The sequence below is a fragment of the Methylobacterium sp. 275MFSha3.1 genome, from assembly GCF_900108435.1.
Lineage (GTDB): Bacteria > Pseudomonadota > Alphaproteobacteria > Rhizobiales > Beijerinckiaceae > Methylobacterium.
This window is the reverse complement of the sequence record NZ_FNWP01000013.1, coordinates 55,912-169,855: the sequence shown is the minus strand read 5'-3', so window position 1 is coordinate 169,855 and position 113,944 is coordinate 55,912. Positions and strand designations below refer to the sequence as shown.

General features: G+C 72.4%; 98 protein-coding genes (2 of these 98 running past the window's edge). 43 read left to right on the top strand and 55 right to left on the bottom strand.

What is annotated here, in order from left to right; all coding sequences use genetic code 11:
• Both BLW78_RS17290 and BLW78_RS17285 read left to right on the top strand, forming a co-directional pair.
• Positions 1-193: the final stretch of a LysR family transcriptional regulator gene (locus BLW78_RS17290; RefSeq protein WP_091681032.1), read on the top strand. It extends 764 nt beyond the left edge of the window; the window shows 193 of its 957 coding nt (coding positions 765-957); its start codon lies off the left edge, out of view; its stop codon occupies positions 191-193.
• Positions 194-369: 176 nt separating this feature from the next.
• Positions 370-732: a cupredoxin domain-containing protein gene (locus BLW78_RS17285; RefSeq protein WP_091681069.1), complete on the top strand. Its 363-nt coding sequence runs from the start codon at positions 370-372 to the stop codon at positions 730-732.
• Positions 733-747: 15 nt separating this feature from the next.
• On the opposite strand, the gene BLW78_RS17280 is transcribed toward BLW78_RS17285, so the two are convergent.
• From BLW78_RS17280 to BLW78_RS17270, 3 genes are all read right to left on the bottom strand, one after another.
• Positions 748-1,167 carry a hypothetical protein gene (locus BLW78_RS17280; RefSeq protein ID WP_244526969.1) on the bottom strand — a complete coding sequence of 140 codons (420 nt, stop codon included), beginning with the start codon at positions 1,165-1,167 and terminating at the stop codon, positions 748-750.
• A gap of 485 nt (positions 1,168-1,652) precedes the next feature.
• Complete coding sequence (locus BLW78_RS17275) at positions 1,653-1,859, bottom strand: hypothetical protein (RefSeq protein WP_042670101.1); 207 nt, start codon at positions 1,857-1,859, stop codon at positions 1,653-1,655.
• Positions 1,860-1,957: 98 nt separating this feature from the next.
• Positions 1,958-2,743: a spermidine synthase gene (locus tag BLW78_RS17270; RefSeq protein ID WP_091681030.1), complete on the bottom strand. Its 786-nt coding sequence runs from the start codon at positions 2,741-2,743 to the stop codon at positions 1,958-1,960.
• Positions 2,744-2,895: 152 nt separating this feature from the next.
• Here BLW78_RS17270 and BLW78_RS17265 point away from each other — a divergent pair, with 152 nt between their 5' ends.
• Positions 2,896-3,147, top strand: a complete 252-nt coding sequence (locus BLW78_RS17265; RefSeq protein ID WP_020093955.1) for a hypothetical protein — start codon at positions 2,896-2,898, stop codon at positions 3,145-3,147.
• 50 nt (positions 3,148-3,197) lie between these two features.
• Here the strand turns inward: BLW78_RS17265 and BLW78_RS17260 are convergent, their stop codons facing one another.
• The 3 genes from BLW78_RS17260 to BLW78_RS17250 form a co-directional block, all read right to left on the bottom strand.
• Entirely contained in the window at positions 3,198-3,653 is a 456-nt protein-coding gene (locus BLW78_RS17260; RefSeq protein ID WP_091681028.1) for an SRPBCC domain-containing protein, read from the bottom strand.
• Between the two features lie 128 nt (positions 3,654-3,781).
• A complete protein-coding gene (locus BLW78_RS17255) occupies positions 3,782-4,075 on the bottom strand; it encodes a hypothetical protein (protein ID WP_020093957.1) in 294 nt (97 codons plus the stop codon).
• Between the two features lie 42 nt (positions 4,076-4,117).
• A complete protein-coding gene (locus BLW78_RS17250) occupies positions 4,118-5,404 on the bottom strand; it encodes an allantoate amidohydrolase (protein ID WP_091681026.1) in 1,287 nt (428 codons plus the stop codon).
• Positions 5,405-5,865: 461 nt separating this feature from the next.
• Here BLW78_RS17250 and BLW78_RS17245 point away from each other — a divergent pair, with 461 nt between their 5' ends.
• The gene (locus BLW78_RS17245; RefSeq protein ID WP_091681025.1) at positions 5,866-6,456 is read left to right on the top strand and encodes a PAS domain-containing protein; all 591 of its coding nucleotides are present in this window, start codon (positions 5,866-5,868) and stop codon (positions 6,454-6,456) included.
• 54 nt (positions 6,457-6,510) lie between these two features.
• On the opposite strand, the gene BLW78_RS17240 is transcribed toward BLW78_RS17245, so the two are convergent.
• Together BLW78_RS17240 and BLW78_RS17235 are read right to left on the bottom strand one after the other, a co-directional pair.
• Entirely contained in the window at positions 6,511-6,945 is a 435-nt protein-coding gene (locus BLW78_RS17240) for a GlcG/HbpS family heme-binding protein (protein ID WP_020093960.1), read from the bottom strand.
• A gap of 112 nt (positions 6,946-7,057) precedes the next feature.
• On the bottom strand, positions 7,058-10,363 hold the full coding sequence (locus tag BLW78_RS17235; RefSeq protein WP_091681023.1) for a DEAD/DEAH box helicase: 3,306 nt from the start codon (positions 10,361-10,363) through the stop codon (positions 7,058-7,060).
• 321 nt (positions 10,364-10,684) lie between these two features.
• Here BLW78_RS17235 and BLW78_RS17230 point away from each other — a divergent pair, with 321 nt between their 5' ends.
• Both BLW78_RS17230 and BLW78_RS17225 read left to right on the top strand, forming a co-directional pair.
• Positions 10,685-13,540: a PAS domain-containing protein gene (locus BLW78_RS17230; protein WP_091681022.1), complete on the top strand. Its 2,856-nt coding sequence runs from the start codon at positions 10,685-10,687 to the stop codon at positions 13,538-13,540.
• Positions 13,541-13,640: 100 nt separating this feature from the next.
• Positions 13,641-13,946: a hypothetical protein gene (locus BLW78_RS17225; RefSeq protein ID WP_091681020.1), complete on the top strand. Its 306-nt coding sequence runs from the start codon at positions 13,641-13,643 to the stop codon at positions 13,944-13,946.
• Between the two features lie 171 nt (positions 13,947-14,117).
• Here the strand turns inward: BLW78_RS17225 and BLW78_RS17220 are convergent, their stop codons facing one another.
• The gene (locus BLW78_RS17220) at positions 14,118-15,185 is read right to left on the bottom strand and encodes a DUF2891 domain-containing protein (RefSeq protein ID WP_091681067.1); all 1,068 of its coding nucleotides are present in this window, start codon (positions 15,183-15,185) and stop codon (positions 14,118-14,120) included.
• A 159-nt stretch (positions 15,186-15,344) separates the two neighbouring features.
• On the opposite strand from BLW78_RS17220, the gene BLW78_RS17215 reads away from it, so the two are divergent.
• A complete protein-coding gene (locus tag BLW78_RS17215; protein ID WP_091681019.1) occupies positions 15,345-16,130 on the top strand; it encodes a CDP-diacylglycerol diphosphatase in 786 nt (261 codons plus the stop codon).
• 10 nt (positions 16,131-16,140) lie between these two features.
• On the opposite strand, the gene BLW78_RS17210 is transcribed toward BLW78_RS17215, so the two are convergent.
• Both BLW78_RS17210 and BLW78_RS17205 read right to left on the bottom strand, forming a co-directional pair.
• Positions 16,141-16,668 (bottom strand): P-loop NTPase family protein, encoded by a 528-nt coding sequence (locus BLW78_RS17210; protein ID WP_042669604.1) that lies wholly within the window; start codon positions 16,666-16,668, stop codon positions 16,141-16,143.
• Positions 16,665-17,567, bottom strand: a complete 903-nt coding sequence (locus BLW78_RS17205; protein ID WP_091681017.1) for a LysR family transcriptional regulator — start codon at positions 17,565-17,567, stop codon at positions 16,665-16,667. Before BLW78_RS17205 ends, BLW78_RS17210 begins: the two co-directional genes overlap by 4 nt.
• 170 nt (positions 17,568-17,737) lie before the next feature.
• On the opposite strand from BLW78_RS17205, the gene BLW78_RS17200 reads away from it, so the two are divergent.
• From BLW78_RS17200 to BLW78_RS17175, 6 genes are all read left to right on the top strand, one after another.
• Positions 17,738-19,270 carry an ABC transporter substrate-binding protein gene (locus BLW78_RS17200; RefSeq protein ID WP_056533748.1) on the top strand — a complete coding sequence of 511 codons (1,533 nt, stop codon included), beginning with the start codon at positions 17,738-17,740 and terminating at the stop codon, positions 19,268-19,270.
• A gap of 119 nt (positions 19,271-19,389) precedes the next feature.
• Positions 19,390-20,307: an ABC transporter permease gene (locus BLW78_RS17195; protein ID WP_042669601.1), complete on the top strand. Its 918-nt coding sequence runs from the start codon at positions 19,390-19,392 to the stop codon at positions 20,305-20,307.
• 10 nt (positions 20,308-20,317) lie between these two features.
• Positions 20,318-21,253 carry an ABC transporter permease gene (locus tag BLW78_RS17190; protein WP_091681016.1) on the top strand — a complete coding sequence of 312 codons (936 nt, stop codon included), beginning with the start codon at positions 20,318-20,320 and terminating at the stop codon, positions 21,251-21,253.
• 145 nt (positions 21,254-21,398) lie between these two features.
• Positions 21,399-22,820 (top strand): M20 family metallopeptidase, encoded by a 1,422-nt coding sequence (locus BLW78_RS17185; RefSeq protein WP_091681014.1) that lies wholly within the window; start codon positions 21,399-21,401, stop codon positions 22,818-22,820.
• A gap of 4 nt (positions 22,821-22,824) precedes the next feature.
• Positions 22,825-24,429 (top strand): ABC transporter ATP-binding protein, encoded by a 1,605-nt coding sequence (locus BLW78_RS17180; protein ID WP_091681012.1) that lies wholly within the window; start codon positions 22,825-22,827, stop codon positions 24,427-24,429.
• Positions 24,430-24,617: 188 nt separating this feature from the next.
• Complete coding sequence (locus BLW78_RS17175; protein WP_091681011.1) at positions 24,618-24,962, top strand: hypothetical protein; 345 nt, start codon at positions 24,618-24,620, stop codon at positions 24,960-24,962.
• Here BLW78_RS17175 and BLW78_RS17170 read toward each other — a convergent pair.
• From BLW78_RS17170 to phaZ, 11 genes are all read right to left on the bottom strand, one after another.
• Positions 24,935-25,387 carry a Ros/MucR family transcriptional regulator gene (locus BLW78_RS17170; protein WP_026605051.1) on the bottom strand — a complete coding sequence of 151 codons (453 nt, stop codon included), beginning with the start codon at positions 25,385-25,387 and terminating at the stop codon, positions 24,935-24,937. The two genes, BLW78_RS17175 and BLW78_RS17170, sit on opposite strands and share 28 nt — an antisense overlap.
• 227 nt (positions 25,388-25,614) lie before the next feature.
• The gene (locus BLW78_RS17165) at positions 25,615-26,619 is read right to left on the bottom strand and encodes a YeiH family protein (protein ID WP_244526971.1); all 1,005 of its coding nucleotides are present in this window, start codon (positions 26,617-26,619) and stop codon (positions 25,615-25,617) included.
• Between the two features lie 286 nt (positions 26,620-26,905).
• Complete coding sequence (locus BLW78_RS17160; protein WP_091681007.1) at positions 26,906-27,838, bottom strand: ABC transporter permease; 933 nt, start codon at positions 27,836-27,838, stop codon at positions 26,906-26,908.
• Positions 27,831-28,601, bottom strand: a complete 771-nt coding sequence (locus tag BLW78_RS17155) for an ABC transporter ATP-binding protein (RefSeq protein WP_020093977.1) — start codon at positions 28,599-28,601, stop codon at positions 27,831-27,833. Before BLW78_RS17155 ends, BLW78_RS17160 begins: the two co-directional genes overlap by 8 nt.
• Before the next feature lie 155 nt (positions 28,602-28,756).
• Positions 28,757-29,896, bottom strand: a complete 1,140-nt coding sequence (locus BLW78_RS17150) for an amidohydrolase/deacetylase family metallohydrolase (protein WP_091681005.1) — start codon at positions 29,894-29,896, stop codon at positions 28,757-28,759.
• 133 nt (positions 29,897-30,029) lie between these two features.
• Positions 30,030-31,046 (bottom strand): ABC transporter ATP-binding protein, encoded by a 1,017-nt coding sequence (locus BLW78_RS17145; protein ID WP_091681003.1) that lies wholly within the window; start codon positions 31,044-31,046, stop codon positions 30,030-30,032.
• Positions 31,043-32,056, bottom strand: a complete 1,014-nt coding sequence (locus BLW78_RS17140) for an ABC transporter ATP-binding protein (RefSeq protein WP_020093980.1) — start codon at positions 32,054-32,056, stop codon at positions 31,043-31,045. Before BLW78_RS17140 ends, BLW78_RS17145 begins: the two co-directional genes overlap by 4 nt.
• Entirely contained in the window at positions 32,056-32,967 is a 912-nt protein-coding gene (locus BLW78_RS17135) for an ABC transporter permease (RefSeq protein WP_026605053.1), read from the bottom strand. The genes BLW78_RS17140 and BLW78_RS17135 overlap by 1 nt, the downstream gene beginning before the upstream one ends.
• A gap of 59 nt (positions 32,968-33,026) precedes the next feature.
• Positions 33,027-33,968: an ABC transporter permease gene (locus tag BLW78_RS17130; RefSeq protein WP_020093982.1), complete on the bottom strand. Its 942-nt coding sequence runs from the start codon at positions 33,966-33,968 to the stop codon at positions 33,027-33,029.
• Between the two features lie 266 nt (positions 33,969-34,234).
• Positions 34,235-35,821 carry an ABC transporter substrate-binding protein gene (locus BLW78_RS17125; RefSeq protein ID WP_091681066.1) on the bottom strand — a complete coding sequence of 529 codons (1,587 nt, stop codon included), beginning with the start codon at positions 35,819-35,821 and terminating at the stop codon, positions 34,235-34,237.
• A 479-nt stretch (positions 35,822-36,300) separates the two neighbouring features.
• Entirely contained in the window at positions 36,301-37,578 is a 1,278-nt protein-coding gene (phaZ, locus tag BLW78_RS17120) for a polyhydroxyalkanoate depolymerase (protein WP_020093984.1), read from the bottom strand.
• Between the two features lie 282 nt (positions 37,579-37,860).
• Between phaZ and BLW78_RS17115 the strand changes: the two genes are divergently transcribed.
• The 5 genes from BLW78_RS17115 (at position 37,861) to purQ (ending at position 41,348) form a co-directional block, all read left to right on the top strand.
• On the top strand, positions 37,861-39,252 hold the full coding sequence (locus BLW78_RS17115; protein ID WP_020093985.1) for an ActS/PrrB/RegB family redox-sensitive histidine kinase: 1,392 nt from the start codon (positions 37,861-37,863) through the stop codon (positions 39,250-39,252).
• Positions 39,253-39,298: 46 nt separating this feature from the next.
• Positions 39,299-39,898 (top strand): ActR/PrrA/RegA family redox response regulator transcription factor, encoded by a 600-nt coding sequence (locus BLW78_RS17110; protein WP_012321283.1) that lies wholly within the window; start codon positions 39,299-39,301, stop codon positions 39,896-39,898.
• Positions 39,899-40,012: 114 nt separating this feature from the next.
• The gene (locus tag BLW78_RS17105) at positions 40,013-40,252 is read left to right on the top strand and encodes a hypothetical protein (RefSeq protein ID WP_012321282.1); all 240 of its coding nucleotides are present in this window, start codon (positions 40,013-40,015) and stop codon (positions 40,250-40,252) included.
• A gap of 176 nt (positions 40,253-40,428) precedes the next feature.
• Positions 40,429-40,668, top strand: coding sequence for a phosphoribosylformylglycinamidine synthase subunit PurS (gene purS / locus BLW78_RS17100; RefSeq protein WP_091681001.1), 240 nt, complete (start codon positions 40,429-40,431; stop codon positions 40,666-40,668).
• Positions 40,668-41,348: a phosphoribosylformylglycinamidine synthase subunit PurQ gene (purQ, locus tag BLW78_RS17095; RefSeq protein WP_091681000.1), complete on the top strand. Its 681-nt coding sequence runs from the start codon at positions 40,668-40,670 to the stop codon at positions 41,346-41,348. The genes purS and purQ overlap by 1 nt, the downstream gene beginning before the upstream one ends.
• 430 nt (positions 41,349-41,778) lie before the next feature.
• Here the strand turns inward: purQ and BLW78_RS17090 are convergent, their stop codons facing one another.
• The 5 genes from BLW78_RS17090 to BLW78_RS17070 form a co-directional block, all read right to left on the bottom strand.
• Entirely contained in the window at positions 41,779-44,214 is a 2,436-nt protein-coding gene (locus BLW78_RS17090; RefSeq protein ID WP_056533724.1) for a penicillin-binding protein 1A, read from the bottom strand.
• 170 nt (positions 44,215-44,384) lie between these two features.
• A complete protein-coding gene (locus tag BLW78_RS17085; protein WP_091680998.1) occupies positions 44,385-45,644 on the bottom strand; it encodes an N-acetylmuramoyl-L-alanine amidase in 1,260 nt (419 codons plus the stop codon).
• A 136-nt stretch (positions 45,645-45,780) separates the two neighbouring features.
• Positions 45,781-46,332, bottom strand: a complete 552-nt coding sequence (locus BLW78_RS17080) for a hypothetical protein (protein ID WP_091680996.1) — start codon at positions 46,330-46,332, stop codon at positions 45,781-45,783.
• Between the two features lie 261 nt (positions 46,333-46,593).
• Positions 46,594-46,950 (bottom strand): phasin, encoded by a 357-nt coding sequence (locus BLW78_RS17075; protein WP_091681064.1) that lies wholly within the window; start codon positions 46,948-46,950, stop codon positions 46,594-46,596.
• 330 nt (positions 46,951-47,280) lie between these two features.
• Entirely contained in the window at positions 47,281-48,552 is a 1,272-nt protein-coding gene (locus tag BLW78_RS17070; protein WP_091680995.1) for a glycosyltransferase, read from the bottom strand.
• Between the two features lie 124 nt (positions 48,553-48,676).
• Between BLW78_RS17070 and BLW78_RS17065 the strand changes: the two genes are divergently transcribed.
• The gene (locus BLW78_RS17065; RefSeq protein ID WP_091680993.1) at positions 48,677-49,942 is read left to right on the top strand and encodes a glycosyltransferase family 4 protein; all 1,266 of its coding nucleotides are present in this window, start codon (positions 48,677-48,679) and stop codon (positions 49,940-49,942) included.
• A gap of 211 nt (positions 49,943-50,153) precedes the next feature.
• Entirely contained in the window at positions 50,154-50,330 is a 177-nt protein-coding gene (locus BLW78_RS31400; RefSeq protein ID WP_165923182.1) for a hypothetical protein, read from the top strand.
• A gap of 21 nt (positions 50,331-50,351) precedes the next feature.
• On the opposite strand, the gene BLW78_RS17060 is transcribed toward BLW78_RS31400, so the two are convergent.
• The 5 genes from BLW78_RS17060 to BLW78_RS17040 form a co-directional block, all read right to left on the bottom strand.
• A complete protein-coding gene (locus BLW78_RS17060) occupies positions 50,352-52,871 on the bottom strand; it encodes a putative bifunctional diguanylate cyclase/phosphodiesterase (protein WP_091680991.1) in 2,520 nt (839 codons plus the stop codon).
• Between the two features lie 94 nt (positions 52,872-52,965).
• Positions 52,966-54,648 (bottom strand): acyl-CoA dehydrogenase family protein, encoded by a 1,683-nt coding sequence (locus BLW78_RS17055; RefSeq protein ID WP_091680990.1) that lies wholly within the window; start codon positions 54,646-54,648, stop codon positions 52,966-52,968.
• A 232-nt stretch (positions 54,649-54,880) separates the two neighbouring features.
• Positions 54,881-55,087 carry a hypothetical protein gene (locus BLW78_RS17050; RefSeq protein WP_012321270.1) on the bottom strand — a complete coding sequence of 69 codons (207 nt, stop codon included), beginning with the start codon at positions 55,085-55,087 and terminating at the stop codon, positions 54,881-54,883.
• 116 nt (positions 55,088-55,203) lie between these two features.
• The gene (locus BLW78_RS17045) at positions 55,204-56,766 is read right to left on the bottom strand and encodes an FAD-dependent oxidoreductase (RefSeq protein ID WP_091680988.1); all 1,563 of its coding nucleotides are present in this window, start codon (positions 56,764-56,766) and stop codon (positions 55,204-55,206) included.
• A gap of 126 nt (positions 56,767-56,892) precedes the next feature.
• Entirely contained in the window at positions 56,893-57,801 is a 909-nt protein-coding gene (locus BLW78_RS17040) for a DMT family transporter (RefSeq protein WP_042675836.1), read from the bottom strand.
• Between the two features lie 229 nt (positions 57,802-58,030).
• Between BLW78_RS17040 and BLW78_RS17035 the strand changes: the two genes are divergently transcribed.
• The gene (locus BLW78_RS17035; RefSeq protein WP_056533709.1) at positions 58,031-58,918 is read left to right on the top strand and encodes a YihY/virulence factor BrkB family protein; all 888 of its coding nucleotides are present in this window, start codon (positions 58,031-58,033) and stop codon (positions 58,916-58,918) included.
• 49 nt (positions 58,919-58,967) lie between these two features.
• Here BLW78_RS17035 and BLW78_RS17030 read toward each other — a convergent pair whose 3' ends face one another.
• Positions 58,968-60,743 carry a glucan ABC transporter ATP-binding protein/ permease gene (locus BLW78_RS17030; protein WP_091680987.1) on the bottom strand — a complete coding sequence of 592 codons (1,776 nt, stop codon included), beginning with the start codon at positions 60,741-60,743 and terminating at the stop codon, positions 58,968-58,970.
• Between the two features lie 377 nt (positions 60,744-61,120).
• A complete protein-coding gene (locus BLW78_RS17025; protein WP_091680985.1) occupies positions 61,121-61,600 on the bottom strand; it encodes a CAP domain-containing protein in 480 nt (159 codons plus the stop codon).
• Between the two features lie 186 nt (positions 61,601-61,786).
• Here BLW78_RS17025 and BLW78_RS17020 point away from each other — a divergent pair, with 186 nt between their 5' ends.
• Positions 61,787-62,887 (top strand): GGDEF domain-containing protein, encoded by a 1,101-nt coding sequence (locus BLW78_RS17020; RefSeq protein ID WP_091680984.1) that lies wholly within the window; start codon positions 61,787-61,789, stop codon positions 62,885-62,887.
• Here the strand turns inward: BLW78_RS17020 and BLW78_RS17015 are convergent.
• A complete protein-coding gene (locus BLW78_RS17015; RefSeq protein WP_091680982.1) occupies positions 62,840-65,557 on the bottom strand; it encodes a DUF3772 domain-containing protein in 2,718 nt (905 codons plus the stop codon). The genes BLW78_RS17020 and BLW78_RS17015 overlap by 48 nt on opposite strands.
• A 521-nt stretch (positions 65,558-66,078) precedes the next feature.
• Between BLW78_RS17015 and BLW78_RS17010 the strand changes: the two genes are divergently transcribed.
• Positions 66,079-66,627 (top strand): HNH endonuclease, encoded by a 549-nt coding sequence (locus BLW78_RS17010; RefSeq protein ID WP_020094004.1) that lies wholly within the window; start codon positions 66,079-66,081, stop codon positions 66,625-66,627.
• A 16-nt stretch (positions 66,628-66,643) separates the two neighbouring features.
• Here BLW78_RS17010 and BLW78_RS17005 read toward each other — a convergent pair whose 3' ends face one another.
• The 3 genes from BLW78_RS17005 to BLW78_RS16995 all read right to left on the bottom strand — a co-directional run bounded on the left by BLW78_RS17005 (position 66,644) and on the right by BLW78_RS16995 (position 69,059).
• A complete protein-coding gene (locus tag BLW78_RS17005; protein ID WP_026605058.1) occupies positions 66,644-66,883 on the bottom strand; it encodes a hypothetical protein in 240 nt (79 codons plus the stop codon).
• A 26-nt stretch (positions 66,884-66,909) separates the two neighbouring features.
• Complete coding sequence (locus BLW78_RS17000; protein ID WP_020094006.1) at positions 66,910-67,809, bottom strand: outer membrane protein; 900 nt, start codon at positions 67,807-67,809, stop codon at positions 66,910-66,912.
• Between the two features lie 275 nt (positions 67,810-68,084).
• Positions 68,085-69,059: an outer membrane protein gene (locus tag BLW78_RS16995; protein ID WP_020094007.1), complete on the bottom strand. Its 975-nt coding sequence runs from the start codon at positions 69,057-69,059 to the stop codon at positions 68,085-68,087.
• Between the two features lie 236 nt (positions 69,060-69,295).
• On the opposite strand from BLW78_RS16995, the gene BLW78_RS16990 reads away from it, so the two are divergent.
• Positions 69,296-69,637: an MmcQ/YjbR family DNA-binding protein gene (locus tag BLW78_RS16990; protein ID WP_091680980.1), complete on the top strand. Its 342-nt coding sequence runs from the start codon at positions 69,296-69,298 to the stop codon at positions 69,635-69,637.
• A gap of 50 nt (positions 69,638-69,687) precedes the next feature.
• Here the strand turns inward: BLW78_RS16990 and glmM are convergent, their stop codons facing one another.
• The 6 genes from glmM to pal all read right to left on the bottom strand — a co-directional run bounded on the left by glmM (position 69,688) and on the right by pal (position 76,918).
• Positions 69,688-71,028: a phosphoglucosamine mutase gene (gene glmM / locus BLW78_RS16985; RefSeq protein ID WP_026605059.1), complete on the bottom strand. Its 1,341-nt coding sequence runs from the start codon at positions 71,026-71,028 to the stop codon at positions 69,688-69,690.
• Positions 71,029-71,097: 69 nt separating this feature from the next.
• Positions 71,098-71,910 (bottom strand): sulfite exporter TauE/SafE family protein, encoded by an 813-nt coding sequence (locus tag BLW78_RS16980; RefSeq protein ID WP_091680978.1) that lies wholly within the window; start codon positions 71,908-71,910, stop codon positions 71,098-71,100.
• A 303-nt stretch (positions 71,911-72,213) separates the two neighbouring features.
• A complete protein-coding gene (gene ftsH / locus BLW78_RS16975) occupies positions 72,214-74,136 on the bottom strand; it encodes an ATP-dependent zinc metalloprotease FtsH (RefSeq protein ID WP_012321255.1) in 1,923 nt (640 codons plus the stop codon).
• 48 nt (positions 74,137-74,184) lie between these two features.
• Positions 74,185-75,222: a tRNA lysidine(34) synthetase TilS gene (gene tilS / locus BLW78_RS16970; protein WP_091681062.1), complete on the bottom strand. Its 1,038-nt coding sequence runs from the start codon at positions 75,220-75,222 to the stop codon at positions 74,185-74,187.
• A 98-nt stretch (positions 75,223-75,320) separates the two neighbouring features.
• A complete protein-coding gene (gene ybgF / locus BLW78_RS16965; RefSeq protein WP_091680976.1) occupies positions 75,321-76,310 on the bottom strand; it encodes a tol-pal system protein YbgF in 990 nt (329 codons plus the stop codon).
• A 113-nt stretch (positions 76,311-76,423) separates the two neighbouring features.
• Positions 76,424-76,918: a peptidoglycan-associated lipoprotein Pal gene (gene pal / locus BLW78_RS16960; RefSeq protein WP_012321252.1), complete on the bottom strand. Its 495-nt coding sequence runs from the start codon at positions 76,916-76,918 to the stop codon at positions 76,424-76,426.
• A gap of 349 nt (positions 76,919-77,267) precedes the next feature.
• Between pal and BLW78_RS16955 the strand changes: the two genes are divergently transcribed.
• On the top strand, positions 77,268-77,672 hold the full coding sequence (locus BLW78_RS16955) for a response regulator (protein ID WP_091680975.1): 405 nt from the start codon (positions 77,268-77,270) through the stop codon (positions 77,670-77,672).
• Between the two features lie 79 nt (positions 77,673-77,751).
• Here BLW78_RS16955 and BLW78_RS16950 read toward each other — a convergent pair whose 3' ends face one another.
• Positions 77,752-78,801: a WcbI family polysaccharide biosynthesis putative acetyltransferase gene (locus tag BLW78_RS16950; protein ID WP_091680974.1), complete on the bottom strand. Its 1,050-nt coding sequence runs from the start codon at positions 78,799-78,801 to the stop codon at positions 77,752-77,754.
• 74 nt (positions 78,802-78,875) lie between these two features.
• Here BLW78_RS16950 and BLW78_RS16945 point away from each other — a divergent pair, with 74 nt between their 5' ends.
• From BLW78_RS16945 to BLW78_RS16935, 3 genes are all read left to right on the top strand, one after another.
• Positions 78,876-79,943 (top strand): GSCFA domain-containing protein, encoded by a 1,068-nt coding sequence (locus tag BLW78_RS16945; RefSeq protein ID WP_042675851.1) that lies wholly within the window; start codon positions 78,876-78,878, stop codon positions 79,941-79,943.
• 288 nt (positions 79,944-80,231) lie between these two features.
• Positions 80,232-80,831 (top strand): nitroreductase family protein, encoded by a 600-nt coding sequence (locus BLW78_RS16940; RefSeq protein ID WP_020094016.1) that lies wholly within the window; start codon positions 80,232-80,234, stop codon positions 80,829-80,831.
• Between the two features lie 155 nt (positions 80,832-80,986).
• Positions 80,987-81,811 (top strand): SHOCT domain-containing protein, encoded by an 825-nt coding sequence (locus BLW78_RS16935; RefSeq protein WP_091681060.1) that lies wholly within the window; start codon positions 80,987-80,989, stop codon positions 81,809-81,811.
• A 94-nt stretch (positions 81,812-81,905) separates the two neighbouring features.
• Here BLW78_RS16935 and BLW78_RS16930 read toward each other — a convergent pair whose 3' ends face one another.
• Positions 81,906-82,931: a KpsF/GutQ family sugar-phosphate isomerase gene (locus tag BLW78_RS16930; protein ID WP_056533680.1), complete on the bottom strand. Its 1,026-nt coding sequence runs from the start codon at positions 82,929-82,931 to the stop codon at positions 81,906-81,908.
• Positions 82,932-83,159: 228 nt separating this feature from the next.
• On the opposite strand from BLW78_RS16930, the gene BLW78_RS16925 reads away from it, so the two are divergent.
• Positions 83,160-84,593, top strand: a complete 1,434-nt coding sequence (locus tag BLW78_RS16925) for an FAD-linked oxidase C-terminal domain-containing protein (protein ID WP_091680973.1) — start codon at positions 83,160-83,162, stop codon at positions 84,591-84,593.
• Between the two features lie 132 nt (positions 84,594-84,725).
• Here the strand turns inward: BLW78_RS16925 and BLW78_RS16920 are convergent, their stop codons facing one another.
• The 4 genes from BLW78_RS16920 to BLW78_RS16905 all read right to left on the bottom strand — a co-directional run bounded on the left by BLW78_RS16920 (position 84,726) and on the right by BLW78_RS16905 (position 88,767).
• On the bottom strand, positions 84,726-85,265 hold the full coding sequence (locus BLW78_RS16920) for a Ros/MucR family transcriptional regulator (protein WP_091680971.1): 540 nt from the start codon (positions 85,263-85,265) through the stop codon (positions 84,726-84,728).
• 390 nt (positions 85,266-85,655) lie between these two features.
• On the bottom strand, positions 85,656-86,876 hold the full coding sequence (locus tag BLW78_RS16915) for an ABC transporter permease (RefSeq protein WP_091680970.1): 1,221 nt from the start codon (positions 86,874-86,876) through the stop codon (positions 85,656-85,658).
• A 97-nt stretch (positions 86,877-86,973) separates the two neighbouring features.
• Positions 86,974-87,468 (bottom strand): DUF4112 domain-containing protein, encoded by a 495-nt coding sequence (locus tag BLW78_RS16910; RefSeq protein ID WP_020094022.1) that lies wholly within the window; start codon positions 87,466-87,468, stop codon positions 86,974-86,976.
• 129 nt (positions 87,469-87,597) lie between these two features.
• A complete protein-coding gene (locus BLW78_RS16905; RefSeq protein ID WP_244526968.1) occupies positions 87,598-88,767 on the bottom strand; it encodes an aminotransferase in 1,170 nt (389 codons plus the stop codon).
• A 366-nt stretch (positions 88,768-89,133) separates the two neighbouring features.
• On the opposite strand from BLW78_RS16905, the gene BLW78_RS31395 reads away from it, so the two are divergent.
• From BLW78_RS31395 to BLW78_RS16885, 5 genes are all read left to right on the top strand, one after another.
• The gene (locus BLW78_RS31395) at positions 89,134-89,310 is read left to right on the top strand and encodes a hypothetical protein (protein ID WP_020094024.1); all 177 of its coding nucleotides are present in this window, start codon (positions 89,134-89,136) and stop codon (positions 89,308-89,310) included.
• Between the two features lie 298 nt (positions 89,311-89,608).
• Positions 89,609-91,015 (top strand): MdtA/MuxA family multidrug efflux RND transporter periplasmic adaptor subunit, encoded by a 1,407-nt coding sequence (locus BLW78_RS16900; protein ID WP_091680968.1) that lies wholly within the window; start codon positions 89,609-89,611, stop codon positions 91,013-91,015.
• 64 nt (positions 91,016-91,079) lie between these two features.
• Positions 91,080-94,205, top strand: coding sequence for an MdtB/MuxB family multidrug efflux RND transporter permease subunit (locus BLW78_RS16895; protein ID WP_091680966.1), 3,126 nt, complete (start codon positions 91,080-91,082; stop codon positions 94,203-94,205).
• On the top strand, positions 94,202-97,669 hold the full coding sequence (locus BLW78_RS16890; RefSeq protein WP_020094027.1) for an efflux RND transporter permease subunit: 3,468 nt from the start codon (positions 94,202-94,204) through the stop codon (positions 97,667-97,669). Before BLW78_RS16895 ends, BLW78_RS16890 begins: the two co-directional genes overlap by 4 nt.
• A 206-nt stretch (positions 97,670-97,875) precedes the next feature.
• Complete coding sequence (locus BLW78_RS16885; protein WP_091681056.1) at positions 97,876-99,411, top strand: efflux transporter outer membrane subunit; 1,536 nt, start codon at positions 97,876-97,878, stop codon at positions 99,409-99,411.
• A 32-nt stretch (positions 99,412-99,443) separates the two neighbouring features.
• Here BLW78_RS16885 and dmeF read toward each other — a convergent pair whose 3' ends face one another.
• Positions 99,444-100,436: a CDF family Co(II)/Ni(II) efflux transporter DmeF gene (dmeF, locus tag BLW78_RS16880; RefSeq protein WP_091680965.1), complete on the bottom strand. Its 993-nt coding sequence runs from the start codon at positions 100,434-100,436 to the stop codon at positions 99,444-99,446.
• A 116-nt stretch (positions 100,437-100,552) separates the two neighbouring features.
• Between dmeF and zwf the strand changes: the two genes are divergently transcribed.
• Positions 100,553-102,079: a glucose-6-phosphate dehydrogenase gene (zwf, locus tag BLW78_RS16875; protein ID WP_091680963.1), complete on the top strand. Its 1,527-nt coding sequence runs from the start codon at positions 100,553-100,555 to the stop codon at positions 102,077-102,079.
• Between the two features lie 262 nt (positions 102,080-102,341).
• Here the strand turns inward: zwf and BLW78_RS16870 are convergent, their stop codons facing one another.
• The 3 genes from BLW78_RS16870 to BLW78_RS16860 form a co-directional block, all read right to left on the bottom strand.
• Positions 102,342-103,307, bottom strand: coding sequence for a homoserine kinase (locus BLW78_RS16870; protein ID WP_091680962.1), 966 nt, complete (start codon positions 103,305-103,307; stop codon positions 102,342-102,344).
• 114 nt (positions 103,308-103,421) lie between these two features.
• Complete coding sequence (gene ispH / locus BLW78_RS16865; protein WP_020094032.1) at positions 103,422-104,423, bottom strand: 4-hydroxy-3-methylbut-2-enyl diphosphate reductase; 1,002 nt, start codon at positions 104,421-104,423, stop codon at positions 103,422-103,424.
• Positions 104,424-104,559: 136 nt separating this feature from the next.
• Positions 104,560-105,420: a C40 family peptidase gene (locus BLW78_RS16860; protein WP_091680960.1), complete on the bottom strand. Its 861-nt coding sequence runs from the start codon at positions 105,418-105,420 to the stop codon at positions 104,560-104,562.
• A 345-nt stretch (positions 105,421-105,765) separates the two neighbouring features.
• On the opposite strand from BLW78_RS16860, the gene BLW78_RS16855 reads away from it, so the two are divergent.
• Positions 105,766-106,098, top strand: a complete 333-nt coding sequence (locus BLW78_RS16855; RefSeq protein ID WP_244526967.1) for a hypothetical protein — start codon at positions 105,766-105,768, stop codon at positions 106,096-106,098.
• Between the two features lie 60 nt (positions 106,099-106,158).
• On the opposite strand, the gene BLW78_RS16850 is transcribed toward BLW78_RS16855, so the two are convergent.
• A complete protein-coding gene (locus BLW78_RS16850) occupies positions 106,159-106,869 on the bottom strand; it encodes an MgtC/SapB family protein (protein ID WP_056533658.1) in 711 nt (236 codons plus the stop codon).
• 257 nt (positions 106,870-107,126) lie between these two features.
• Here BLW78_RS16850 and BLW78_RS16845 point away from each other — a divergent pair, with 257 nt between their 5' ends.
• The 7 genes from BLW78_RS16845 to BLW78_RS16815 all read left to right on the top strand — a co-directional run.
• The gene (locus tag BLW78_RS16845; RefSeq protein ID WP_091680957.1) at positions 107,127-108,164 is read left to right on the top strand and encodes an AAA family ATPase; all 1,038 of its coding nucleotides are present in this window, start codon (positions 107,127-107,129) and stop codon (positions 108,162-108,164) included.
• A gap of 146 nt (positions 108,165-108,310) precedes the next feature.
• A complete protein-coding gene (locus BLW78_RS16840; protein WP_170855177.1) occupies positions 108,311-109,180 on the top strand; it encodes a DUF58 domain-containing protein in 870 nt (289 codons plus the stop codon).
• A gap of 51 nt (positions 109,181-109,231) precedes the next feature.
• The gene (locus tag BLW78_RS16835) at positions 109,232-109,723 is read left to right on the top strand and encodes a DUF4381 family protein (protein WP_091680955.1); all 492 of its coding nucleotides are present in this window, start codon (positions 109,232-109,234) and stop codon (positions 109,721-109,723) included.
• Between the two features lie 8 nt (positions 109,724-109,731).
• Positions 109,732-110,754 (top strand): VWA domain-containing protein, encoded by a 1,023-nt coding sequence (locus tag BLW78_RS16830; protein ID WP_026605067.1) that lies wholly within the window; start codon positions 109,732-109,734, stop codon positions 110,752-110,754.
• A 100-nt stretch (positions 110,755-110,854) separates the two neighbouring features.
• Positions 110,855-111,784, top strand: coding sequence for a VWA domain-containing protein (locus BLW78_RS16825; protein ID WP_091680954.1), 930 nt, complete (start codon positions 110,855-110,857; stop codon positions 111,782-111,784).
• On the top strand, positions 111,784-112,704 hold the full coding sequence (locus tag BLW78_RS16820) for a tetratricopeptide repeat protein (RefSeq protein ID WP_042672380.1): 921 nt from the start codon (positions 111,784-111,786) through the stop codon (positions 112,702-112,704). The genes BLW78_RS16825 and BLW78_RS16820 overlap by 1 nt, the downstream gene beginning before the upstream one ends.
• A protein-coding gene (locus BLW78_RS16815; protein ID WP_091680952.1) for a BatD family protein crosses the window boundary here: on the top strand, positions 112,698-113,944 show its 5' portion. Its footprint extends 55 nt past the window's final position; 1,247 of the gene's 1,302 nt are visible here — the first part of the coding sequence; the start codon lies at positions 112,698-112,700; the stop codon falls past the right edge of the window. Before BLW78_RS16820 ends, BLW78_RS16815 begins: the two co-directional genes overlap by 7 nt.

Here is a 113,944-nt window from a genome sequence, read left to right as displayed (position 1 = left end):
GGCCGTGGAGGCCGGGCAGATCGTGCGCGTGCTCGGGCCCTGGGCGACCCGCAGCAGCACCTTGCGCGCCGTCACCCTGGCCGGGCGCGAGCTGCCGGCCCGCGTCCAGGTCTTCCGCGAGCATGTCCGGACCGTCCTGGCCTCGCGTGGATGCCCCCGCGACAGCGCGGGATCAGACGGCGAATACAGATAAATAGATTTCTTTATCTGTATATGCGCTCTACAGCGGCCCAACTCGATAAATTTTTACCGGATATCGTAGCGCCCGGTTGAGAGGCTGCGCGCATGCTGCGACGCGGCGGCAAGCTCGGCCGCACGGCCAGGGCCCCGAGGGTCCGGCCCGCAGCGCATCACGTCTGGATCTCGGTCATGTCCCTCCGCAGCCGGTGCCTGCGCGCCCTCGTGTTCGCCGGGATCCTGGCGCTGATCGGGACAACCATCGGTCTCGGGACGGCCTGGGCCTCGCTGCCGGCCACGACGCGGATCGTGCTGCAGAAGGCGGGCCGGTACATGCCGACCGACCTGTACCTGCGCCGCGGCGACACCATCGCCCTGCGCAACGGCGACGCGCGCCTGACCCACCACGCCTTCATCGAGGCGGACCGGTTCTCGTTCGACGCCGGCACTCAGGAGCCCGGCACCGAGACGCGATTGACCCTGGCCGAGCCGGGCGATTTCGTCATCCAGTGCGGCATTCATCCGAAGATGAAGCTCACCCTCCACGTCGAGTAGGCCTTCGGGAGCCCTTCAGCCGTCGCGGCCGAATCCGAGACCGCGGATGATGTCGCCGATGGGATCGATCTTCTGCGACGGTGCGGCCGCCGGCGCGGGCTGCGGCGCCGCGGCGGTGACGGTCGGCCGGTCGGATTCGGCGGTGCGGACGAGGGCGGCGTGGCGGAGGCGGGCCGCCCGGTGGACGCCGCGCTCCGTCCCCTTCGCGCGGTGCGCCGCGGTCCTGCGCGGCGGCCCGGCCGGGCGCGCCATCTCGGCGGGGAGTGGGGCAGCCGGCATCGCAGTGTCCGGGACCGTCGCCGCGACCCGCGGCGCCGGGGCGGCTGCCAGGGCACCCGTGGTCTCCGGCGCGGCGAGCTTGGCCGGCGGGTCGACCCAGGCGCTCCGCGTGACCGGTGCGGCGGCCGGCTTCGAGACCGGCGCGGCGTCCGTCACGGCAGGACGCGCGGGACGCGTCTGCACCTCGTAATTGCCCGGATGCAGAATATGCGCGGCCGCCACCAGCCCGAATACGGCAACGGCAGTCGTCCCAAGTGTGGAGCGATAGTGTTCCATGGCGGAAAAACGTACCGCCAAGCTCCGGGTTCCGCGCGGTCGAGACGTCGGGGCGCGGTCCGCGCGGCGGGTCGGCCGGCAGAAAGAAAAAAGGCCACTCCCGAAGGAGCGGCCCGAAGTCTAGGGAGGAAACGCCCAAGAAGGGCAGCGGGATCGCGACGCCATCGCCATCCCGCAGTGCAAAGATAGGATACCGCATTGCGGCATGCAATGGATCGGGCGCCGCGGAGGCATGCATATGTACCCGGGTCCGACCACACACCCATGCGAGTTCCGCATGGCGCCGCGCCGGCCCACGAGCGGGCCAGGATCACGGGACGCGATACCCTTCGGGCGGACCTGAAACCGGGTCCCGCGCGGCGGGTCTAGGCTCCGCCGGACCGGCCGTCCTGGCCGATCAGGCGCTCGACCTCGGCTTCCGCGACGGCGCGCGCCGCGTGCTCGGAGGTGTGCGGGCGGTACGACCCCCGGACCAGCTTGCCGCGGTCGCGGATCGCCCAGGTGAAGTGACCGGGATCATGCCGGCTCGGCCTGACCTCGACCGTGTAGAGATGCCCGCCCGTCGCACCCATGCCGGGAATGTGCGGAGGCGTCCGGCGCCGGGACAGGGGGTGCGACCGTGCGCGGCAGCCCCGTCCTCCGGACCGCCGCAGCCCGCGCTGAAGCCGCCCTAGCGTCCCGGCCGGCGCCGGCCCTGGGCCGGCCCGCGCGGTCTCGGGCCGCCCGCCGCCCGGTCGTCGCTCGGCCTCCCGTCGCTCTGACCCGACCCCTCGACCCGGCCCTCGGTCCGGGTCCCGAGCCAGACCACGTGCTTCGGGCCGCTGCCCCGGCCGCTCGCGTGGACGCGCTGCTCGTCGACCGCGAAGCCGGAGCGCTGCAGGCGGCTCTTGAACTTCCGGTCCGGGGCGCCCGACCAGACGCCCAGGATGCCGCCCGGCCGCAGGGCCCAGCGGGCGCGCTTCAGCCCCCAATTGTCGTAGAGCCGGTCGTTCGCCTTGCGCATCAGCCCCTCCGGGCCGTTGTCGACGTCGAGCAGGATCGCGTCGTAGCGCTCCGGTCCGGCCTGGATCAGGCGATTGACGTCGGCCTCCTGCAGGTCGACCCGCGGATCGTCCAGGCAGCCGGCGAAGATGTGGGCGAGCGGCCCCCGGGCCCAGGCGACCACGGCGGGCACCAGCTCGGCGACCACCACCTGCGCCTGCGGCCCGAGGCCCTCGAGCGCCGCCCGCAGGGTGAAGCCCATGCCGAGGCCGCCGATCAGGACCCGGGCGCGGGGCCGGTCCTGGAGCCGCGCGCAGGTCATCGCCGCGAGCGCCACCTCCGAGCCGCTGCGCCGGTTGTTCATCAGCTCGATCGTGTCGGCCATGATGGCAAACTCGTCGCCGCGCCGCATCAGGCGCAGGTCGGTGCCGCCGCCGGGCACGGATCCGGTATCGAGATGAACCCAGGGTATCACGCGCGCGTCCTCGTTTGCCGGCGCCCTGTCGTGCGGGCGGCGGAGGGATCGCGGCGGGAGCGGGGCGGTGCGCGGGCCCGGCCGTGCGCGCCGCGCACCCCCGCCCGGCACCGCGCCTTGCCGCGACCGATTCCGGCGGCGTATCAGCACCTATGGCCAAGCGCATCAAGTCGAGACCGCAGGAGCGGGGCTCCGTTCTGTTCGATATCGTCTTCGCGGACGGGTCCCGGGCCTCGAACCGGCGCGTGCCGGCCGAGATCCTCGGCGGCCTCGACGGCGACGAGCCCGCCCGGCAGCTCATCGCCGAGCAGGAGGAGGAGATCGCCCGCAAGGCCGGGCGGCCGGGGCGCGCGATCGAGAGCCTGACCCGCTCGCCGATCGTCAAGCCGAAGCCGGTCGCCTGACCGGCGGCCCGGTGCAGGCCGGAGCGGTCCGGAACGGCCGAGACCGGCCCTCAGGCGCTCTCGGCCAGCCGGCGCGCGACCTCCTCGCGCAGGGCCTCGTTCATCGCGGTGAAGCGGGCCTGCATGCGCGTCCGCAGCCACGGGAACAGGCCGGGGGCGAGCAGGCCCGCGACGGTCTCGGCCTGGACGAGGCGGACGCCGTCGGCGGTCTCGGTGATCCGGACCTCGTGCTCGCCGACGAGCAGGGGCGGGATTGGGAGGCCGCCGCGCCACGTGAGCCGCCGGCCGGGCTCCCAGCAGGTCACCGTCACCTGGCGCGCCCGGTAGGCGCGGCCGTTCAGGGTCCGCTCCAGGCGCCAGCGCGCGCCCTCGCGCAGGCGGCCCTCCGCCTTGCGGATGTACGGGTTCCAGGCCGGGTAGGAATCGAGGTCCGTCAGCACGGACCAGACCAGTCCGGCCCGCGCGGGGATCGCGATCTCCGTGCTGCTGATCCGAGCGCCCGTCATCCGTCCCTCCCGGCGATCCGGCGACCGTTCGCGCCGGCCGCTCCCGCTTTCCGAGAACGCGCACCGCCCGCTCCGCGGTCCAGACCGCGGCGCAGACCGCGGTTCAGCCGGCGAATCCAGCGCGCGGCTCAGACCGCGCCCTCGACCACCTCCAGCGCCCGCAGGATGGCGAAGCCGATCCGCTCGGCCTCGGCCTCCGCGTCGGCGGGGAGCAGCGCCACGGTCTCGACCCCCGGCTCGTCCTCGGGCCCGACCACGATGCGGATGACGTCGCCCTCGACCGCCGACGGGTCGTGGATCAGGCCGACCCGGTGGCCGGCCCCCGTGCCGAAGACGCGCAGGGGCGCCTGGGCCGGATCGGGCTCCGGCGCCGGGTTGCGGGGGACGCCGAAGGCGGGGCGGATGACGTTGTCGTCGGACATGCGGGAACCCGGTCTCCGTTCGTGCGCGGCCGGCGGCGCGGCTCATTCCGGCCCGGTTCGGGGGCCGACGAGGCCCGCCGTCGCCAGCACGGCGTCGGCCAGAACCTCCAGGCCGGCCCCGGCCCAGGCCGGCGTGATGCTCTCGGCCTCGTTGTGGCTGATCCCGCCGTGGCAGGGGCAGAACACCAGGGCCGCCGGCACCGCGCGGGCGCAGTAGACGGCGTCGTGGTAGATCGCGGTCGGCATCCGCGTCCAGGCATGGCCCCGCGCCTCGGCCGCCGCCTGGACGCGGTCCACCAGGACCGGGTCGAACGGGGTCGGGGGCGCGCGCCAGAACTCGGCGACCTGGACGGTGACGCCGCGCGCCGCCGCCAGGGCATCGGCCCGGGCCCGGATCCGCGCCCCCATCGCCTCCAGCTGCGCGGTGTCGCCGTGGCGGGTGTCGAGGCTGAACCAGACCCGGCCGGGCGTGATGTTGCGGCTCGCCGGCTCCGCCCGCAGCACGCCGACGGTGGCGCGGCCGCGCTCCCCGCCGGCGCCGACCGCCGCCTCCGCGATGCCCTCGAGCGACGCGATCAGCGCCGCCGCGGCCATCATCGCGTCGCGCCGGCCCGCCATGGGGCTGCCGGCATGGGCCTCCTCGCCCAGCACGGTGATCTCGTACCAGATCTGGGCGAGGGCCCGGTCGACCACCCCGACGGTGAGCCCGGCCTCCTCCAGGCGCTTGCCCTGCTCAATGTGAAGCTCGAAATAGGCGCCGATCTCCCGCAGGGCGGCCGGGTCCGCCGTCCCCTGCCAGCCGATGCGCCGCAGCTCGTCGCCGAAGGCGTGGCCCGCGAGGTCCCGGGTCGCCAGGATGTCGGCCTCCGGGACGATGCCCATGGCGACGCCGCTGCCGCTCATCGGTGGCGCGAAGCGCGCGCCCTCCTCGTTGCACCAGTTGATCAGCAGGAGCGGGGCCTCGGTCTCGATCCCGGCCTCCTGCAGGGCGCGCATGATCTCCAGCCCGGCGAGGACGCCCAGCGGCCCGTCGAACTTGCCCCCGGTGGGCTGGGTGTCGAGGTGGCTGCCGACGGCGACCGGCTTCCGGCCCGGATCGCGCCCGGGCCGGTGGAAGACCATGGTGCCGACCCGGTCCACGGTGAGCGTCAGCCCCGCCGCCTCGCCCCAGCGCTGGAACAGGGCGCGCCCCTCGGCGTCGCGGTCGGTCAGGGCCTGCCGGTCGTTGCCGCCGTTGGGCAGCGCGCCGATCCGGGCGAGCTCCATCAGGCTGTCCCAGAGCCGCTCCCGCGAGAGCGGGAGGTTGGTGCGGTTCACCGTGCGGTCCATGGCGTCTCTGCTGCTGGCCTCCCGGCGGGATGCCTACCGGAAGGTGCAGGTTACGGCGCAGCGGCAACCCGCACCAGGGCGGGCCCGGCGCGAGCCACGGGCTTCGCGGGCCGGCGGCGCCCGATGGCGCCCGACGGTGGAGCGATCCACGGGCCGAAGTGCGGATTTCCGCCGGATCGCGGCGTCTACCGATCATTTGTGATCGAACTGTCCGCGCGGCGGCGCTGTGAATCCGGTCTTTGCGCCGCACCGGAGCGGCCCTGCATTGTCGAGAACGGGATTGTCCGGAACCGAAGTCTTGATCATCCGCAATGCAACCCGGTGGCGGGGGGCCGCGACGCCGTGTCAAAAGCCGTTCGCGCAGCCGATACTGGACTTCGGGCTCGCGGACAGCATGTGTTGCGGATCAGTCTGTCCGCCATCGTACAATCGTCGATTGTAGCCAGTTCGGAGGGGATTCCATGGTGCTGGCTTCCACGACAGCCTCGGCCCTGCAGGCCGCCGGATTCATCGGGATCTGGGACACGGACGTCCGAGCCGGCCGGTCGATGCTGGATTCGGGCGCGGCCTCGCTGATGGCGGGGGATCCGGGGCTCGCCGGGACGCCGCTGCCGCTGGACACGGCCCTCGGCCGGATCCACCCGGCCGACCGGGACTGGGTGTTCGGCCGGATCCGCCACGTCCGCCAGACCGGCGGCCCGGTCTCCCTCGAGTTCCGCGTCGTGACCGGGGCGGGCGAGATCCGCTGGATCCTCAACCGCGGCTGCCTGACGCCCGATTCGGACGGCCTGCTTCGCGGGCGCGGCGCCTACATCGACGTCACGGACCTCCACCGGCACGGGATCCAGTCCGGGGCCATGAACGGAGCCGTGAACAGCCCTATGAACGGCGTCACGCACGGCACCACCGACGGGGCGGACCTGAACACCGCGGCCGACCACGGCATCCAGATCCACGCGGCGCTGGAGCGCCACGGCGACCCCTATCTCCGCTCGGTCTCGGGGATGCTGCTCCACGGGATCGGCCGCGCGCTGGCGCGGCGCGACCCCTGACGCGCGCCCCGGGAAGAGGCCCTGGGAAGAGCTCCCGGGAATAGCCCCGGCGGCTCAGGTCCGCCAGGGATGGGCCGGCAGCTCGGTCCGGCCGATGGCCTTGGCGCCGGCCTCCGCGACGGTGTGGTCGTTCTCGACCGTCGAGCCGCTGACCCCGATGGCGCCCGACATGACGCCGTCGGCGTCGACGATCGGGATCCCGCCCGGGAAGGTGATCAGCCCGTCGTTGGAGTGCTCGATCCCGTAGAGCGGCCCGCCCGGCTGCGACAGCTGGCCGATCTGGCCGGTCATCATGCCGAAGAACACCGAGGTCTTGGCCTTCTTTTGGGCGATGTCGATCGACCCGACCCAGGCATCGTCCATGCGGTGGAACGCCTTGAGATTCCCGCCGGAATCGACCACCGCGATGCACATCTGGGTGCCGAGCTCCACGGCCTTGGCGCGGGCGGCCGCGATCGCCTTCTCGGCCTGCTCGATCGTCACGTGCATGGGTCACTCCCCTTCGCGTTGTTGGCGCGACAGCCTGTGACGGTTTGAAGCGGTCGATGCAAGATCAACCGCAGATCGGCATCACGCTCGACTGGCGCGCTCGGGCCTTTGCTCAGGCCTCACGTTCCCGGGCGGCGCGGATCCGCTCCAAGAGGTCGGTCGCGAGCGCCGCGCAGGCGGCGGAATCCGGGCAGGGCCGCTTCCACACCACCCGCCCGTCGCGGAGCACGATCCCCGCCTCGGCGGCCATCGCGGTCAGCGGCCGGTCGGGCCGCAGGTCGGCCGCGACGCCCTGCGGCCCGCCCCGGAGCCGGGCGACGCCCAGCGCGCAGCAGGACGCGCGCAGCCGCGCGAGGTCGAACAGGGCGAGCACCGGCGCGGGGGCCGCGCCGAACCGGTCCTCGACCTCGCCGGCGAGCGCCTCGATCGCCTCGGGCTCGCGGAGGCGCAGCAGGCGCGTGTAGAGGCTGAGGCGGATCTCCGGCTCGGGGACGTAGTCTTCGGGGATCCGGCTCGGCAGGCCGAGCTCGATCTCGGGGCTCCAGTCCTCGGCGCGCTCGCCCTTGGCGGCGGTGAGCGCCAGCTGCAGCAGGTGCTGGTAGAGGCCGAGCCCGACGAGCTTGGCGTGCCCCGCCTGATCCTCGCCGACGAGGTCGCCGGCGCCGCGCAGGTCGAGGTCCCGGGCGCTGACCGCGAAGCCGGCGCCGAGGCGGTCGAGGGCCTCCAGGGCGCGCAGGCGCTGCAGCGCCGCCGCTGGCGGGGGCGCGGCCGGGTCGCTGAGCAGGTGGACGGTGCCGCGGCGCTGGCCGCGGCCGACGCGGCCCCGGAGCTGGTGGAGCTGTGCCAGCCCGAACCGGGCGGCCTCCCAGACCAGCATGGTGTTGGCCCGCGGCACGTCGAGGCCGCTCTCAACGATGGCGGTGGCGAGCAGGACGTCGCCGTCGCCCTCCGCGAACCGGACCATGACCTCGTCCATGGCGGAGGGCTTGAGGTCCCCGTGCGCCACCAGGATGTCGAGGCCCGGCACGAGGGCGCGCAGGCGCTCGGCCATGGGGCCGATGTCCTCGATCCGCGGGCAGACCACGAAGCTCTGGCCGCCCCGGCGGTGCTCGCGGACGAGGGCCTCGCGGACCGCCTCGGCGTCGAAGGGCGCGACCACGGTCCGGACCGGCTGGCGCAGAGCCGGCGGCGTAGCCAGCACGCTGAGACTCTGGAGGCCGACGAGCGCCGCCTGGAGGGTGCGGGGGATCGGCGTCGCGGTGAGCGTCAGCACGTGGCCGCCATCCGCGAGGCGGCGCAGGTCGGCCTTCATCTTCGCGCCGAAGCGCTGCTCCTCGTCGATCACGGTCAGGCCGAGATCCGCGAACGCCACCCCGCTGCCGGCGAGCGCGTGGGTGCCGACCACCAGCCGGATCGAGCCGTCGGCGAGCCCCGCCCTGACGCGCTTGGCCTCGGCCGGCGCCACGAGGCGCGAGAGCTGCGCCACCTCGACGCCGAACCGCCCGAAGCGGCGGCGCAGGGTCTCGGCGTGCTGGCGCGCCAGCACGGTGGTCGGGGCGATCAGCGCCGCCTGACGCCCGGAGAAGATCGCGGCCGCGAGCGCCCGGAGCGCCACCTCGGTCTTGCCGAAGCCGACATCGCCGCAGACCAGACGGTCCATCGGCCGGCCCGAGGCGAGGTCGGCCATCAGCGCGTCGACCGCCGCCCCCTGGTCGGGGGTCGGCGCGAAGCCGAAGCCGGCGGCGAACCGCTCCATCTCGCGGGCCGGCGGCGCCAGGACCGGCGCCTCGGTCTCCCGGCGGGCCCGGGCGGCCTCCAGCATCAGGCGGGCGGTCCGCGCCATGGTGGCCTCGGCCTCCAGGCGGCGCCGCGGCCACGTGCCGCCGTCGAGCTTGTCCAGGGTGACGGCGGCGGGCTCCGACCCGTAGCGCCAGATCCGGTCGGCCTGCGTGACCGGCACCATCAGGATCGCGTCGCCGGCGAAGCGCAGGCGCAGGGCCTCGGAGGGCTCCCCGTCCTGCGCGGCACCCGGCGCGGAGACCGGCTCCAGCCCCTCGAACACGCACAGGCCGTGGTCCCGGTCGACCGCCACGTCGCCGGGGCGCAGATCGACCTCGCCCATCGGCAGGATCGCACGGGCGGCCCCGGTCACGGCGGCCTCCGGGCCGAACAGGTCGGCCGCCGCGATCACGGTGGCGCCCTGCTCGGGCACCCGGAAGCCGGCCGCCAGCGGGGCCTCCAGGGCGAGGACGTCGCCGGGCGCCGCCTCGGCGACGTCGGCCCAGGCGTCGATCAGGCGGATCGGGCGCTCGGCGATCTTGCCCGCCTGGCGCACGAGGCGTCGGAGCGGCCGGACCGAGCCGGCGAGCACGACGACGTCGCCGGCCTTCAGACGGGCGCGCAGGACCTTGGCGAAGGCCGTGCCGGGCCGGCGCTCCCCGGCGAAGCGCGGCATGGCGCGGGGTTCGCCGGCCGCCTCGGTGGCGGCGAGCCGGCCGCGATCCGCCACGACGGCGCGCCACGCCTCCGGCGTCAGGTAGAGGCCGGTGCCGGGCCCCGCCGGCGCGTCGCGGGTCTTCAGCCGGCCCCGGGCCTCGTCCATCTGCTCGAAGAAGGCGTCGATCCGGGCCTGCGTGCCGTCCTCGACCGCGAGGCGCGCCTCGGGCACGTAGTCGAGGAGCGTGACGAGGCGCGGGTAGTAGCGGTCCAGGCGGTGCTCCTGGCCGGTGAACGGCTCGAAGCTCTGGCCGGAGCCGGGCTCCAGGACGATCTCGGTGGCCGGGTCGATGACGAGTTCGTCGGCCTCCGCCACCGAGCGCTGCGAGATCGGGTCGTAGGAGCGGATCGCGGTGACGCGGCCCGCCGCGTGCTCGATCCGGCAGGGAAGCGGCGCGGCGGCGGGGAACACCTCCACGGTGCGCCCGCGGACGGCGATCTCGCCGGGCTCGTCGACCCGCTCGTCGAGGATGTAGCCGAGGCGCTTGAGGTCGGCGGTCGCGGCCGCGACGTCGAGGGGATCGCCGACCCGGAGCGTCACGCGGGCCGAGGCCCAGGTTTCCGGCGGCGGCACGCGCTGCACGAGGGCGGGGGCGGTCGTCAGCACGAAGTCCGGCAGCGCGTCCCGGTCGGTCAGCCAGCGCATCACGGCGGCCCGGGCGCCCATCGTGGCCCGAGACGGCGAGGCGTGATCGAAGGGCAGGCAGTCCCACTCGGGATAGACCGCGACCCGCGCGTCGGGATCGAGCGCCCGCAGGGTCGCGGCGAGGTCCTCGAGGCGGCGGGCGTCCCGGGCGACGTGCACCACCGGCCCGGGCCCCTCGGCGAAGGCCAGGAGCGCCACCGCCAGGGCGCCGGTGGGCATCAGCGGCGCGTCCTCCAGCCCCTGTCGGGCGCCCGCCTTCGTCCTGCGCTTGGCCATGCCTGATCCGAACCCATCCCTCGTGAGCCGGCAACGCCGCACCGGCCCCGCGGGCTCCCGGCCGCGGCGATCCGATCCACAGCCGCCGCGCGGGGCCCGCCCGAGCACTTCGCGGGGCCCGCGACGGGCGAGGCAGGAAGAGATCCCGGCGGGCGCCCGAAGCCCTGTCGGCCGGACCAGCAAGACTTGAACGGCGCGCGTGAAATCGCACCCCCACCGATGATCCGGCGGGACTGTCTAGTATTGAACGATCGCGGAATGCTTGCCCTGGTCCCGCCGCCGGACGCGCGATGCAGAGTTTCACTAGGGAGAAGCGAAAGCTTGAGCTATGACGGCTCCGTGTCGCCGAACGAGACAGTATCCCGACCGTCGGGTTTCGAGCCCCAGCATCCCCAGCGGCTCGCCGCCCTGCGCGCCTACGCGATCCTCGACACGCCGCCCGAGCGCGCGTTCGACGAGATCGCCGAGATGGCCGCCCAGGCCTGCGGCACGCCGATGGCCCACATCAACTTCGTCGACGCCGACCGGCAGTGGATCAAGGCCGCGTTCGGCCACGCCGCGCGGGCGATGCCGCTCGCGTTCGGCTTCTGCACCGAGGCCATGCGCGCGGACGGCGCCCTCGTGCTGCCCGACCTGACCGCGGAGCCGGAGAGCGCCGCCAACCCCCTCGTGACCGGCGACCCGCACCTGCGCTTCTACGCCGGCGTGCCCCTGGTGACGCCGGACGGCTGGGCCATCGGGACGCTCTGCGTCCTCGACCGCGTCCCGCGCACGCTGACCGACCAGCAGCTCTTCATCCTGAAGGCGCTCGCCCGGACGGTGATGACGCAGCTGGAATCCCGGAACGCCGAGGCGGCCCTGCGCCGGAACGAGGAGCGCTACCGCTCGCTGTTCACCTTCATCGATGCCGGCTTCTGCCTGATCGAGGTGGAGTTCGCCGACGGCGACCGGCCCGTCGACTACCGCTTCCTGGAGGTCAACCCCGCCTTCGAGCGGCAGACCGGCCTGCGGGCCCCGGTGGGCCGCCGGATGCGGGACCTCGCCCCCGACCTCGAGCAGCACTGGTTCGACCTCTACGGCCGGGTCGCCCTGACCGGCGAGCCGGTCCGATTCGAGCAGGCCGCCGCGGCGCTGGGCCGCTGGTACGACGTGCACGCCTACCGGGTGGACGGGCCGGCGCGGAACCGCGTCGCGATCCTGTTCAACGACATCACCGAGCGCCGCCGGAGCGAGAACGCGCTCCGGGCCCGGGAGGCGGAACTCCGGCTGGTCGCGGACGCGATGCCGGTCCTGATCGCCTTCATCGACCGCGACCTGACCTACCGGTTCGCGAACGCCGCCTACGAGACCTGGACCGGCCAGGCGCCCGACGCCGTCGTCGGGCGGACCGTCGGCGACCTCCTCGGCCCCGGCGCGTTCGAGGCCCGGCGCGCCGGCATCGAGCGGGCGCTCGCCGGTCAGGAGGTCCGCGAGGAATGGGCCTGGACCTTCCCGAACGGCCAGGCCCGGATCGCCGACACCCGCTACCTCCCGCGCCGCGGCCCGGACGGACGCGTCGACGGGTTCTACGTCTTCGCCCACGACGTCTCCGAGCGGAAGCGGAACGAGGTCCTGCTCCAGTCCCGGGCGGAGCACCTGGAGGCGCAGGTCGCCGCCCAGACCCGCGACCGCGACCGGGTCTGGACGCTGTCGCCGGTGCTGAAGCTCGTCTCGGACCGGACCGGGCGGGTCCAGTCGGTGAACCCCTCGTGGAGCCGGGCGCTGGGCTGGTCGGAGGCCGAGACGGTCGGCCGGCCGGCCCTGGACTTCCTCGCCCCCACCGAGCGCGCGGCGGCCGAGGCGGCGCTGCGCCCGCTCTGCGCGGACAGCCGGGTCGAGGATATCGAACTGGCCTGCCTGACCCGCGCCGGCGACCGGCGGCGGGTGCTCTGGACCGTCGTTCCGGAGGACGGGCTGTTCTACGGCTTCGGGCGCGACATCACCGAGCAGCGCCAGGCCGAGGAGGCGCTGCGCCAGTCGCAGAAGCTCGAGGCCATCGGCCAGCTCACCGGCGGGGTGGCGCACGACTTCAACAACCTCCTGACCATCATCCGGTCGTCCGTGGAGTTCCTGCGCCGGCCGGACCTGGCCGAGACGCGCCGGCGCCGCTACCTCGACGCCGTCTCCGACACCGTCGACCGGGCGGCCAGGCTCACCGGCCAGCTCCTCGCCTTCGCCCGGCGCCAGGCGCTGAAACCCCAGGTGTTCGACATCGGCGCGCGCCTGCGCAGCATCGCCGACATGCTCGATTCGGTCACCGGCGCGCGCATCCGCGTGGCCATCGACCTGCCGGCGACGCCCCGCTACGTGCGCGCCGACCAGAGCCAGTTCGAGACCGCGCTGATCAACATGGCTGTCAACGCCCGCGACGCCATGGACGGGGAAGGCAACCTGACCCTGCGGCTGGAGGGCGATAGCCCAATGCCGCCGATCCGCGGGCATGCCGGCGCGAAGGGACCGTTCGTGGCCGTGCGGGTCTCCGATACCGGCGCCGGCATCCCGGACGCGGATCTGGGACGGATCTTCGAGCCGTTCTTCACCACCAAGGAGGTCGGCAAGGGCACCGGCCTCGGCCTCAGCCAGGTCATCGGCTTCGCCAAGCAGTCGGGCGGCGACATCGACGTGGCGAGCGCGCTCGGCCACGGCACGACCTTCTCGCTCTACCTGCCGCAGGTCGCCGCGCCCGCCGTGTCCGAGGCCGACCGCGAGGTCCGCCCGGAGGCGGAGCCGCGGCGGGGCCTGTGCATCCTCGTCGTGGAGGACAATCTCGGGGTCGGGCGCTTCTGCACCCAGATCCTGGAGGATCTGGGCCACGCGCCGGTCTGGGCGAAATCCGCCGAGGAGGCGCTGGCCGAACTCGACCGGGCGCCGGACCAGTTCGACGCGGTCTTCTCCGACGTGGTCATGCCGGGGATGGGCGGCTTCGCCCTCGCCCGGCAGCTCCGGACCCGCCGCCCCGACCTGCCGGTGGTGCTGACCTCGGGCTACAGCCACGTCCTGGCCGAGGACGACGCCCACGGTTTCGCCCTCCTGCGCAAGCCCTACTCGGCCGAGCAGCTCGCCCAGGTCCTCTCCGAGGCGGCGCGGCGGGGCGGGCAGCCGGACGCCCGCGCACGGCCGGAACCCGCTTCCGATTAACAGTCTTCGCCAGAATTCATCGGCGCATCATCCGGAAATCTTCCCGCAGACGAGATCCGGATGTAGTCTATCCCCATCCACCACCGGGGCCTCGACCGCCATGCCGCTGACCGGACGTTTCTGGTTCCGCCGGACTTGGACCGGCAAGCTGGTCCTGCTCGTCGAGGAGGAGCGCGGGCGCTGGTTCCGGCGCCGCCTCGGCCGCACCCTGCGCTGGCGCGACGCGCGGCTCCTCGATCTGGCCGAGGGGCCCCTGCGGGGGCTCATGACGCTGGAGCGGACCTACCGCGCCGAGTTCGGCCCCGGCGAGCCGCGCCGCCCCGCCGGCCTCACGGCGGTCCCGGGCGGGCGGGCCCTGCCGCGCGGCGGGCCGGAGCCAGGAACAAGGCCGTCCCTGTCGGGTTGACGGCAGGCAAGACAGCGACGGCGTCGCTGTCTTGCAGCCCCTCGTGGGCGTTTCCTCCCTAGACTTCCGGACCGTTCTCCTGAGGGCGGTCCTTTTTTTGTTGTCGTCGGTCAGTCGCCGCGCAGTCGTCGACATGGTCCGCGACGGACAGCTCTCAAGAATCTCTCAGATTTACTTCCCGCCGTCCTGGGCCTCGCCCAGCGCAACGGTCCCGGCACCGGTCTCGGCACCGGCCTCGAGGGCCAGCAGCGCGAAGGTCGCGAGCCAGTGCTCGCCCATGTAGTCGCCGGTGACGTGCGGGAGCCCGGCCGCGAGGTGCGCCTCCGCGGCCGCGCGGAGCGGCGGCTGGCGGGGATCGTCCGGTCCGAGGGACGCGGCGAGCGCGCGGAAGCACCACGCGCGGCTGAGGTTCAGCCCGTCGAGATGGGCGATCTTCCCGTCGGAGCGGTCGGTCACGCCCGCGGGGCGGAACAGGGTCGCGGGCCGGGACGCCGCGAGACCGGGCAGGAACCGGTCGAACCAGGGCGCGAAGCGGGCGGGCGGCAGCAGCCGGCGCATGCACTCCGCCTCGATCAGCGCCGAGGAGAGGAAGTCGTCGCCGCCGGGTTCGCCCCAGGCCGGGCAATCCGCGTCCTCCCCGTACCAGCCGACGGCGGTGTCGTGCAGCAGAGTGGTCAGCCCGGCATCCCCCGCGCCCTCCGCGTAATCGGCCGCCAGGCGCAGCGCGAAGGCGGTGTTGAAATGGGTCCCGACCCGCACCGGGTAGGACGCCACCGGCAGGAACTCCGCGAAGCGCCGGACGATCACCGCGGCCAGCGGCGCCAGGGCCTCGGACCAGCGGCGCTCGGGGAGCGCGGCGAGCGCGTCGGCGAGCTTCAGCAGCCAGCCCCAGCCGTAGGGCCGCTCGAAGCCCCGGGCGGTCGGGGCGGCGAAGTAGGCGCATTCCCCCGCCACCGTCGCGGGAGTCAGCTGCGCGTCGAGCCGGGCGCGGATCGCCGGGGCCTGCGGGCCATCCGGGAACAGCCGCAGCACCCGCGCCAGCAGCCACGTACCGTGGACGCAGGAATGCCAGTCGTAGCTGCCGTGAAAGGCCGGGTGCAGGACCGCGGGGGTGCGGGCATCCGCCGGCCCGGCCAGGACGTGCCCCGGCTTATTCGGATACTCGCGGCCGACATGGCCGAGGGCGACGGCGGCGAAGCGCGCGGCGATGTCGGGGGTGAGCGTGGGCGCGGGCGTCATCGCGGCATTCCGGCGGGCGTTCTGCGGGGACTCGGCGACCGCCGGCATAGCGGGTTTCCCGGCACGGCGTCAGGGCTCGCGGATCCTTTGCCGGCACGGCCCCGGATCGGCTATCGCGGTGAGGCCGGGCCGGACGCGCCGGCCTCACCGGGAGCCCCCATGCGCCGCACGCCGCCCGCCGCCCTCCTCGTCGCGGCCCTCTCGGCCGTCGCGGCCCTGGCGGCCGCCGCGGCACCGGCCGCCGCCGCGCCGGACCCGAGCCGCGACGTGCTGTGGGCCGCCCTGAAGACCTGCGTCCTCGCCAAGCGGCTCGCCAACCGGACCTTCCCGTGCCTGTCGGTCGATCTCGGGGACGGTGACCGTCCCGGCTCGGCGGTCCTGCGCGCGCCCGGCGAGCCGACCCACAGCGTCGTCATGCCCACCGACACCGTGCCGGGCCTGGAGGCGCCGGTCCTGCGGGGACCGCGCGGTGCCGCCTACTGGCGGGCGGCCCTGGCGGCGCGGCCGCTCGTGTCGGACGTGCTGAAGGGGAGGCTCACCCCCGCGGAGGTCGGGCTCGCGGTCAACTCGGCCCGGGGCCGCAGCCAGGACCAGCTCCACATCCACCTCGACTGCCTGAAGCCGAGCGTGCTCAAGGCGATCCGAGCGCACGGCCGGCAGGTGCGCCACACCTGGAGCCGCTTCCCGGTGCCGCTGGCCGGCGACCGGTACTACGCCCTGCGCGTGCCGGAGGCGGAGGCCGCGCAGTTCAACCCGTTCGCGGCCCTGCACACCCTGCCGGGCGCCCGGCCGGACCTGCACCGGACGAGCTTCGCGGCGCTCGCCACGCCCCCGGGCGATCCCGAGCCGGGCTACATCCTGCTGGCCTACCGGGCGCCGAGCGCCAGCGCCGAGGACGTGATGGACCACAGCTGCACCGTCGCTGCGTCCCGCGGCGGCGCTTGAGCGGGCCCGGTCACCGGCTCAGTCCCTCCGCGCGGTAGAAGCCGGCCAGGCCGGCCCCCGCGGCGAGCCGGATCTTGGGCAGGGCGACGCGGTCGAACAGGGCCGCGTCGCGCGCCCGGTTCCCGCGCTCGGTGACGGCGATGTGGTAGATCATCGCCCATTTCACGCTGTCCCGGCCGCCGTCGAGGGCGCCGAGCCGGTCGCGCACGAACCACGACCGGCGCAGGTAGCGGATCAGGCCGGTGGCGGTCGGGACGTCGAGAAGGATCACGCCCGTCGCCCGCTCCAGACGCTGCGGCAGGCACCGGGCATAGGTGCCGTCCATGACCCAGCGCGGCTCGCGGATCGCCGCGTCGTGCAGGGCCTGGAACTCCGCGAAGGGCCGCGGATCCCAGTCGGTGCCCGGCTGGTGGTACAGCCGGTCGAGGTGGACCGGCGGCAGGCCGCGCGCCCGCGCGATGGCGACCGCCAGGGTGGACTTACCGCTGTTCGACGGCCCCAGGATGCAGAGCCGCGGGCCGAGCGCGTCGAGGGTCACGGCGAGCGCGGCGGTGGCAGCGCGTCGAGCAGCTGGCGCAGGAATGCCCGCACCGCCTTCGGCAGCCGCCGGTCGCGCATCGCCTGGATCTTCACGCTCCGGGCGAGGCTCGTCCGGGACTGGATCGGCAGGCTGACAAGCTCGTTGAGCCGCAGGGGCGTCTGCACCGACAGCGCCGACATCAGGGCGATGCCGCGGGAGCGCCGCACGAAGGGCAGCAGCGCCGAGAGCGTGTTGGAGGTCAGCACCGGCTCCACCGCGATGCCCTCGTGCGCGCAGGCGGCGTCGAAGACCTGCCGCAGGGTCGTGTCCCGGGTCGGCAGGGCGACGGGATACTCCAGCAGGTCGACGAGGCGCAGGGCCGGCGCCCGCGCGAGGGGATGGTCGGGCGCGGCCAGCGCCAGCATGTCGACCTGCCCGTCGTAGAGCACCTCGACCTGCGCGGTGGGTGTCAGCGTGAAGGTGATCCCGAGATCGGCATCCCCCACCGACACCGTCTGGGTGACCTGGGCCGGGGGCTGGACCGTGACCTCGAAGCGGATGCCGGGATGGGCCGCGTGGAAGGCCGCGATGGCGTTCGGCACGATGTCGAGGGAGAAGCCCTCCGAGCAGGCGACCCGGATCAGCCCGCGGGCGAGCCCTTCCAGCTCCCGGATCTGGGTGACCACCTGCTCGGAGCGGATCAGCACCTGATGGGCGTGCTGCGCCAGCAGCTCACCGGCCGGGCTCGGCACCATGCCGCGCGGGCGGCGCTCGAACAGCACGCAGTCGAGCTCGGCCTCCAGATTGGCGATCTGCCGGCTGATCGCCGAGGCCGCGACGTTGAGCTGGGACGAGGCGGCCGCGATCGACCCGGTGCGGGCCACAGCCAGGAAGTAGCGCAGGCCCGTACTCTGCATTATCGTGCTCGATGCGCCGTATGGTGCGGTGCACATTGCCGATACGGCAACGCAGCACTCGCTAAATTCTACTTGTTGCGATCCCAGATGCACAACACCATGGCAGGGTGAAAAACGCGGCAGCCGCGGAACCGTCCGCCGGGCCTGTCCGCCGCGCCGTCGGAGCCTGCATGCCGCTACGGACCCTCACCCGAGCCGCCACCCTGGCCGCCTCGTTCGCGACCCTGATCGCTGCCCACCCGGCGCTGGCCGGCAAGGCCAACGACACATTGGTCTACGCGTCGGACAGCGAGCCCGAGAACGTCAGCCCGTACCACAACAGCGCCCGCGAGGGCGTGATCCTGGCCCGGAACTGCTGGGACACGCTGCTGTACCGGGATCCCAAGGACGGCACCTACAAGCCGTTCCTGGCGACCGCCTGGAAATGGGCGGACGACACAACCCTCGACCTCACGATCCGCGAGGGCGTGGTCTTCCACAACGGCGACCCGCTCGGGCCGGAGGACGTGGCCTTCACGTTCAACTACGTGCTGACCCCCGAAGCGCGCACGGTCACCCGCCAGAACGTCGACTGGATGAAGTCGGTGGAGGTGACCGGCCCGCACAGCGTGCGCATCCACCTGAAGGCCCCGTTCCCGGCGGCGCTGGAATACCTCGCCGGCCCGACCCCGATCTTCCCGGCCAACTACTTCAAGAAGGTCGGCCTCGACGGTTTCGCCAAGGCGCCGGTCGGCAGCGGCCCGTACCGGATCACCAAGGTCGACAGCGGCCGCGGCGTCTCCATGGAGCGGTTCGACAAGTACTGGGCCGAGAGCCCTCTGGGTAAGCCGAAGATCGGCAAGCTGCAGTTCCGCGTCATCCCGGACGGCGAGAGCCGGATGGCCGAGCTGATGACCGGCGGCGTCGACTGGATCTGGCGGGTGCCGAGCGACCAAGCCGAGCAGTTGCGCGCCGCGCCCAACATCACGGTCCTCAATTCCGAGACGATGCGGGTCGGGTTCCTGCAGTTCGACACGCTGGGCCGGGCGAAGGAGAACTCGCCGCTCAAGGACGTGCGCGTCCGGCAGGCGATCTCCTACGCCATCGACCGCAAGGCGATGGTCGACAACCTCGTGCGCGGCGCCTCGCGGGTGATGAACGCGCTGTGCTTCGTCGACCAGTTCGGCTGCACCGACCAGGGGGTGATGCGCTACCCCTACGACCCCGCCAAGGCCAAGGCGCTGCTCAAGGAAGCCGGCTACCCGAACGGGTTCGAGATCGACCTCGGCGCCTATCGCGAGCGCGACTACGCCGAGGCGGTGATCGGCTATCTCGGCGCCGTCGGCATCAAGGCGCGGCTCAACTACCTGCGCTACGCGGCGTTCCGCGACGCGCTGCGGGCCGGCAAGACCTCGATCGGCTACCAGACCTGGGGGTCGTTCTCGGTGCTCGACGTCTCGGCCTTCGACGGTGTGTATTTCCGCGGCGGCGAGGAGGACCTGACTAAGGATCCGCAGGTGATCGCCGACCTGCAGGAGGGCGACAGCTCCATGGATCCCGAGAAGCGCAAGGCCGCCTACGCCAAGGCGCTCCAGCGGATCGCCGCGCAGGCCTACGCGCTGCCGATGTTCTCCTACTCGACCAACTACGCCTTCACGTCGGACCTCAACTTCACCGCCCAGCCCGACGAGGTGGCGCGCTTCTACGCGGCGTCGTGGAAGTGACGGCGGTGGCCGTAGCGCGCCGCGCCCCCTCTCCCGTGCGGGAGAGGGCACCCGCGATCCGGCCGGGTTCCGAAGGCGGCAGCCGATCCGGTCCGCATCGCCGAAAGGGAGCCTGAGCCATGCTGGCCTTCACGTTCCGGCGCGTGCTGGTCGCCCTGGCGGTGGCCTTCACGGTCTCGGTGGCGAGCTTCCTGCTCCTCCATCTCTCGGGCGACCTCGCCACGGCCATCGCCGGCCCTGAGGCCACCGGGCCGCAGATCGCCCAGATCCGCCAGGATTACGGCCTGGACCAGCCGCTGCTGACCCAGTTCCTCACCTGGGGCTGGCGGGCGCTGCACCTCGACTTCGGCAACTCCTTCTATTTCCGTGAGAGCGTGATCGACCTGCTGGCCGCCCGCCTGCCGATCACCCTCTATCTCGGCATCATCGCGCTGGCCGTGGCGCTGTTCGTGGCCATTCCCCTCGGCGTCGTCGCCGCCGTGAAGCGGGACACGTGGATCGACCGGACGGCGCTCGCCGTCTCGGTGCTGGGCCAGGCGATGCCGAGCTTCTGGTTCGGCCTGACGCTGATCCTGATCTTCTCCGTCAACCTCCGCTGGCTGCCGGTCTCGGGCAACGCCACCTGGAAGAACTTCGTCCTGCCCGCAGTGGCGCTCGGCTACTACGCGATGCCGGCGGTGATGCGGCTCACCCGCAACGGCATGCTGGAGGTGCTGGCCTCCGACTACGTCCGCACCGCCCGCGCCAAGGGGCTGCCGCCGCGCAAGATCCTGGTACGGCACGCGCTGCGCAACGCCGTGATCCCGGTCATCGCCCTCTCGGCGGTGCAGTTCGGCTTCATGCTCGGCGGCTCGATCGTGATCGAGGCGGTGTTCTCGCTCCAGGGCCTCGGCCAGCTCGCCTGGGAATCGATCGCCCGCAACGACTTCCCCGTTGTCCAGGCGATCGTGCTGGTGCTGGCCATGATCTATATCGGCCTGACGCTCGCTGCCGACCTGCTGAACGCCTTCCTCGACCCGCGCCTGCGCCAGTCGTGAGGATCCGCCGATGAGCCTTCCCCCCGACACGGCGGCGCTCGCCGCCCCCGCCCTGCCCCCGGACGCGCCGGTCGCGCTCGCGCCGGTCCCCTCCCCGACCCGCCTGATCCTGCGGCGGGGCCTGCGCCACACCGGCTTCCTGATCGGCGCCGGGATCCTCGGGCTGATCGTGCTGGCGGCGCTCGCCGCCCCGCTCATCGCGCCGCACGACCCCTACGCGCAGGACGTATCCCGCCGCCTGATCCCGCCGATCTGGCAGGCCAAGGGGACCTGGGACCACGTGCTCGGCACCGACAAACTCGGCCGCGACTACCTCAGCCGCCTGCTCTACGGCGGCCAGATCTCCCTCCTGATCGGGATCTCGGCGGCGCTGATCTCCGGGCTGATCGGCACGACGCTGGGACTCTGCGCCGGCTATTTCGGCGGCTGGGTCGACTCGGTGGTGAGCTACGTCGTGACCACGCGGCTTGCCATGCCGGTGGTGCTGGTGGCGCTCGCCATGGCGGCGCTGGTCGGCGGCTCCCTGAAGGTGGTGGTGCTGGTGCTGGGCTTCCTGCTCTGGGACCGATTCGCCGTGGTGACCCGGGCCGCGACCCAGCAGATCCGCAACCAGGATTTCATCTCGGCCGCCCGCGCCGCAGGGCTGACCGACCTGCGCATCATCCGCCAGGAGATCCTGCCCAACATCATGAACGCGCTGATCGTCGTGGCGACCCTGGAGATGGCCCACGCGATCCTGCTGGAGGCCGCCCTGTCGTTCCTCGGGCTCGGCGTCCAGCCGCCCCTGCCCTCCTGGGGCCTGATGATCGCCGAGGGCAAGCAGTACATGTTCTTCCAGCCCTGGGTGATCACCATCCCGGGCGTGGCGCTCCTCCTCCTCGTGCTGGCGATCAATCTCTTAGGTGATGGCCTGCGCGACATCACCGCCCCCGAGGCGCGCAACTGATGCGCCGCCGTCTTTGCGAGCGGAGCGAAGCAACCCAGCGGCGCCACGCTTGCCGCGGTCGCGCCTCTCTGGGTCGCTTCGCTGCGCTCGCGATGACGGGTGGGGCCGCCAATCCCTCTCAGACACCCTCCTCCGGGATCACACCATGACGCGAGACGCCGCCATCGCGCGCGCCACTGACAGCTTCGATTCGGGCGCGTTCCTCGCCCTCTTGCGGGAGGCGGTGGCGATGCCGACCGAGAGCCAGGCCCCCGGCCAGGAGGCGGCGCTCCGCGCCTATCTCGACGCCTTCATCGCGCCGCTGGTCGCCCGCCTCGGCTTCGAGACCCCGAAGATCTTCCCCAACCCCGACGGGGTGCACGGCCCGTTCCTGATCGCCGAGCGGCGCGAGGGCGCGGACCTGCCGACCGTGCTGATCTACGGCCACGGCGACACGGTGCGGGGCTATCCCGAGCAGTGGCGCGAGGGCCTCGGCCCCTGGGAGATCGTGGTCGAGGGCGACCGCTGGTACGGGCGCGGCACCGCCGACAACAAGGGCCAGCACGTCCTCAACCTCGCCGCCCTGGAGCAGGTGATCGCGGCCCGCGAGGGCCGTCTCGGCTTCAACGTGAAGCTGCTGATCGAGATGGGCGAGGAATCGGGCTCCCCGGGCCTGCGGCCGTTCTGCCGCGAGCAAGCCGAGGCCCTCCGGTCCGACGTGCTGATCGCCTCGGACGGCCCCCGCCTCAACGGCGAGCGCCCGACCCTCTTCCTCGGCTCCCGCGGCGCCTACAATTTCGAGCTGAGCCTGAACCTGCGGGAAGGCCCGCACCATTCCGGCAACTGGGGCGGGCTGCTGCGCAACCCCGGCACCGTGCTGGCCTCGGCGATCGCCTCGATGGTCGACGCAAGGGGCGCCATCCTGGTCGAGGCCCTGCGGCCGCCGCCGATCCCCGAGGGCGTGCGCGCGGCGCTCGCCGACATCCGGGTCGGCGAGGATCCGACCGCGCCCACGATCGACACCGACTGGGGCGAGCCGGGCCTCACCCCGGCCGAGCGGGTCTTCGCCTGGAACACGCTGGAGGTGCTGGCCTTCAAGACCGGCGACCCGGACGGGCCGCTCAACGCCGTGCCGCCCCACGCCAAGGCGACCCTGCAGTTGCGCTTCGTGGTCGGCACCGACTGGCAGAACCTCATCCGGAACGTGCGCGCCCATCTCGACGCGCACGGCTTCCCGATGATCGAGGTCCGGCCGGCCCGCGCCGCGGAAGTCTTCCAGGCGACGCGGCTGCCCGTGGAGGATCCCTGGGTCGAGTGGGCGCTCCAGTCGATCGAGGCGAGCAGCGGAAAAAAGCCGGCGCTGCTGCCCAATCTCGGCGGCTCGCTGCCGAACGACGCCTTCTCGGAGATTCTGGGCCTGCCGACCCTCTGGGTACCGCATTCCTACCCGGCCTGCCGCCAGCACGGGCCCGACGAGCACATGCTCGCCTCCGGCACCCGCGAGGGCCTGGCGATCATGGCCGGCCTGTTCTGGGATCTGGCCGAGGCCGGACCCGACATCCTCCGCCGCCGCACAGCGAGGGCCTGACACGATGAGCGAGCCGGTCGTCCGCATCCGCGATCTGACGATCGCGCTCCCCAAGGGCGCCGACCGCCCGCACGCGGTCGAGGGCCTGAACCTCGACCTCGAGGCCGGGAAGATCCTGTGCGTCGTCGGGGAATCGGGCTCGGGCAAGTCGATGAGCGCCTACGCGCTGACCGGCCTCCTGCCCCGGGCCCTGAAACCGACGGCCGGCACGATCCTGTTCGAGGGCCGGGATCTCCTGACCCTCGACGAGCCCGCGTGGCGGTCGCTGCGGGGCCGGCGCATCGCCATGGTGTTCCAGGAGCCGATGACGGCCCTAAACCCGGTGATGCGGATCGGCGACCAGATCGCCGAGATGTTCGAGGCGCACAACCTGCTCACCCGTAGCGAGCGCTGGGCCCGGGCGGAGGCGCTCGCCACCGAGGTCGGGCTTCCCAACCCCGAGGAGGCGGTGCGGGCCTACCCGCACCAGCTCTCCGGCGGCCAGCGGCAGCGAGCGATGATCGCCATGGCGCTGGCGCTGGAGCCCTCGGTGCTGGTCGCCGACGAGCCGACCACGGCGCTGGACGTCACCACCCAGGCCCAGATCCTCCGGCTGATCCGCGACCTGCAGCGGAAGCGCGGGATGAGCGTCCTGTTCATCACCCACGATTTCGGCGTGGTGGCGGAGATCGCCGACCACGTGGCGGTGCTCCAGCGCGGACGGCTGGTCGAATCCGGCACCGCCGAGGCCGTGCTGCGCAATCCGCAGGCGCCCTACACCAAGGCGCTGCTCGCCGCCGTCCCGAGCCTGACGCCGCCGCCGCGCCCGCCTCTGGAGGCGGCCCCGGTCGCGCTCTCCGTGAACCGGTTGTCCAAGACCTATTCCGGGCGCTCCGGCCTGTTCGGCAAGCCGCGGGTCGTCGCGGCCGTCAAGGAGGTCTCGTTCGACGTCCGCCGCGGCGAGACCCTGGGGATCGTCGGTGAATCCGGCTCCGGCAAGTCGACCACGGCGCGGCTCGCGATCCGGCTGATCGAGCCCGACGGCGGCACGGTGCGGCTGGGCGGACTCGACTACACGGCGCTCAAGAGCGGCGACCTGCGCGACAAGCGCAGCCGGATCCAGATGATCTTCCAGGACCCGTTCGCGTCGCTGAACCCGCGGCGCACCGTGGAGCAGATCATCACGGCGGGCCCGATCGCCCACGGGGTCCCGGCCGCCGAGGCCCGGGAGCGGGCGCGCAGCCTCCTCGACCTCGTCGGTCTCGATCCGAAGGCCGCCGCCCGCTACCCCAACGCCTTCTCGGGCGGGCAGCGCCAGCGCATCGGCATCGCCCGAGCGCTCGCGATGGAGCCGGACGTGCTGGTGGCCGACGAGGCGGTCTCGGCGCTGGACGTCTCGGTCCAGCGGCAGGTGCTGGACCTGCTGGAGGACCTGAAGCAGAGATTGTCGCTGGCGATGCTGTTCATCACCCACGATCTGCGGGTGGCCGCCACGATCTGCGACCGGATCGCCGTGATGCACCGCGGCGCCATCGTGGAGATGCGGGGCACCGCGGACCTGTTCGCCGCGCCGGAGCACGCCTACACCCGCACCCTGCTCGCCGCGGTGCCGGGCGCGCGCGCCTCCTGAGCCGTTCCGGCCCCGGACGGGCCAATCTGGGACGCAGAGACAAGTTTTTTGGACGGGACCGCCCTGTCCGGATCCTGCAAGTTCAGTAGGATAGCGCCGTTGTCGAGGGTGGAGCACCCCGGCGGATCCACGGCTGCACCCGCTATCCGTCCCCGCCCGCACCTCGCACGGGGACAGGGTTATCGAGCGTGTCGATCTCAGACAAGACCGACGACATCAGGCCGAACCGCAAGCGCAGCGAGACGAATCTGCCGCCGGTGCTCCGCCGCGGGCGCGAGCACCGGATCGTGCGCTGGATCGGCGCCGCGAACCGCAAGGCGCCGCGCCCCGCGGAGGAGCCCGCGGCTGCGGACAACCGGGTGATCAAATTGAGCTGGGCCGACACGTTCGGCCGCCCGGGCCGCGCCGAGCCCGGCCGATCCGAGCCGGCCCCCGCGCAGGTGCTGCCGTTCCTGGGGCGGAGGAGCGAGACCGCGCCGCGCGCGGCCCCGCGCCGCGCCGCCGATCAGCCGCCGGTGCCCGTCCTGCGCTGATCGACGCGCCCGCCGGGCACGCCGAGGCCGATCGCCTTCGCCAGCGCGGAGCGCTGCGCGGCGTAGCCCGGCGCCGTCATCGGGTAATCGTCCGGCAGACCGTAGCGCTCGCGGTACCGCTCCGGCGTCAGGCCGTGGGCGGTGAGGTGGCGCTTCAGGGTCTTGTAGGTCCGGCCGTCGATGAAGCTGACGATCCCGTCCTCCTGGACCGACTTGCGGATCTGGGCCGGCGTCGGCCGCTCCACGGCCGGCTCGACCGCGGCCGCCGGCGCCTGCCCGTCGAGGGATGCCAGGGCCGCGTGCACGCTCGCCATCAGCTCGGGCAGGGCCGTCGGCGGAACGGAATTGTTCGAGACGTAGGCGGCGACGATCTCGCCCACCAGCGTGACCAACCTGAGGCTGTTCTCGGGATTCTTTTCAGGCACTGCGCGAGTCCACACGAAGCTTTCGACGACGATGCCTGCGGTTCCAAAGCAAAAACCGCGTATGTGTCAAGACGGTCTTGACTGAGGGATGATCACCCGAAGCGCTTTTCGGTGCGGATGGGCCGGATCGCCGGCGCGAAAGGCTCCGGTCACCTGCACAAAGGTGCCGATGGAATGCCTGTTACACGGGTCGGGAGCCCGCGCGGCGGGAAAGACCGCGCGCGGCGTCACCCGATCCCGAGGGCGCGGATCAGCGTCAGGCTGAGGGCGATCAGGACCGCCAGGGAGGCGGTGACCGCGAGGGTGACCCGGCCGCCGACCCGGGCCAGGACCCGGACGTCGACCCCGAGGCCGAGGGCGGCCATGGACAGGACCGTGAGCACGCCGGCGAGCTGGGTCAGCGGCTTCACCGCCGGGTCCGGGACGAGGCCCAGGGAGCGCAGGGTGGCCAGCGCCAGGAAGCCGAGGATGAACCAGGGCACCAGCTTGGTGAAGCCCGGACGGGACGGCGCCGGCGGCGCCCCCGCTGCCTGCGGCAGACGCGGAGCGATCAGCGAGAACACCACCACGACCGGGCCGAGCATCAGCACCCGCACCAGCTTGACCAGGGTGCCGACTTGGGTCGACAGCAGGCTCACCGGGACGGTCGCGGCCAGGACCTGCGGCACCGCGTAGACGGTGAGCCCCGCCAGCACCCCGTACTGGTTGTCGGTCATGCCCGCGAGGGGCACGAACAGCGGCAGCCCGAGCACCATCAGCACGCCGAGGACGGCGGTGAACGCGATGGCGGCGGCGATGTCCTTCGCCTCCGCGCCGATCACGGGCGCGACCGCCGCGATGGCCGAGTTGCCGCAGATGGCGTTGCCGCAGGCCACCAGGATCGCCATCCGGGCCGGCAGCCCGAGCGCCCGGCAGATCGCCACGCTGGCGGCGATGCCGAGCACCACGGTCCCGACGATGCCGGCCAGCAGCGCCGGGCCGGAGGCGAGGATCGCCCCGAGGCTCAGGGAGGCGCCGAGCAGCACCACGGCGACCTCGAGGAGCTGCTTGGCCGAGAAGGCGATGCCGGTGCGGAACTGCGCCGGGGGCGTCCAGGCGGTCCGCACCGCGATGCCGATCAGGATCGCCAGGACCAGGGCCTCGATATAGGGGTGGCCGGCGAGACGCTCCTCCACCGCCTGCGCGGCCATCGCCACCGCGGTGATGGCCGCGCACAGGCCGATTCCCGGCAGGACCGAGGCGGCCGTGCCCGACCGGCCGCCCCGGTCGGGGAGCGGCGATGTCGGGGCTGTCTTGGACGAGGCTTCAGGGCTCACGAGACGAGGCTCCGGGGTCGCCGGCGGAGCCTATAGGAAGAAAACGTTCGCCGCACCCGCGCAACAGAGAAGTTCAATCTCTATTCAAGCGGAATGCGAGAAGTAACATCTGACCGGACGGCGGAACCGGCGGCGGGCGGGGTGCTGCCGGAACCCGTGCCGCCCCCGGCGGCGACGGGTCCGGTGCCACGCCCCGGCCCGCTCAGGCCTGCATGCCCCAGCGCTGGACAGTGCGCCGCTCGATCGTCTGGAAGATCAGGTTCTCGACCACGAGACCGATCAGGATCACGGTGAGCAGCCCGGCGAACACGTTCGGGATGTCGAGCATGTTCTTGTTCTCGAAGATGAACCAGCCGAGGCCGCCCGCCCCGGACGACACCCCGAAGACCAGCTCGGCGGCGATCAGGGTGCGCCACGCGAAGGCCCAGCCGACCTTCAGGCCGGTGAGGATCGAGGGAAACGCCGCCGGGATCAGGATCTTGCCGATCAGCCGCGGACCCGACAGCCCGTAATTGCGTCCGACCATCTTCAGCGTCCGGCTCACCGACAGGAAGCCCGAATGGGTGTTCAGCGCGATCGCCCAGGTCACCGAGTGGACCAGCACGAAGATCAGGCTGCCGTTGCCCAGGCCGAACCAGATTAGCGCCAGGGGCAGCAGCGCGATCGCCGGCAGCGGGTTGAACATCGACGTCAGCGTCTCGAGCAGGTCGGTCCCGATCCGCGACGCGATGGCGACGCCGGTCAGCACGGTCGCCAGGGCGACGCCGGCGGCGTAGCCCATGAGCAGCACCTTCAGCGAGCTCCAGGCCCGGGCCGGCAGCGTGCCGTCCGCGACGCCCCGGAAGAAGGCCTCCACGGTCGCCGAGAAGGTCGGGAACAGGAGGTCGTTGTCGAGGTAGCGCCCGTAGGCCTCCCAGATCCCGGCGAGGAGCACGAGGATCACGATCTTGCGCAGCCAGGCCTGGTTGTAGAGGCGCTCGGCGACCGACAGCGGCTTCTCGACCACCGCGGCACCGTGGGCGTGGCCGGTCTCGCGCACGATCTCGGGCCGGCCGGACGGCGGCAGGGGCGCGAGGCGCGGCGCCGCGCCCGTCCCGGCCAGCGGGGCGCCGCTCAGGGCTTGCGCGCTAGACATTCTCCGCCTCCTGGATCTCTTCCGAGAACAGCATGTGCTGGATCCGGCCCTCGAGCTGCAGCGCCGCCTCCGGCGACGCGGCGCTGTTGAGCTCGGCCTTCACCTCGCCGGGATGGGGCGAGAGCAGCAGGATGCGCGAGCCGACCTTGATCGCCTCGGGGATCGAGTGGGTGACGAACAGCACGGTGAAGCGCGTGCCCTCCCACAGGGCCAGCAGCTCGTCCTGCATGCGCCGCCGGGTCAGCGCGTCGAGCGCCGCGAAGGGCTCGTCCATCAGCAGGATGTCGGGCTCCATCGCCATGCCGCGGGCGATGGCGACGCGCTGCTTCATGCCGCCCGACAGGGTGTGGGGGTAGCTGTCGGCGAATTTCGTGAGGTTGACCTTGTCGATGTAGAGGTTGGCCCGGTCCAGGGCCTCGCGGCCTCTCAGCCGGCCCGAGGCCTCGAGGGCGAAGACCACGTTCTGCCGGACCGTCTTCCACGGCAGGAGCTGGTCGAATTCCTGGAACACCATCATCCGGTCGGGGCCGGGCTCGGTGACCGGGCGCCCCTTCAGGCGAATCTCGCCCTCGGTCGGCGCCATGTAGCCGCCCACCGCCTTGAGCAGGGTCGACTTCCCGCATCCGGACGGCCCGAGCAGGACGAAGCGGTCCCCGGGCCAGACCCGGAAGCTCACCCGGTAGGTGGCCGTGACGAGGTGCTCGGGCGTCTTGTAGCGGAGCGTGACGCCGTCGACCTCCAGCAGAGGCTGACCCGTGTCCATCCATCCTCCCTGGCGCCGCGGTTTGAACCGCGTTTCGCTGAGGGCCGGAGATGGTCCGCCCCTCACGGGAAAGTGTATCGGCCCGCGGAAGAGGCTGTAAAGGTCGATATTTTGTATGCGATGGGATCTTCGTCCCGATCGTCAGGCCCGACCGGTCAGGCCGGGTGCCACCACCGGCCCTTCAGCACCACGCCCTCCGCGGTGATCCGCTGGGCGCCCGTCATGTGCTCGCCCCGGGTGTCGACGTAGTCGAACGCGCCGTCCCGCACCGCCAGCACGGTGGCGTCGCCGAGCGCCCCGACCTTCAGGGTCCCGTACTCCATCCGCTTCAGCGCCACGGCGGCGTTCACCGTGGAGGCGGCGATCACGTCGGTGAGGCTCATGCCGAGGCAGAGCATCTTCGACATGGTGGTGACCTGGTCGAAGGCCGGCCCCTCGATGCAGAGCTGGTGCACGTCCGACGAGATCGTGTCGGGCAGGAAGCCGCCCGCCAGCATCGCCCGCGCCGTCCTGAAGGCGAACGAGCCCTTGCCGTGGCCGATGTCGAAGATCACGCCCCGCGCCCGCGCCTCGCGGAGCGCCGGCTTCACGGCGCCCTGGGCCGTGATGGGCGAGTTCGGGAACGGCCGGAATGCGTGGGTCAGCACGTCGCCGGGCCGCAGCATGGCCAGCACCTGCTCGTAGCTCGGCGGCGGCTCGTCGATATGGGCCATCAGCGGCAGGCCGGTCTCCTCGGCGACCTGCAGGGCGATGTCGAGGGGCGCGGTGCCCTGGTCGCCCGAGGCGTGGCGCCCGACCCGGACCTTGATGCCGACGATCACGTCCCGGTTGGCCTCGGCGACCTCGACCGCCTCCCGGGGCGCCATGAGCCGCGGGTCCTCGCTCTCGCCGACCATGATGGTCTTCGAGAAGCCGAAGATCCCCGCGAAGGAGACGTGCAGGTATGCGAGGATCCGCGCCTCGGACCGCTCGATCACGTGGCTGCGGAAGCCCGCGAAGTTGCCCGGCCCGGCGCTGCCGGTATCGACCGAGGTGGTCACTCCTGAGGTCCGGCAGAACTCGTCGGCGTCGATGCCGAGCGAGGTGCCGCCCCAGTAGACGTGGGTGTGCAGGTCGATCAGGCCCGGCGTGACGATCGCGCCGGCCATGTCGCGGACCTGCGTGCCGGGGCCCGCCGGCAGGTCGCGGCCGAAGCCCGAGACGCGGCCGTCCGCGAAGGCGACGTCGCAGATCCCGTCGTGGTTCTGCGACGGGTCGATGACCCGGGCGCCCTTCAGGATGAGGTCGTGCTGCACGAGAGACTCCGGATGTGGTTCGCGGGAATCCGACCCGTCCTCGCGAGCGCAGCGAAGCGACCCAGGGATCCGCCACGCTCGGGGATCGCGCGCTGCCCTGGGTCGCTTCGCTGCGCTCGCGAGGACGGCGCCGTCAGGCCGCCCGGGCGGGGGCGGCCGTGTCGTTGAGATGGCAGGCGGCGAGATGGCCGGCGCCGACCGCGTCGAGGCCCGGCACCTCGGTCCGGCAGCGGTCGAAGGCGTGCGGGCAGCGGGTGTGGAAGCGGCAGCCGGAGGGCGGGTTGATCGGGCTCGGCACGTCGCCCTTGAGCACGATGCGGGTGCGCCCGGCCCCGGGCTCGGGGATCGGCACCGCCGAGAGCAGCGCCTGCGTGTAGGGGTGCTTGGGCGCGAGAAAGAGATCGCGGCGCGGCCCGATCTCGACGATCTTGCCGAGATACATCACCGCCACCCGGTGGGTCATGTGCTCGACGATGGCGAGGTCGTGCGAGATGAACAGCATCGCGAGGTCGAGCTCGCGCTGCAGGTCGCGCAGCAGGTTGACGATCTGCGCCTTCACCGAGACGTCGAGGGCCGAGACCGCCTCGTCGCAGATGATCAGGTCCGGCTCGGCGGCGAGCGCCCGGGCGATGCCGATGCGCTGGCGCTGCCCGCCGGAGAACTCGTGCGGGAAGCGCCCCAGCGCCTCGCGCGGCAGGCCAACCCGCTCCATCAGGCTGGCGAGGCGGGATTCGAGGTCGGCGGCGTTGCGGGCCAGCCCGAAATTGCGGATCGGCTCGGCCAGGATCGCCCGCACCCGCATCCGCGGGTTGAGCGACGAGAACGGGTCCTGGAACACCATCTGGATGTGGCGCCGCAGAGGCCGGAGCGCTCCGGCCGAGAGGTCGTCGATGCGGCGCCCGTCGAGCACCACCTGGCCGGCGGTGGGCGCGTAGAGGCGCATCAGCGCCTTGGCGACGGTGGACTTGCCGCAGCCGGACTCGCCGACGAGCGAGAGGGTCTCGCCCCGGGCCACCGTGAAGGACAGGCCGTCCACCGCCTTGAGCACGCGCTTGGACTGGCCGAACAGGCCGCCGCCGAGGGCGAAGTGCTTCTTGAGGTCGTTGACCTCCAGCAGGGTGCGGGCGGCGGGTGCGGGCGTGGCGCTCATGCCGCGAGGGCGTCCTTCGGCGCGTAGTGGCAGGCGGCGAGGTGGCCCGGCGCCTTGGGCTCCAGGGCCGGCGCGTAGGCGCGGCACAGGTCGGTCACGTCCGGGCAGCGCCCGGCGAAGACGCAGCCCTCGATCCGACCTTTGAGGCTCGGGACCATGCCGGGGATCTCGGCGAGCCGCGCGTCGGCCCCGTGCTCGACGGCGCCGAGCTTCGGCACCGCCCCCATCAGGCCGCGGGTGTAGGGGTGGCGCGGCGACCGGAACAGCTCGCGGACCGGCGCCTCCTCGACCTTGCGGCCGGCATACATCACCACCACCCGGTCGGCGACCTCGGCCACCACGCCGAGATCGTGGGTGATCAGCATGATCGCGGCCCCGACCCGGGCCTTCAGGTCGCGCATCAGGTCGAGGATCTGGGCCTGGATGGTCACGTCCAGCGCCGTGGTCGGCTCGTCGGCGATCAGGAGCTTCGGCGAGCAGGCGAGCGCGATGGCGATCATTACCCGCTGGCGCATGCCGCCGGAGAGCTGGTGCGGGTATTCCCGCACCCGGCGCCGCGGCTCGGGGATGCCGACCAGCGTCAGCATCTCCACGGCCCGCTCCTCGGCCTCCCGGCGGCCGAGCCCCTGGTGCAGCCGCAGGGTCTCGCCGATCTGGCGGCCGACCGTCAGCACCGGGTTCAGCGAGGTCATCGGCTCCTGGAAGATCACGCTGATGTCGTTGCCGCGGATCTTGCGCATGGCGCTGTTCGGCAGGTCGAGGAGGTTCTTGCCCTCGAACTTGATGGCGCCGGCGATGCGGGCCGGCGGCTCGGGCAGGAGCCGCAGGATCGACATCGAGGTCACCGACTTGCCGCAGCCGGACTCGCCCACGATCGCCAGGGTCTCGCCCGACTGGATCGCGAACGAGACCCCGTCCACCGCCCGGTTCACCCCGTCGGGGGTGCGGAAATGGACCTGCAGGTTCTCGATCGACAGGAGGGGGGTGCCGCTCATGCTGCCGGTCCTCATCAGACGTCTTTCGCCATGCGGGGGTCGAGGGCGTCGCGCAGGCCGTCGCCGACGAGGTTCACGGCGAGCACCGTCATCGAGAGGAAGATGGCCGGGAACAGGATGATGTAGAACTTCACCTGCCAGAGGGCCCGGCCCTCGGCCATGATGTTGCCCCAGGAGGGCGTCGAGGGCGGCACGCCCGCGCCGATGAACGACAGGATCGCCTCGGTGATCATCGCGGAGGCGCAGATGTAGGTCGCCTGCACGGTCATGGGCGCCAGCGTGTTGGGCAGGATGTGGCGCCAGATGATCGCCGGCATCCGGGTGCCGGTGGTGACCGCCGCCTCGACGTAGGGCTGCTCGCGCAGCGACAGCACCACGCCGCGCACGAGGCGGGCGACGCGCGGGATCTCCGCGATGGTGATCGCGATGATCACGTTCTGGACCGAGCCGCGGGTGAGCGCCATCAGCGCGACCGCGAGCAGGATCGGCGGGATCGACATCATGCCGTCGACGACCCGCATGACGATCCCGTCGAGCCAGCGCACCATACCGGAGACGAGGCCGACCGCGAGCCCCGCGACCGAGGCGAGGAACGCCACCGAGAAGCCGACCAGCAGCGAGACCCGGGCGCCGTAGACCACCCGCGAGTAGACGTCGCGGCCGAGCATGTCGGTGCCGAACCAGTACTGCGCCGACGGGGCCCGGGTGCGCTTGGCGGGCGCCAGGGCGGTCGGGTCGACGGTGCCGAGATAGGGGGCCAGCACCGCCATCAGGAAGACGATGAGGAGCAGCACGCCGCCGACCACGATGGTCGGGTTGCGGCGCACATAGGTCCAGACCCGGCCCCGGCGCTTGCGGGCCGGGATGACGTCGGGCAGCGGCGCCGCGACGGCGAGGCCCGGCGGCGGGGGCGCCTTGGGGGTGATCCCCTCGGGCGGGGCGCCCGCCTGCGGGGCGCTGCTGGGGAAGGGCGCGACGGTCGCGGTCAATAGCGGATCCTCGGGTCGAGCACGGTGTAGAAGAGGTCGATGGCGAGGTTCACGAGCACGTAGACGAAGCTGAACAGCAGCACGACGCCCTGGATGACCGGGTAGTCGCGGCGCAGGATCGCGTCGACGGTGAGGCGCCCGAGGCCGGGGATCGCGAAGACCGTCTCGGTCACCACCGCACCGCCGATCAGCAACGCGATGCCGATGCCGATCACGGTGACGATCGGCACCGCGGCGTTCTTGAGGGCGTGGACGAACAGGACCGGCCCCTGCGACAGCCCCTTGGCCCGGGCCGTGCGCACGTAATCCTGCTGGAGCACGTCGAGCATGGTCGCGCGGGTCACCCGGGCGATCAGCGCGATGTAGACGAGACCGAGCGTCACCGCCGGCAGGATCAGGTTGGACAGCCAGGGCCACACGCCCTGCTCGATCGGCGTGTAGCCCTGCACGGGCAGCCAGCCGAGCTCGAGGGCGAAGACGTAGGCCAGGATGTAGCCGACCACGAAGACCGGCACCGAGAAGCCCGTCACGGCGAGCCCCATCACGAGGCGGTCGATCAGGCTGCCGGCCTTCCAGGCGGCGACGACGCCCAGCGGCACCGCCACCACGATGGCGAAGACCAGGGTGACGAGCATCAGCGAGACGGTGGGCTGCACCCGCTGGCCGATCATGGTGGTGACCGGCAGGTTGGTGAAGATCGAGGTGCCGAGATCCCCGTGGAGGATCTGCCAGGACCATTCCCAGAACCGCACCAGGAACGGCCGGTCGAGGCCGAGCGTGGCGCGGATGCGGGCGACGTCGTCGGGGGTCGCCTGGTCGCCCGCGATGATCGCCGCCGGGTCGCCCGGGGCGAAGTAGAGGAGGCTGAAGACGAACAGCCCGACCACCGCCATGACCGGGATGGTGGCGAGGATGCGCCTGCCGATATAGCCGAGCATGGGGCCTCGCTAGGCTGTGGGCGGGAGGGCGCGGCGGGTGCGGCCGCCCCTGCCCCCCTCGCGGGTGCCGACCTTCACGCGTCCGGGTCGGGCGCGAACGCCGGCGGCGGAGCGCGACGCGCCCCCGCTCCCGTGCGGGAGAGAGACAGGAGAGGGGACCCGCGCCCGGTCCCGCGACCGCGTTGCCGAGCGCGGTATCCGAAGCCGGGAGCCCGCCCGAGAGACCGGGCGGGTCGGGCAACCCGACGTGGCGAGAGCGGGCGCCATCACGCCTTCGACACGCCCCAGGTGAAGGGGATCGGCCCCTTCACGATGCCCGAGACGTTCTTGCGCCACGCCTGGTAGCCGAGGAAGAACCCGGTGGGCACGTAGACCACGCCCTCGCAGGCGGCGGCGTTGACCTTGTCGATGGCGGCCTTCTCGGCGGCCGGGTCGGCGGCGTCGAACCACTCGGCGATGGCGGTCTCCACCGGCGGGATGTTCGGCCAGCCGAACCACGCCTTGTCGCCACTCGCCCGCACCGCCGGGTAGCCCGCCGGATTGATGCAGTCGGCGCCCGCGTGCCAGGTGTGGAACATGTTCCAGCCGCCCTGAGACGGCGGCGCCTTGGAGGCCCGGCGGGTGCCGGTGGTGCCCCAATCGGTGGCGACGAAGTCGACGTTGAAGCCCATCTTCTTCAGGAGGTCGGCGGTGATGTCGCCCTGCGCCTTGGTGATCCCCTGGTCCTGGGCCACGATGCAGACCACCGGCTCGCCCTTGTAGCCGGCCTCCTTGAGCAGCTTCTGGCCGAGCTTGATGTCGCCCTTGCCGACATTGCCGCCGCCCGCCTCGCTGTAGAGGGGCGTCCCCGGCGTGAAGAAGCCCGGCAGCGTCTTCCACAGGCTGTCGTCGTCGCCGACGATCGCCCGCATGTAATCCTCCTGGCTCATCGCGGTCATGACCGCCTGGCGGATCTTCGGGTTGTCGAAGGGCGGGTGCAGGTGGTTCATCCGGAACGACCCGACATTGCCGAGCGGGTCGGCGATGTCGACGTTGAGGTTGCTGTTCTTGCGCAGCAGCGGCACGAGGTCGGAGATCGGGTTCTCCCACCAGTCGACCTCACCGTTCTGCAGGGCCGCCGACGCGGTGGCGGCGTCCGGCATGATCACCCACTCGACACGGTCGACCAGCATGCGCTTGCCGCCCGCGAGCCAGGAATTCGGCTCGTCGCGGGGCTTGTAGTCGGTGAAGGTCTCGAACACCGCCCGGGCACCCGGCACCCACTCGTTGCGGACGAACTTCATCGGGCCCGAGCCGACATACTCGGTGATCTGCGTGAACGGGTCGGTCTTGGCGATCCGCTCCGGCATCATCAGCGCCATCGGCGCGTTGGTCTTGCCGAGCGCGTAGAGCAGCTTCGGGAACGGCTTCTTCAGGCGCCACTGGAAGGTCCTGTCGTCGGTCGCCGCGAGGTCGTCCTGGATGCCGCGGATCATCAGGCCGATCGGGTCCCGGGCCATCCAGCGGGTGAGGCTCGCCACCACGTCCTTGGCGAGAACCGGCTCGCCGTCGTGCCACTTCAGGCCGGGGCGCAGCCGGAAGGTCCAGGTGAGCTTGTCGCCCGAGACCTCCTCGGACTCGACCATCTGGCGCTGTGGCTTCAGCTGCGCGTCGACGCCGTAGAGCATGTCCCAGACGAGGGTGCCGGCGTTGCGCACCACGTACTGGGTCCCCCAGATCGGGTCGAAATTCGCGAGGTTCGCCTGCGGCACGAAGCGCAGGACCTTGCCCCCCTGCGCCAGGGCCGGCCGCGCGAGCTGCGGCGCAGCCAAACCGAGCGCAGCCGAACCCTTGAGAAAGGTCCTGCGGTCCATCGTCTTCTCCCTGGCGGTGCGGATCTCAAGCATCGGTCGCCGGCCCGCACCTTGCGGGCGAGTTTGAACGGTTCTGATGCGCGGGCGCAATGGCCCGTGGTGACAACGACGTCCGGGCGCGCGTCCGCATCGCCGCCGGCCTTGGGGCGACGGCGGCATGGAGAGGGGCTGTGTGGGTGCGGCTCGAACTCACGGGCCGCGTCTCGCAAGGCCCGCGCCAGCCCGGCCGTCACTGCGTTATGTATTCAGGAACGCGGAGCGCGCGGCGTCTCGGTCGACATGTCCCGCACCGTCATCGCGAGCGCAGCGATGACGGCTATGCCGACTTCATCGATCGGAAACGGGATCGCACAGCGTTTCGCCGCTCGGGATCGAGCGTGAGGCCGGAGATCCCCTCGCCCTTCGGCCTGCGCTGTGTGAGTCCGCGAGCCCGCCGCGGAGGCGGGCCAGCCGGGGCGGCGGGCACCGGAATGGACGCCTCAGCCCACCTGCCGCAGGTGGCCGCCCCGCGCGCCCGGAACCGCCTGCATGGCGCGGATGAAGGCCGCGATGCGGGGGGCGATCACCGACCGGTAGCGCGAGCCGTTGAACACCCCGTAATGGCCGACGCCGGCCTGGAGGTGGTAGGCCTTGCGCGCTTCCGGAAGGTTCGGCGTCAGGTCGAGGGCCGCCTTGGTCTGGCCGACGCCGGAGATGTCGTCGTTCTCGCCCTCGACCGCCAGGATCGCGCAGCGGCGGATGGCGCCGAGATCGACCGGCGTGCCGCGGTGCGTCATCTGTCCCGTCGGCAGGGCGTGGTCGACGAACACGGTCTGCACGGTCTGGAGGTAGTACTCGGCCGTCAGGTCCATCACGGCGAGGTACTCGTCGTAGAACTCGCGGTGCTTCTCGGCCGAGTCGCCGTCGCCCGTCACCAGATGGTCGAACATATCCGAATGGGCGGTGACGTGGCGGTCGAGGTTCATCGCCATGAAGCCCGACAGCTGCAGGAAGCCCGGATAGACCCGGCGCCAGGCGCCCGGGTAGATCGGCGGCACGAGGCTGATCGTGTTCTGCTCGAACCACTTCTGGCCACGCTCCTGCGCGAGGCAGTTCACCGCGGTGGGCGAGCGGCGGGTGTCGATCGGGCCGCCCATCAAGGTCATGGAGGTCGGCACCGCCGGCTCGTCGGCCGCCTCCATCAGCGCCACCGCGGCGAAGACCGGCACCGCCGGCTGGCACACCGCCATGACGTGCAGGTCCGGCCCGAGGACCGCGAACATCTCCTGCAGGTAGTCGATGTAGTCGTCGAGATCGAACTGGCCCGCGAAGAGCGGCACCATCCGGGCGTCGGTCCAGTCGGTGATGAACACGCGATGGTTCGGCAGCATCGCCTCGACGGTGCCGCGCAGCAGCGTGGCGTAGTGCCCCGACATCGGCGCGACGATCAGCAGCTTGGGCTGCGGCTCCGCGGGGGCCGCCGGGAACGCGCGGTCGAAGGCGATCAGGCGGCAGAACGGCCGCTCCCAGACCACCCGCTCGGTGACCGGGACCGCCGCGCCGTCCACCACCGTCTCGGTGAAGCCGAAGGCGGGCTTGCCGTACTGGCGGGTGACGCGCTCGAACATCTCGCAGCCGGCGCTGACCGCGCGGGCGTAGGGTCCGTAGGCCAGGGGATTGCCCGGCATCTGCAGCCCGTAGCGGGTGAGGTCGGCGGCGACGCGGGCGGGTGCCATCAGGGCGCGCGCGCCCTCGTACAGGGAATAGGCCAGCAGCATCGTCACCTCGCGGTCTCGCTCCGGCCGCGGGCATCGAGCCGCGCGGCCCATACCCCCTGCAACCCGAGTCGGTAGGATAATGCTCCACCCTGAACGCGGGCGGAACATCCCGGAGCTGCGGCGACTTGCCTGTGACCACGTCCGCGGGCGATCGTCCGCCAGCGACGACGTGTCCGGGGCGGTGAGCCGGGATTCCCATCGCCGCGTCATGCGAAGGGAGTCCACGGGACGCCGCGCCGGCGGGTCCGTCCGGCGACGCACCGATACAGCCCGTTACAGCCCATGCCCGATACCGATCTCAGCGGCCTCGGTCGCGACGCGCGACACCTGCGGCTCGACACCTTCGTCCGCCTGCGCTGGCTCGCGATCACGGGCCAGAGCGCGGCGGTCGTCGGGGCGCAGTTCGGCCTCGGCCTGCCGCTGCCGTTCGGCTGGTGCTTCCTGGTGATCGCCACCTCGTCCTGGCTGAACCTCGCCCTGCGGATCCGCTTCCCGGCGAGCTACCGGCTCAGCGACGATTCCGCGGCCCTGCTCCTCGCCTTCGACATCGTGCAGCTCGCGGCCCTGCTGTTCCTCACGGGCGGGCTCCAGAACCCGTTCTCGCTGCTGTTCCTCGCCCCGGTGCTGATCTCCGCCACCGCCCTGCCCCCCGAGCGGACCCTGGCGCTGGGCCTCCTGGCGGTGGGTCTCGCGACGCTGCTCGCCCTGGTGCACCGGCCCCTGCCCTGGTTCGCGGACGGGCGGATCGAGCTGCCGTTCCTGTACGTCTCCGGCGTCTGGACCGCGATCCTGCTCGGCACCGCCTTCACGGGCGTCTACGCGTGGCGGGTCGCCGAGGAGACCCGGCTCCTCGCCCAGGCGCTCGCCGCCACCGAGCTGGTGCTCGCCCGCGAGCAGCACCTGTCGCAGCTCGACGGGCTCGCGGCCGCGGCTGCCCACGAATTGGGCACGCCGCTGGGCACGATCATGGTGGTGACCAAGGAGCTGATCCGCCAGCTCGGCCCCACCGCCTCGCCGGCGGTGGCGGAGGATCTCAACCTGCTGCGCGAGCAGGTCGACCGCTGCCGCGGCATCCTCGGCAAGCTGACCTCCCTCGACGGGGACGGGGCCGGGGCCGGCTTCTTGGAGACGGTGACGTTCAGCCACCTCGTGGAGGAGCTGGTGGCGCCGCAGCGGGCACTCGGCGCCGCCCTCGCCGTCACCAGCGCCGGCGAGGGGCCGGAGCCGGCCTGCCGGCGCAACCCGGGCGTCATGTTCGGGCTCGCCAACATCCTCGACAACGCCGTCGACTTCGCCGAGGCCGGCGTCACCGTTGAGGGGCGCTGGACGCCTGACCGGGTCTGGATCGAGATCCGCGACGACGGCCCGGGCTTCTCCAGCGAGGTGCTGCTGCGGGCGGGCGAGCCCTACGTGACCACCCGCAGCCACGACCGGCCGCAATCCGGCGGCACCGTGGGGGCCGGCCTCGGCCTCGGGCTGTTCATCGCCAAGACCCTGATCGAGCGCTCGGGAGCGCAGCTCGCCCTGATGAACGTCGCGGCGCCGGACGCCCACGGGGCGATCGTGCGCGTCTCCTGGGCCCGGCACATCTTCGAGCGCGGCGCCGCGCCGCGACATTCTCCGGAACTCAGTATCCGCGCCCCCCTGCCACCGGGCGATGCCGTACCTATATGAGGGACAGACCAAGAACCCGACGACGAAAACCCGAAAGGAGTACCGGATGCTCACGCAGCCCGGGACCTCGGCGGCGACCGACCCCGCCGTGATCAACGATGCCGATCCGCTGGCCGCTTTCTCCGACCGCAGCCTGCTGATCGTCGACGACGACAAGCCCTTCCAGACCCGGCTCGCGCGCGCCATGGAGAGCCGTGGCTACCACGTGCAGGTGGCCGACAGCGTCGCGGACGGCGTCTCCGCCGTCGAGGCGCGCGCGCCCGCCTTCGCGGTGATCGACATGCGCCTCGGCGACGGCAATGGCCTCGACGTGATCGCCCGCCTCAAGGAGCGCCGGCCCGAGGCCCGCGGCGTGATCCTCACCGGCTACGGCAACATCGCTACCGCGGTCACCGCGGTGAAGCTCGGCGCCTTCGACTACCTCGCCAAGCCCGCCGACGCCGACGAGATCCACGGCACGCTGATGGCGCAGCCGGGCGAGCGGGCCGACCCGCCCGAGAACCCGATGTCGGCCGACCGGGTCCGCTGGGAGCACATCCAGCGCGTCTACGAGCTGTGCAGCCGCAACGTCAGCGAGACCGCCCGGCGCCTCAACATGCACCGGCGGACCCTGCAGCGGATCCTGGCCAAGCGCGCGCCGCGCTGAGGCCGGACCGCTCCGGCGCTGTCCGGTCGGTTGCATCGCCCCGCCTCTGTGGGCTAGCTGCACGGGTCCCGGACGGTTCGTCCGGGGCCCGAAATCTTTTCGAGGGCGGATCTCGTGAACGGGCGCAACGCCATCACCATCATCAGCATGATGGTCCTCGTCGGCACCGAGGTGTTTGCCGTGGCCATCGCGGCGGGCTGGGCCATCGCGGGCATCTTCGATCTCGGCGACCGGGTCGGGCACGTCCTGATGGGGCTGTTCAGCCTGTTCGCGGCCTGGATCATGCTCCAGCTCTGGCGCCGGGCGACCAGCATCGAGCCCCTGCGGGGCCCGGCTCCGGCGGCGCATCGCTGAACGAGCGCGCACGGGCGACTTTTTCGTTCAAGTTGCATCCAGCAGCGGAATGATCCCTATGCGTGCGGCGTGTTCGACAGTGCGCCGGCCTTCCTGTTAGAAGCGACCGGCGACGGTCTGTGTGACGTTGTCGCAGGTCACACCCCCGTCCTGACACGCGTGAGACCCGTAGATCCATGAAAGCCCGTATCATCGTCACCCTGAAGACCGGTGTGCTGGACCCGCAGGGCAAGGCGATCGAGGCCGCCCTCAGGTCCCTCGGCATCGAGGGCGTCGACGGCGTCCGTCAGGGCAAGGTCTTCGACATCGAGGTGTCGGCGGCCGACGGCGCCGCCGCCGAGACGACGCTGCGCACGGCCTGCGAGAAGCTCCTGGCCAACACCGTCGTCGAGAACTACGCGATCGAGATCCTCTGATGCACGCCGCGGTCGTCGTCTTCCCGGGTTCCAACCGTGAGTCGGACGTCGTCCGGGCCCTGCGGCGCTCCGGCGCGCAGGTGAGCCTCGTCTGGCACGCGGACCACGCACTCCCCGCCGGCACCGACCTCGCCGTCCTGCCCGGCGGCTTCTCGTACGGCGACTACCTGCGCTGCGGCGCCATCGCCGGCCGGGCCGCGGCCATGGACGCGGTCCGGGCCCACGCGGCCCGCGGCGGCCTCGTGCTCGGTATCTGCAACGGCTTCCAGATCCTGTGCGAATCGGGCCTGCTGCCCGGCGTGCTGATGCGCAACATCGACCGGCGCTTCATCTGCCACCGGCAGACGCTCCGGGTGGAGCGCACCGACACCCGCTTCACCAGCGCCTACACTCAGGGCCAGGTGATCGACGTCTGCGTCGCCCACGGCGAAGGCAACTACTTCGCCGATCCCGAGACGCTGGCGCGGATCGAGGGCGAGGGCCGGGTCGCCTTCCGCTACTGCGACGCGACCGGGGCGATCACCGTCGAGGCGAACCGCAACGGCTCCCTCAACGCCATCGCGGGCGTCCTGTCGGAGACCGGGAACGTCCTCGGGATGATGCCGCACCCGGAGAACTTCGTCGAGGATCTGGTCGGCGGGACCGACGGGCGCGGGCTTTTCGACAGTCTGGCGGCCTGAGATCGACGGGCGAGAACGCACCTTAACTCCGCATTAAGGTTTTCGAGGCATAAACAGGCATCCAGTGATCTGGATGTCGAGTTGGACATGTTTGTCCGCTCTGTTTTGATGCCTCCCTGATGACTCCTCGAGCCGCTCCCTCCGGGGCGGCTTTTTTCTGTGCGCCTGCGGAACGCGACGCGGGTCGGTGCCGAGGGGCGGGCCCCGCACGAGAACGGCCCGCGCGAACTTGGCCGCCGCGCCTTCCGGCCCTTCGGGCAAAGCTGCGCCATCCCGGACGGCGTCGGTCGCGATCGCGGGCCTCTCGACCCGGCGATGACCCGTCCGTCGCACCGTCGCCCCGGGTCCGTAACGCGAAAGCCCAGGCCGGGGGACCCGACCTGGGCTGAGAGCGATCTCGGCTGACAGCGGCTGGGCGGGGCGAGCCGCCTCAGTACAATCCGCCGGCCTGAGCGGCCCGGTCGGGATCGGGCGCGACCGCCGCCGGGGCGGCCGCCTGGCCGCCACCGCCGCCGGAGGACGGTGCCGAGTAGGAATCCGGCGGCGCGGTGCCCGGCTTGAACGCCTCCAGGATCGTCCCGGCGCCCTCCCCCGAGCCGGCGCGGGTGCCGCTCGCGAGGTTGATGCGGATCAGCTTGATGCCAGGGGGCACGCGGAACGGCGTCGGCGGCTTGTCCTTGAGGGCCGTCTTCAGGAACTCCAGGGCGATCGGCGCCGCCAGGCCGCCGCCGGTGGCGCGGTCGCCGAGCGAGCGGGGCTTGTCGAAGCCGATATAGATGCCGACCGCCAGGTCCGGCGAGAAGCCCACGAACCACGCGTCCTTGGCGTCGTTCGTCGTGCCGGTCTTGCCGGCGAGCGGCTTGCCGATCTGCTTCAGGATCGTGGCGGTGCCGCGCTGGACCACGCCCTCCATGATCGAGACCATCTGGTAGGCGGTCAGCGGGTCGAGCACCTGCTCGGAATCGTCCACCAGCTTCGGCTCGTCCTGGCCCGACCACTTCTCGGCGTCGCAGCCGATGCACTTGCGGTTGTCGTGCCGGTAGATCGTCTCGCCGATGCGGTCCTGGATCCGGTCGATCAGGGTCGGCCGGATGCGCCGGCCGCCGTTGGCCAGCATCGAGTAGGCGGTGACCATGCGCATGACCGTGGTCTCGCCCGCGCCGAGCGACATGGGCAGCACCGGCAGCATGTCGTCGTAGACGCCGAAGCGGCGGGCGTACTCGGCGATGAGCGGCATGCCGACATCCTTGGCGAGCCGGACCGTCATCAGGTTCTTCGAGTGCTCGATGCCGTAGCGCAGGGTGTGCGGGCCGCCCGACTTGCCGTCGTAGTTCGAGGGCGTCCAGGCCTCCTGGCCGGGGCCGGCCTCGATGGTGATCGGGGTGTCCTGGATGATCGAGGCGGGGGTGTAGCCGTTGTCCAGCGCCGCCGAGTAGACGATCGGCTTGAACGAGGAGCCGGGCTGGCGCATCGCCTGGGTGGCGCGGTTGAACTCGGACTCGTCGTACGAGAAGCCGCCGACCATCGCGTGCACGCGGCCCGTGTTCGGGTCCATGGCCACGATGGCGCCCGAGACCTCGGGCTTCTGGCGCAGGCGGAACTGGCCGCGGCCGCCGTCCATCGCCTCGACATAGACCATGTCGCCGGGCTGGAGATTGGCGCGGCCGGCCCAGCGCATGCCCTCGGGGACGATCACGCCGGTCTCGCGGTCTTTGCCGACCTGGCCGGAGGCCTCGCGCCGGGGCTGCAGGCCGATCTGCACGCCGCCGCCGCCGTTGCCCAGCACCACGGCGAGCCGCCAGGGCGCCACGTCGCCGAGCGCCGGAACCTCGGCCGCCGCCATGCCCCAGTCGCGCCCGGTCAGGTCGACCTTGGTGACCGGACCGCGCCAGCCATGGGCCTGGTCGTACCGCACGAGGCCGTCGACCAGCGCCTTGCGGGCCCAGGCCTGCATCTTCGGGTCGAGGGTCGTGCGCACCGAGAGGCCGCCCTCGTAGAGCTTCTTCTCGCCGTAGCGCTCGGAGATCTCGCGGCGGACCTCCTCGGTGAAGTAGTTGGCGTTGGCGGCGTTCGGGAAGGCGACGCGCGGGTTGACGCCGAGCGGCATCTTCTTGGCGGACTCCGCCTCCTCCCGGGTGATGTAGCCGTTCTCCGCCATCAGGCGGATGATCTCGTTGCGGCGGTCGAGGGCCGCCTGGGTCTTGCGGTAGGGGTGGTAGTTGTTCGGCCCCTTCGGCAGGGCGGCGAGGTAGGCCGCCTCGTTGATGGTCAGCTCGTGGACCGACTTGCCGAAATAGTCGAGCGCCGCGGCCGCGACGCCGTGCAGGTTGCGGCCGGGCACGATCGTGCCGAGGAAGATCTCGTTGAGGTAGAGCTCGAGGATCTTGTCCTTCGAGTAGGCCGCCTCGATGCGGAGCGCCAGCAGCGCCTCCTTGATCTTGCGGTCGTAGGTCTGCTCGGAGGAGAGCAGGAAGTTCTTGGCGACCTGCTGGGTGATGGTCGAGGCGCCCTGCCGCTTGCCCGACTTGGCGTTGGTCAGGAAGGCGCGCACGATCCCCTCGGGGTCGATGCCGCCGTGCTTGTAGAAGTTCTTGTCCTCGGCCGACAGGAAGGCCGCCACGACGATCTTCGGCATCGCCTGGATCGGCAGGTACAGCCGGCGCTCGCGGGCGTACTCGGCCAGCAGCGAGCCGTCCGCCGCGTGGACGCGGGTCATCACCGGCGGCTCGTAATTGGAGAGCGCGGCGTGGTCGGGCAGGTCCTGGCTGTACTTCCAGTAGAAGTAACCGCCCACCGCCGCGCCGACCACGAACAGCACCGCGGCGGCGCTGAACAGGATCCCAAAGAAACGGAGGATCAGACGCATCCGGTGTTCCGCTCGTCGCTGGCCCGGCCGAATGCCGGAATCGGCTCATCCGGCGCGTGCACCCCGCGCGCTGCGCGGCCGGCCCCCGGACGGTCCCGTGAGACCCCCTCGGAATGCCGGTTTCGGCGGCCGTGCGACGGGGCGTCGGACGTCCCGTATCGACACTCTATCTATGGTGAAACTGGGGCGGCGGCGGCCGCGCGGCGCGTCGGGGCCGGCCGGCCGAGCGTGGCGCGGTTGGTGAAGAACTGGTCGATCGCCTTGGCCATGGAGCCGGTGACGTCGGCCCGCCACTCCGGCGATTGCAGCATCTCCAGGTCGCGCTTGCTGGAGAGGTAGCCGAGTTCCACGAGCACGCTCGGCACGTCGGGGGAGCGCAGCACCACGAAGCGCGCCTCGCGGTGGGGCTTGGCGCTCATCTTCATCACGGGGGCGAGCTGGCCCATCAGCGTGCGGGCGAAGCCCGACGAGAAGCCCCGCGTCTCGCGCAGGGTCAGCTCCTGCAGGATGTCGGCGATGTCCGGCGGCGCCTCGGCGGCGTCGACGCCCGCGGCGGAATCCGCCCGGTTCTCGCGCTCGGCGAGCTTGGCGGATTCGGCGTCCGTGGCCTTCTCGGAATTGGTGTAGATCGTGGCGCCGCTCACCTGGGGCGCCGCCGAGATCGAGTCCGCGTGGATCGACACGAACAAATCGGCCCTGGCGTCGCGGGCGAGGCGCACCCGCTCGGCCAGCGGCACGAACACGTCGCGGTCGCGGGTCATCCGGACCCGGTAGCGGCCGCCCGCCTCCAGCCTCGCCACGAGGGCCTGGGCGAAGCCGAACACGATGTCCTTCTCGAACACGCCGCCCACCGCGATGGCGCCGGGATCGGTGCCGCCGTGGCCGGCATCGACCATGATCAGCGGCCGCTGGTCGGCGGGCTCCGGCGGCGCGGCGCGGGCCTGGGCGGGGGCGGGATCGGCGGTGGCGGCGGCCTTGCGGAACGCGTCGCGGTCGGCGCGCTGCAGCGGGATCGTGAGCAGCACCGCGCCGTCACGCGGCCGCGTCGCGGTCTCGATCTTCCCGACGATGGCGGGCGCGGTGAGGTCGATCACGATGCGGGACCGCCCGGGCGCGAACAGGCCGTAGCGGAAGCTCTGCACGAGGCCGTCGCGGCGGCTGCCGGTCCCGGAATCGAGCTGGAAGTTGACCTCGGGCAGGTCGATCACCGCCCGGTCGGGCCGCTCCATCACGAAGCCGCGGGCCTCGACGGCCCGGGACAGCGTCAGGGTGAGGCGCGTGGTGCCGGCCTGGCTCGCGACGTCGGCCCCGATGGCGACGGCCGGCTTCTCGCCGTTCTGCGCGGCAGCCGGCGCCCCCGCCAGCGCCGGCAGCAGCGCGACGGCGAGGCGGAGCCATGCGGAACGGATCAGGCGCGCGCAGTTCGGCATCGGTCCGGTGTCGTCTCCCGTGCCCTCCGTTAAGGCATGGGACCGGCTTGGTTAACGGGCCGTTGCCGCCGCGGGTTCGATCGGGCCGGCCTTGTGGCCGGGATGCGACAAGTCCCGGCCGCCCGCGCGCAGCGCCTCAGCGGTACGCGACGACCCGGCTCGCCTGCCCGACCACCGTGACCCAGCAGGTCAGGCACGCGTCGGCGGCCCGCTGGACCTCGCCGACCTGCAGGCGGATGACGTCGGCCGGCGAGCGGGCACCCGAGAGCGCCCGCAGGTGCGCGACGGCCGCCTCGCCCTCGCCGCGCACGTAGCGGGCGATGATCGAGCCGATCTCGACGACGTCGAGGCGGTCGGGGGTGAAGCTGATTCGGTTCGCGGCCGCGGCGCGTCCCGGACCCGCGCCCGGCACCGGCGGGGGGGCGATGTCGATCACCGCCTCGTCTCCGGATTCGGCTTCGGACCGGGCTTCGAACTCGGCTTCGGACGTCGTCGCGGCGGCTGTGGCCACCGGGTCGGGCGGGACGTCCACCGCGCCGTCGGGCGCGGTCTCGGCGCCGGTCCGGACGGCCTCGGCGAAGTGGTCAGGCGCCGGAGCGGGCGCTGTTGCGGGCGCTTGAGCGGGTTCATCCGCCGCGATCGGGGCGGCTGCGGCCTGGATCTCGGGGGGGGCCGACGCGTCCTGCAACGGCTGGGGCGTCCCGGCGGGACGGCTCCTCGGTCGACGCGGCTTTCCCATCGCGCGATCTCCTCCTGTCGGCGTCGGCCCGTCTCGACGGAGCGGCGGCCGGAGGTCGTGCGCGGCCGGAGGTCGTGCGCGGCCGGCTCGCCGGCGGTGTCGGCGCCGGGCCCGTGACGCCCGGGCGTCAGAGCGGGGGATCCGGCGGGCCTGGACGGCCCTGCCGGATCCCGGTCTTCGTGCCCCGATCGCGGACCGGGGCGGCCGGCCTCAGCGGGCGGCGGCGTTCTGCGCCAGGGTGCCGTAATCCTTGGCCTGGGCCTGGAGCGCGGCGAACTGGCTGCGGACGAACTCGGACTGGAGCTCGAACACCTCGCGGAGATCCTTCGTGCGCACCAGCTTCTGGGCGAAGTCGAAGGTCGCGTTGGCGTTGGCCTGCGCGTGATCGAACCCCTTCGCGACCGCGGCGCTGAGGGTCGACTGGAAGGTCTGGCCCGAGGCCTGGACCTGCTCGGCGGCCTTCACGGCGTTCGCCATCATGGTGCCGACGGCGGTCCGGGCCTGGTCGACGCTCTTGTCGGCGAAGTCGCGCATCTCGGTCGGGATCTCGAAGTTCGGGGTCTGCATCGATGTCTCCAGCATCATCCTTGGAGCGGGACGCCGCATGCGTCCGCGTTGACGCCCCTCTATATGTTGCACCGCAACAAGAAGTCAAGTGCAGGTTCGGGGCGCACTCACGGATCTGGAGGCCCGATAAAGTTCCGATCCGATGATGTCACGAAGTCATCGACACGGTGCCACGGCCCGATAGCAGGTTGCGAGCAAGCTACACCATTGACTCAATCGGCTAAGATTGCTGATCCCGGCGGAAAACCGATTGGCAAAAAACTATCTCCCTGTCCAGAGGGGCGCGAACGGATCGTGAATTCTTCTGGTATACCAAGCGCATCGGAGGAGTCAGGACCGTTGCTCCAGGGCGAGCGCGGGTGGATGCTGCATCGCACCGGCCGCCGATTCGGCCAGGCCGGCGTAGAGCGCGCGGAGCGCCGCCGTGTGCGCCGCCAGACCCATCGGGGCCACCCGGAAGAGGCGGCGCGCCTTGGCCCCGAGGGCGGCCGCCAGGGCGTCGTCCCGGAGCGCCGCGAACGCCTCGGCGAGGGGCGCGATCTCCGGCGCGACCACGAAGCCGGTCCGGCCGTGCCGGACCTTCTCAGCGGCGCCGGAGCGGTCGGAAGCCACGACCGGAATGCCGGCCGCCAGCGCCTCGTAGACCGTGAGCGGCCCGGTCTCGTACCAGCGGGAGGGCGCGGCGAGCGCCCGGGCGCGGGCCCGGAGCGTCGCCCAGACCGCCTCGGGCCGCTGCCAGCCGATCACCTCGACGCCGTCCCGGGCGCGCAGCTCCGCCTCCAGGGGCCCGGCGCCGATGAACAGGGCCGGGAGCCCGGCGGCGCGGGCGGCGTCGGCCACGAGGTCGGCGCCCTTCTCGCGGGTGAGGCGCCCCACATAGGCGATCGCGTCGCCGCGGGCGGGCTCGGCCGCCGGCCCGTCCGGGAGCCGGACGGGATTGTCGATCCTGTGATGCGTCAGTGCGTAGCCGCCGAGGAGGGCGCCGAGCCGCTGGCGGCTGGCGTCGCAGACATGGACGACGTGGAGCGGGCGGCGTCGGCTGGCCCGGCCGACGACCTGACGCAGCGCCGCGGCGCGGGCGACCCGCACGGCCTTGTGCACCCGGCTGCGCGGGTCGCAACGCGCCGCCAGGCAGGCGGCCGACAGGGGCGTGAGCCCGCAGGGCTCGGCCCGGTCGAAACGGTAGTAGACGCCGTTCGGGCAGGCCAGGGCGTAGTCGTGCAGCGTGACGACCAGCGGCACCCCGGTCTCCGACAGGACCGGGACGATCGCCGGCGACAGGGTCCGGGTCCACTGGTGCAGGTGGATGCAGTCCGGCGGCGCCGCGAGGCCGGCGAGGGCGGCGGCGAGCCGGCGAGCGGCGGCCGCGTGCCAGATCCCGGCGGCCGCGGCCCGCGCGGCGCCGAGCGACCAGATGTCGGGCAGGCCGAGGTCGATCCGGCGGATGCCGGCGTGGTCGAGGAGCGGGTCGACGGGACCCGGGATCGCCTGGATGTAGGTGACGCCGAGGCCGGCCTCGGCGAGCCCGCGAGCCGATTCGAGCGCGACCTTCTCGGCGCCGCCGCTGGCGGCCGCGAACTCGGCCAGGATCACGACGTGCACGGTGAACCCTCCCGGGGATCGATCGCTCTCGCGCGCCGGGAGGATGGGGCAGACCGGTTTACGGGCGATCAACCGCGGCCGGATACAGCTGTCGGTCCCGGATCGCAGCGGCGGAAGTTCTGACGTGCACGTCGTCCTCGTCGCAGACCACGCCGCGATCAACGGCGGCCAGGCCAAGGTCGCCATCGAATCCGCCCTGGGGCTCGCCGCCCGGGGGGTCCGCGTCAGCCTGTTCGCCGCGGTCGGCCCGGTGGACCCGCGGCTCGATCCGGCCGGCGTCCGGGTGGTCTGCCTGGACCAGGACGACGTCACCACGGCGCGCAGCAAGCTCGCCTTCGCGGCCCAGGCGATCTGGAACGGGCCGGCCTGCCGCGCCCTGGCGGCGGAACTCGCCGCCTGCGATCCCCGCGACACGCTGGTCCACGTCCACGCCTTCGCCAAGGCGCTGTCGCCGTCGATCGGCACCGCGCTCCGGGCCTCGGGGCTGCCCTGCCTCTACACGATGCACGAGTTCTTCCTCGTCTGCCCGACCGGCGGCTTCTACACCTACCCGGAGCAGCGGATCTGCCACCGCACCCCGATGTCGCCCGCCTGCATCGTGGCGAACTGCGACGCGCGCAGCTACCCGCGCAAGGTGGCCCGGATGGTCCGCCATGCCGGCCTCGCCCACGTGGCCCGGCTGCCGGAGCTGTTCGCCCACGTCATCACGATCAGCGACCTGCAGGAGAGCGTCGTGCGGCCGCTCCTGCCCCGCGGCACCGCCTTCCACCGGGTCGACAACCCCATCGCGGTGGCGCCGGCGCCGGTCCACGACGGGCCGCCGGGCGACTTCCTGTTCGTCGGGCGGATCTCCACCGAGAAGGGCGCGCCGATCTTCGCCGAGGCGGCCCGCCGGGCGGGCGTGCGGGCAGCCTTCGTGGGCGACGGCCCCGAGCGGGCCGACCTCGCCGCGCGCTATCCCGAGGCGGTGATGCTCGGCTGGCGCGACGCCGCGGCCGTGCAGGCGCTGATGCGGCGGGCCCGGGCGCTGGTCTTCCCGAGCGTCTGGTACGAGGGCCAGCCGCTCACCGTCTACGAGGCGCTGGCCTGCGGCGCGCCGGTGATCGTGAGCGACGCCTGCGCGGGCCGCGAGGCCGTGGCCGACGGCGAGACCGGATTCTGGTTCCGCTCGGGCGACCCGGACGACCTCGCCGCGCACCTGCGCCGCCTGACCGACGACGGCCTCGCCGCCCGGATGGGCCGGGCCGCGCACGAGCGCTACTGGGCCGCGCCCCTGACCCTGGACACCCATCTCGACCGTCTCGAGGCCGTCTACGGGACGGTCCTGCGCGAGGCCGCGGCCCGCGTGCCGGCCCGCGGCCCGCTCGGGCGGCCGTTCGCGACCGCCTGAGGACGATTCCGGTGCGCACGTCCTCGCGAGCGCGGCGGAGCAATCCAGGGCAGCGGGTCGCCTCGGCACGCGGCGCGGTTCTGCGTCGCTCCGCTGCGCGCGCGATGACGGGGCGCGCCGATCAGGCCCGAAAGATCGGAAACACCCGCCCTCCCTCGCGTTGATGCCCACCGGCACCCTTGCGTGCCTCCGTCACGGACGAGCGAGCGACATGGCCGAGACCCACAAGCCGAACGAGACCAAGCCGGGCTTCCAGCAGGGCAGCGCCAAGCCGGGCGACGCCAAGAACCCCGACAACAAGCAGGAGAAGCTGAACGAGCGCCTGGACGACGCCCTGGAGGAGACCTTCCCGTCGAGCGACCCGGTCTCGGTGAAGGTCACCAAGTAGGTCCCGCGCGGGCCGGGCGGATCAGGCCGCCCGGTCGTCCGGGACCGCCTCCCGCGCGCGCTCGATCAGGCGGCGGGCGTCGGGGCCCGGGACCGCGCGGCTGAACAGGAAGCCCTGCACCTCGTCGTAGCCCTCGGCGCGGAGCATCGCGAGCTGCTCGGCGGTCTCGACGCCCTCGGCCGTGGTGGCGATGCCGAGGCTGGTGCCCAGGCTCGCCACCGCGCGCACGATCGCCGTGCAGTGGGTGTTCTCGCCGACCTGGCTCACGAAGGAGCGGTCGAGCTTGATCTTGTCGAACGGGAAGCTGCGCAGGTAGCCGAGGCTGGAATAGCCGGTGCCGAAATCGTCCATCGCGATCCGGATGCCCATGGCCCGCAGCGCGTGCAGCGTCGCGAGGTTGGCGGCGCTGTCGGCTAGCAGGACCGATTCGGTGATCTCCAGCTCGAGGCGCCGCGGGTCGAGCCCCGCGGCGGCGAGCGCCCCGCGCACGGTCTCGACCAGGTCGCGGTTGCGGAACTGGATCGGGGAGAGGTTCACGGCGAGCCGGATCGCCTCCGGCCAGGTCGCCGCCTCGGCGAAGGCGGTCTGCATCACCCAGGCGCCGATCGGCACGATCAGGCCGGTCTCCTCGGCGAGCGGCACGAACTCGGCCGGCGAGACCGGGCCGTGCTCCGGGTGGTGCCAGCGCAGCAGCGCCTCGAAGGCGAGGATCCGACCGGCGCGGGCATCCATCAGCGGCTGGTAGACCAGCGAGAACTGGCCGCGGGCGAAAGCCTCGCGCAGCTCGTTCTCGCGCCGCCGCCTCGCCTGCACCCAGGCATCCATCTCCGGCTCGAAGCACCGGAAGGTGCCGCCGCCCTCGGCCTTCGCCCGGTAGAGGGCGAGGTCGGCGTTCCTCATCAGCGTCTCGGGATCAGTGCCGTCCCGGGGCAGGCAGGCGACGCCGATGCTGGTGCCGATGTGGCAATCCTGGCCGTCCAGCCGGAAGGGGCGGCCGAGCTCGGCGATCACCCGCGCGACCAGCCCGTCGGCCAGCGCCGGGAGGTCCGGCCCGCGCACCAGGATGGCGAACTCGTCGCCGCCGAGCCGGGCCACGAGGTCGTCCTCGCGCAGGCAGCCGGCGATCCGCTCGGCCGCCTCGCGCAGCAGCGCGTCGCCGACCGGGTGGCCCAGCGTGTCGTTGACGATCTTGAACTTGTCGAGGTCGAGGCAGAGCAGCACCGCCGCCTCGCCGTCCCGGGCGTGGCGGGCGATCGCCTCGGCGAGGCGGTCCCGGAACAGCACGCGGTTCGGCAGCCCGGTGAGCGCGTCGTGATGGGCCATGTGGGCGATGCGGGCCTCGGCCCGGCGCCGCTCGGTCATGTCGATGGCGGCCTCGAGCACGGCCTGCCGCCCCTCGAACGGCATCGCCCGCTGGAACAGGGACACCTCGATCGCCGAGCCGTCGGCGCGGCGGTGGAGGGTGCCGGTGGGCGGCAGGCCGGGTGCCGGCGCCGCGTCGGCGGCCATGGCGAGATCGGCCGGCGCCCGCTCCAGGAACTGCTCGCGGCTGTAGCCGTAATGGGCGATGGCCGCGTCGTTGACCGCCAGGAACCGGTCGCGCGCGTCGGCCACGACCCACATCGGCACCGGGTTGTTCTCGAACAGGAGCCGGAACGAGGCCTCTCGGGCCTTGATGTCGCCGACATCCGTCATCGTGACCGAGACGAGATCGCCGACGCAGCCCGCCTCGACCTTGAGGTAGAGCGTGCCGCCGTCGGAGCGGGGACGGCTCAGCTCGAAGGCCGCGCGCCCGCCCCGCTCGACCATGGCGGCGAGCGTCGCGATCGTCCGCGCGGTGACGGCCCCCGGGAAGAGCTGGCCCACGCGCTGCCACTGAAGGGCGGCGGCGGGGCGCTCCAGCAGGCGCTCGGCCCCGCGGTTGAGGGCGACGATCTTGAAATCGACCGGCCGGCCGGCCGCGTCCCGGACCGTGCTGAGGGCCAGGATGCCCTGGTCGGTGGCGGTGAACATCGCCTGGACCAGCTCGGTCCGGACGCTCGCCCCGTCGAACCCGACCAGCACGAACGGCTCGCCCCAGCGGTTGCCCAGGGGCACGCCGACGAGGCGGGTCGACGTCACCACCCCGGCGGCGAGGCGATCGCACCGGGCGTAGGCGGGCTGGCCGGACGTGAGGGCGGCCGCGACCATCTCGTCGACGGGCTCGCGCAGCTCGATCGGGAGCGCGTCGACTGGGAGGGTCTCCGTCGGGATGATCTCGGCCGGGACGATCCCGGACAACGGGCCCTCCGCGCCTTCGGCACCCTGCGCGAGCCAGGCGCCGAAGACCTGGCCCGCCCAGAGGATCCGGGCGGCCCGCCCGTCGCGGGTCGTCACCAGGGCAGCCCGGTCGGCGAGGCGGCCGAGGCTCCCGAGCACGACGGCCTCGTAGGAGGGGATCGGCGCCCCCGGCGTCCGGCAATCCTGCCAGTGCCGGAGGAGGTTCTTGCCCGTCTGTCCGTCGTCGTGCTGCGCGCTCACCGAGCCGCCCCAGTTGTTCACCGGGCGCCAGGAAGCAGGGACTTCGTTTAAGCCGGGTTCATATGCCGACTTATAATCCCATGATACGTACTATTCCCCAGTTCTAGCCAGGATTTCAGGCAGACTCGAGCAGCCGGCGGGCGATCACCTGCGCCTGGATCTCCGCAGCGCCCTCGAAGATCGAGAGGATGCGCGCGTCGCACAGGATCCGGCTCACCGGGTACTCGAGCGCGAAGCCGTTGCCGCCGTGGATCTGGAGGGCGTTGTCGGCCGCCGCCCAGGCGACGCGGGCGCCGAGCAGCTTCGCCATCCCGGCCTCCAGGTCGCAGCGCTTGCCCTCGTCCTTCTCGCGGGCCGAGAAGTAGGTGAGCTGGCGGGCGATGTTGATCTCCACCGCCATCATGGCGAGCTTGTCGGCCACCCGCGGGAAGTTCACCAGCGCCTTGCCGAACTGGACCCGCTCCTCGGCGTAGCGCAGGCCGACGTCGAGGGCCGACTGGGCGACGCCGATGGCGCGGGCCGCGGTCTGGATGCGGGCCGACTCGAAGGTCTGCATCAGCTGGGCGAAGCCCTTGCCCTCGACCTCGCCGAGCAGGTTGCCGCCCGGCACCTCGAAGCCCTCGAAGGCGAGCTCGTACTCCTTCATGCCGCGGTAGCCGAGCACCTCGATCTCGCCGCCCGACAGGCCCTGGACCGGGAAGGGATCCTCATCCGTGCCGCGGGGCTTCTCGGCGATCAGCATGGAGAGGCCCTTGTGGCCCTTCTCCTCGGGCTTGGTGCGCACCAGCACCGTCATGATGTCGGCGCGGACCGGGTGGGTGATCCAGGTCTTGTTGCCGGTGATCTTCCAGACGTCGCCCTCCTTCACCGCGCGGGTGCGCAGGCTCGCGAGGTCGGAACCGGTGTTCGGCTCGGTGAAGACAGCGGTGGGCAGGATGTCGCCGGAGGCGATCTTCGGCAGGAAGCGCTGCTTCTGCTCCTCGGTGCCGCCGCACAGGATCAGCTCCGCGGCGATCTCCGAGCGGGTGCCCAGCGAGCCGACGCCGATATAGGCGCGGGACAGCTCCTCCGAGACCACGCACATGGCAGTCTTCGGCAGGCCCATGCCGCCGTACTCCTCGGGGATCGTCAGGCCGAAGACGCCGAGTTCGGCCATCTTCTGCACGATCTCCATCGGGATGTAGGCGTTCTTCAGGTGCCACTCGTGCGCCTGATCGACCACCTCGGCCTTGCCGAAGCGGCGCATCTCGGAGCGGATCGCCTCCATGTCCTCGTCGAGGCCCGAGGCGCCGACGGTCGCCGAGCCGCCGCCGTCGCGCATCAGCGCCACCAGGGCGGCGCGGTTCTCGGGGGTGTTGCCATCGGCGATCAGAGTCTCGACCGCGTCCGTGCGGTACGGGGCCACCTCCTTGGCGGAGAGGCCGAGCGACCCGGTGACGCGGACCATCTCGCCCTGGCTCATCGGGATGCCGGAGAACAGCTGGTCGAGATACTCGCCGGCGCCGATCCGGACGAGGAGCGCCTCGGTCTCGCCGAACCGGCCCTCGGCCTGCAGGCGGTCGGCGTAGCCGCCGAGCTCGTTCACCGCCTCCGCGTAGGTCGCGAGCCACGCGAGCCCGTGGGCGGCGTGTTGCTGGCCCTCGAGCTTGGCCGCGTCGATCCGCCCGTCCGTCCCGAGGATCCGCGTGCGGACCCGGCGCGTGGCCTCGGCGGCCAGCGCCTTCGCGCTCTCACCGGCGGCCTTGGTGAGGGCCACGAGATCCTGCGGCTCGGTCTGGATGGCGGGGGATGCGGACATGGTTCTCTGCTCGCGTGGCGTCTTCTTGGATCGGGTCTTTTAACCTGCCGCGGTCCGGAGCCGAAGCAGATTTCGTTTGCCTCGCCTTGAACTGAAGTTGAATACCGGCGCTGGCGGGCCGGCGCGCAGCCCTGCGAAGTCAAGGCCTGACCGGCGCGGCGACGCGCGACGCTCCGGACACTGATGATCGTGCCTTCAGCCTACCGAAACCTGCTCGCCGGACGGCCCCGGCTCAGCGCCTCTGCTCGCACCGGGTCTTCAGGTAGGACCCGTCCTCGCCCTTGAAGCCGGCATTGGCCGCCAGGACCGGACCCTGGACGAGGCATTCCTGGAGCGTGTGGGCCGGGCCCGTCACCACGTCGATAGCGGTCTCGCGCGAGCAGTCCGGGGCCTGGACGGAGGCGGCGCAGATGAGGGCGACGACGATGATCTGGTTCATGGGGCCTCCCGTGCGGGCCCGGCTCACGAGACGGCGGGCGGCGTCTACCGAAAGATGGACCGCCCGACCTTGTTCCCTCGGTCCGGCCGCCCCGACGTGGCGCCGATGTCGCGCCGTCACACCAGCCCGGCGAGATCCGCACCGGCCTCGATCCGGTCGGGGGCGGGCACGCGGCCCTCGCCCAGCAGGTGGAGGAACGCCGTGAAGGCGGGGTTGCGGCCGATGCTGCAGGCGGCCACCGCGCGGTTGTCGCGGACGTAGTAGGCGATGAAGTCGAGCGCCGCCGGGTCGCCCTGCAGGATGATCCGCTCGAAATCCGGCGCGTAGCCGCCGTAATCCAGGCGCTTGTCGCCCTGGTTGCTCCAGAAGAACGGCGCCCCCGCGAAGGCGCCGGTGGCGCCGAGCATCGCCCGGGCGACGTGCGTGCCGTGCTGCTGCGCCAGCCGCCAGTGCTCGATCCGCGCCGTGACGCCGCTGCCGCGCTCCGGGAAGGCCGCGATGTCGCCCGCGACCCAGACGTTGTCGGCGAGCTTCAGGTCGGCGCCGACCGGGAGGCCGCCGGACTCGTCCGGCTCCACCCCGGCGACGATCCCGGTCTCCGGCGCGGCGCCGGCGCCGATCAGCACGAGGTCGGCCGGAAGCCGCGCGCCGTCCTCGATCTCGACGGCCTCGACGGAGCCGGTGCCGGCGATCCGCGCGACCGTGCCGGTCACGAAGGTCACGCCGTTGCCGGCGTGGTAGCGCTTCAGCGCCGCGCCCACGGCCTCGCCGAAGCGCTTGGCGAAGGGGACCTGCTCCCGGGACAGGACCGTCACCGACAGGCCGCGCTTGGTCAGGAAGGCCGCGGCCTCCAGGCCGATGAAGCCCGCGCCGATCACCACCACGCGCGTCGCCCGTTCCGCCGCGGCGCTGAGGCGCACCGCGTCGTCGAGGCTGCGCAGGGTCATCACGCCGTCGAGATCCCTTCCCTCGAAGTCCGGCACCACCGCGCGGCTGCCGGTGGCGATCAGCAGCGCGTCGCCGGTGAGTGTGCGCCCGTCCGCCAGCGCGACGCTCCGGCCGGCCGGATCGATCCGGGTCGCCTCGGCCTCGACCCGCTCGACCCGGTGGGCGGCGGCGAAATCCGGCTCCAGCAGGGTCTTCTCGGCCGGGGTGGGCTTGGCCAGGAACTGCTTGGACAGCTTGGTCCGGTCGTAGGGCGGGTGGCCCTCGCGGCCAACCAGGGTGATCGCCCCCGCGAAGCCCTCGCGCCGGAGCGTGGTGACGCAGGCGGCGGCGGCCGCACCGGTGCCGACGATCAGGACCGTCCCGACCGGGGTCTCGGCCTCTCGCCTCGGGGCCGGCTCGGGCGTCAGCGTCGCCACCGCCTCGCCGCCCTCGATCCGGACGGGATAGCGGGTCAGCGCCTCCAGCGCCGGCGGCTCCTCTAGGCTGCCGTCGGCGACCGCGAAGGCCGCCTTGTGCCAGGGGCAGTAGAGCCGGCCGCCGCAGATCTCGCCCTTGGCCAGCGGCGCGCCGAGATGCGGGCACTTCGCCTGGAAGGCGCGCACCCCGTCGGCGTCGCGCACGAACAGCACCGCGTCGTCGCCCGCGGCCCCCTCGCCCTTGCCCTCGGCCTTGCCGCCGAGAGGGATCGCGTCGAGGGCGAGGCGGATCTCGCGGGGCTTGTCCTGGTTCATCCTCGCCTCGCGCGGTGCCGGCCCGGGCCGATCCGGCCCGCGCGCATCAAACCGCGAGGGCGCGAAGGGTTTCCGCGCCTTCCGTCGCAGGGGTCGCGGCCTCGGCGGCGACCGCCCGCGGCCATCTCAGCCGCGGCTCGCCACCGCCACGCCGAGGGCGGCGAGCGCCATGCCGGCGCCCTGCACGGGGGTCAGCACCTCGCCGAACAGCAGGTAACCGAGGACGGCCGCGACCGGCGGCACGAGGAAGAACAGGGCGGCGACGCCCGCCACCGCGCCCCGCCGGATCAGCACCAGCAGCAGCAGGATCCCGGCGACCGAGTTGACCAAGACCGCCCAGCTGAGGCCGAGCCACAGGGCGGGCGCCGGATCGAACGCGGTGCCGCCGAAGGCGAGCGCCAGCGGGATGGCGCAGGCCATGCCGCCGACGAACTGGAGGGTCGCGCCGGCCAGGAGATCGACCTGGCCGCCGGTGCGCTTCTGCCAGAGCGTGCCGAGGGTCAGCGCCAGCACCCCCAGGAGGCTGACGGCCAGCGCCGCCGGCGGGATCCCGGACGGGTCCGTGGCGCCGAGCTTCGGGGCGAGCACGAGGCCGGTGCCGACGAAGCCCATGAGGATCCCGAGCGCCCGCCGGCCGCTGACGCGCTCGCCCAGCAGCGGCTGCGCCAGGAGCGCGGTGAGCAGCGGCTGGAGGCTGCCGACGAGCGCCGCGATGCCGGCCGGCAGCCCGTGGCTCACCGCCCAGAAGACGCCCGACAGGTAGACGCCCTGCATCAGGAAGCCCGCGACGACCGGGTCGCGCCACCCCGCCCGGTCCGCCGGCCAGCGCACCCGGGCGGCCGCGGCGATCAGGGCCAGCACCAGGGCGACGGCCGTGAAGCGGATTGCGGTGAAGGCCAGCGGATCGACGTGCGGCACGACCGCCCGGGCCGAGATGAAGCCCGTGGCCCAGATCGGGATGAACAGCGCCGGGAGAGCGCCGGACGCGAGCGTCGACGGGCGGGAGAGCGTAGGCATGGCCGCCGGACGGAGCATGCCGGCGCGCCCGGCGCAACGGTGATCTCGTCCGCGGGGCGCGACCGGCACCGGCGTGGCGCGGACGCGTCACCGGCCGCCGATCGGGACCGGAGCGGGCCGACGGCGTTGACGCGCGGGTGCCGGCGCCGTTCATCGGCGGACCTCTCCCGGAGAGGGCCGCCCCGAGGATCGCGCGATCGAGGATCGTTGGACACCCGTGAAACCCCTCCGCAGCGGATTACAGGTCATGGGCGTCGCCGCGCAGCGCTTCGTCTCCCATGACGGCTGGGCGATCGCGAGCCACATCGCGCTCTCGAGCCTGACCTCGCTGTTCCCGTTCCTGATCCTGCTGGCGGCGCTCGCCGGCCTGTTCGGCACCCAGTCGCTGGCCGACGAGGCCGGGGTGCTGATCTTCGACGCGTGGCCGCGGGAGATCGCCAAGCCGATCGTCGGCGAGGTGCACCGGGTGCTCACCGAGCAGCGCAGCGGCGTGCTGACGCTCGGCGCGCTGTTCGCCCTGTACTTCTCCTCCTCGGGCGTCGAGAGCCTGCGGGTCGGGTTGAACCGGGCCTACGGCCTGCGCGAGAGCCGGCCCTGGTGGCTGACCCGCCTCGAATCGATCGGCTACGTGATCTGCGGAGCCTTCGCGATGCTGGCCTTCGCGCTGCTCGTGGTGCTGGGGCCGCTGATCTGGCGCAACGTCGTCCTAGTGGCGCCGGGCCTGGAGCCCCTGAGCCTCACGGTGGCGATCGGGCGGATCGCCGTCACAGCCCTGCTGCTCGCCGTTGTGCTGGTCATCGCCCACAAGTTCGTCGCGGCCGGGCGGCGCTCGATCCTGTCGGTGCTGCCGGGGATCGGGGTGACCCTGCTCCTGTGGTTCTTCGCCGGCCTCGGCTTCGGCTACTATCTGGACCGGTTCTCCAACGCCTACGCGTCGACCTACGGGGGGCTGGCCACCGCGATGGTGTTCCTGGTCTTCCTCTACTGGCTCGCCGCCATGTTCCTGTTCGGCGGCGAGATCAACGGCACGGTGATCGCCGCCCGCCGCACCCGCCTGCAGGCGAAGATGCTGGCGCGCCGGGCCGAGATGGAGGGCCGCCGGGCCGGGACGGGGGTCCCGGGACCGGGCGCCTGACGCCTCTCGGCCCCCGCCCCGACGACGCGGTGGCCCCGGCGGCGGCGGCTCACGCCGCCAGCGCCAGCCCCTCGTCCTCCTCCGCCTGGGCCGCCATGAACTGCGCCCGGGCGAGCTCGGCGAACCTGCCGTCCTGCGCGACCAGGTCGTCGAAGGTGCCGGCCTCGACGATCCGGCCCTCGTGGAACACCAGGATGCGGTCGGCGTCGCGGATCGTCGCGAGGCGGTGGGCGATGACGAAGGTGGTCCGCCCCTCCATCACGGTCTCCAGGGCGCCCTGGAGCTTGCGCTCGGTGGCGGCGTCCAGCGCCGAGGTCGCCTCGTCGAGGATCAGGATCGGCGGGTTCTTCAGGAGGGCCCGGGCGATCGAGAGCCGCTGGCGCTCGCCGCCCGAGAGCGACCGGCCGCGCTCGCCGATCACCGTGTCGAGCCCGTCGGCCTGGCGCGCCATGAAGGCGCTGGCCTGGGCGCGCTCCAGCGCGTCGAGCATCTCGGCGTCGGTGGCGTCGGGGCAGCCGACCTGCAGATTCTCGCGGATCGAGCGGGCGAACAGCATCGGCTCCTGGAACACCACGCCGATGTTGTGGCGCAGCGAGGCGAGGCCGACGTCGCGGATGTCCATGCCGTCGATCCGGATCGCGCCGGAGGCCGGGTCGAAGCTGCGGTGCAGGAGGCCGAGCGTCGTCGACTTGCCCGAGCCGGTGGTCCCGACCAGCGCGATCGTCTCGCCGGGCTTGGCGGTGAACGAGACCCCGTCGAGCGCCGGGCGCCTTCCGTCGTACGAGAAGGCGACGTCCTCGAAGCTGACCGCGCCCTCGAAGCGGGCGACCTGCCGGGCGTGCGGCCGGTCGGCCACCGCCGGGACGGTGTCGTAGATCTCGAAGAACTCGGCGATCTTCGGCGCCTGCTGGAACAGGCCGTTGACGAAGCCGACCACGTGGTCGAGCCGGGCCACGAAGGCGGTGGCGAGGCTCATGAAGGCCACGACCTCGCCCACCGTGGTGGTGCCGGCCTGGTAGAGCCAGATGCCGGTGACGAAGATCGCCGTCATGGTAATGGTCGCGGAGGCGCGGGTCGCCACGTTGGCGAGCGCCCACCAGGACAGGACCGGGATCTGAGCGGCGAGCAGGTTGGTGATGATGCCGCGCATCGCCTCCTTCTCGGCCTTGGCGCGGGTGAAGGACTGGATCACCGCGACGTTGCCGAGGGCGTCCGAGGCGTGGGCGGCCAGCCCCGAGTTGAATTCCTCGACCTGGCCCTGGAGCGCCTCGGTCCGGCGCATCACGAAGGTGGTGAGCGCCGTGAAGGCTAGCACCAGCACCACCAGGATCGCGCCGAGCTGCCAGTTGATGAACAGGGTCATCGGCAGGAGCACGCCGAGCGAGACCAGGGCGACGAGGTGATCGCGGAAGAAGCCGAGCCACAGCCACGCCATGCCGTTCGTGCCCTCCAGCATCGCCTTCAGGACGCGGCCGGAATGGTTGGCCGAGTGGAAGGCGAGCGGCAGGTCGAGGACGTGCTCGAAGTAGCTCGCCATCGACGACAGCCGGTTGCGGTGCGCGAGCCGGTCGGCGTGGAGCGCGATGAACACGCCCGCCGCGATGGTGAAGAAGCCGAACGCCACCCAGGCGGCGAGCAGGGGCAGCATCGTGCCCATGGCGTCGCCGCCGCGCTTGAGATGGGTCAGCTGGTCGATGATCCGGCCCATCAGCAGGGGCTCGGCGAAGGCCGCGATCGCCAGGACCACGTTGGTGACGGCCAGGCCTATCGCCAGCCGCCGCTCCGCCTTCAGAAATCCCAGGACCCGCCCGTACAGACGAACCATCGTACCGCTCCGCCACCCCTGGCGCGGCCCGTGTGACCCGGGTCTCACGCCTTCACCGAGGAGGTCCGCGCGGCCGGCATGCGTGCCGGATCCGCGTCAAACCCCTCGTACGAAACGGGTATGCCAGCGCCTGCCTGAACGGGCGATGACGGGCCGATACAGGTTCGAAACAGTCGCCTTTACGGTTGCTTCAGCAAAGTTTCCCGAAGCTTAGCGCGGACCCGCCGCGTCCCGGACGCGCGGGCGGTGCCCGACGGCTCGGCGGCGTCGACGCGGCGTTCGCGCCGTTCATGATCGACGGCGTCCGGCTGTCCGGACGACCGATTCGCCTCTCGCCGGCGAGGCCCCCTCCATGCCGGCCGACCGGCGGGGTGCCGCTACTTCGCGGTGAGGAGCGCCCAGTAGACCTTGTACTTCGAGCCCGGGGCGTAGGCGGTGGCGATCCCCATCCGGGTCGCCCCGGGCGCCAGCATGGTGGCGTCGTGGGGCGGGCTCTCGCGCCAGCCCGAGAAGGCCTCGGCCAGGGTGTGGTAGCCCGCCGAGAGGTTGGCGTTGACGCTCGCGTAGCCGAGCCGCTCAACGGCGGCCTTGACGGTCTGGGCCCGGCTCGGCCGGTCGGCGAGCGCCATGGCGGCCGCCTCGGCCTCGGCGAGGCGCTGCAGTTCGGGATCGACCGTCAGCGGCGGCGCGCCGCGGTTGCGGCGGTAGGACGAGATCATGTCGCGGGCCGCCTCGACGTCGATATGCGCGCTGTTGCTGGCGAGCGGCAGGTAGATGCTCGGCAGCCCGGCGCTGCTCGGCGGCTGGGCGGCGCAGCCGCCCAGAAGCGCCGCCGCCATCGCGGCCGGACCGACCATCCGGGCTCCGGTCCTGATCCGGGCGAGCCCGCGCCCCGCATGTCGACCGTCCCGATCGCGTCTCGTCACGTTTCACCCATCCCTGCGACGGCCCCACCGCCCAGCCGCCATATAGGGGCTGCCGCTCGGCCGCGCATCGGACAGTTAGGGCTTCCTCAAAGGCCCTCCGTCTAAAATTGCACACCGATGACGACCGCGCGTTCCCTGACCCCGGTGGATCCACCCCGCGACCGACCCGTCGGCGGGTGCGCGGACCCGTCGGCAGCGTCTGAGGCGGCGTCGGAGGCCGCGGCCGCGCGCGCCCTCGAGCGGACGATCCTCCGCCAGCAGGCCGGCCTGCTGGCGCGGCAGGAGCGTGCCCTGGCGGCCGCCGGGATAGGCCTCTGGTCCTGCCGCCTGCGCGACGGCGCCCTCGACTGGTCCGGGGGCGTCCACGACCTGTTCGGCGTCCGCCGGGGCGCGGCGCTGCACCGGCCCCGGATCCTGGACCTCTACGAGCCGACCTCGCGGCGCCTGCTGGAGGCGCTCCGGCACCGGGCGATCGCCGGGAGCGGCGCCTTCGTGCTCGACGCAGAGATCCAGGCCGGGGGCCGGCGGCGCTGGATCCGGATCCGCGCCGCGGTCGAGGCCGAGGACGGGCGCCCCGCCCGCCTGTTCGGAACCAAGCAGGACGTCACCGAGGAGATCGCCCGGCTGGCCGAGCTGAGCCGGCGCGCCGAGCGCGACCCGCTCACCGGGCTGGCGAACCGCCGCGGCTTCGAGGCGCGATTCGAGGCGCGGTTCGAGGCCGGGACGGGCGGCGCCGGTCCGGATCCCCTCGGCGCCCTGCTGCTGATCGACCTCGACGGGTTCAAGCCGGTCAACGACGTCCACGGCCACGCGGCCGGCGACCTGTGCCTCCGGCGCTCGGCCGCGCGGCTCGCCGCCGTCTGCCGGGACGCGGCCCTCGTGGCCCGCATCGGCGGCGACGAGTTCGCCGTGCTTCTGCGGGCGCCCGTCGACCCGCTCGCGCTGGTGGAGCGCGGCCGGCGCGTCGTCGCCGCCCTGAGCCGGCCGATCCCGTATCGCGGCCGGGAGTTGCGGATCGGCGCCTCCGTGGGGATCGCGGTGGGAGACGCCGCGGGGATGTCCAGCGGGCGCGGGGGCCGCGCCCGGCTGTTCGACCGGGCGGACGCGGCGCTCTACGCCGCCAAGGACGCGGGCGGGAACGCCGTCCGGATCGTCCTCGGCGGCGGCCGATCAGGCACCGGCGCTGCGCAGCCCGCGGTCGCGCTGGGGGCGGGCTGATTCGCCGCCCTCGGGAACCGCGGCCGGCTGGATGAAGCGGCTGGCGATCTCGCCCATGGCGCTCTGCATCGTGTCGAGGCCCTGCACGGTGACGATGCTGGAGCCGGGCCCGAGCGGCGGGATGAAGCCCGCCTCCGAGAGGGTCGCGAACACCGAGAAGTTCAGGTCGGTCACCACCTTCTGGCCGAGGCTCACGTCCACGATCCAGACGAGCAGCTCGAATTCCAGGAACGGGTCGCCGATCTTCTTGAACACCACCCGGGGCGGGGGCTCCTTCAGGACGTCGGAATGGCCCTGCGCGCAGGCCGTGATCATCTCGGCGGCGCGCACCGGGTCCTGGTTGCGCAGGACGCTGACCGTGATGCTGACGCGCCCGGTCCGGTCGCCCCGCACCCGGTTCTTCACCACCCCGGAGATCAGGTTCGAGTTCGGCACGATCACGGCCGAGCGGTCGAAGGTCTGGATCTCGGTGGAGCGCACCGAGATCCGCTTCACGATGCCCTCGGAATCGCCGATCACCACCTGGTCGCCGACCCGGATCGGGCGCTCCCACAGGAGCAGCAGGCCGGAGACGAAGTTGTTGACGATCGACTGGAGGCCGAAACCGATACCGACCGACAGGGCGCCGGCCACGATGGTGAGCTTCTCGAGGCTCAGGCCGAGATACGAGAAGGCGAGCGCCAGCGCGATCAGGAAGCCGCAATAGCCTGCCACCGTGGTGATCGAGTTGCGCAGGCCCGCGTCGAGGTCGGTGGCCGGCAGGTAGGTGTTCTCCAGCCAGCGCTGCACCCCGCGGGTGATGAACACGCCGACCACCAGGATGCCGATCCCGAAGGCGATGCTGGAGAGCGAGATCGTGACGTCGCCGACCTTGAAGCCGAAGAAGGCCTGCCGGACCGACGAGACGATGTCGGTGGAATCGAGCCCCCAGGGCGCCAGCACGAGGACCGCCGCCGCCAGGAACAGGATGAGCCGGGTCGCGCCAGTCGTCAGGACCGAGATCTGGTTGAGCGAGCGCTTGCGCAGGCCGGTATTGGCCTGGAGCGTGGTGGCGAGCCGCGTCTCGTCGCTGAGGGCGCGGCCGACGAAGATATCGACGCTCTGGACCAGCAGGTAGAGCAGCACGAGGACGGCGGCGTCCCAGATCAGCTGGTCGATCAGGAAGGCCGCGAAGGCCACGTAGCCCACCAGGGCGCCGAGCCCGATCAGCGCCACCGCGGCCCAGCCCAGGAGCCGCGCCGGCCCGCCGATGCCCGTCGTGGTCTTGGTCGGCACGTAGGGGCCGAAGCAGGCCTCCTCCTCCTGCTCGGTGTCGGCGAAGCGGTGGAGGCCGACCGCCAGGATCAGCGCGGTGGCGACCGCCCCGAGGCCCCGCGTGGCGATGGAGATCGGCAGGGCCGCCGAGATCCCGGAATTCAGGGCCTCGACGGACTTCACCACGGTGATCACCGTGGCGATGCCGACGGCGAGCCGGGTCAGGCGGGTGGCCGCCGCGTCGCTCACCGGGGCGGGCCGCCACGCCGGCTTCTCGGGGCTGAGCAGCCCGTCGCAGAGGGCCTCCACGAAGGCGATGAAGGCCAGCCCTCCGAGGATCGCGGCGGCGACCGGCAGGAGCCGGGACGGCAGCAGGTTGGTGGAATCGAGGGCGTAGTAGACCGCATAGGACCCGGCCACGGCCGGCACGGTGCCGAGCAGGATCACCCGCCAGGCGGCGAGCATCACGGCGCGCCGCGACGGGTCGGTCTTGGTGGCATCCCGGCGGGCGCCCTTGGGGGCGATGTTGCGCCGGCCGAAATACAGCGCCACCGAGATCCCGAAGGCGAGCCCCAAGAACAGCAGGTTGGCGAGGTTGCCGTTGCGGGAAAACAGCAGCCCGATATCCGACACGGCGCTCTGCAGGGCGCGCGTGTCCCGGGGGACGTCGCCCATCACCTTGGTCCAGAGACCGGGGCCGACCAGCGGCTGGGAGCGCTGGAGCAGGTCGCGGGTGAACGATTCGCGGCGGCGATTCGAGACACGGTCGACGATCTGGTCGCCCTGCACCACCAGGGAGCGGGCGAGGCGCTGGGTCTCGTCGATGCGGGTGACGGCGGCCTCGCGCTCGGCGCGCTCGGCGGCGACGTCGGCGCTCTCCTGGGTATCCTTGGGTTTCGGCCCGAGCTGAGCCAGGCGCTCGCGCGCGGCCTCCAGCGGCGCGTCGAGCCGGGTGACCAGGGTGCGGATCTCGTCGGTGACCGTCACGGCGCTGTCGCGGATGGCGGTGAGGTCGGCCACCGTCAGCTCCGTGTGGCCGAGCTGCTTCTCGCGGGCGTCGAGCTCGGTCTTGGCGGCGTCGAGCTTGGCTCGGACCTTCTTGAACTGCTCGGGAACCTCGGCCTTGGCGGCCGGCGGGGGCGCGGGCTTCGCGTCGGCGGGTTTCGCGTCGGGCGCCTTCGCGTCGGGCGCCTTGCCGTCCGCGGGCTTGGCGTCGGGCGCGGCCTTGGTGTCGGCGGACTTGTGATCGGCGGGCTTCTGATCGGAAGACTTGGCGGCGGGCGCCGGATCCTGGGCGAAGGCCGGCAGGGTCAGGGCCGCCGGGGTTGCGAACACCAGCGCGGCGAGCAGGGCGAGTGCGCGGGACGGGCGCGGCGCGCCCTCCGGCTTCCGGGTCCGCGCTGGGATACGATGCATGAGCAACCTCTCGTCGGGCGCGCGGCGGCCGGCCGGAGTCCGGCATCGGCGAATCGGCGGCGATCAGGGACCGGGCGGGCCTCCTGGCGGCCGGGCGCTCTGGGCGAGCAATAGGGCGAAACCGTGCCGCTGCCCACCCCGGGCCGGATCCCGCGCCGGGTCCCGCCCCCGCGAGCCCGCTGTGGGTGCGTCCCCGGGGCTCATCCGGAAAAGCTTCACAAGGGTGTCACGCTGGGATTAGATGAACACCTGATGGACAGGGCCTTTTCGTTGCTACGCGAAAGGGCGCGGCCGGTGGCGATACCGGCCCGGCCCGGCCGCGTTCCGGATGCTACCGCATCGACCGGCGCCCCCGCGCGCCGGCCCGCCGCCCTGTTGTTCCCTCCGTCTATCCCGTCAAGCCGTCGCTCCGCGCGCCGGCCCGTCCCGTATCGGCCCCGGGCCGGTTCGGACGGGCCGGCGGGGCGGCGGCATGGTCCCGCGCGTCCCACGCGCCAGAGCTAGTCCGAAGAGTCGCGCCGATGATGGATCTCCAAACCCTCGTCCTCAACGCGGATTATCGGCCGCTCTCGTACAATCCGCTCTCCCTCTGGTCGTGGAAGGACGCCTTCACGGCCCTGTTCCTCGACCGCGTCACCCTGGTGGCGAGCTACGACGTCGAGGCGCGCTCGCCCTCGCGCGCCCTGCGGGTGCCGAGCGTCGTGGCGCTGAAGAACTACGTGGCGCTGGCCCGCAGCCCGGCCTTCACCCGCTACAACATCTACCTGCGCGACGGTTTCAGCTGCCAGTATTGCGGCCTGCGGCTGCCCTCGGGCGGCCTGACCTTCGACCACGTGGTGCCGCGCTCCCGGGGCGGCCTGTCGAGCTGGGAGAACGTCGTGGCGGCCTGCTCGCCCTGCAACCTGCGCAAGGCCAACCGCACGCCGGACGAGGCGGACATGCCGCTGATGACCGAGCCCCGGCGGCCGACGCGCTACGAGCTGCACCACCGGCAGCCCGAGTTCGATCACCGCCAATACCATCACACCTGGCTCGACTACCTGTACTGGGACAGCGAGCTGGAGAGCTGAGGGCGGCGCGGAGGCCTCACCAGGCCGGCTCGCGGCGGGGCGGCTCGTTGTACATCGGGACGTTGTGGTTGCGCGGCAGGTAGCCCCGCACCAGCACGGGCGGGGGGACGGCGGGAACGGACGGCACCGGACTCCGGTATCGAACGCTGCGCGGCGGATGCGGGTCGCGCGGCCAATCCGCCGCGACGGCGGGGTCGAGGAGCGGGCCGGCACCGAGCAGCAGGACGGTGAGCCGGATGGTGCGTGCGTGCTGCATGAACAGGCTCCCGCCGAAGCGCGGCATCAGAACTTGACGGCCGCGCCGGCCCGGACGGTGTTCAGGTTGACCTTGTGCCCGTCGAAACTGCTGAACAGCACGTACTGATACTCGGCGCGCAGGAGGATGTTCGGCGTGATCGCGTACTCGACGCCCGCTCCCGCCGCCACGCCGGCGGTGACCTTGGTCCTCGACTGCGTCTGGATCGAGGTGAACGGGGTCCCGTTGTAGGGCGCGCTCTGGTTGAAGCTCGTGTAGCCGTAATTGTTCACGTAGGTCGGCGTCCCGGCCAGAGTCGCGTTGTAGGCCGTCAGATTGAAGCCATAGTTCTGATAGCTCGTCGTATCGGCGACGCGCGCCCGACCGATGGCGATGCCGCCAGTGACATAGGGCAGGAAATTGCCCAGGGCGTAGCCGACCCGCGCGCGCAGCGTGCCGTAATCGTTGACCCGCGTCGCCGTGGATCCACTCAGGCTCACGGTATCGTAGCTGCCGGCGGCCGACATTTGGGTCCGCGCAAGACCATCGCTCGACACGCCCATCCGGCCGAAATTCGTGTAGTCCCCCTCGATGCCGAAGACGAACTCGTCGAACTGAACGTTGTAGCCCGCGAAGGCGCCGAAACTCGTGTCGCCGACTCGCCGCGATGGCGGGCTAAGGAGCGTCGAGGCGTGGAAGTCGGACTCACCCGTCGTGTTGTGCGAGTCCCGGTAGATCAGCGGTTGGAACGCGCCCTTGCTCCCCATGAGCGCGGAGGTGTAGCCGCCGTGGCCGCCGACATACACGCCGCTCCAGTCGACCACCGGGGCCGGGACCGGGTCGTAATCCGCGCCGCGCAGGTAATCGTAATCCAGATCCGCGGCGCGCGCGGTGTTCACGCCGCAGAGACCGAGAACCGCCAGCAGCGGGAAAGTGACGGTACGCATCGGGATCGTCCTGGGACGGAAAAGACGGACGGCGGATCGAGCCTCGACACGGTGATACGCCGGTAACCTTAATTCTCCGTTGCTCGACTGCGATAGGTCAGTCCCGATCCGGGGATGCCAGTCCTGGGACGTCGTGGCGGTTATTGGGTCGGCCAAGGACGGGCTGAGGACAGGCCGAGAACCGAGCCTGTCGCGACGGGGCGCCGAAACGCGAGACGGCGCGGAGACCCTCCGCGCCGTCGTCGTCCGTCAGGGGAATCGCGGTCGAGGCGCGATCAGTACTTGCGCACCAGCGGGCCGGGGATCGGCTCAGGCATCAGCGGCGGCAGCGGGGCCGCCACGAAGCCACCGAGGTAGTAGCGCAGGCCGATCTTCACGTCGTGCGCCTCGATGTCCTTGATCTTGATCGCCTGTAGGCTGCCGGTGCAGCACGGGACGAAGCCCGGGCCGGTCTCGGCCTTGCCGAGGTTCAGGTAGCGGTAGGCCACTTCGATCTTCAGCGCGTCGGTCACGTTGTAGGCGAGACCGGCGTGGAGCGCCCAGGCGAGGCTGCCGGTGGTCTTGTCCTTGTAGAACTTGCTGCCGCTGTTGGTGTTGTAGACCGGATTGCCGTTCGGGTCGTAGACCGGGGCGTACGGGATGCAGCCGCAGCCGGCATTGGTGTAATCGTACGCGTAGGTCGGGCTGGTGAACTGCTGGTTGGTCGAGTAGCTCGAGACGTGGTTGAATGCGTAGCCGACGCCGCCGCCGATGAACGGCGTGATGCCGTACCACGTGCCGAGGTCGAAATAGGCGTTGGCCAGCACCACCGCGGAGTCGAAGTTGCCGCTCGACTTGTTCACGCCGTACGAGCCGAGCCCATTGTCGAAATCCGGACCCTTGTAGTACTCGCTGCCGCGCAGGCCGGTGGAGTAGCGGTACTCACCGGTGATGTCGCCGCGCAGGAACGGGGTGAACTGGTAGCCGACGCCGACGCCCGCGAAACCGCCGCCGCCGACCGCGTTGCCGAAGGCGCGGTTGGACTCGGCGTAGCCGGTGTAGTCGTAGGCGTCGCTGTAGCGCGGACGGGTGTAGATGCTCGCGCCCACGTCGCCGCGCAGGTACCAGCCGCCGCCGACCTCGATCGGCGGGGGCGGCGGGGGCGGGGGCGGCGGGAGCATCAGATCCGCGGCCGCGGCGAGGCAGGGCGCACCGACGCTCGCCGCGAGCGTCAGGCTACGCACCAAAGCGTTCAGCTTGGAGCGGGCCATGAGGATTCCTTCACTGGACTCGTGAGCCGGACGCGCGGCGCGCGGTCCCGGGGTACGAGGGCAGGATGGAAGGAACGTCTTAAATCCGGCTTAACGTTAAATGTTAGGCTTGCGCATCCGTTGCCGAACTGTCGAAACGGATATCCGGGCGAGACTTGCTTGTTTCGGCTGCGCTGCGCCGCCGGGGTCAGCGCAGTTCTTCTGTGGGGGCCGGACGGCGCGGGGGCTGAGGCCGCATGGGACCCGACGACGTGCGCATCCTGGCGCTGATGCTGCCCGAGGCGGTAGCGGGCGCCCACAGCGGCAACCCGGATTTCCGGGTCGGCGGCCGGGTCTTCGCGACCCTCTGGGTCGAGGAGGCGCGGGTCGTGCTGCGCCTCGCGCCCGCCGATCAGGCCGCCCTCTGCGAGGCCGAGCCGGACCTGTTCGCGCCGCTCGACGGCGCCTGGGGGCGGCGGGGCTGGACCAATCTCGACCTCGACCCGTGCGCGGAGGAGATTCTGCGGGTGGCGCTGCTGGCGGCGTGGCGGATGACCGCACCCGCGGAGCTGCGCGCCGCCTACGCCGATCTGGGCTGACTCGGGCTGCCCCCTTCGGAGTCGAGCCGCGCCCCTCCGGGGCTCCGGCCTCAGGCCGCCGCGCGGGTGACGGCGTCGACCACCTCGTCGACCACCGCGTTGACGAGGCCGCGGTCGTCGCCCTCGGCCATGACGCGGATCACCGGCTCGGTGCCCGACGGGCGGATCACGAGGCGGCCGGCATTGCCGAGCCGCTCGCGGGCGTGCTCGATGGCGCTGACCACGCTGTCCTCGCGCAGGGGCTCGCCGCTCCGGTAGCGGACGTTCTTGAGGATCTGCGGCAGCGGGTCGAAGCAGTGGCAGACCTCGCTCACGGGCCGGTTCTGCCGCTGCACCACGCTCAGCAGCTGCAGGGCGGCCACGAGGCCGTCGCCGGTGGTCGTGTAGTCCGACATGATGATGTGGCCGGACTGCTCGCCGCCGAGGTTGTAGCCGTGCGCCCGCATGTGCTCGAGGACGTAGCGGTCCCCCACCGCCGTGCGGGCCAGGGTCAGGCCGAGACCGCCGAGGAAGCGCTCCAGGCCGAGATTCGACATGATCGTCGCCACCACGCCCGGCTGCGTCAGGCGCTCGTCCTCCTTCCAGGAGCGCGCCACGACGGCCATGAGCTGGTCGCCGTCGACCACCTGGCCCTTCTCGTCCACGATCAGCACCCGGTCGGCGTCGCCGTCCAGCGCGATGCCGATATCGGCCCGGCGCTCGCGCACCATGTCGATCAGGGCCGCGGGCGCGGTCGAGCCGACATCCCGGTTGATGTTGAACCCGTCCGGCTCGGTGCCGATGGCGATCACCTCGGCGCCGAGTTCCCACAGGGTCTCGGGGGCGACCCGGTAGGCCGCGCCGTTGGCGCAGTCGACCACGACCCGCAGCCCGTCCAGCGTCACCTGCCGCGGCAGGGTCCGCTTGGCGAACTCGATGTAGCGGGCGTGCACGCTCTCGATGCGCTTGGCCCGGCCGAGATCGTTGGAGCCGGACAGGCGCTTGTGCATGTCGGCGTCGATCAGCCCCTCGATCTCGTGCTCGATCGCGTCGTTGAGCTTGAAGCCGTCGGGCCCGAACAGCTTGATGCCGTTGTCCTCGAACGGGTTGTGCGAGGCCGAGATCATCACGCCGAGATCGGCCCGCATCGAGCGGGTCAGCATCGCCACGGCCGGCGTCGGCACCGGCCCGAGCAGCAGCACGTCCATGCCCACCGAGGTGAAGCCGGCGACGAGCGCGGTCTCGATCATGTAGCCGGAGAGGCGGGTGTCCTTGCCGATCACCACCCGGTGGCGGTGGTCACCGCGCTGGAACACGAGGCCGGCGGCCTGACCGACCTTGAGGGCGAGCTCCGGCGTGATCACGCCGTTGGCCCGGCCCCGGATGCCGTCGGTTCCGAAATACTTGCGCACCATCACGTCTCCGGCGCCCGGTCTCGCGGACCCGGCACAGCTTAGCAGATTATCGCGCCCGCCGGCGGCTCACCGGCCGGCAGAGTCAACGGGGTGCTCCCCGACAAAGGCGGTCGAAATGGGGCGCCCGGCGCGCTGCAGGAGCCGCGGCGCCGAGGCCGAGACCAGCGCGAGGCCCGAGACGGTCAGCAGGCCGAGCACGAGCCGGCGGAAGGCGACCTCGCTGAGGCCGAGATAGATCCGGGTGCCGAGCAGCGTCGGGACCAGCATCGCCGGCAGGACCACGGCCAGGATCGGCAGCGTCGCCCGGGTGACGAGCCCCGCGGCGAGGTAGGTCGCCAGGGTGACGCTGAGCATCGCGAGGTTGAAGTTCTGGATCACCGAGCGCTGCACGTCGCGCTCGTAGCGGCGCAGGGTGCACCAGAGGGTCGGCAGCACGCCCGTGAAGCCGCCGAGCCCGCCCATCATCCCGCCGCCGAGGCCCACCGCGGCGTCGGCGAGCCGGCCGCCGGCCGCGATCCGCGGCAGGTTCCGGGCGAACAGCATGGCCGGGCACCAGACGATCAGCAGCAGGCCGAGGAGCGTCTTGAACCAGTCGGCGTCGAGCCGCGGCAGCAGCAGGACGCCGAGGGGGATGCCGATGAGGCCGCCGAGGATGAAGGGCGCGAGGCGCCTGGTCTCGAACCCGCGCCGGACCGAGACCGCCGCGATGACCTGGCCCGTGAAGGCGCCGGAGACGGCCAGCACGGCGGCGAGCTGCGGGTCGATCACCCAGGCCCAGAACGACAGGGCCGTGAGGCCGAAGCCGAAGCCCGACAGGCCCTGGACGAAGCCGGCGACGACGGCGCCGAGGGCGACGACGAGATAGGTCGAGACCGGCATCGGGGGTTTCGCGGCGGCCTGTGGAAGGGACCTGTGTTTCCGATTCGGCGGAGTCCGCCGAGCCTCCGGCCAAGCTGACGCGCGCGATCCGCCGACAGGAGGGCCGGTTTGTCACGGGAGACGCGGCGACGATCACGCGTCGCCGGCGAACGCCGCCGCTGATGAGGGAGCGCGACGCGGCCCCGCGCGCGGTCCTGACAGCGTCCTGAAAGCGCGCCGAATCCGCACGCGCGTCGAAGGAGGCCGCACGGAACGAAAAAGGGCGCCTCGCGGCGCCCCCTTCGCTCGTCCGATTCCGCGACCTCAGGCCTGCGGCTGCGGCTCCAGGCCGCCGTCGCTCTCCTTCGGCCGGCCGCGGCCCGCCGAGGGGACCGAGGATCCCCGGGCCGGGGTCGGCGGCACGTCGCCGCCGTCGCGGATCGGGGGCTGGCCCTTGAGCAGGTTGCGGATCTCCTCGCCCGAGAGGGTCTCGTACTCGAGGAGCCCCTGGGCCAGGGCCTCCAGGTCGTCCTTGTGCTCGGCCAGGATGCGGCGCGCCTCCTCCAGGCCGGTCTCCACGAGGCGGCGGACCTCGGCGTCGATCTTCTGGGCGGTCGACTCGGAGACCGATTGCTGCCGGCCCATCGACATGCCGAGGAAGACCTCGTCGTTGTTGTCGCCGTACGCGACGGTGCCGAGCTCGGGGCTGAAGCCCCAGCGGGTCACCATCATCTTGGCGAGCCGCGTTGCCTGCTCGATGTCGGACTGCGCGCCCGAGGTCACCTTCTCGCGCCCGAAGATCATCTCCTCAGCGATGCGGCCGCCCATCATGATCGCCAGCCGCGAGGTCATCTGCTCGAAGCTCATGGAGAGCTTGTCGCGCTCGGGCAGCTGCATGACCATGCCCAGCGCCCGACCGCGCGGGATGATGGTCGCCTTGTGCACCGGGTCGGTGGCCGGGACGTTCAGCGCCACGATGGCGTGGCCGCCCTCGTGGTAGGCGGTGAGCCGCTTCTCGTCCTCGGTCATCACGAGGGTGCGCCGCTCGGCGCCCATCATGACCTTGTCCTTGGCGTCCTCGAACTCGTGCATCGTCACGATGCGTTTTCCGCGTCGAGCGGCGAGGAGCGCCGATTCGTTGACGAGGTTCATCAGGTCGGCGCCCGAGAAGCCCGGGGTGCCGCGCGCGATGGTCTTGAGGTCGACGTCGGGGGCCAGCGGCACCTTGCGGACGTGGACGCGCAGGATGCGCTCGCGGCCGGTGACGTCCGGGTTCGGCACCATGATCTGGCGGTCGAAGCGGCCGGGCCGCAGCAGCGCCGGGTCGAGTACGTCGGGGCGGTTGGTCGCCGCGATGATGATGACGCCCTCGTTGGCCTCGAAGCCGTCCATCTCCACGAGGAGCTGGTTGAGGGTCTGCTCGCGCTCGTCGTTGCCGCCGCCGAGGCCGGCGCCGCGGTGGCGGCCGACCGCGTCGATCTCGTCGATGAAGATGATGCAGGGCGCGTTCTTCTTGGCCTGCTCGAACATGTCGCGCACGCGGCTGGCGCCGACGCCCACGAACATCTCGACGAAGTCGGAGCCCGAGATGGTGAAGAACGGCACGTTGGCCTCGCCCGCGACCGCCCGGGCGATCAGGGTCTTACCGGTGCCGGGCGGGCCGACGAGCAGCACGCCGCGCGGGATCCGACCGCCGAGCCGCTGGAACTTCTGCGGGTCGCGCAGGAACTCGACGATCTCCTGCAGGTCCTCCTTGGCCTCCTCGACGCCGGCGACGTCGTCGAACGACACCCGGCCGTGGGCCTCGTTCAGGAGCTTGGCCTTCGACTTGCCGAAGCCCATGGCGCGGCCGGCGCCGGACTGCATCTGGCGCGAGAGGAAGATCCAGGCGCCGATGAAGACGAGGATCGGCAGCCAGCTCACCAGCAGCTGGATGAACCAGGGGGTGTTGTCGGACGGCGGGCGGGCGGTGATCTGCACGCCCTTGCCCTGGAGCTTGGAGACCAGGCTCGGGTCGTTGGGCGCGTAGCTCGTGAAGTTACCGCCGCCCACGTAGGTGCCGGACACGTCCTGCCCGGAGATCACCACCGACTGGATCTTGCCGGCATCGGCGTCGTTCAGGAGCTGGCTGTAGGCGATCTCGCTGCCGCCGCCCCGGTGACCCGGGTTCTGGAACAGGGTGACGAGGGCCAGCACCAGCAGGAAGATGACGACCCACAAGGCAAAGTTGCGAAAATTCGGGTTCATCGATTAATCCCTGGCGCGTGCGACCCCCAGGACGGACCCGCCACGCGGCTATTCCGATCCATCCGTGCACACTCCGCCAATGTAGGCGGGGGGCTCTCCCTTGCCAAGTAAGTCGGGAGACCCTGCGGCGAGGGCAGCACCTGCGAGTCCGTGCCGGCGCGGCGGCGCCGGGGCGAGGTTCACGCCCCCGCCCGCGTCGGCGGCGACGAGGATCCCCGCGAGGGTGCGGCGGACCGGCTCCCGGCGGCGCAGGGCCGGCAGGAGCGATACGAGGACGAGGGCCTCGAGGCGCTCGAGGCGGCGCGGCGCCGCGCCGGCTCGGGCCAGGGCGAGATCCAGGCAGCGCAGGGCCACGGCGTCCGGCAGGGCCGCCAGGGCGCGCCCGTCGAGGCGCAGGCCCGCGCCCGTCTCCGACCCGGGCCGGAGCGCCCCGTCGAGGGCCTGCTCGGCCGCGCCCCGGAGCGCGGCCTCGTCGCGGGCGGCGCGCTCGGCGAGCCGTGCGAGGCGCGCCCGGGTCAGGCCCTCGCGCTCCAGGGCCGGCCAGGCCGCGCGCAGGCGGCCGCGGGCGAAGCGCGGATCGCCGTTGGCGGGATCGCGCAGATACCCGATGCCGCGCGCCGCGCACCACGCCTCCAGGCTCGCCTTCGGCAGGTGCAGGAACGGGCGCCCGAGGGCGAGGCCGGGACCGAGGTCCCGCTCGGCGCGCATGCCGGCGAGCCCCGCGGGGCCGCTGCCGGCCGCGAGCCGGATCAGCACCGTCTCGGCCTGGTCATCCCGCGTGTGGCCCGTCAGCACGAGCCCGGCGCCGACCGCCCCGGCATGGGCGGCGAGGAGTGCGTAGCGGGCGGTGCGGGCCGCGTCCTGCAGGCCGGTGCCGGGCTTCGCGCCCGTCCAGGTCAGGGTCGCGTGGGGCAGGTCAAGCGCCCGGGCGGCGCGGCCGACGCCCTCGGCCTCCGCGCCGGATTCCGGCCGCAGGCCGTGATCGACGGTCGCCACGCGCAGGGACGCGCCGGTCGCGTCTCGCATGCGCGCGGCGGCGTGCATCAGGGCGCTCGAATCGGGACCGCCCGAGACGGCGAGGAGCACGCCCCGCCCGCCGCGCGCGGCCCGGTCGAGCCAGGGGCGGAGGGCGCCGAGGACCGGGTCGCCCGAGTCGCCCAAGTCGCTCAGAGCGCCCGAGACGCTCAGGCGCCGCAGCGGGCGCGCTTCTGCTCGCGGGCGACGCCCTGGCGGACGCCGGTGCCGGCATTCGGGAACTTCCGGTCCAGCTCGGCCAGGGTCGCGCAGGCCTGCTCGCGGGCGCCGAGCGCGTTGAGCGTGACGCCGAGCTTCAGCATGGCGTCGGGGGCCTGGGCGGAGCGGGCGTAGTCGGTGGAGACCTTCAGGAACTGCTCGGCGGCCTCGCGGTTGCGGCCGCGGGCGAGGTAGCTCTCGCCGAGCCAGTAGGTCGCGCCGGCGACGCGGTTGTCGCGCGGGTGCGACTGGATGAACTGGCGCAGGCCCATCTCGGCCTGCTCGTACTGCTTGGCGCGGTACAGCTCGACCGCGGCGTCGAAATCGGCGGCCGGATCGCCGGTCCGGGTCGCCGCCACGCTCTCGGAGGGCCGCGTCGGGATCGCCCCGGTCCGGGCCGGCGGCCGCAGGTCCACGGGCTCGTCGTAGCCGGAGGTCCCGGCCTCCGCGTCGTCCTCGCCGGACTCGTTGAGCGCGCCCTGGGGCAGGCGCTGCGGCCGGGGCGCCGCCTCGGCGGCCTCCTCGGCCTCGCGGGGCGGCAGCGGCGCGGAGGGCCGCGTGCTGCCGAGCTGCACCGGGGCGCCCGGGGCTCCGGGGGCCTGCGACGGGTCAAAGGCGTCGCCGCGCTTCCCGGGGCGGCCGGCGCCCGGGTTGCCGCCGTTGACGGGCCCCGACGGCGCGGGCGCGGCCGAGGGTTTGCCGCCCTTGCCCTCGTTCAGGCGGTACTCGACGTCCTCCTGGAACTTGCGCAGCTGCTCCTTGAGCTGGCGGTTCTCGTACTGGAGGGTCTCGATCTGTCCCGCCATCATCCGGGACTGGTTCTCGATGCGGCCGAGGCGCACCACCAGTTCCGAGGCGTCCTGCGCGGCGGCCGGGTGGCCGAGGAGCGCGGCACCGAGGGCGGTGGCGAGGGCGAGGCGGGTGCGAAGGTGGGCGGGCATGGTTCGGCTGCGGTCCGGTGTCGGCGCGAGGCCCTAACAGATGCGCCGCACCGCGGCAAAACTGCGGCGCGGAGGCGGCCGCATGCCGCCTCCGGACTCGTTCGCGCGGCGGCCTACGCGCCGGCGCCGCGGTCGAGGACGATCACCGCGCGGCGGTTCTGCGACCAGCAGGAGATGTCGTTGCACACCGCCACCGGCCGCTCCTTGCCGTACGACACGGTCCGCATCCGGCTCGCCGCGATGCCGCGGGTGGCGAGGTAGTCGTTCACCGCCTGGGCCCGGCGGGCGCCGAGGGAGAAGTTGTACTCGCGAGTGCCGCGCTCGTCGGCGTGGCCCTCGATGATGAAGGTGTAGCGCGGGTAGCGCTGCAGCCACGCGGCCTGCTTGTCGAGGGTCGCGGTCGCGGTCGGCGTCAGGTCGGTGGAGTCCGACTCGAAGAAGACCCGGTCGCCGATATTGACGACGAAGTCCTGCGCGCTGCCCGGGGTGGCGGCGCCCGCCCCGAAGGCGGAGGCGTCGGCGAGGTCCTTGTCGTTGCTGCAGGCGCCCAGGCCGAGGGCGGCGACGAGCGCGAGGCCGAGGGCGGCGGCGCGGAAACGCTGGGGCATGGTCTGAAAAACTCCTCGAGCGGTGCCGAAGGCCGGCTGCTGGTCTTCGAGGCGGGTCCGCGTAATCCTGGCGCCGTTGGTAGGCGGGGTTGGTTAAGCGACGGTTCCGCCGGGCGGCGCGGGGGCGTGGTGACGGTCCGCACCGATCGACGGCGTGCGCTGACGCACCCGGACGCGCCCGGAATGCGGCGGCGGCGGGGCGGCGGGCCGCGACGCGCCATTTCGGCCGCCCCGGTTGCGGCGCTGCAACAGGCGCCGGGCCTCCGCCGGTAACGGTCGCGGGCCGGGCTTTAAGAGATCCTCAACCCTATCGGTCCCTTATCGGCGGGCCGAAGACCGGACCTCCCGCATGCGCCCCGCCCAGAGCGTCCTCATCGTCGAGGACAGCTACCTGCTCCTCGAGATCGTCGCGAGCCTGTGCGAGACGCACGGCATCCGGGTGATCGAAGCCTCGACGGGCGAGGCCGCGCTGACCGTCCTGCGCGACCGGGGCGCGGCGATCGACTGGCTGTTCACCGACATCCACCTGCCCGGGCTGATCGACGGCTGGACAGTGGCCCACGCCTTCCGGGCGATCCATCCGGACCGGCCAGTGGTCTACACCTCGACGGACACGCACGGCCGCAGCGGCGTGCCGGGCAGCCTGTTCCTGCGCAAGCCCTTCCAGATGCAGGAGGTCAACCGCCTGGTCCGGATTATGGTCGAGGGTCTGGGCGAGGCCGGCTCCGACAGCCGGCTCTGCGCGGCGGGCTGAGTCACGGACCCTTCCGGGCGGGACCGTCGTCGCGCGCGCCGCGAAGCGACCCGGGACGCCGCGGCTCCCGGAGGCGGCCTCAGCCGCCCCGGAACAGCGCGACGATCTCCGGCGCGGCGATCCACGCCTCGACCCGCGGGCAGGCGAGATCCCCGGGGGGCATCGCGTCGTAGAGGGCGAAGCTCGCCGCGACGAAGCCCGGCAGGTCGTAGAGCACCGGGAAGTCGTCGCCCCGCGGCTTGGTCTTGAACAGGTACGAGCCGGTCAGGCCGAAATGCTCGGCGATGGGCGGGTAGATCGGCCAGACCACGTCCTGGGCCAGCTCGTCGCCGAGGTAATCCTCGATCTCCACGGGCTCGGGCGTGAGCCCGTTCTCCTGCAGCAGCCGCCTCGCGATATCGCCGAGGACGTGGACCTTGGGATGGTTCATCAGGTGCATGAAGGCGCCGCGGCGCGCCCAGCGGGTCACCTCGCGCTCCAGCCCGAAACCCAGGGCGTCGGCCGCGCCGACGAGCTCGCGCACCGCCGGGTCCCAGTGGTCGAGGTAGCCCAGGCGGGCGAACACGTCCTCGCGGAACAGGGCGGCCGTGCGGCCGGCATCGAGCCCGAGCCGGTGGGCGGTGACGACGATCGCCGAGTGGTACTGGCCCAGCGGCGACGGCGTCAGCTTCAGCGCGGCGAGGTCCGAGGCCTGCCCGACATAGACCATGTCCGGGTGGAAGGCCGAGAACACGATCGACGGGAACAGCTTGAGCCGCGGGTCGGCCGCGCGCACAGTGGCGGCGTCGCCGCCGGGGATCAGCCCGGCCGGGAAGGCCTGCGAGAAGACGTGGTCGTGGGCGCGCAGGGTCCGGATCAAGCCGTCGACATGGCCGTGGTCGCGCTTCAGCGAGCCCATGGGCAGGTAACGGACCGGGCTCTTCGGCGCGAGCAGGCGCATGGCCCGGGCGATGCCCCGGGCCTGGCAATTGCCCAGCACCGCGATGCTCGGCCCGTCACGGGTCGTGGCGGTGCGGGCGCGGTTCCGCCATGGTGTCGCCCAGGTGGGGGCCCAACGGGTAGGCGTCCAATCGGTCGCCGAGCGGGTGAACGCGCTGCGGGCGCGCCGGGGCAGGTCGTTCAGGGCCACGTCGCGTGCCGGTGTCAGCGGACGGAACAGCGCCCCCGAGGGCCTGCCGCCGTCGTGAAGAAGAGGGTTCGAAGATGGCGTTGAATCCGTATACGGGTCTACCGGCCGAGCGATTCTGGCGCAAGGTCGTCACCAACGTGCCGCCCTTCGCGGTCAATCCGCACCCGAAGGACACGTTCGTGATCGGGCCGACCGACAAGGTCGCCACCGGCGGCTCGTGCTTCGCCCAGCGGGTGGCCGAGGCGGTGCGCGGCGCCGGGTTCAACTACTACCTGACCGAGCCGCCGACCCCCGGCATGAGCGCCGAGGAGGCCAATGCCCGCCAGTTCGGCACGTTCTCGGCGCGCTACGGCAACCTCTACTACACGCGCCAGTTCGTGCAGCTGTTCGACCGGGCCTACGGCACGTTCGAGCCGGAACTGAAGGCGTGGCTGCGCGACGACGGTCGCTACGTCGACCCGTTCCGCCCGACCGTCGAGCCGGCGGGCTTCGCCAGCGAGGCCGAGGTGGTCGCGGCGCGCGACGCGCACCTCGCCGAGGTGCGCCGCCTGTTCGAGACGCTCGACGTGTTCGTGCTGACGCTCGGCCTCACCGAGGGCTGGCGCTGGCGGGCCGACGGCGCGGCGCTGCCGCTCGCCCCCGGTGTCGCGGGTGGCACGTTCGACCCCGCGCTCTACGAGTGCGTGAATGCCGGCGCGGGCGAGGTGCTCGGTGACCTCAACGGCTTCCTCGACCGGCTCTGGAGCGTGAATCCGAAGGCGCGGGTGATCTTCACGGTCTCGCCGGTGCCGATGATCGCCACCTACATGGACCGGCACGTGATGGAGTCGAACAGCTACTCCAAGTCGGTGCTGCGGGTGGCGGCCGGCGAGGTGGTCGGCCGCGGCGACCCGCGGGCGGTCTACTTCCCCGCCTACGACATCGTCACGAGCAACGTGAATGCCGGGCGCTACTACAACGAGGACCAGCGCACCATCAACGACGCGGGCGTGCGCCACGTCATGCGCCTGTTCCTGGCGACCTTCGCCCGCGACCGGGTCTCGCCGGCGCCGACCCACGCCCCCGTCGACCTCGCGGCCGAGTTCGAGGGCAATGCCGGCGTGATCTGCGACGAGGAGGAGATCGAGCGCAGCGTGGCGTGACGGGGGGCCGAGATCGTTACCGGAGCGGCCGCGGCCATCGGGCGGCCTGCATCGTCTTCACGAGCGTAGCGAAGTGACCCAGGGCGACGCGACATCGACAGTCGTGGCGCTGCCTGGATTGCTTCGCTCCGCTCGCAAAGACGGCAGCGCTCCGAAGATCCCGCCGGGCAACCGCTCGAGCCCTTCGCGACCGTCACGGCGGCCGGGGCGATCCCGCGTTTGCCTCCAGCCCGGCCTTTCGGGCAAGCTCGGCCGCCCGGGCGCTCGCGCCTATCGGAGACGAATCCCTTGAGCCTGCCCCCGCCCCGCCGCGCCGACCACGACATCGATCCGGTCTTCGTGAAGCGGCACTCGCCCCGCGCCTTCACGGGTGAGGCCGTGCCCGAATCCGAGCTGATGCGGATGATCGAGGCGGCGCGCTGGTCGCCCTCCGCCTACAACTCGCAGCCCTGGCGCTTCCTCTACGCGCTCCGGGGCGACGCCCACTGGGACACGTTCTTCGACCTGCTGGTGCCCGGCAATCAGAAATGGGTGTCCGGCACCGGCGCGATCCTGTTCCTCGTCTCGAACGGGCTCATGAAGGTCGGCGACGAGCTGAAGCCCTCCTACAGCCACTCCTTCGACGCCGGCACCGCCTCGCTGGCCTTCCAGCTCCAGGCGATCCACCAGGGCTGGCACGCCCACGGCATGGTCGGGTTCGACCACGTCCGCGCGCCCGCGGTGCTGCGTCTGCCCGAGAACCACCGGATCGAGGCCGCCTTCGCGGTCGGCCGCAAGACGCCCGAGGCGGACCTCACCGAGGAGCAGCGGCCCCGCGAGACCCCGAACGGCCGCCGGCCGATCACCGACTTCACCATCGCGGGACCGTTCCCGCAGGCCGCCGGCTGAGACGGGCCGGAACCCGCTCGGACGGCCGGGGATTGGCTCCGCATCGCGACGCCGTCGCAGGTCCGTGGGCGCAGGCCCACGGGCTCGACCCGGGCCGGCAGGGGGCCGCCGCCGCGCGCCTCCTGTCCGCCCTCCGACGCTTCGGGAGCTGGCTCATGGATCCGTCCGACACCGCCGCGTCCGACCCGTTCCGGGACGACGGGCCGTTCGACCCCGTCCCCGGGCTGCAGACCGTCGCCGACCGCCACGGGGTCAGCCCGGACGCGGTGCGCCACCTGGTCCGGGCCCTCGAGCGTGGCCACGGCACGATGGCGCAGTTCGACCATCCCGATCTCGGCGGGATGGGGCAGTGGTTTTCCGGCGGGATGGTGATGGTCGGCCGGATGTTCGACGACGCGCTGAAGGCGCGGGTCGACGCGCTCTGCACCGAGCTGGCCGGGGCGCTCCCCGCGGGGGGCTTCTCGGAGGCCGCGCCCGCGGCGCGGCGCGGCGGCGGCGAGTGGTGGCCGGCCGGCCTCGGGGATCCGGCCAGCACCGGCGCGCAGAACGGGCTGCGCTACGCCTATTTCCCGGACAGCAGGCGGCTCGCCGTCGACGCGGGGTCCGGGGTCGCGCTGTACGATACCGGCGAGCACCGCATCACCGGCGTGTCGCAGGCGAACGGCAGCTTCGGCTTCACGGGACCGGCCGGGGCCGTCGCCCTCGACCGCCTCCGCCGGATCGAGGCAGAGGTCGCGGCGCCGCGCCAAGCGGATCCGGGCCAGGTGGATCCGGGCCGAGCGGACCCGGCCGAGATCCCGGCGAAGGCCGCCCCCGCCGCTTCGCCGGCCGCTGCGGCTGCCCCTTCGGCGGCCCCGGACCGGTCGTCTCCGGACGCGATCCTCGCGACCATCGAGCGGCTGGCCGACCTGCACGCGCGCGGCGTGCTCACCGACGCGGAGTTCGCGACCAAGAAGACGGAGCTGCTGGCACGGCTGTGAGGGGCGCCCGGCCGCCGCACCCTGCGCCCCGTCGTGAGGCGGCGAGGCCTCGCGGGATGCGGGCGCGGATCGGACCTGCCGGGTCCGGACGGCCTCAGGCGATGCCGACGCGCAGCAGGTCGTGGACGTGCACGATGCCGACAGGCCGGCCGTCGGTGACGGCGAAGACCGCCGTGATCAGCCGGCGGTTCATCAGCTCCAGCGCGGCCTGAGCCAGCTTGTGCGGCTCCACGGTCACCGGGTCGCGGGTCATGACGGTCGAGACCGGCGTGTCGAGGAGCGCCGGACCCATGTGGCGGCGCAGGTCGCCGTCCGTGACGATGCCGACGAGGCGGCCGGCCGCGTCCGTGACGCCGACGCAGCCGTAGCGCCGCGCCGCGATCTCGATCATCACCTCGGACATGAGGGCGGTCTCGTGCACCAGCGGCATGTCCTGGGGCCCGTGCATCACCTGCTGCACGGTCCTGAGGCGGGCCGCGAGGGTGCCACCCGGATGCAGGGTGTGGAAGCGCGCCGAGGTGAAGCCGCGCCGCTCCAGGAGCGCCACCGCCAGGGCGTCGCCCAGCGCCAGCTGGATCAGGCTGGAGGAGGTCGGCGCGAGGTCGTGCGGGCAGGATTCCCGCACGCGGGGCAGTTCCAGCAGCACGTCGGCGGCCTTGCCCAGGGTGCTCTCGCCGTTGCGGGTAATCGCCACCAGAGGGATCGAGAACCGGCGGCTGAAGCCGACGAGGTCGGACAGTTCCGCGGTCTCCCCCGACCACGACAGCGCGATGATGACGTCGTCCCGGGCGATCATCCCGAGGTCGCCGTGGCTCGCCTCGGTCGGGTGGACGAAGAAGGCGTGCGTGCCGGTGGAGGCCAGCGTCGCGGCGATCTTGCGCCCGACATGCCCGCTCTTGCCGATGCCGCTGACGATGACGCGGCCCTTGCTCTGCAGGATGGTCTGCACCGCCTCCTCGAAGGCCGCGCCGAGCCGGCCCTGGAAGGCGGCGCTCGCCTCCTGCAGGGCCGCGATGCCGAGTTGGAGGCTGCGGATCCCGAGGTCGCGGGTGGTGGCGAGATGCGCCGACGGCGCGTCGTAGCGGTCGTCGCGCAGGGCGCTGGAGGCGGGAGCGTTCATCGTGTCCGTTCTTGACCCGTCGACCGGATCCGGCACCGGGGGCCGGAATCGGGGAGCGGCGCAGCGAGGCGTCTCCGGCGACGCTAGGCAGCCGTCGTGGTTGAAATGTGACGCGGGGACGACGCAGCGCCGCACGCCGGTTGAAGGCGCGGCCGCCGGGGTCCATGCTCCCGGCACGCCATCCCGCGCGCCGTCCCGCGCCGCGGGCCCCAGGAGGGCAAGAGCCCCATGACCATCCGCTTCCCCGACCCCGATCCCGCGATCCTCGCCCGCCGCGAGGCGATCCTGGCCGGCCTCGCGCCCCTGGTCGCGCCGGAGGCGCTGGTGGTCAGCGAGGACGAGCGCCGGGCCTTCGAGACCGACGGGCTCACCGCCTACCGGCAGATGCCGCTCGCCGTGGTGCTGCCCTCCACCACCGCGGAGGTCGCCGCCGTGATGGCCTACTGCCACGCCAACGGCGTGCGGGTCGTGCCCCGGGGCGCCGGCACCTCGCTCGCGGGCGGCGCCATCGCGCAGGCCGACGCGATCATCCTCGGCGTCGGCAAGATGACCCAGGTCCTCGACATGGACTTCGCCAACCGCACCGCCCGGGTGCAGAGCGGCATCACCAACCTGGCGATCTCCGGGGCGGTCAGCCACGAGGGCTTCTTCTACGCGCCCGACCCGTCGAGCCAGCTCGCCTGCACGATCGCCGGCAACATCGCGATGAATTCGGGCGGCGCGCACTGCCTGAAATACGGCGTGACCACCAACAACCTGCTCGGCGTCACCCTGGTGCTCAACGACGGCACCGTGGTGGAGATCGGCGGCCAGCACCTCGACAGCGGCGGCTACGACCTGCTCGGCCTCGTCTGCGGCTCGGAGGGGCAGCTCGGCATCGTCACCGAGGCGACCGTGCGGATCCTGCGCGCCGCCGAGGGCGCGCGCCCGGTGCTGGTCGGCTTCTCGAAGGTCGAGGATGCGGGCGACTGCGTCGCGGCGATCATCGCGGCCGGGATCATCCCGGTGGCGATCGAGTACATGGACCGCGAGGCGATCCTCATCACCGAGGACTTCGCCCAGGCCGGCTACCCGCGCGACGCCGAGGCGATGCTGATCATCGAGGTCGAGGGCTCGGACGCCGAGTGCGACGCGATGCTGGCGCGGATCGAGACGATCGCCAAGGATTTCCGCCCGACCAGCGTGCGCGTCTCGCGCTCGGAGGCGGAATCGGCCGCGATCTGGAAGGGCCGCAAGTCGGCCTTCGGGGCGACCGGCCGGATCTCCGACTACATCTGCATGGACGGGACGATCCCCACCGGCCAGCTCGGGCCGGTGCTGGAGCGGATCGGCGCCATCTGCGCCGAGAAGGGCCTGCGCGTCGCCAACGTGTTCCACGCGGGCGACGGCAACCTGCACCCGCTGATCTTGTTCGACATCAACACGCCCGGCGAATTGCAGAAGGCCGAGGCCGCGGGCGACGAGATCCTGAAGCTCTGCGTCGAGGTCGGCGGCTGCCTCACCGGCGAGCACGGGGTCGGCATCGAGAAGCGCGAGTTGATGCGCTTCCAGTACGACCAGGTCGATCTCGAGCAGCAGATGCGGGTCAAGGCGGTGTTCGATCCGGACTGGATGCTGAACCCCGCCAAGGTGTTCCCGCTGGACGGGCGCCTCGCGGCCTGAGCCGCGCCGCGCGCGGGGTCCGGCCGAGAGCTTGGCCGAGAGCCCGGCCAACAGGTCTGGCGAACAAGTCCGGACCGGTGCGGGCGCGATCGTCTCCGATCGCCCGCCCCCGTCCGGGCCTCGCGGCCGCGCTCAGGCGGCCTCGACCTTGCGGCTCGCCCGGGTCTTGCTCGCGGCGGTCTTGCGGCGACCGGAGGCAGGGGCGGAGGCGGGGGCGGCAGCCTCCTCCTCGGCGGCGGCCTTGTCGGACGCCGGGGACCGGCCCGGCTGGCCGAGGCCGAGGCTCTTGGCGAGCGCCGAGCGCTGCGCCGAGTAGTTCGCCGAAGTGGTCGGGTAATCGGCCGGCAGGCCGTAGCGCTCGCGGTAGGTCTGCGGATCGAGACCGTGCTTGGTCAGGTGACGCTTCAGCGTCTTGTACGACTTCCCGTCGATGAAGCTGACCAGCCCGTCGGGGCGGATCGACTTGCGGATCTGGGCGGGCGTCGGCCGCTCGACGCTCTCGGTCGCCGGAGCGACGGGGCCGGCCCCGATCGTGTTCAGCGCCTCGTGGATGCTCGCGATCAGGGCCGGCAATTCGGCCGAGGGCAGCGAGTTGTTGGAAACGTAGGCCGCGACGACGTCCACGGTCCGCTCGATGAAATCCAATTGCGATGTCGGCGCAGCTTCTGACATTCTCTCGTTCCTCGGCACAAATGCCTGATGGGATCCCCACTTTCGCGAGTTAAGTCAGCGTCCGAAAAATGCAAGCCGCGCCATACAATTATCTGTGATGAGACCGAAGTCTAACTCTGCATCACGCGGCGCGGCTTACAGGGTATGGTTGCATTGGCGCCACTTAATGGACACTTCTGAGAGGCTTTATCGGTGTCCGCCCGGCGAATGCTAGTCGCTTCCTCGAAGCGGGTTTTCGCAGCCGGCAGAGACCTTTACCCCCGGGTCAGGGGCCGGCTCTAGACGGTCGTATACGATTGCCGCCCGGTCGTGCGGGCACAATGCGCAATCTTCGTACAGTTGTGCGAGCGCGGGGCGAGGCCCTGCGTCATTTTCGCAACCCGCGCGGCCTCAGGCGAAAGTCTTGCGCGGATCGAAGGCGTCCCGCACGGCCTCGCCGGCGAAGACGAGCAGGCTCAACATCACGGCGATGACCAGGAAACCGGTCAATCCGAGCCACGGCGCGGTCAGATTGTCCTTGCCCTGCGCGAGAAGCTCTCCGAGGGACGGCGAGCCCGGCGGCAGGCCGAAGCCGAGGAAGTCGAGCGAGGTCAGGGTGGTGATCGAGCCGTTCAGGATGAACGGCAGGAAGGTCAGCGTCGCCACCATGGCGTTCGGCAACAGGTGGACCGTCATGATCCGGATATTCGACAGCCCCAGCGCCCGGGCGGCCCGGACATACTCGAAGTTCCGCGCCCGCAGGAACTCGGCGCGCACCACGCTCACCAGCGCGACCCAGGAGAACAGCAGCATGATCCCGAGCAGGACGAAGAAGCCCGGGGCGATGAAGGCCGAGATGATGATGATCAGGTAGAGGGTCGGGATGCCGCCCCAGACCTCGATGAAGCGCTGGAAGGCGAGATCGACCCAGCCGCCGAAATAGCCCTGCACGGCCCCCGCGACGACGCCGATCACCGACGAGACCGCGGCCAGGATCAGACCGAACAGGACCGAGATGCGGAAGCCGTAGATCACCCGCGCCAGCACGTCCCGCGTGGTGTTGTCGGTGCCGAGCCAGTGCTGGGGAATGTCCGCGCAGGTCGAGCCGCCGAGCTTCTCGGCGACGGGCTTGCACTGCGCGTCCGTGAGCATCCAGGTCGGCGGCGACGGCGACGGCGTCGGCAGGTCCTCGTTGATCGTGTCGTACGCGTACGGGATCGGCGGCCACAGCGCCCAGCCGTTCGCCGCGATCTCCCGGCGGATCTCGGGGGAGCGGTAGTCGGTCGTGGCGAGGAAGCCGCCGAACTTCTCCTCCGGATAGTCGACCAGGACCGGGACCAGCCACTCGCCCTTGTAGGACATCACGATCGGGCGGTCGTTGGCGATGAACTCCGCGAACAGGCTGAGCACGAACAGGACCGTGAAGATCACGAACGACCCGTAGCCGAGCCGGTTGCGGCGGAAATTGTCGAGGCGGCGCCGGTTGAGCGGCGACAGCCGGACGCGCCGGCCTGCGGCCCCGGGCAGGACCGGCGGCGGCGCGCCCTCGTCCGGCCGCAGGACCAGCGGCTGGGCGCCGGGCATCGGCGCGGGCACGACCTCGCTGTCGCCGGGACGCGTGACCTCGTTCATCCGTGCTGTCTCCCGAGCCGCGTCGCGCGCGCGCCGGCCGCCCCGATATCCGGGCGGCCCCGCGACCGGTCGGCCGCGGGACGGAGGCCGGGAACGCTCAGCCGTCGAGCCGGGTCGCGGTGCCGTCGATCTCGGTGGGACGCAGGTTGCCGCTGCGCTCCAGCCAGCGGCGCAGCAGCCGGACGTTGCGGCGGTTGGCCTTGAAGGCGGCGTCGAACAGGTCGCCCGCCACCGGCACGGCGCCGATCAGCCCGTCGAAGGCCACGTTCAGGCCCATCCGGGCCACCAGCCAGCGCGGCGCCCCGAGGCGCTTCGCCTCGTAGACGATGAAGGACGAGATCACCATGCCGGCCAGGTCGCCGATCACCGGCACGAGGCCGATCAGCGCGTCGAACCCGACCCGCCGGTTGATGCCCGGGATGACGAAGGCGGTGTCCATCAGGTGGGCCAGCGTCTCCAGCCGGGCGAGGCTCGCCTCCCGGCCGAGATCCGCCGACAGGTAGGGGGGCCGGGTGCCGGCGCGGGTCTCGCCTCCGGGGAAGGTCTCGGCACGGGCGAAACGCCCGGCCTGGGCAGCCTGGGTGAAGTCCATGGTCGGGATCCGTCGGGAAGCCATCGTCCCCAACGATGTGGCCCCCCGCCCGGATCCCCGCAAGGACGGCGCCCGCTCGGCGCGCGCGGTCCCTCGTGATGCCCGTCATGCCGTCCCTCGAGCCGACCCTCATGCCCCGGCCCCCGGAAGCCCGCGCATGCGGTCGAGCGCCGCATCCAGGGTCGCGTCGTCCTTGGCGAAGCAGAGCCGGACGAGGCCGCGCACGGAGGCGTCCGGGTAGAAGGCGCTCACGGGGATCGCCGCGACGCCGTGACGGGTGACGAGGGCCTCGCAGAAGGCCACGTCGTCGGCGTGGCCGCGGGCGGCGATGTCGATGTTGAGGAACCACGTGGCCCGGGCCGGCAGCACGGTGAAGCCGAGGCCGCGCAGGCCGTCCGCGAGCCGGTCGCGGGACCGGGCGTAGCTGCCCCGCATCGCCTCGAACCACGGGGCCGGCTTGCCCAGCCCGTAGGCCACCGCCTCCTGGAGGTTCGGGGGCGTCGTGAAGGTCAGGAACTGGTGCGCCTTGGCGAGCCCGCGCATCAGCCGAGCATCGGCCATCACGAAGCCGACCTTCCAGCCGGTGAGGGAGAAGATCTTGCCGGCCGAGCCGATCTTGACGGTCCGCTCCCGCATCCCGGGCAGCGCCATCAGGGGCCGGTGACGCGCGCCGTCGAACACCACGTGCTCCCAGACCTCGTCGCAGAGGGCGGTCACGTCGAAGCGCTCGCAGTAGCGGGCGAGCAGGTCGAGGTCCTCCGGCGCGAACAGGGTGGCGCTCGGGTTCAGGGGATTGTTCAGCACCACGACCCGGGTCCGCGCCCCGAAGGCCTCCGCGAGCGCGGACTCGTCGAGGCGGAAGGCCGGAGGGTGCAGCGACACGATCCGCGGCACGCCGCCGGCCCGCCTGACCAGGGGCAGGTAGGCGTCGTACATGGGCGCGAACAGCACGACCTCGTCGCCGGGCTCGATCAGCGCCAGGAGCGCGCCGGCCAGGGCCTCGGTCGCCCCGGAGGTGACCATCACCTCGGTCTCCGGGTCGAGGACGAGGCCCTGGTGCTGCGCGTAATGGGCGGCGACCGCCTCGCGCAGGGCCGGCAGGCCCATCATCGGCGGGTACTGGTTCCAGCCGTCCAGGAGCGCCCGCGCGCCCCGCTCGCGGACATCCGCCGGCCCGGCATCGTCCGGGAATCCCTGGCCGAGATTGATCGCACCGTGGACCCGCGCGAGACGCGACATGGTCTCGAACACGGTCGTGGGCAGCGCGTCGAAGACGGAGTTGATGACGGCGGACCTCATGCGGCGCGGCATACGGTACGGCACGCAGCGCCGGGCATCGAGAAAGTCGGCATGGCGGGTCTCGGCATCGCCGGCCTGTAACATGGCCGTCGCGCGTTGCGGAATGTGCGCGGTCGCACAGACCCGGTCTCCGGCGCGCCGGGGCCTGCTGACGAATGTTGACATTCATCACCCGTCTCTTAGGTTCGGATCACGGCCGGAGCGGCGCACACGCCGACGGAGCTTCGCCCCCTCGCTCCGTCAGCGGGGCGCCGCTCCGGTCCCCAGAAGGGCCATCGACTTGCGGGTCGGTGGCCCTTTCGGCATGTCCGGACGCGGCCGCACCCGCTCACGCCCCGCTCGCTGGGTCGGCCACCGGATACGACGATGCGGCCTTCCTCACGCGCGTTCCTCGGCTGCCTGGTGCTGGCGCTGCTGATCGGCGGCCTCGGACTCGGCCTGCGCCGCGCCGTGGCCGTCACCCCGGTCGATCCCGCGTTCCGGGCGGTGCTGCGCGCTTATGCGGTACCGGACGCGTCCGGCGGGCCCCAGCAACACGAGTGAAACGTCGCCGCCCTAGTGACGGCGCATTGGCCGGGCACCGGTGGAGGGCGCCGCGAGGTGCGCGAGCGGCGCGGCCGCGGGTGTCCATGACGCCGCGGTAAGGAGCCGTTCGGGGCCCGGACAGCTTTAAGGGCTTACGCTCCCGTACACGGGATCGGAGCCGTCGGGTCCCGCGGGACCGGGCGGCTTCAGGACGGGCTTCCGGGACGCGGCGTTCCGGGGGCGGCATGGGGGCTTGGACAGCGAGGGATAGGGTGCCGCCGGTCGCGCAGACGACCGTCCTGTGCTCTAGTCAGGCATGAACGAGAGTTCACCGATCCGGACCGACACGGCCCGCGCCTACCAGCCCGGCGAGGCGCCCGCGCGCGAGGTCCGGACGCGGCGCTTCCGCCCGATCCGCTGGCTCGTGATCCTGGTGCTGCTCGCCGGCGCCGGGGCGATCGGCCACCGCTGGTACGAGGCGCGCACCGGCAAGGGCGCCGAGCCCGCGACGGCGCATCACACCGGCGGCCACGGCGGCCGGCGCGGTGGGGCCGACATGCCGCAGGCGGTGGGCATCGCCAGCGCGACGACCGGCGACATGCCGGTGGTGCTGCAGGGCCTCGGCACCGTGACGCCGCTCGCCACCGTGACGGTGAAGTCGCAGATCAGCGGCTACCTCACGCAGGTGCAGTTCCGGGAGGGCCAGACCGTGAAGGCGGGCGACGAGCTCGCCCGGATCGATTCCCGCCCCTACGAGGCGCTGCTCGCGCAGTACCAGGGCCAGCTCGCCCGCGACCAGGCGCTGCTCCAGAACTCGAAGCTCGACCTGCAGCGCTACCAGACGCTGAACCGGCAGGACTCGATCTCGAAGCAGAACGTCGACACGCAGGCCGCCCTGGTGAAGCAGAACGAGGGCACGGTCGCGGCCGACCAGGCGCTCGTCGACCAGCAGAAGCTCAACATCGCCTACACGCACATCGTCTCGCCGGTGGACGGCCGCGTCGGCCTGCGCCAAGTCGACCAGGGCAACTACATCTCGGCCGCCTCCACGGCGATCGTGGTGGTGACCCAGCTCCACCCGATCTCGGTGGTGTTCACCCTGCCGGAGGACGACGTGTCGCGGGTGATGCGGCAGGTGCGGGCGGGCGCGAAGCTCACCGTGCGGGCCTACGACCGCGGCGACGCCCACGAGATCGCCACCGGCCGCCTCGACACGGTCGACAACCAGATCGACACGACCACCGGCACGGTGAAGCTGCGCGCGCTGTTCGACAATTCCGACGAGGAGCTGTTCCCGAACCAGTTCGTCAACGCCAAGCTGACCGTCGACACGGTGCGGGGCGCGACGCTGGTGCCGAATTCCAGCCTGCTCCAGGGCACGCCCGGCACCTACGTCTACCTGATGGACGGGGACAGCAAGGTCACGGTCCGGCCGATCAAGACCGGCGAGACTGACGGGACCCACACGGTGGTGGTCTCCGGGCTGAACCCGGGCGACCGCGTCGTCACGGACGGCACCGACCGGCTGAAGGACGGCGCGCCGGTGCGCATCACCGAGGGCGCGCCGGCGGCCGCCGGCGACGGCAAGGCCGCGGCGGCGAAGCCGGACGGCAAGGCTGACGGCAATGGGGATGTGAAGCCCACCGCGCCGGCCGACGCGGCGACGGATTCCCAAGGGACAGCGGAGGGCGGTCGTCGGCACCGGCGCCGTCAGGCGCAGTGAGGACGGCTCTGGCGCGACGCTCCCTCTCCCCCCTCCACGGGGGAAGGGATAACGGGAACGCGTCATGAACCCGTCCCGCCTGTTCATCCTGCGGCCGGTGGCCACGACGCTGCTGATGCTGGCGATCCTGATCGTCGGCGGCGTGTCGTACCTGAACCTGCCGGTCTCGGCGCTGCCGGCGGTCGATTACCCGACGATCCAGGTCCAGACCTTCTATCCCGGCGCCAGCCCCGAGGTGATGACCTCCTCGGTGACGGCGCCGCTGGAGCGGCAGTTCGGCCAGCTCGCCAACCTCAACCAGATGACCTCGCAATCCTCCGCGGGTGCCTCGGTCATCACCCTGCAGTTCAGCCTGGACCTGCCGCTGGACATCGCCGAGCAGCAGGTCCAGGCGGCGATCAACGCCGCCGGCAACCTCCTGCCCTCCGACCTGCCGGCGCCGCCGATCTACGCCAAGGTCAACCCGGCCGACGCGCCGGTCCTGACGCTGGCGCTCACCTCCAAGACCCTGCCGCTCACCCAGGTGCGCGACCTCGCCGAGTCGCGCCTCGCGCAGAAGATCAGCCAGGTGGCGGGCGTCGGCCTCGTGAGCATCTCGGGCGGCCAGCGCCCGGCCGTGCGGGTGCGGTTCAACGCGCGGGCGCTCGCCGCCTACGGGCTCAACATCGACGACCTGCGCACCACCATCACCAACCTCAACGTCAACACGCCGAAGGGCACGATCGACGGGCCGAAGCAGTCCTACGCGATCAACGCCAACGACCAGATCCGCGACCCGAAGGCCTACGACGCGGCGATCATCGCCTACCGCAACGGCGCCCCGGTGATGCTCTCGGAGGTGGCCGACGTGGTCGAGGGGCCGGAGAACACCAAGCTCGGCGCCTGGGCGGACGCGACGCCGGCGGTGATCCTGAACATCCAGCGCCAGCCCGGCGCCAACGTCATCGCGACCGTCGACAAGATCAAGTCGCTGCTGCCGCAGCTCCAGGCGAGCCTGCCGGCCGCCGTCGCGGTGGCGCCGCTCACCGACCGGACCACCACGATCCGCGCCTCCGTGGAGGACGTGCAGTTCGAGCTCGGCCTCGCCATCGCGCTCGTGGTGCTGGTGATCTTCCTGTTCCTGCGCAGCCTGTCGGCGACCCTGATCCCGAGCCTGTCGGTGCCGCTGTCGCTGGTCGGCGCCCTGTCGGTCATGGACCTCTACGGCTTCTCCCTCGACAACCTGTCGCTGATGGCGCTCACCATCGCCACCGGCTTCGTGGTCGACGACGCCATCGTGGTGATCGAGAACATCGCCCGGCACGTGGAGGCCGGCGACTCGCCCCTGGAGGCGGCGCTCAAGGGCTCCCGCGAGATCGGCTTCACCATCATCTCGCTGACCGTCTCGCTGATCGCCGTGCTGATCCCGCTCCTGTTCATGGGCGACGTGGTTGGGCGGCTGTTCCACGAATTCGCCATCACGCTGGCGGCCACGATCATCATCTCGGCGGTGGTCTCGCTGACGCTGGTGCCGATGCTGTGCGCGCGGCTCCTGAAGCACGTTCCGGAGGCGGCCCACCGCCGCCGGGAGGGCGTCCTCTCCCGCCTGGGCCGGCGCGCCATCGACGGCACGATCGAGTCCTACGGCCGCTCCCTGCGGGTCGTCCTGAACCACCAGGGCCTGACGCTGCTGGTGGCGCTCGGCACGCTCGGGCTCACGATCTACCTGTTCGCGGTGATCCCGAAGGGCTTCTTCCCCGTGCAGGACACGGGCGTCATCCAGGGCATCACCCAGGCCGACCAGTCGGTCTCCTACGCCGCCATGGCCGAGCGCCAGCAGCGGATGGCCGACATCGTCCTCAAGGACCCGGACGTGGCCAGCCTGTCGTCGTTCATCGGGGTCGACGGCCAGAACGTCACGCTCAATTCCGGCCGGATGCTGATCAACCTGAAGCCCCGGGACGCGCGCACCGCGACGGCCAGCGCGATCATCCGGCGGATCTCGGCGGCGGCGGCCAACCAGCCCGGCATGCGGCTTTACATGCAGCCGGTCCAGGACCTGACCATCGACACGGCGGTCTCGGCGACCCAGTACCAAGTGATCCTGGAGAGCCCGAACATCGACGATTTCGAGACCTGGGTGCCGCGCTTCACCGAGGCGCTGGCGAAGTCCCCCGTGGTGATGGACGTGGCGAGCGACCACCAGGGCCAGGGGCTCGCCGCCTACGTGACCATCGACCGGCCCACCGCCGGCCGCTACGGCATCACCCCGGCCACCATCGACAATGCCCTCTACGACGCTTTCGGCCAGCGGATCATCTCGACGATCTTCACCCAGTCCAACCAGTACCGGGTGATCCTGGAGGCCGACCCGAAGCTGCACACGACGCTCCGCAGCCTCGACGCGATCTACCTGCCCTCCTCCACGGCGACCAACGGGCAGGTGCCGCTCTCGGCGGTCGCGCGGATCAGCGAGCGGCGGGCGCCGCTGCTGATCTCCCATCTCGGCCAGTTCCCGGCCACCACCGTGTCGTTCAACCTCGCCCCCGGCGCGGCGCTGGGGCAGGCGGTCGAGGCGATCGACAAGGTCAAGGCCGAGATCGGCCTGCCGCCCTCGTTCCGGGTGGTGCCGCAGGGCTCGGTCTTCGCCTTCCAGTCGGCGCTCGGCAACGAGCTGTTCCTGGTCCTGGCGGCGATCGTGACCGTCTACATCGTGCTGGGCGTGCTCTACGAGAGCTTCATCCACCCGATCACGATCCTCTCGACCCTGCCGTCGGCGGGGATCGGGGCGCTGCTCGGCCTGATGCTGTTCGGCCTGTCGCTCGACATCATCGCGGTGATCGGCATCGTGCTGCTGATCGGCATCGTGAAGAAGAACGCCATCATGATGATCGACTTCGCGCTCCAGGCGGAGCGCGAGGACGGGCTCGAGCCCCGCGAGGCGATCTTCCAGGCCTGCCTGCTGCGCTTCCGGCCGATCCTGATGACGACGCTGGCGGCGCTCTTCGCCGCGGTGCCGCTGATCCTCGGCACCGGCGTCGGCTCCGAGCTGCGCCAGCCGCTCGGCATCTGCATCGCGGGCGGCCTGATCGTCAGCCAGGTGCTGACGCTGTTCACCACGCCGGTGATCTACCTGGCCTTCGACCGACTGGAGCGGCGGATCTCCGGGCGGCGGGGGCCGGATCTCGCGCCCGGCGAGGCGCTGCCGTGAACATCTCCGAGCCGTTCATCCGGCGGCCGGTGGCGACCACGCTGCTCACGATCGGCGTGCTGCTCGCCGGGCTGTTCGCCTTCCTGAAGCTGCCGGTGGCGCCGCTGCCGCAGATCGACTTCCCGGTGATCCTCGTCCAGGCCCAGATGGCCGGCGCCTCGCCCGACACCATGGCCACCACCGTGGCGGCGCCCCTGGAGCGGCGGCTCGGCGCTATCGCGGACGTCAACGAGATGACGTCCACGAACTCCCTCGGCTCGACCCGGATCGTGCTGCTGTTCGGCCTCAACCGCGACATCGACGGCGCGGCCCGCGACGTCCAGGCTGCCATCAACGCGGCGCGCGCCGACCTGCCCGCCTCGCTCCGGCAGAACCCGACCTACCGGAAGTTCAACCCCGCCGACACGCCGATCATCATCCTCGGCATGACCTCGGAGACGCTGACCCGCGGCCAGGTCTACGATTCCGCCGCCACCGTGGTGCAGCAGAAGCTGTCCCAGCTGCCGGGCGTCGGCAACGTCGATATCGGCGGCTCGTCCCTGCCGGCGGTGCGGGTCGAGCTCGATCCCACGGCCCTGTTCAACTACGGCATCGGCCTCGAGGGCATCCGGGCCGCGCTCGCCTCCGCGAACGCGAACTCGCCCAAGGGCGAGATCGACGCGGGCGACCGCCGCTACCAGCTCTACGCCAACGACCAGGGCCGCAAGGCCGCCGATTACCGCGACATCATCGTGGCCTACCGCAACGGCGCCGCGGTGAAGCTCACCGATGTCGGGCAGGTGCTCGACGGGGTCGAGGACAAGCGCAACCTCGGCATCGTCAACGGCAAGCCGGGCGTGCTGCTGTTCGTCTACAAGCAGCCCGGCGCCAACGTGGTCGAGACCATCAACGCCGTGAAGGAGGCGCTGCCGCAGATCACCGCGTCCCTGCCCGGCGGCATCGACATCAAGCTCACCGGCGATCGCAGTGCCACGATCCGCGCCTCCCTCGCGGCCACCGAGGAGACGCTGCTGGTGGCGGTCGGCCTCGTCATCCTGGTGGTGTACGGCTTCCTGCGCTCCTGGCGGGCCACGCTGATCCCGGCGGTCGCCGTGCCGATCTCGATCGTCGGCACCTTCTCGGCGATGTATCTGCTCGGCTACTCGCTCAACATCCTGTCGCTGACCGCGCTGATCATCGGCACCGGCTTCGTGGTCGACGACGCCATCGTGGTGCTGGAGAACGTCCAGCGGCACATCGAGGAGGGCAAGCCCCGGCTCCAGGCGGCGCTGATCGGCGCGCGGGAGGTCGGGTTCACGGTGATCTCGATGAGCCTGTCACTTATCGCGGTGTTCCTGCCGATCCTGCTGATGGGCGGCCTCGTCGGCCGCATCTTCCAGGAATTTTCGGTGACGCTGTCGCTGTCGATCCTGATTTCCTTGGTGCTCTCGCTCACGACCACGCCGATGATGTGTGCCCGGCTGCTCCGGGCCGAGGGGCATGGTCCCAATGGCGAACCGCCGGCCGGCCGCCGGCCGAACCTGCTGATCCGGATTTTGGAGGGCGGCTTCGCCCGGCTGCTCGGGGCCTACGCGCGGACGCTGGAGGTGGCGCTCGCCCATCCGCGCCTCGTCCTGCTGAGCCTGCTCGCCACGGTCGGGCTCAACGTCTACCTCTACATCATCGTCCCGAAGGGCTTCTTCCCCGAGCAGGATACCGGGCAGATGATGGGCGGCATCCAGGCCGACCAGCGCATCTCGTTCCAGTCGATGGAGAAGAAGCTCACGCAGGCGACCGCGATCGTCGGGGCGGATCCGGCGGTCGAGAGCGTCGTCGGCTTCACGGGCGGCCGCGGCACCAACTCGGCCAACGTCTTCGTCGGCCTGAAGCCGCTCAACGAGCGGGCGCCGATCTCGGCCGTGATGGCGCGGCTGCGGCCGAAGCTCGCGCAGGTCGCGGGCGCGCGCCTCTACGTCTTCCCCCGCCAGGACCTGCAGATGGGCGGCCGCCAGAGCTTCGCCCAGTACCAGTACACCCTCCAGGGCGACACCGCCGAGGAGCTGTTCGCCGCCGCCCCGAAGCTGGTGGCGGCTCTGCAGAAGGACCCGACCTTCGCGGACGTGACCTCGGACCAGCAGGAGGGCGGGCTGGAGAGCCGGGTTGTGATCGACCGGGCGACCGCGTTCCGCTACGGCATCACGCCGAACAAGATCGACAACACCCTCTACGACGCCTTCGGCCAGCGCCAGGTCTCGACGATCTACAACCCGCTGAACCAGTACCACGTCGTGATGGAGATCGCGCCGCGCTACCTGGAGACGCCGGAGACGCTCAAGCAGATCTACGTCTCGACCTCGGGCGGCAACGCGCCGGGCTCGGCCACCACCAACGCGGTCGCCGGCACGGTGGCGGCGGGCGGGACCGTCAACACCAACGCGGCGACCGGCACCAGCAGCCCGGGCAGCGGGTCGTCGGCGAGCGCCGCGACCGGCGTCGCCACGGGCTCCGGCGCCGTCGGCGGCTCGGGCACCGCGGGCGCCGTCGCGGCGGCGGCCGCCGCCGCTTCCGCCAGCACGGCCGACACCGCCTCGAACGCCGCCGCCATCGCGTCCGACTCGGCCCGCAACGCCTCCGCCAACGCCATCGCGGCGAGCAAGGGCGGCGCCTCGTCGAGCGCGCCGGTCTCGGCCGCCAAGGAGACGATGGTGCCGCTCTCGGCCTTCGCGCGGATCGAGCCCGGCAGTGCCCCCGTGCAGGTGAGCCACCAGGGCCTGTTCGTGGCGACCACGATCTCGTTCAACCTCGCCCCGGGCAAGAGCCTGTCGGACGCCACCGATGCCATCGACCGGGCCATGGCCTCCCTGCAGCTGCCCGCCACGATCCACGGTGAGTATGCCGGCGCGGCCAAGAACTACGTCGCCTCCGCGTCGCGCCAGCCGCTGCTGATCCTGGCGGCGATCCTGGCGGTCTACGCGGTGCTGGGAATCCTCTACGAGAGCTTCGTGCACCCGCTGACGATCCTCTCGACCCTGCCCTCGGCCGGCGTCGGCGCGGTGCTGGCCCTGCTGGTGACGGGCACCGACTTCACCATCATCGCGCTGATCGCGGTGTTCCTGCTCATCGGCATCGTGAAGAAGAACGCGATCATGATGATCGACGTGGCGATCGACGCGGAGCGGACCCGGGCCGCGAATCCCGTGGACGCGATCCGCGAGGCCTGTCTCCTGCGCTTCCGGCCGATCATGATGACGACGCTGGCCGCCATGCTCGGCGCCGTGCCGCTGATCCTGGCCAACGGCGAGGGCGCGGAGCTGCGCCGCCCGTTGGGCATCGCCATCGTCGGCGGGCTGATTGTGAGCCAGATCCTGACCCTCTACACCACCCCCGTCGTCTACCTCACCCTCGATCGCCTCCGGCACAGGGTGCTCAACCGACGCAGGCGCGGCGGGCGGAGCGGAGAAGCGGCGCTGCCGGCCGGGGAATGATGGTTAAGGTTTCACGTGAAACAGAGGCGACTCCGGTCGGGTGTGAAGGTCTGTCCGGCCCGCGCCCTCATCCGGAGGTGCCCGCGGCAGCGGACCTCGAAGGCGGGTTCCGGGGATCGCGCCGCCGGCTGGAGCCGTCCTTCGCGGCCTCCGCCACGCTCCGGCACCTCGGGATGAGGGCGCCGGTGGGCATCATCCCCGCGTCCATCCGACCGTCGAGCCACCAACCCGCCTCCGCCGACCGCCGGCGTCGCACCCTCGCATCCCTCCTCCTCGCCGCCCCGCTCCTCGCCGGCTGCGTGGTCGGCCCGGACTACACCCGGCCCTCCGTGGAGACGCCGCTGGCCTACAAGCAGGGCGGTGTCCGGGAGGACAGCCCGGCCTACGTCGCGGCGCGAAAGAAGGGCTGGCGCGAGGCCCGGCCGAGCGACGCGGTCGAGCGCGGCGACTGGTGGCGGGTGTTCAAGGACCCGACCCTCGACCGGCTGATCCGCCTCGTCGACGTCGACAACCAGTCCCTCCGGCAGGCGGTGGCGAACTACCGGCAGGCGCGGGCGCTCGTCGCCTCCGCGCAGGCGGCCCTGTACCCGACGGTGATCGGCGCGCCGAGCATCACCCGGACCGGCAGCGGCACCGCCACGCGCACCAACGTGGCGCTGCTGGGCCAGGCGAGCTGGGAGCTCGACCTGTTCGGCGGCACGCGCCGCACCATCGAGAGCGAGGCGGCCCTGGCGCAGTCCGACGCCGCCACGATCGCGCTGACCCGCCTGAGCATCCAGGCGGAGATCGCGGCCGACTACCTGACGGTGCGCTACGCCGATTCCCTCCAGAAGGTGCTCGACGAGAACGTCGAGAACTTCAAGAGGACCCTGGCGATCACCGAGAACCAGTACGCCGCCGGGGTCGCGGCGCGCTCCGACGTGATCACCGCGCAGACCCAGGTCCAGACCATCCAGGCCCAGGCCATCGCGGTGCGCCTGACCCGGGTGCAGTTCGTCAACGCCATCGCCACCCTGATCGGGCGCCCGCCCTCCGAGGTGTCGATCCCGGTATCCGGCATCGGGCGCAGCCCGCCGGGCGTGCCGGTGGGCATCCCCGGCGACCTGCTGGAGCGGCGGCCCGACGTGGCCCAGGCCGAGCGCCTCGTCCAGGCGCAGAGCGAGCGCATCGGCGTGGCGGTGGCGGCCTTCTTCCCGACCGTGACGATCTCGGCCCAGGGCGGCATCTCGGGGGCGACCCGCAACGGCCTGCTCTCGGCGGCCAACCAGGTCTGGTCGGTGGCGGCCTCCGGCAGCGAGGTGCTGTTCGACGGCGGCGCCCGCACCGCGGCGCTGCGCTCGGCCGAGGCCGGCTACGACGCGGCGGTGGCCAATTACCGGCAGGTGGTGCTGGCCGCCCTCGCGGAGGTCGAGAACCAGATGGCGGCTTTGCGCATCCTCGGCCAGCAGCAGGGGGCGCAGGACACCGCCGTGGACCTGTCGCGCAGGGCCGTGGAGATCACCCTCAACGAGTACCGGGCCGGCACCCAGAACTTCACCACGGTGGTGACCGCGCAGAACCTGCTCGTGAACAACGAGGTCAACGCCCTTCAGGTGCGACTGAACCGCTTCACCGCGGCGGTCACGCTGATCCGGGCGCTCGGCGGCGGCTGGGACGTGCGCGCCCTGCCGAGCGATTCCGAGCTGAAGGGCCCGAGCCTGCCGATCGACCGGGGCGGCCAGGCGGTCCGCCCCGACGAGTAGCGGCCGCCAGGCCGAGCGCCCGCGCGGGACCTTCAGGCCGCCGCGGCGTGCCCGACGCAGGGCTGGACCTCGACGGTGACGTGGCTCAGGCCCCTCACCCCGGCGAGGCGCGCCTTGTAGTGGGCGGGCGGCTGCGGATCGTCGCTGACGAGGGCGATCACGGCGGCCCGGTGGCCCGGCCCGAGCTGCCAGAGATGCAGGTCGCTGACCCGGTCGCCGCCGATCTCCAGACGCTCCCGGATCTCCCGAGTGGCCGCCGGCGAGGGCCGCGCGTCGAGGAGAACGAGGGCGGCCGTCCGCAGCAGGCTCCACGACCACGCCAGGATCACCGCGGTGCCGACGAGGCCCATGGCCGGGTCGAGCCAAGCGAGGCCGAGATAGCGCCCGCCGAGCAGCGCCGCGATGGCCAGGACCGACGTCAGCGTGTCGGCCAGGACGTGGACGTAGGCGGCCCGGAAGTTCGTGTCGTGGCCGCCGTGGCCGCCATGCGCGTGGCCCGCGTGCGCGTGACCTCCGTGCGCGTGGCCTCCGTGATGGTGAGCGTGGTCGTCGTGGCCGTGATCGTCGTGGTCGTCGTGCAGCAGCCAGACGCTCGCGAGGTTCACGGCGAGCCCCAGCACGGCGATCGGGATCGCCTGACCGAAGCCGATCGCCACCGGATGCAGCAGCCGGTCGAGGCTCTCGGCGCCGATCAGCAGGGCGATCAGGCCGAGCAGCAGCGCGCTGGCGAAGGCCGCGAGGTCGCCGAACTTGCCGGTGCCGAAGCTGAAGCGGGGATCGTCCGCGTGGCGGCGGGCGAAGTGGTAGGCGAGCGCCGCGATGCCCAGGGCCGCCGCGTGGGTCGACATGTGCCAGCCGTCGGCGACCAGCGCCATCGAGCCGAGCCACGTGCCGCCGGCGATCTCAGCCACCATCGTGACGGCCGCGAGCGCGACCACCGCCCAGGTCCGGCGGGCGTGGCGATCGTGCCGGTCACCCAGGAAGACGTGGCTGTGGGCCCAGGGCTCGAGGGAATGGGTATGCATGCGGGGTTCCTTGATCCTAGCCTCGGCGCAGCATAGCCCAGCGGGTACCGGAACGGGCCGCGCCGCGGCGGGTTGTCAGGCCGGTTTGGTGCACTGCAGCCACACGGGAGTCAGGGATGGCCGAGCCGACGACAGCCCTCAAGGACACGGCAGCCTGCGGCACGCAGCCGGCGCCGCCGTGCACGCTGGTGATCTTCGGGGCCGGCGGCGACCTCACCAAGCGCCTGCTGATGCCCTCGCTCTACAACCTCGCCGGCGCCGGCCTGCTGTCCGAGGGCTTCTCGATCCTCGGCATCGATCACAATGACGGGACGGACGAATCGCTCCGCGAGAATCTCACCCAGACCCTGGAGGCGTTCAGCAAGGACCCGACCTCGGAGTTCCACGCCGACCACATCGACCCGAAGAGCTGGGGCTTCATCCGGGACCGGCTCCACTACCTCAAGGGCGATTTCGAGAAGCCCGAGACCTACGCGGCCGTGAAGCAGCGGGTCACCGGCAGCGCGGTGTTCTACTGCGCGGTGGCGGCGCGCTTCTTCGGGACGATCGTGGACGGGCTCGGCCAGGCCGGCCTGCTCAAGCAGGAGGGCGACACCTTCCGCCGCGTGGTCATCGAGAAGCCGTTCGGCTCCGATCTCGCCTCGGCCCGGGAGCTGAACGCCCGCATCCTCCGCCAGGGCGACGAGAGCCAGTTCTACCGGATCGACCACTTCCTGGGTAAGGAGACCGTGCAGTCGATCATGGCGTTCCGCTTCGCCAACGGCCTGCTGGAGCCGGTCTGGCGGCGGGAATACATCGACAGCATCCAGATCACGGCGGCCGAGACCGTGGGTGTCGAGGAGCGGGGCGGCTTCTACGAGCCGACCGGGGCGCTGCGCGACATGGTGCCGAACCACATGTTCCAGCTGCTCTGCATGGTCGCCATGGAGCCACCGAACTCCTTCGACGCGGAGGCCGTGCGCACCGAGAAGGCCAAGCTCGCCGAGGCCGTGAAGCCGATCCCGCCCGAGGACGCGGTGCGCGGCCAGTACACGGCCGGCACATCGGAGGGGCGCGACGTGCCCGCCTACCGGGACGAGCCGCACGTGGCGAAGGACTCGGTCACCGAGACCTACATCGCCCTGAAGCTCAACATCGAGAACTGGCGCTGGGCCGGCGTGCCGTTCTACGTCCGCACCGGCAAGCGCATGACCGGGCGGCGCACCGAGATCGCGGTGCTGTTCAAGCCGGCGCCGTTCAAGATGTTCGAGGACACCCCCACGGCCGACCTCGCGCCCACCGTGATGCGGATCCAGATCGATCCCGATCACGGGGTCAGCACCGAGTTCAACGTCAAGGTGCCGGGGCCGCAGATGAAGATCGGCCGGGTGCGCTCCGGCTTCCGCTACAAGGACTTCTTCGCCGACCGGCCGAATGTCGGCTACGAGACGCTGCTCTACGATTGCATGACCGGCGACGCGACGCTGTTCCAGCGCGCCGACAACATCGAGGCCGGCTGGGCCGCGGTCGATCCCCTGCTCAAGGGCTGGCCGCAGGCGGAGGTGAACTTCTACCCCGCGGGCAGCGCCGGCCCGACGGAGGCCGACGCGCTGCTCGCCCGCGACGGCCGCCACTGGCTGGGTCTGGACGGCGAGACCGACTGAGCGGCCCGACAATTCGTTCGAACGCGAGGGTCGGCGGTTCCGCGCCTCCCCTTCCCGAAACGGTGCGGCCGCCTGCCGCCCCCTGCGCCCCAGCCGTCAGTGCGCGTGCAGCGAAGCGATCCAGGGCAGCGCCACGGCGACGAGCGTCGCGCCACCTTGGGCCACGGCGCTGCGCTCGCTGTGACGGGGTTCGGCCCTGTCAAACCGGTCGTGGCGGATGGATCGACCCGGTTGTCCAGCGGGTCGCCGGCTCATCCGCGTCTCAGCCCGCCCTGCCGTAATCGCGGGCGTCCCGCGCCTGGCGGTGAAAGGTGAGCCGGCGATCGAATTCCCGCGGGTCCTTCGGCTTCACCAGGGCGCCCGGGGGCACGTTCAGCCAATCGACCAGCCGGGTGAGCATGAAGCGGAGCGCGGCGCCCCGGCACAGGATCGGCAGGGCCGCGACCTCGGCGGCCTCCAGGGGCCGCACGGCCTCGTAGCCGGCGATCAGCGCGGCGGCCATGTCGCGGTGGAAGGTGCCGTCGGGGTCGAAGCACCACGCGTTCAGGCAGACCGCGAGGTCGTACGCGAAGGCGTCCGTGCAGGCGAAGTAGAAGTCGATCAGGCCCGACAGCGCGTCGCCGATGAAGAAGACGTTGTCGGTGAACAGGTCCGCGTGGATCACGCCGCCCGGCAGGTCCCGGGGCCAGTGCGCCTCCAGGACGGCGAGGTCCGACCGGGTGCGCGCCGCGAGGCCGGGCTCGACCGAATCGGCCTGGGCCTCGGCCTGCGCGAAGAGCGGGCGCCACGCGGACACCGAGAGATTGTTGTCCCGCACCATCGGGAAGTCCCGGCCGGCGGCGTGCAGCTCCGCGAGGGCCCGGCCGAGTTCCCGGCAATGCTCGATGCCCGGCGCCTTGACCGAGACGCCCTCCAGGAAGCTCACGATGGCGGCGGGCCGGCCGCAGAGCTGGCCGAGGGCCTGGCCGGCCCGGTCGCGCACGGGCTGCGGGCAGGCGAGGCCCCGGGCCGAGAGGTGCTCCATCAGCCCGATGAAGAACGGCAGGTCCTGTTCCCGGACGCGCTTCTCGTAGAGCGTCAGGATGTAGGCGCCCTCGGTCGTGTGCAGGAAGAAGTTCGAGTTCTCGACGCCCTCCGCGATGCCCTTGAAGGAGAGCAGGCTGCCGATCGCGTAGGCGGACAGGAACTCGGCGAGCGCCGCGTCGGATACCTCGGTGTAGACGGCCACGTGTCTGCGCTCTGATGTCGGAAGTTCGATACGGCAAGGGGCGCCGAAGCGCCCCCGCATAAAGCCTGCCGCGCGCCCCGAGCCCGGGGCGTCGGGGCTGTCGGACCGGACCGCCTACTCGGCGGCCTCGCTGCGCAGCTCCCGCGGCAGCGGGAAGACCATGTCCTCGATCACGGTCGAGACCGTGTCGACCATCACGTCGTAGCGGGCCGCGAAGGCGTCGATGATCTCCTCGACCAGGACTTCGGGGGCCGAGGCGCCGGCCGTGAGGCCGAGCTTGCGGATGCCCTCGAAGGCCGGCCAGTCGATCTCCTCGGCGCGGAGCACGAGGCGGGTGATCGGGCAGCCGACGCGCTCGGCGACCTCGCGCAGGCGCTGCGAGTTCGACGAGTTCGACGAGCCGACCACGATCAGGGCGTCGACCAGCGGCGCCACCTGCTTCACCGCCTCCTGGCGGTTGGTGGTGGCGTAGCAGATGTCGTCCTTGTGCGGCCCGGTGATGTTCGGGAACTTCTTCTTCAGGGCCTCGACGATGTGCCGGGTGTCGTCCACCGACAGGGTCGTCTGGGTGACCCAGGCGAGGTTGTCGGGATTGTCCGGTGTCAGGGCGGCGATCTGCTCGAGATCCTCCACGAGGGTGATCGAGCCCTTGGGCAGCTGGCCCATCGTGCCCACCACCTCGGGATGGCCGGAATGGCCGACGAGCAGCACGTGGCGGCCGCGCTTGTGGTGGATCTCGGCCTCGCGGTGGACCTTGGTCACCAGCGGGCAGGTGGCGTCGATCGTGGTCAGCCCGCGCGAATCAGCGTTGGCCGGGACGGTCTTGGCCACCCCGTGGGCGGAGAAGATCACCGGGGCGCCGCCGTCCGGCACCTCGTCGAGCTCGCGGACGAACACGGCGCCCTTCCGCTTCAGGCTCTCCACGACGTACTTGTTGTGCACGATCTCGTGGCGGACGTAGACGGGCGGCCCGTAGATGGCGAGCGCCCGCTCCACGACGTCGATGGCCCGCACCACGCCGGCGCAGAAGCCGCGCGGGGCGCAGAGCAGGATCTCCAGCGGCGGCTTGCCGGCGGTGCCCGGGACGGGCTCGGGGGTCGCGATATCGGCGGTCATGCGGGGGATGTGGCGAGGGCGGGGCTGTCCTGTCAACAGGACTGGCCCAGGAACCGGGCGGGAAGAGGGAAGCGGAACCGCTCCGTGGCCCCTCTGTAGCACGATTGCCGCGGGAATGGGACCCGCGCCGGCTCCCTCAGAGCCGCCGGATCCCCGTCACGGCGCCGAAGCTGTGCGCCGCGATGCGGGCGACCGCCCCGGCGAGCGGCTCCGCGGCGACCGCCATGTGGTGGCCGTTGGCGTGGATCAGCGTCTCGGGATCGACCATCAGCCCGACATGGCCGCGCCAGAAGACGAAGTCGCCCCGGCGCAGGCCCGCGACCTCCGGGCGCGCGGGATCGAACGTCAGCGCCTGCCCGAGGGCCCGCTCCTGCATGTCGGCGTCGCGCGGGCAGGGCAGCCCCGCCGCGTCGAGGCAGAGCTGCACGAGGCCGGAGCAGTCGAGCCCGAGGCTGGTGCGGCCGCCCCAGAGATAGGGGGTCCCGGCGAGCCGCGCGGCCGTCGCGGCGTAGTCCGGCTCGCGCGCTTCGACGGGCGCGCAGTGGCGGGCGAACACGTAGCCGCCCGGCGTCTCCAGGTAGGCGCCCGCCTCCCCCGTCGCGGCGAGGCGTGCGCCGAGGCTGAGATGGCCGAGGACCGGCCGCTTCAGGTCCGGCTCGGGATACAGGAAGGTGCGCAGGGCCGTGACGCGGTGCGTCGGCTCCGGATCGGCCGGACCGAGGCTTTCGGCCGGCAGGTAGCCGACGTAGGCGTCGCGGGCGAGCTGCACGAAGGCGAAGCCGGACGCCGTGTCGTAGAGGTCGACTGCGTCGCCGAGCAGCGCCTCGGTGTCGAGCCCCGCATCGGCGGCCGGTGCGCGGCGCAGCGGTGCCGACGGGACGGTCACCCGCCGCCGCGTCCCGGCGACGTAGCGCGCCGCCGCGACGCGGTCCCGCAGGCGGAGATCGGCGACGTGCGGCCGGGCCGGGGTCAGCCGGGGATCGAGACTCTCGGTCATGCGCGGACCCTACCATGCCGGACTGAAGCGCAGGTAAGCGCGGGCTCGCCAGACTGCGCCACTATGACGCATCGGGGCGCGTTCCCGAAGCTGGGCAGACGGCGCTGGCCCGCGGGACGCCCGAAACTCCGGCAGATCGGGCACCGGATGCCCGAAGCGGTCCGAGCCTGCCCAAGCGCGCGGCAGCCGGCCTCACAGCTGCGCCACTGCGCGTCAGCTCCGCGTCTCCCCCGCGCTATCCGCCGGCGAGACATGTGCGGGAGGCGCCCATCACACGTTTTTGATGCACTGCACAACCTGTCCGGAAGGCGCTATGTCTGGTGCATGAAGACCGCGAGTCGCCCCGTGAAGAAGACGCAGAAGAGCTTCGCCGACCTGCCACCGATCCGCGTCCGCCGCGAGCCGCCCACCGTGAGCGAGGCGGTCGCCGCCGCGCAGGACCTCGCGGACGACGTGGAGCAGCAGGTCGAGATCGCCGCCGGCCTGATGGGCCTGCCGGCCGACGAGGTCCGCCCCCACGTCCTGGCGGCCAAGAAGGCCAAGCCGGAGCGCATGCCCGAGCGGATCCTGACCCAGGCGAGCCCGAGCCGGGCCCCGCGCACCGTGGTGGTGGAGCGCCGCACGCGCCCGACCGTGGTGATCGAGCGCCGCAGCCGGCCCCTCGACCCGCGCCGCTGACGGCCCGGCCCCTCCGCCGGAGGGCGCGCCCTCCGGATCACCCGGCTGGATCGCCCGCGCTCAGTCGGCGGTCTGCACCGACCACGTGGCGTGGCGGATGCCGGGCATCCGGGCCAGCTCGTTGGTCACGGCGTCGAGTTCCTCCGCCTTGACGGCGCTGGCCGTGAGCGTCGCCACCACGTCGACCGCGCTCTCGCCGCGCTCCTCGATCTCGACGCTGCCGACCGGGTAGTTCGCCGCCTCCAGGCGCTCCACCAGCAGGTCCTGCGCCGGCCCGGCCTCGCCGGGCGCCGTGGTGACCTGGACCTCGTAGGTCGCCTCGGTGGCGGATTCGCGGATCGGCGCGCGGTTGATGGCGTTCACCAGCGGCCGGAGCGCGGTGTTGCAGGCGAGCACCGTCACCATCACGAACACCGCCTCCAGGGGCAGGTCGGCGCCGCAGAAGGCCCCGACCGCGGCCGAGCACCACAGGGTCGCGGCCGTGTTGAGGCCGCGGACGTTCATCCCCTCCTTCATGATCACGCCGGCGCCGAGGAAGCCGATGCCGGAGATCACGTAGGCCACGGTCCGGACGCCCCCGTCCGGACCGGTCAGGCGCATGCCGAGATCCACGAAGGCGCTCGCCCCGACCGCGACCAGCACCGCCGTGCGCAGGCCCGCGGTGCGCTGCCGGTACTGCCGCTCGGCCCCGATGATCGTGCCCAGCACGAAGGCCACGAGCAGGCCGATCGCGGATTTCAGTTCTTCGGGGAGGGCGGCGTAGCTGGTCATCCGGCGTCTCATGGGAGCGGAGAGGTGACGGAACCGTGACACCATGGCCCGGGCGGGATCGGAAAGCGTGTCCGAAGCGGGATTGACGGCCGCACCGGGCAGCGGGCACACCGGCAAGAGCCTGAGGATCCCTTAAGAATCCGGGACCCGGCCGAGGAGACGTGCAGGATGCAGCACACGGCCCAGGACAAGGCCCGGAACATGGCCCGGGACATGGCCCGACGGGCGGATCCGCTCCGCGCCGGATCGTTCTCCGCATGAGCGGCGCCACGAGCGGCGCCCTCGCCGAACGCAGGCCCGACACCGCACCCGACAAAGGGCCCAGCAGCACGCCCGACGCCGCCCTGCACGGCCGCGTCATGGCGCTGCGCGAGGGGCTGGAGCGCGGCCTGATCGGCAGCGCCGGCCTCGTGGAGCGCCTGCTGATCGGGCTCCTCACCGGCGGGCACCTGCTGATCGAGGGCGCGCCGGGGCTCGCCAAGACCCGCGCGGTCAAGCGCCTCGCCGACGGCCTCGACGGCTCCTTCGCGCGCATCCAGTGCACCCCGGACCTGATGCCGGCCGACCTCACCGGCACCACCGTCTGGCGTCAGGACAGCGGCACCTTCGAGTTCCTGCCCGGGCCGCTGTTCCACGCCCTCGTGCTGGTGGACGAGGTCAACCGCGCCCCCCCGAAGGTGCAGTCGGCGCTGCTCGAATCGATGGCCGAGGGGCAGGTGACGGTCTCGGGGACGACGCACCGCCTGTCCGACCCGTTCATGGTCGTGGCGACCCAGAACCCGATCGAGCATGCCGGCACCTTCCCGCTGCCGGAGGCGCAGCTCGACCGCTTCCTCCTCCACGTCGTGGTCGACATGCCCGACGAGACCACCGAGCGGGCGATCCTCGACCTCGTGGAGGGCGAGATCACCCACCACGTCGACGCGATGACCGTGCGGCTGTCGCTGGCGGACGTGCGCGCCGCCCGAGAGGCGGCGCTCGCCACCTACGTGTCGCCGGCCCTCAAGGACTACCTCGTCCGGCTGGTGGCGGCGACCCGCACTGACGCGGCCGCCCCGGACCTGCGCGCCATGATCGAGCACCCGGCCTCCCCGCGCGGCACCCTGGCGCTGATGATGGCCGGCAAGGCCCGGGCCTGGCTGCGGGGGCGCGACCACGTCACGCCCGAGGACGTCGCGGAGCTGGCCCGCGACGCCCTCTCCCACCGGATCGGCCTGACCTGGCGAGCGGCCGCCGAGGGCCGGACGGCGCGCGGCCTCGTCGGCGAGCTGGTGCAGCGGGTGCGGGCGCTCTGACGGTGTTCGGGTTCGGGCAGGCGCGGCGCAGATCCCCTCTCCCCGCCGCGGGGGCGGTCGGCCCGACCGCCGGGGGCCCCTTCCCCGCCCGGGAGGCGGGGCGAGACCGCGCCGAGCACGGCATCCACCTCTCGGGCGAGGCCCTGATGGGCCTGCGCCACCTCGCCCGGCGGGGCTCCGCGCCCGCCACCCGGACGCTGGCGGGCCTGCCGGGCGGCATCGTCACCCGGCGCCGCGGGCGCGGGTCGGAGCCGGAGGACGTCCGCCTCTGGTCCGAGGGCGACGACCGCCGCTTCATCGACCGCAACGCCACGGCCCGCACCGGGCAGCTGCACGTCCGCACCCACCACGACGAGCGCGACCGCGCGGTGGTGCTGCTCGCCGATTTCCGGCCCGCGATGCTGTTCGGCACCCGCCGGGCCCTGCGCTCGGTGGCGGCCGCCGAGGCCCTGGCGCTGCTCGGCTGGCGGGTCGCCGCCGACGGCGGCCGGGTCGGCCTCGCGGTCGCCGCGGCCGGGGCGCCGACCGTGCTGCGGCCGGCGGGCGGCGAGCGCGCCATGATCGCGGTCACCGGCGCCCTCGCCCAGGCCCATGCCGACGCGCTGGCGGCCGGGTCCGGCGCGCCGACCCGCGCGGAGCCGCCGCTGGAGGCGACGCTCGCCCTCGCCCGCAGCCTGCTGCCGGCCGGCGGCCACCTCGTCATCGCCAGCGCCCTGGACGATCCCGGGCCGGGCTTCGACGAGCTCCTGACCCTGCTCGCCGAGCGGATCGCCATCCGGCTGATCCTGGTGAGCGACGCCTTCGAGCGCGCCCGGCCGCCGGGCTACTACCCCTTCGCCCTCGCGGACGGCCGCCGCGGGACCGCGCTGCCGACCGCGGGAGGACAGGCGGCCCCGTCCGCCGAGGCCCGGCTCGCCGACTACGCCCGCCGCGGCATCGCGGGCGTGCGCCTCGACGTCGAGACCGGCCCGGAGGCCTACGCGCCGCTCATGGAGCGCCTCGATGCCGTGCTGTGAGGCCGGACCCGGCGGCGCGATCCCCGGCGACCTGATCCGCGGCGGGACCCGATGAATCCCGTCGCGCCCGCCGAGATCCCCCTGTCGCTCGACCAGCTCCGGGGCCTGCACCTGCCCGGCGGCGCCGCCGGCGCGGCGCAGGGCGAGGTCGTGGCCGCGGCCGCCCTGGGCTTCCTCGCCGCCCTGCTGGTCGGGCTCGTGCGCTACGCGCGCGGCCGGGCGCGGGCCACCCTGCGCCGGGCGGCGCTCGCCGAGCTCGCCCGGAGCCGGGGCCTCGACCCGGAGGCGCGCCTCGTCGCCCAGGCCCGGCTGCTGCGCAGACTCGACCGGTCTCTCGACCGGTCCGGCGAGGCCGAGGCAGGGACCGGGACCCGGGCGACGGGCCCGGACTGGGCGGCCCGGCTGGACGGGCTGTTCCGGACCGACTTCTTCACCCGGGGCGCCGGCCGGGTGCTCGCCGACGGGCTGTACCGGCGGCAGGATCCCGACCTCGACGCCCTGGACGCCGAGCTCGCCCGCCTGATCGGGCGGCTGCGGGCATGAGCGGATTCTTGCCCGCGTGGCTCAGCGCGCTCCTGTCGGCCTTCGACCTCGCCGCGCCCTGGGCGCTGCTGGCGCTGCCCCTGCCGCTGCTGGCCGCGCGCCTGATCCCGGCGGAGCCGGAGGGGGGCAGCGGCGCCCTGCGCGTGCCCGCGACCCTGGTGGCCGGCGCGCGCGCCGGCGCCGACCGCGCGGCCCGCGGGCGCCGGCGGGCCCTGCTCACCTGGACGCTGTGGATCGCCCTGGTGGCGGCGCTGTCGGGCCCGCGCCTCGTCATGCCGGCGGCCGCCCTCCCGGCCTCGGGCCGCGAGATCATGATCGCCATGGACCTGTCGGGCTCGATGGAGCGGCGCGACTTCGCCCTCGACGGCGAGACCGTGAACCGGCTCACCGCGGTCAAGCGCGTCGGCACCGACTTCATCCGGCGCCGGGCCGGGGACCGGATCGGCCTCGTGATCTTCGCCGACCAAGCCTACGTGGCGGCGGCGCCGAGCTTCGACACCGCGGCGGTCGCCCGGGCGCTGGACGAGGCCACGATCGGCATCAGCGGCCGCTCCACCGGCATCGGCGACGGCCTCGGGCTCGCCCTGCGCCGGCTGGACCCGCGGGACGCCGGGGGCGACGCCGCCGGGGCCAGGCCGGGCGAGAAGGCCGCGAAGGCCGTGATCCTGCTGTCGGACGGCGCCAACAATGCCGGCCAGACCGCTCCCAAGGACGTGGCCGAGCTCGCCAAGGAACTCGGCATCAAGGTCTACACGATCGCCCTGGGGCCCCGCGACATGGCCGACGCCGACGGCGAGCAGGACGTGGTCGACACCGAGACCCTGCGCGACATGGCGCGGGCGAGCGGCGGCGAGGCCTTCCGGGTCCGCACCACCGAGGATCTGGTCCGGGTCGCCGACGCCATCGACCGGCTGGAGGGCGGCCGCGCCCTCGCCCCGCCCCTACCGCTCCGCCGGGACCTCTGGCCCTGGCCGGCCGCCCTGGCTTTCCTCAGCGCCGCGCTCCTGCTGGCCAGCCGGAGGGGCGCGTGATGGTACGATACCCCGCGCCCCCGACCCTCCCCCGCGTCCCGCGGTGCCGGGGCGCGGCGCCGGCCTCGGCGGCGGGAATGCGGGTCGGAGGGTCCGCCCGATGAGCGCCCTCGACGCCGTCGCCCTCCTGCGCCCCTGGTGGTTCCTGGCGATCCCGGTCGTGGTCCTGCTGGCCCTTCGCGCCGCGTGGCGCTCGGCGCCGCTGGGCGACTGGGCCCGGGCGGTCGACCCGGCGCTGATGGCCCATCTCGCCCGGGCTGGCGCGGTGCTCGGCGGCCGGCGGCAGGCGAACCTCGCCGCCGCGCTGGCGGCCGGGCTGATCGCCCTGGCGCTGACCGGCCCCGCGGTGGAGCGGGCGGACGGGCGGACCTTCCGCAACCTCGACGAGACCGTGCTCGTCGTCGACCTGTCGCGCTCGGTCACCGAGGGCGGCAACCTCCAGGGCGTCCGGCAGGCCGCCGCCGCCGTGGCGGAGGCCGCCGGCACCCAGGCGGTCGCCCTCGTGGTCTACGCGGGCGACGCCTACCTCGCCGCCTCCCCGACCACGGACCGCGACAGCCTCGGCACCACCCTGTTCGCCCTCGACGCCGACACGGTGCCGGACCGCGGCTCGCACCCCGAGCGCGGGCTGGCACTGGCCCGCCGCACCCTCGCGGAGGCCAACGTGGTGGCGGCCGACGTGGTGCTGATCAGCGACGGCGACGGCATCGGCGAGGCCGCCACCCGCGAGGCCCGCGCCATCGCCGAGCACGGCTGGCGGCTCCAGGCCCTCTACGTCCCGGCCGACAAGCCGCTGCCGCCCGGCGCGCCGAAGCCCGACCGGACCGCCCTCGACGCCCTCGCCCGGGCCGGCGGCGGCACGGCCGCCGACATCGCGACCCCGGGCCCGGTGCTCGACGCGGTCGGGGTCGGCCTCGCCCAGCACCTCGCGGCGGGCGGCTACGGCGTCCTGGCCTACGCGGATCTCGGGCGCTGGCTGCTGCTGCTGGCGGCGCTGCCGGCGCTGCTGCTGTTCCGCAGGAGCGCGTGATGCGGCTGACCCTTCCCGAGACCGGCCTCGCCGCCCCGCTCCGGGCCGGCCTGCCGCCGCGCTGGCGGCGGCTCGCCCGGATCGCCGGCCTCGCCCTCGCCGGGATCGGCCTCCTGGCGCTGCTCGCGGTCTCGCAGCCCCGCACCGGCTTCGGGCGGCTGCTGATGGGTCTCGGCCTGCCGGGCCTCGCCGCGGACGTGTTCGTCGATCCGGCCTGGCGCGCCGCCGCGCTCTACGAGGCCGGCCGCTACGAGGAGGCGGTCGCGCTGTTCCGTGCCGGCGGGCGGCGGGCGAGCTACAATCTCGGCAACGCTCTGGCCAGGGCCGGCGACCTTGACGGGGCGCTCGCGGCCTACGACGAGGCGCTGCGCTTCAACCCCCGCGACGCCGACGCCCAGGCCAACCGCTCGCTGATCGCCCGGATGCGAGCCGAGGTGATCGACCGCGGGCCCGGCGGCGGCATCGCCAACGGCACCGCCCAGTACGGCGCCCGCTACAACAACACCGCCAACCAGGACCAGAACAACGACATCAACGCCGCCTCCAGCGGCGAGGGTCTCGCCGGCAACAAGGAATCGAACGCCAGCGCGTCGCTGCCCGGCAACAGCAAGGTCGCCCGCCGCGGCAAGGCCGAGCAGCAGTCGATCGACGCCGGCAAGGGCCAGGCCCGGGGCTCGGCCGGCGACGCCGCCGGCCGCGGCCGGACCGGCGGCGGCTCAGCCATGGTGGCCGAGGCGCCCGAGCGCGAGGTCCGCCGGGTGACCAAGAGCTTCGAGGCCCACGAGATCCGCCCGGACCGGCTCTGGCTCCAGACCCTGCCGGACGATCCCGGCCGCTATCTCAAGCTGCGCCTGCGCGCCGAGCAGACCCGCCGGGTCGAGGCCGGCACCGCGATCCCCGCCGGGAGCAACCCGTGGTAAGTGTTTTCGGCGTTTCCGAGCGGCGCGCCCTGACCCGCGCCCTGACCTGTGCCCTCATCCTCCTCGCGCCCTTCCTCGCCCCCCTGCCCGCCCGGGCCGAGATCGAGCCGGGCGACCTCACGCTGACGGTGACCGCAGAGCTCAACGGCAACAGCGCCCCCTTCCCCCGCGAGATGGTGCTGCTGAAGATCCACGGGGTCTACAAGCAGCCGATCCTGCTCGAGGAGGTGGTGCAGCCCTCTCTCGCGAACTTCTCGTGGACGCAGCTCGGCCGCGACCACTGGAGCCGGACCAAGCTCCCCGACGGCCAGAGCGCCATCGCGTTCGACCGCACCGTAGCGGTCTTCCCGCACCATGCCGGCCAGTTCACCATCGAGCCGTTCGTCCACAAGCTCACCGTCAACGATGTCGGCGAGCGGCGGGTCGTCGAGGTCCGCTCGAAGCCGATCCCCTTCCCGGTCGCACCCTGGACCGAGCCCACCGGCGGCCCCGACGCCAAGGAGCCCTGGTGGCTGCCCGCCAAGGACGTGGCGATCACCGATTCCTGGAGCCCGGACCCGGAGACCATCAAGGTCGGCGAGACCACCCGCCGGATCGTCACCCTGGAGGCCCAGGGCATGGTCGCCGAAGGCCTGCCGCCCCGGCCGGTCATGCGCACCCGCGGCATCATCACCTTCGCGGGCCCTGTCACCCGCGAGACGCTGCTGACGCCCTCGGGACCCGTGGCGCGGGCCACCTACCAGTGGGACGTGAAGCCCGGCGTGCCGGAGATCATCCCCCTCGACGCCATCGCGATCCCGTGGTTCGACACCAACACCCGCACGATGCGCGAGACCGAGATCCCGGCCCGGCAGATCGGCGGCGGCCTGCCCGACCGCGAGACCGAGCGGGCGCCCCCCGCGATCCCCTCGCCCCTCGTCGTCGCCGCCTCGGCGCTCGCCGCCTTCGGGCTGGGCCTCGCGCTGATCGGCTTCGGCCTCGGGCGGCCGCGCCTGCGCCTCTCCGGCGCGGCGCGGCGCTCCTTACGCGCGGCGGCCCGGGCCGGCGACCCGGCCGGGTTCCGCGCGGCCCTCGACGCGGCCCAGCGGGACGCCCCCGACCTCGCCCGGACCTGGCGGGCGCGGCCCGACCTCGCGGCCGCCTTCGCGGCCCTCGACCGGGCGCTCTTCGGCGCGGCGGGCGCGCCCGTCCCGGATCTCCGGGCCCTGGCCCAAGCCCTGTCGCGCGCCGCGCCGGGCGG

Coding starts and splice junctions, on each gene's coding strand:
- BLW78_RS17285 (WP_091681069.1), top strand. CDS start 370: ATGTCCCTCCGCAGCCGGTGCCTGCGCGCCCTCGTGTTCGCCGGGATC.
- BLW78_RS17275 (WP_042670101.1), bottom strand. CDS start 1,859: ATGGGTGCGACGGGCGGGCATCTCTACACGGTCGAGGTCAGGCCGAGC.
- BLW78_RS17265 (WP_020093955.1), top strand. CDS start 2,896: ATGGCCAAGCGCATCAAGTCGAGACCGCAGGAGCGGGGCTCCGTTCTG.
- BLW78_RS17260 (WP_091681028.1), bottom strand. CDS start 3,653: ATGACGGGCGCTCGGATCAGCAGCACGGAGATCGCGATCCCCGCGCGG.
- BLW78_RS17255 (WP_020093957.1), bottom strand. CDS start 4,075: ATGTCCGACGACAACGTCATCCGCCCCGCCTTCGGCGTCCCCCGCAAC.
- BLW78_RS17250 (WP_091681026.1), bottom strand. CDS start 5,404: ATGGACCGCACGGTGAACCGCACCAACCTCCCGCTCTCGCGGGAGCGG.
- BLW78_RS17245 (WP_091681025.1), top strand. CDS start 5,866: ATGGTGCTGGCTTCCACGACAGCCTCGGCCCTGCAGGCCGCCGGATTC.
- BLW78_RS17240 (WP_020093960.1), bottom strand. CDS start 6,945: ATGCACGTGACGATCGAGCAGGCCGAGAAGGCGATCGCGGCCGCCCGC.
- BLW78_RS17235 (WP_091681023.1), bottom strand. CDS start 10,363: ATGGCCAAGCGCAGGACGAAGGCGGGCGCCCGACAGGGGCTGGAGGAC.
- BLW78_RS17225 (WP_091681020.1), top strand. CDS start 13,641: ATGCCGCTGACCGGACGTTTCTGGTTCCGCCGGACTTGGACCGGCAAG.
- BLW78_RS17220 (WP_091681067.1), bottom strand. CDS start 15,185: ATGACGCCCGCGCCCACGCTCACCCCCGACATCGCCGCGCGCTTCGCC.
- BLW78_RS17215 (WP_091681019.1), top strand. CDS start 15,345: ATGCGCCGCACGCCGCCCGCCGCCCTCCTCGTCGCGGCCCTCTCGGCC.
- BLW78_RS17205 (WP_091681017.1), bottom strand. CDS start 17,567: ATGCAGAGTACGGGCCTGCGCTACTTCCTGGCTGTGGCCCGCACCGGG.
- BLW78_RS17200 (WP_056533748.1), top strand. CDS start 17,738: ATGCCGCTACGGACCCTCACCCGAGCCGCCACCCTGGCCGCCTCGTTC.
- BLW78_RS17195 (WP_042669601.1), top strand. CDS start 19,390: ATGCTGGCCTTCACGTTCCGGCGCGTGCTGGTCGCCCTGGCGGTGGCC.
- BLW78_RS17190 (WP_091681016.1), top strand. CDS start 20,318: ATGAGCCTTCCCCCCGACACGGCGGCGCTCGCCGCCCCCGCCCTGCCC.
- BLW78_RS17185 (WP_091681014.1), top strand. CDS start 21,399: ATGACGCGAGACGCCGCCATCGCGCGCGCCACTGACAGCTTCGATTCG.
- BLW78_RS17180 (WP_091681012.1), top strand. CDS start 22,825: ATGAGCGAGCCGGTCGTCCGCATCCGCGATCTGACGATCGCGCTCCCC.
- BLW78_RS17160 (WP_091681007.1), bottom strand. CDS start 27,838: ATGTCTAGCGCGCAAGCCCTGAGCGGCGCCCCGCTGGCCGGGACGGGC.
- BLW78_RS17155 (WP_020093977.1), bottom strand. CDS start 28,601: ATGGACACGGGTCAGCCTCTGCTGGAGGTCGACGGCGTCACGCTCCGC.
- BLW78_RS17145 (WP_091681003.1), bottom strand. CDS start 31,046: ATGAGCGCCACGCCCGCACCCGCCGCCCGCACCCTGCTGGAGGTCAAC.
- BLW78_RS17140 (WP_020093980.1), bottom strand. CDS start 32,056: ATGAGGACCGGCAGCATGAGCGGCACCCCCCTCCTGTCGATCGAGAAC.
- BLW78_RS17130 (WP_020093982.1), bottom strand. CDS start 33,968: ATGCTCGGCTATATCGGCAGGCGCATCCTCGCCACCATCCCGGTCATG.
- BLW78_RS17125 (WP_091681066.1), bottom strand. CDS start 35,821: ATGGACCGCAGGACCTTTCTCAAGGGTTCGGCTGCGCTCGGTTTGGCT.
- phaZ (WP_020093984.1), bottom strand. CDS start 37,578: ATGCTGCTGGCCTATTCCCTGTACGAGGGCGCGCGCGCCCTGATGGCA.
- BLW78_RS17115 (WP_020093985.1), top strand. CDS start 37,861: ATGCCCGATACCGATCTCAGCGGCCTCGGTCGCGACGCGCGACACCTG.
- BLW78_RS17110 (WP_012321283.1), top strand. CDS start 39,299: ATGCTCACGCAGCCCGGGACCTCGGCGGCGACCGACCCCGCCGTGATC.
- purS (WP_091681001.1), top strand. CDS start 40,429: ATGAAAGCCCGTATCATCGTCACCCTGAAGACCGGTGTGCTGGACCCG.
- purQ (WP_091681000.1), top strand. CDS start 40,668: ATGCACGCCGCGGTCGTCGTCTTCCCGGGTTCCAACCGTGAGTCGGAC.
- BLW78_RS17090 (WP_056533724.1), bottom strand. CDS start 44,214: ATGCGTCTGATCCTCCGTTTCTTTGGGATCCTGTTCAGCGCCGCCGCG.
- BLW78_RS17085 (WP_091680998.1), bottom strand. CDS start 45,644: ATGCCGAACTGCGCGCGCCTGATCCGTTCCGCATGGCTCCGCCTCGCC.
- BLW78_RS17075 (WP_091681064.1), bottom strand. CDS start 46,950: ATGCAGACCCCGAACTTCGAGATCCCGACCGAGATGCGCGACTTCGCC.
- BLW78_RS31400 (WP_165923182.1), top strand. CDS start 50,154: ATGGCCGAGACCCACAAGCCGAACGAGACCAAGCCGGGCTTCCAGCAG.
- BLW78_RS17055 (WP_091680990.1), bottom strand. CDS start 54,648: ATGTCCGCATCCCCCGCCATCCAGACCGAGCCGCAGGATCTCGTGGCC.
- BLW78_RS17050 (WP_012321270.1), bottom strand. CDS start 55,087: ATGAACCAGATCATCGTCGTCGCCCTCATCTGCGCCGCCTCCGTCCAG.
- BLW78_RS17045 (WP_091680988.1), bottom strand. CDS start 56,766: ATGAACCAGGACAAGCCCCGCGAGATCCGCCTCGCCCTCGACGCGATC.
- BLW78_RS17040 (WP_042675836.1), bottom strand. CDS start 57,801: ATGCTCCGTCCGGCGGCCATGCCTACGCTCTCCCGCCCGTCGACGCTC.
- BLW78_RS17035 (WP_056533709.1), top strand. CDS start 58,031: ATGGGCGTCGCCGCGCAGCGCTTCGTCTCCCATGACGGCTGGGCGATC.
- BLW78_RS17030 (WP_091680987.1), bottom strand. CDS start 60,743: ATGGTTCGTCTGTACGGGCGGGTCCTGGGATTTCTGAAGGCGGAGCGG.
- BLW78_RS17025 (WP_091680985.1), bottom strand. CDS start 61,600: ATGGTCGGTCCGGCCGCGATGGCGGCGGCGCTTCTGGGCGGCTGCGCC.
- BLW78_RS17020 (WP_091680984.1), top strand. CDS start 61,787: ATGACGACCGCGCGTTCCCTGACCCCGGTGGATCCACCCCGCGACCGA.
- BLW78_RS17015 (WP_091680982.1), bottom strand. CDS start 65,557: ATGCATCGTATCCCAGCGCGGACCCGGAAGCCGGAGGGCGCGCCGCGC.
- BLW78_RS17010 (WP_020094004.1), top strand. CDS start 66,079: ATGATGGATCTCCAAACCCTCGTCCTCAACGCGGATTATCGGCCGCTC.
- BLW78_RS17005 (WP_026605058.1), bottom strand. CDS start 66,883: ATGCAGCACGCACGCACCATCCGGCTCACCGTCCTGCTGCTCGGTGCC.
- BLW78_RS17000 (WP_020094006.1), bottom strand. CDS start 67,809: ATGCGTACCGTCACTTTCCCGCTGCTGGCGGTTCTCGGTCTCTGCGGC.
- BLW78_RS16995 (WP_020094007.1), bottom strand. CDS start 69,059: ATGGCCCGCTCCAAGCTGAACGCTTTGGTGCGTAGCCTGACGCTCGCG.
- BLW78_RS16990 (WP_091680980.1), top strand. CDS start 69,296: ATGGGACCCGACGACGTGCGCATCCTGGCGCTGATGCTGCCCGAGGCG.
- BLW78_RS16980 (WP_091680978.1), bottom strand. CDS start 71,910: ATGCCGGTCTCGACCTATCTCGTCGTCGCCCTCGGCGCCGTCGTCGCC.
- ftsH (WP_012321255.1), bottom strand. CDS start 74,136: ATGAACCCGAATTTTCGCAACTTTGCCTTGTGGGTCGTCATCTTCCTG.
- ybgF (WP_091680976.1), bottom strand. CDS start 76,310: ATGCCCGCCCACCTTCGCACCCGCCTCGCCCTCGCCACCGCCCTCGGT.
- pal (WP_012321252.1), bottom strand. CDS start 76,918: ATGCCCCAGCGTTTCCGCGCCGCCGCCCTCGGCCTCGCGCTCGTCGCC.
- BLW78_RS16955 (WP_091680975.1), top strand. CDS start 77,268: ATGCGCCCCGCCCAGAGCGTCCTCATCGTCGAGGACAGCTACCTGCTC.
- BLW78_RS16945 (WP_042675851.1), top strand. CDS start 78,876: ATGGCGTTGAATCCGTATACGGGTCTACCGGCCGAGCGATTCTGGCGC.
- BLW78_RS16935 (WP_091681060.1), top strand. CDS start 80,987: ATGGATCCGTCCGACACCGCCGCGTCCGACCCGTTCCGGGACGACGGG.
- BLW78_RS16930 (WP_056533680.1), bottom strand. CDS start 82,931: ATGAACGCTCCCGCCTCCAGCGCCCTGCGCGACGACCGCTACGACGCG.
- BLW78_RS16925 (WP_091680973.1), top strand. CDS start 83,160: ATGACCATCCGCTTCCCCGACCCCGATCCCGCGATCCTCGCCCGCCGC.
- BLW78_RS16920 (WP_091680971.1), bottom strand. CDS start 85,265: ATGTCAGAAGCTGCGCCGACATCGCAATTGGATTTCATCGAGCGGACC.
- BLW78_RS16915 (WP_091680970.1), bottom strand. CDS start 86,876: ATGAACGAGGTCACGCGTCCCGGCGACAGCGAGGTCGTGCCCGCGCCG.
- BLW78_RS16910 (WP_020094022.1), bottom strand. CDS start 87,468: ATGGACTTCACCCAGGCTGCCCAGGCCGGGCGTTTCGCCCGTGCCGAG.
- BLW78_RS16905 (WP_244526968.1), bottom strand. CDS start 88,767: ATGAGGTCCGCCGTCATCAACTCCGTCTTCGACGCGCTGCCCACGACC.
- BLW78_RS31395 (WP_020094024.1), top strand. CDS start 89,134: ATGCGGCCTTCCTCACGCGCGTTCCTCGGCTGCCTGGTGCTGGCGCTG.
- BLW78_RS16900 (WP_091680968.1), top strand. CDS start 89,609: ATGAACGAGAGTTCACCGATCCGGACCGACACGGCCCGCGCCTACCAG.
- BLW78_RS16895 (WP_091680966.1), top strand. CDS start 91,080: ATGAACCCGTCCCGCCTGTTCATCCTGCGGCCGGTGGCCACGACGCTG.
- dmeF (WP_091680965.1), bottom strand. CDS start 100,436: ATGCATACCCATTCCCTCGAGCCCTGGGCCCACAGCCACGTCTTCCTG.
- zwf (WP_091680963.1), top strand. CDS start 100,553: ATGGCCGAGCCGACGACAGCCCTCAAGGACACGGCAGCCTGCGGCACG.
- ispH (WP_020094032.1), bottom strand. CDS start 104,423: ATGACCGCCGATATCGCGACCCCCGAGCCCGTCCCGGGCACCGCCGGC.
- BLW78_RS16860 (WP_091680960.1), bottom strand. CDS start 105,420: ATGACCGAGAGTCTCGATCCCCGGCTGACCCCGGCCCGGCCGCACGTC.
- BLW78_RS16850 (WP_056533658.1), bottom strand. CDS start 106,869: ATGACCAGCTACGCCGCCCTCCCCGAAGAACTGAAATCCGCGATCGGC.
- BLW78_RS16845 (WP_091680957.1), top strand. CDS start 107,127: ATGAGCGGCGCCACGAGCGGCGCCCTCGCCGAACGCAGGCCCGACACC.
- BLW78_RS16840 (WP_170855177.1), top strand. CDS start 108,311: ATGGGCCTGCGCCACCTCGCCCGGCGGGGCTCCGCGCCCGCCACCCGG.
- BLW78_RS16835 (WP_091680955.1), top strand. CDS start 109,232: ATGAATCCCGTCGCGCCCGCCGAGATCCCCCTGTCGCTCGACCAGCTC.
- BLW78_RS16825 (WP_091680954.1), top strand. CDS start 110,855: ATGAGCGCCCTCGACGCCGTCGCCCTCCTGCGCCCCTGGTGGTTCCTG.
- BLW78_RS16820 (WP_042672380.1), top strand. CDS start 111,784: ATGCGGCTGACCCTTCCCGAGACCGGCCTCGCCGCCCCGCTCCGGGCC.